Origin of the sequence: Hyphomicrobium sp. 802 (assembly GCF_000526135.1) — a bacterium.
Lineage (GTDB): Bacteria > Pseudomonadota > Alphaproteobacteria > Rhizobiales > Hyphomicrobiaceae > Hyphomicrobium_B.
Genome location: NZ_JAFM01000001.1, coordinates 3,300,650 through 3,415,992 on the forward strand (window position 1 = coordinate 3,300,650; position 115,343 = coordinate 3,415,992).

Here is a 115,343-nt window from a genome sequence, read left to right on the forward strand (position 1 = left end):
CGACCGAGGGAAGATCGCGAAGAAGGGCGGCCTTTGAAAGTTCCAAGCGGTCCTCTGGCGGCTGAAGACATCAAGCGCCATGCTAGCGGGTTTGGCGCGCGCGGAAAGATGCCTTGCCGCTAAAAAGCATGCACGATCTTAACGATCTGCTGCTAGGCGCTTAAAAGTGCAGCCACAGACCGCCGGTGCCGGCGTCGATCTGGAAGACGGAATAGATCTCTTCGCAAGCCGGATGCACGCGATAGTCCGCGCCGACAAAGCGGCAGACTTCTTCGGCATCCGCCGGGTGCGCCAGCAATGCCTCGGCCGTCGTGCGGATGCCCCGTTCGCGCGCTACGCGGGCGATCTGATCGGCGCGGCAGTATGGCGTCGAAACCCAGCCGCCTCTGACATACTGGAAATTGCCATCGCAACGCGGCGCGCGTCGGGCTTCGGCTGCTGGGACTGCAACTGTCAGGGCGAGCAGGCCCGCGAGGGCGAGGCGTTTCATGGCACAGATCCGGCTGGCGATTTCCCGCTGAGGCTACCTCGATACGGCGTTCGTATGAAGGTTTGATGTTGCCGCGCTGCTGCCGAAAGCCTTGGCCGTCACTTTCGGGACTCGGCAAGGCGGCCCTGCCAGAAGCGCTTGCCTTCCGATATATGCCAGGCAACGAGACCCGGCACTCCGGCGATGATCTCTTTGGCGCGCTTCAGAAGCGAAAGTGCGAGCGCGACGTCGGGTCCGAGACCGAACAAAGCGCCGATCACGATATAGCCACCCTCCTGCACGCCCGCCGCCCAAGGAACAACGAACGCCACGCTTCTAAGCGCGAAGACGAGGCTTTCAAGCGCGAGAACATCCCCGACGGAAAGCTGATGGCCCATGAAATAGAGGGCAAGCCACGTTTCCGCTGCGCCGGACAGCCAGCCGAGCAAGTGGATGCCGACTGACGCCGCGACCGCGCTGCGCTCACGGTAGATGGACTGGATCGCGCTGTGAATGCTGCCCGTGTCTGACATGCCTTCCCAGCCGCGCGTGAAGCCGAGCTTCGCGGGAAGCTGTTCCAGAAAAAGGATCAGGCCGTTCCTCTGTGCGATCAAAAAGCCGACGACAGCGATCGTCGCGACGCAAAGGCCGGCCGCCGCCCACCATGCGGCAGGCTCGTCCGGGTGATAGGCGAACAGGAATGCAAGGCCCATGAACGTGTAGATGAGCTGGCCCAGCATCTCGGTCGTCATATCGACGATGGTGGTCGCCGCGGCGACGTTCACGCGTAACCCGTGCTTGGTCAACTCGCGTGCGCCCGCGGCCTCGCCTGCCCCGGGAATGATGGCGAGCAGGTTGCCGACGCTGTCGCGGATCCAGCGCGCCCATAGAAACATCAGACCGCGGCTCTGCGGGTATTTCTCGACGAGGAGGACGCGCCAGCTCCAGGCGCAGAACCACAGCGAAAAGAGATAGGCGCACATGACGGCGAGCATGCCGCTCCAGCCTGCGGTCGACAGCGCATCCCAGATCTCACCAATTCCGAAGTAGACGACGAGGCCGACGGCGAGGAGCACGCCGCAGGTCGCAGCGGCGAACAAGGCCGTCCGCGAGCCCATCTGTGTCGATACCTCCTCGGCGCTCATCACTTCTCTCCGACCGTGGCGGCGATGGCGCCAATGTTGCGGCCATCGGCGATGAGCTTGCGGAAGGCTTCATAGGTGAAGATGTTCTTGCCCCACTTCACCTTGTTGCCGAACAGGCCGAAGGCCCAGGCAAAAAAGCATACGCATTCGCGGATCGGCACAAGCCAGGGCTGTGCGGGCGTGTTCATCTTGAAGCTGCGCCGCACCTGATAGTGGAGTGCGATGCGCAGCACGATTTCGGCTGCGATGATCGACAGTCCGATGATCGTGGGCCACGGCAGCAGAAGCAGAAGAAGGAGCGGCAAGGGCCACGTGATCACCGACATGAAGTGATCGCTCGGGCGGCAGAAGCGCTCCATGCGCTGCCACAGGATTTCGTGGCGGAAGAGTTCTGAAAAGCTCTTCTCAGCCACGATCGTGTCGCAACAGTAGGGTGATAGCTCGACCTTGTAGCCGCGCTGCGCGACGAGATTTCCGAGCGCGAAGTCATCGGGGAAAAAGTTCGACAGATGGTTGAAGCCGCCGAAGGAGTCGAGCGCCTCGCGACGCACGCTCGCCATCGCGAAAACGAAGTCGATGCCGCGCAGGCCGACATCGACGAGGACAGACGGCGCGAACCAATCGCTGATGTTCATGGTGCCGAAATCGGCGGCCGCTGCGCCGCCGTAGGGCAAGCCTTTGTAAATCGAGGCGACGGCGCCGACCTCCGGATCGATGAAGGGGGCCGCGAGCGACGCGATGCAATTGCGGTCGACCTTCAGATCGGCGTCCGCGACGAGCAGGATGTCGTAGCGGGCGGCGCGATAGATGTTTGCAAGGTTCGAGGCACGGGGATTTGGTCCGGCCAGGTTTGCATCAACGACGAGGCGCAGATCGCGATCCGGAAATTCCGCCATCAGCCGCTTCACCACGGCTACGGCCGGGTCGGTTTCCGAATGGGCACCAAAGATGACCTCGTATTGCGGCCAGTCCTGATCGCAGAAGGTCCGCAGGCATTCATAAAGAAATGGCTGGCCGCCGTGGACCGGCTTCAGCACCGATACCGGCGGACGAAAGCCTTCGGCGGCCTTAACCGGGCGTTCCCGGAATCGCCACGTGAAATAGAGCGCCAGAACTAAGTATGCGAGCGCAGCAAGACCCAAAACGATGCCGGCAATAACGAAGGGATTGAGAAGCACGATCGGCATGTGCATTCGGCTGGCGTCTCCAAGACATAGGTGGCGGCGACTACGACCTAGCCGTAATCACGCAACACGGGCGTAGCATAAATGCGGCGGCTTTCGACCCCTCAGGACGCAAATGCCGCCTTGAAGGTCTGAGGGTGCAACCCAAGTGCCGCAACTTTTGCGCGGACGGCCGGACTTATCAGCCCGCGGTATTCCTCAAAAGAAGGATAAGACTGCGGCCGGCCGTCTCCGCCCATGGCTGGATGGGCGTAAAGTTCAGTTACGCCCTCGGGTAAATGATCGAGATAGGCCAAAATCCGATCCTCGGTCATGCCGCCGGTATCTGTGACGCCGAAGACGTGATCGTTCAGCTTCAGGTCGACGGATTCGAGCTTCTTGCGCATCCTGTGCGTCAATCCGGCGTAGAAGGCCCAATTGAAGAACCGCCGGATGGGCTTGTCGCCACCCGCCTGCAGCGAGGGCCCGAACGGCTCGACAGGAAAGCGCACCGGCGGTGAGCCGAATTTCGGCGCCAGCTTGGCGATGGCGTCCGTCACGACCGGATGCATGTGGAAATGATGGTGACCATTGACGTGGTCCATCACGAGCCCGGTCTTTTCGAAGCGCTCGAACTGGGCCGTAATCTCGGCTTCGGCCTGACGGCGCATCTCAGGCGAAAAGAACAGCTTGAAGCCAAAAACCTCGGGGTTGTTGGAGAAATTCCCGTCTGGCCCGACGAGATCGGGCACCTGCTCCGGCGGCAAGACGGGACGGCTATCGACCAAATGGATGTGTAGCCCCACACCGAGTTCGGGAAGCTGACGGGCCCTGTTGACGGCGTCGGCGAAAGCTTCGCCGCCGGTCATCAGGCTCGTCGCCGACAGAATACCGTTCTTGTGCGAGGCTTCGATGGCCTCGTTGACGGGAACGGTCATCCCGAAATCGTCGGCGGTCACGATCAGAGATTTCAAACGCTGATCTCCCTCAGAGCTGGGCTTCGACCGTCGTCAGCGCCGAGCTGATCGAATCCTCCATGCCCACATAATCCCACAGCCCATAACGGCCGATGGGGTGAATTCCGAATGTATTCAACCGCACAAGAATTTCGTCCACAAGCTGATCACGCTCGGGCGTGTGGTGGACGTAAGCGCAGCGAATCACGTGGGTGACGGCGCAGATGATGTCTTCGCTTTTGACCCAGCCGAGTTTTTCCAGAGCCGCGATGACGTCTTTCTGCGTCTTGCTGACAATATCGACCTTGTCGATTTCTTCGCCCGGTACGCCGACCTCGACGTAGACCGCATTCAACCCGTGCGAAGCCATCGCAGACGAGATGTTGGAATAGCAGCCGAAACGATAGAATGGGATGTCACGGTCGGGAACGTAAACCCAGTGGGCGTCCTTAAGCGCGCTCGGCAGCTTGCCGCGCACGCCGAAATTGAAACTGATCGTTGAACTGTGGCTGAGCTTGGCGGCGGCGCCAGCGAGCTGCGCGTCTCCCGTCAACTCGCAGAGCGTTTTAAGCGGAATGCTGGGGAACATCTTTTCCCATTCGACGGACAGGCCTGCGCTCGTGGTCGCGACACGACAATTAAGATCGATGCGCGAAATTTCCTGCGTCGTCGCAACGCTCGTGAGGCCATGGGCGAGGCCGCGCGTTAGCACGTCGATGCCACCGCGTTTTGGATACCAGAAGGTGGTGTTGTACTCAGCGAAACGCTCGCCCGTATTGGCGAAACCGGCGCGAATGCGGGCTTCATCGGGCGGCGGAAAGAAGCGTTTGACGGCGCCGATCGACAGGCGGCTCAGGGGCGTCGCCATCGTCTTTTCGTTTTGCGGGATGAGGAAGCGATCAGCGACGACCTGCCCAAAGCCCGAGACGATGAAATCGCGAAAGCCGGTGCCGTCGCCGGCGGCTTTCGGCCGCTCGTCATACGATTTCTCGCAGTCCTGGCGAAGCCCGTCCGGCAGCTCGCCCAGGTGGTACTGGATGGGCGCTTCGATCAGGCGCTCTCCGGCGTAGAAGTAGGACTTCCGGTCGACAGTCGCCCAATCTTCATCATTCAGATGCGCATAGGGGACCTGCGCGGGCGATGGGTAGCGCCTCAGATGCAGAAAGTGGCCGGTGTAATCGAAGCAGAAATCTTCGACCTGCGTCGTCCGCGTCAGGCCGCCGACTGCGGGGCAACGTTCGAGCAGCACATAATCGCGGCCGTTCGCCTGCAAGCACTGAGCGGCCGCCAGTCCCGATATGCCGCCCCCGGCGACGAGCCATTTTCGAGACATTCCCCGTCCAATTCTGAGCTAGTTAAGTCGTTGCCAGCGCACTGAGAATGACGCGTAAACTCCGGAAAACCCTCGGGTTTGCGCGTTGTAGCGGCCGACCGGGCTTCCTTTAGAGGCGCCTCGCCAAATCCGCAAGCGCTCGCGCCTGCGGCTGAGCGTGCCCAGGATAAGTTTTATGCCGTGATGTTATCTTCGGACTCATCGCGCGCAGGGCTGGTGTGGCGGCTGCGCGCAAACAAAAGTGGTGCGGGCGGAGGGATTTGAACCCCCACGACTTTCGCCGCTGGAACCTAAATCCAGTGCGTCTACCAGTTCCGCCACGCCCGCATCGGTCGAACGAACCGCCTTTTATCGCGATCTCGCTCTTTTGCATCCCGGCAGGTGTGCGGTGCACCCACAAACTGCCGCGGAGCGGGTGTCATACTGAAAAGTCCTGCCGAAAACAACGCGTAAACGGCTGTACGGCATAGCGGCTGTCAGGTTCGGCCAATTGGCCACCCCGTCTGATTTTGCGGCGGCCAACTTGCGAGGCCAGCAAGTTTTGCCTATGTGCAGTCAGCCCCAAAATAAAAGCCATGTCGAACCTGTAGGGACATTCCTTGCCTGATACCGCCAAGAATTGGATCGTCGAGACGGATTGGCTCGCCGATCACCTCTCATCGCCGGATTTGATCATTCTGGACGGCAGCTGGCATCTGCCGACCGAAAAACGGGATGCCAAGAAGGAATATCTCGCCGAGCATATTCCCGGCGCGCTGTTTTTCGATATCGACGATCTCTCGGACGAGAAGTCGTCGCTGCCGCACATGCTGCCCTCGACCGTGAAATTCGCGTCGCGGATGAAAAAAATGGGCATTGGCGACGGCGCTCGCATCGTCGTCTACGATACGAGCGGCATCTTTTCGGCTGCGCGCGTATGGTGGACGTTCCGCGCCATGGGACATCGCGACGTGGCCGTGCTCAACGGCGGGTTGCGCAAGTGGAAGGCAGAGGGACGTCCGCTGGAAGACGGGCCGCCACCGAAGCGCTCGGAACGGCATTATTCGCCGCTGCAGAATACCGAGATCCTGCGCGACCTCGAAGACATGAAGGCGCTGCTCAAAAAGAACGGCGTCCAGATCGTCGATGCGCGCCCGGCAGGACGCTTCGAAGGCAAGGACGCAGAGCCGAGACCAGGTCTCCGGAAGGGCCACATTCCAGGCTCGAAGAATATTCCGTCACAGCAGCTTTTGAATCCGGACGGGACCTATAAGTCACCGGCCGAGATCAACAAATTGTTCTCGGGCGTCGGCATCGACGTGTCGAAGCCTGTCGTAACGACGTGCGGTTCCGGCGTCACGGCTTCGATGCTGGCCCTGGCGCTTGCCGTGGTCGGCCAGACCAACGCGGCCGTTTACGACGGCAGCTGGGCCGAATGGGGCCAAGAGAACGGTCTTCCTATCGAGACAGGTCCGGCGAAGTAACGGCTGCTGCATGATTTCCAGTTGAGAACAGGCGCGCGAGACGATCGCGCGCCTTTTTCATTGCTGCTGTCGCGCCGCTAGGCGACGGCCGGGACAGGCTCTGCGAGGGTCTTTTCGATCCAAGAGACCATTTCCGGAGAGGTCGGAGACAATTTCGTCGAAAATGATCTGACGAGCTGTCCGTCGCGGCCGACGAGGTACTTGTGAAAATTCCACGTCGGCACGCCGCTGGGCCCCATGGCGTTTGCGGCCCATTTATAGAACGGATGCGCCTCGGGGCCGATGACGGGATGCTTCGACGCAATCGGAAACGTGACGCCGAATACGCCTTGGCAGAATGACTGGATTTCACCGTCGGCGTGCGGTTCCTGCTCGCCGAAATCATTCGAAGGCACCGCGATGACCACCAGTCCGTCGCTCTCGTAGCGCCGCCAAAGCTCCTGCAATTGCGAATATTGCTTGGTGAAGCCGCAGAACGAGGCTGAATTGACAATCAGAAGCGGTTTGCCGCGCCAGTCCGAGAGTTTCATCGGCGCGCCATCTATGCTCTTGAACTCAAAGTCGTAGGCTGACCCTTCGACTTGGTTGCTGGGCGCCGTACTTTTGTTAGCGGTCATCATCGAGAAGATATTGACGCCTGTATTCCAGAGCTTTCGCACCTTTCACCTCGTGCATGCAGGGCGCTTTAGCAGCGATGTTGCGGGGGTTTCCTTATAGTAGTCCAGGACTTGGCAGGTTCAAGGCTGGACCGCCATGAACTCCTGTTCCGCCCGGGACAGCGACGCACACCGGCCTTCCGTAGATTAGCCTCCAGTGAATGACACCAGCGCGAACGCGCACCACAAGGAGGACTTCAATATGTCGGCATTCAACAGCACGCGTCGGGTTGCAGTGGCTTTCGCCATTCTGGCAGCGACGTTCGGCGCCAGCGTTTCGGCCGCGAACGCGGCCGGCAGCGCCAAGGAATTCTTCGTGCAGGACTATCAGTTCTCGAAGCCGATGCACGGCTTTTCCGGCTATTCGAACAACTACTACTGCGATTATCAGCGGCTGCCGAACCGCAAGTGCACGATCAACGCGAACGGCACTGAAAGCTGCCGGATCGTCGGTTGGACGCTACGTGAGATGTGCCAGTAAGCACCTCGTTTCCTCGCAAACCTCTTCCTCCATTTTGAAGCTCCGGCAACGCACCGGAGCTTTTCTTTTTTGATGCCCTCCGTCCAAACGATCCGCCAGGAGATCGTCTTTCTTCGTCGCAATTTGCATGTGTTCCGATCGAAACAGCGAACCTGATGCACAGAGACTATTGCTGCTCATGACCTTTCGCCGCGACGGCGCGGCTTCGAAGGTTGGCCCTTAAGGAGGACAACGACATGAGCACCGAAGAAACCTATCGCCCCCGACGCGGCGGCTTTCTCGTAAAAACCTTTTTCTTTCTCGTCGCAGTAAGCGCCGGAGCGTTTGGCGCCATCGCCGTGACGAACAGCGATTTGCTGAATGCGAAGGCGAGCGGCGATGACGTCATCAAGGCGGACAACGATAGCGCACCGCAGATCGACTGGGTGGCCGCAGCACCTGGCCGTGTCGAGCCGAAGTCCGGCATCATTCGCGTCGGCGCACAGCTCGTCGGACGCATCGCCGAAGTGAACGTGAAACGGAACGACAAGGTCGAGGAAGGCGAGCTTCTGATCCGTCTCGATGATGAAGAAGCCCGCGCTCGTCTGCAAGCCGCCGAGACGGAAGCTGCATCCCGCAAGCGCGAACGCGATGCGCAGCCGCTCGATAAGGCGCGCGACGATCTTCGCACCGCAGAGGACAACGTTTTCGATGCCGAACGGGCGCTGACGAATGCACGCTTCGGGCTCGAATACGAACTGCAGGCCGAGCGCCAGGGTACTGGTAGCGCGGCGCGTGTCGCCGACGCACGCGAGGATCTGGCGAAAGCGAAGTCCAAGTTGCAGAAAGAGCGTGCTTCCTACGCCAAAGCCCAGTCGAAACCGGATATCCCGGCCCCGAACCGCCTTGAATCGGCGCTGCAGGCCGCACGCTCGGATGTCGCTGTTGCGGAAGCCATGCTCGAAAAAACGCGCATCCGTGCACCGGTTGCGGGCACCGTTCTGCAGCTCTCTGCAAAGGTCGGCGAGATGGCGTCGCCCTCTCCTGAGCAATCGCTGGTCATGCTCGGCGATATGTCGGTCGTGCGGCTGAAGGCCGAGGTTGACGAAATCGACGTCTCGAAGATCAAGACCGGCAGCAAGGTCACCGTAAAGAGCAACGCCTACCCCGGCAAAGAATTCGAAGGCACCGTCGCCGAGCTTGCTCCGACTTTGACCTCGCCGCAGTTCTCGCTGCGCGGTGCACGCCGCCCAACCGATGTCGAAGTGCTCGAAGTCACCATCGATCTCGCGGGCAATCCGCCGCTGCTGCCGGGAATGCGCGCGGACGCCTTCTTCAAGTAGCGGTTTTCGAAAGACCTGCGGCGGCTCGCTTCCTCCTTAGTGAAGGCGCCGCCGGTCCCCGATGGCGGGGAGGTGTGGGAAACGGGAATGCGGTCCCGTTCAGCACGCCTCCCCGCCGCGTTTCGTTTTGACCTACGCGACGCCTCGCGAAAATAATCTGTCTACATGCTGTTTCATCAGGAACAGCGGAAAACATGGGCTTTTCGCATCATCTCTGCATCGACCCAACCGACTGATCGAGGAGAGACAGATGTACGGAGAGATCAAGAAATTCCGCGCCGATCTCGGCGTCGGCATCATTCGCGGCGAGGATGGACGCAGCTTCCGTTTCGCAGGCGGAGACATCCGCAATGGCATCGAAAAACTCGAAGGCCATGAGGTTCATTTCGAACTCGGCGAACGCAAAGCGCGCGACATCATCGTGCTTGCGGGCTCGCCGTGGACAGCATTCGGAAACGTCCTTTGATCGGCCTTCGGGAGAACCAGCCATGCGAGCCCATTTCGATTTATCCGATGTGCCGGTCGTCGAGGCTTCCGACCTTGCATTTGTCATCGACCTTCTTCGCGAACACGGTCAGGGATTGGCACTTTTGCGAGGCCTGCGAGAGGACGAGATCCGGGAGATCGAGGATGAGATCTGGATGGCGTTCGATGATGCGCGCAAGGGCACGGCCCGGCTCGCCGTAGCGCTGCGCTTCCGGGCGCTTCTGACGGCCTTCTCTGGTCGGCGCCTCAAAGCTCTGTTTCTGGAGCGCGGCTTCCGGTTGCTCGCGCTTGCAGCTCAGGACGCCGCAGCGCGCCCGCTGAACGTCCGGTTTGGGTTCAATACGCAGCAGATGCTGCTCGCGCTGGACGCCTCGACAGCACGACCGCGGCAGAGTGCCCATACCCTGCCTCTCGCCGCATAAAGCAACACACTGAAATAAACGTGATTTCCTGGCCTTCGGCCGTGTTCCTGCCGGAACAGCGACCACGCAGCCGGCGAGGCATTGTTGCGACATGGCCGGCGCGACCGGCCAGCAAGAAACCATCGTCAGGAGGCTACCATGTCCAAGATCACCTTTGCTCTCGCCGCGACGCTGCTGGCCGGGACGACGATGACAAACGCCGCGAACGCAGATGCGGTCAGGGTCGGTTTTGGCTTTCCGCTCGGTTCGTTCGTCGCGCATTCGAACGAGACTTACAGTGGCCGCGATTATCAGCGCGTCGAGCGACCGCGCTCCGCCCGTCGCGAAGTCAAGGAGAGTGCCCCTCGCAAAATCGTAAAGGTCAAGCGTCCCGCGCAATCCGACGTTGCCGAGACCGCCGTCAAGACGCCCGCGACAGCAACCGTGCAACCAGTAAAGCTCGAAGGCAGGCTGCCGGCCGATACCGTGACGACTGCCGCGGTAGAAAAGACGGCCGCCGCTAACACGACGGGGGCGATTGCATCATCCAAACCGGAAACGTCAGTGAACGGCGGAAAGGTCGCTTCGGATACTCGTGCTTCATCTGCGAAAGCGGATACCGAAACGGCAGCAACCACGCACATCTGCCGGCGCTATTCGCCGGCTATCGCCGCGCTGATCGACGTTCCCTGCGACTAAGCCTGACACAGACACCGGGCGGCAGGCTGAAAGCTCTGTGCCCTGCGAAACAGCCAACCGCAACGCCGTCGTTCAAAGTCTGACCAACGCCCAAGGAGGGAGCAGGTCATGGAACTCGCCGCAACAGCACCAATCATCATGCGTAAGCCGATAGCAGCCGCACGGGAAAAACGCCCAAGCGCATTTCGCGTGCCGATGGTCGTGAAGCTCGCTTATCGCAATCTTTTTCATGATCGCCTAAGCTTCTTCGTGACCGTCGTCGGCATTCTGTTTTCGGTTGTGCTGGTCGCGGTCCAATCCGGCATCTATCTCGGATCGGCAAACAAGATCGCGACGATCATCGACGCGGCGCCGGCCGATCTTTGGATCGTGCCGCTCGGCACCAAGAGCTACGACGATCCCTCGTTTCTCGCTGGCCGCGAACGCTATCTGGCGCTGTCGGCACCCGGCGTCGAAAATTCGGAAGACATGCTGGTTTCATTCGCCCGCTGGCGCAAACCGCGAGGTGGCGAAACGACGGTCCTGCTGATTGGAACGTCAGGCGACAGCCCAAAGGCGCTGCCCGCAAACATCATCGAAGGTAGCCGCGCAGCGCTCGAAGCTCCGAATACGGTTGCGATCGATCGCAGCTACTTCAACGATCTGGGCGTCAACAGGCTCGGCGAGCACGCCGAACTCAACGGCGCCGCGGTCAAGCTCGTGGCGATTACCAAGCGCGTGCGTTCGTTCACGACGCTGCCGTTCGTCTTCACGTCCATCGACGAAGCGCGTCAGCTGTCCGGCGCCAACCAGGACCAGGCGAGCTACCAGCGCGTCACGCTGCTGCCCGGCGCCGACCTCGAAACGGTGCGTAAGGAAATTGCCGCACGCCTTCCCGATACGGAAGTTTTGACGCAGACGGAGTTCCGCACCCGCAGCCAGGACTATTGGTTGAAGCAGACCGGCGCGGGTGCCGCCCTCGATGCGGGTAAGCTCTTGGGCCTGATCGTCGGCATTGTCATTGTCGCGCAGACGCTTTATTCGAGCACGAAAGATCATATCAACGAGTTCGCCACTCTGCGCGCCTTGGGGGCCGGTGCGGGCTACATCGTCAAGGTGATTCTCATTCAAGCCGTGCTTTCAGGGCTGATCGGCTATGTGCTGGGTATGGGACTGGCGCTGACCGCCATTCATTTTGCGCAGGACACCAAGCTCACAATCATTATGACTGCGCCACTTGCCGCCCAACTTTTCGCAATAACCATCGGCATGTGCATCTTCGCCGCCATAAGCGCCATCATCAAGGTCGTCCGCATCGACCCGGCCGTCGTGTTCAGCCGCTAACCGAATTCCAGGGAGACTTAACATGACCGAGCCAAACAACAGCAAAGTCATCGTCGAAGCGGAAGGCATCGTGAAGGTGCTGGGCGCTGGAGCCGGCGAAAACAAGGTTTTGAAAGGCGTCGACCTTCAGCTGCATACCGGCGAGCTGACGCTGATGATGGGGCCGTCCGGATCCGGTAAGACCACCCTGCTCTCGATCCTCGGCTGCATCCTGTCACCCACACAGGGCAAGCTGTCGATCTCCGGCATGGATACGCGGAACATGAACAAGGAGCAGCTTGCCAATCTGCGGCGCAAGCATGTCGGCTTCGTGTTCCAGTCCTATAATCTTGTGCCGACGCTCTCGGCCGTCGAGAATGTCATGCTGGCGCTGGACCTGCGCGATCTCAACGGTCCGGACGCGCGCCGCCAGGCGGTCGAAGCGCTCGAAGCGGTTGGCCTCGGCCACCGCATCAACGCGATGCCGGCCAAAATGTCGGGCGGCGAGAAGCAGCGCGTTTCGATTGCCCGGGCGCTCGCCGGTTCACCCTCGGTCATTCTCGCCGACGAGCCGACAGCGGCACTCGATGCCCAGAACGGCATGGCCGTCATGGAATTGCTGGCAGCCGTGGCACAGGATACCGGGCGGGCCGTTTTGGCCGTTACCCACGACCACCGGACGCTGCAATACGCCGATCGTATCATCACCATCGACGACGGCCGGATTGCAGGATCTGAGCGGCCAAAGGTTGCAAATGCCCCCGTTCGGGTGGCGGTGGGATAACCCCCGCCAAAAAGGCTGTAATGACGGCCTTTTCGGGCGCCCGCATGGACGGGCTAGTCCTTAATGGCCGTCCCTCGGGCCAATGGCCGCGCACGCTCCCTCTCCGGGCATCTGGACCGGAAGAGGCATTTGTGTAGGATGCGCCCAAACTCACCAATCCCAAATTGGAATAACTAAGGAAATAGCGCCCATGGCGGGGCCTCAAGCGAACACGTCCATTTCCCCAGGCACTTTGATGGCCGGAAAACGGGGGCTCATCATGGGCGTCGCAAACAATCGATCGATCGCCTGGGGCATCGCGAAAGCCTGCGCGGCCCAGGGCGCAGAAATTGCCCTCACCTATCAAGGGGATGCGCTGAAGAAGCGGGTCGAGCCGCTGGCGGCGGAGCTTGGCGCCAAGTCGGTTCTTCACTGCGATGTGACCGATGCGGCCTCGATGGACAGCGTTTTCGCGTCCCTCGAAAAGAGCTGGGGCAGCCTGGATTTTCTCGTCCATGCCATCGCTTACTCGGACAAAAACGAGCTCGACGGCCGGTACGTCGATACGACGGAGAAAAACTTCACGCAGAGCCTGATGATCTCCTGCTATTCGTTCACGGCTCTCGCCCAGCGCGCCGAGAAGCTGATGCCGAACGGCGGTTCGCTGATCACGCTCAGCTACTACGGCGCCGAAAAGGTCATGCCGCACTATAACGTGATGGGCGTTGCCAAGGCCGCGCTCGAGGCGAGCGTGCGCTATCTGGCGTCCGACCTTGGCCGCAACGGCATCCGCGTCAACGCGATCTCGGCCGGCCCGATCAAGACGCTGGCTGCGTCGGGCATCGCGGATTTCCGCTATATCCTGAAGTGGAACGAGTATAACTCGGCACTCCGCCGCAACGTCACGATCGACGACGTCGGCAACGCCGGTCTCTATCTCCTTTCGGACCTGTCGCGCGGCGTGACCGGCGAAATTCATCACGTCGATAGCGGCTATCACGTGCAGGGCATGAAGAACGAGGAAGCGCCCGATATTTCGGTCGTCAAGAGCGACGAAGCGTGAGTGGTGGGGCGGCAACGACCGCGTCGTTGAAGCCCGGACTCACGCTCTATCTCATTCGTCACGGCGAGACGGACTGGAACCGGGAGGCGCGCTACCAAGGGCAGCGCGACATTCCCTTGAACGACACCGGCAAGGCGCAGGGGCGTCGCCACGGCGGCGTGCTGAAAACGCTGATGCCGGCAATCGCCGAATTCGATTTCGTCGCCAGCCCGCTGCAACGGGCCATTGAGACGATGCGCCTGATCCGAGAAGGCCTTGGTCTCGACCCGGACGGCTTTCGCATTGTGCCGGACATTGCTGAACTCAGCTACGGACAATGGGAAGGCGAACTCGCGGGCGAGCTGCCGCTTAAAGATCCCGAGGGCGTCGCCGCCAAAGCCGCCGATCCCTACGGCTGGAGGCCCAATGGCGGCGAGAGCTACCACGACCTTGAGGTCCGCGTTTCGAAATGGCTCGGAACCCTGGGCCAAAATACGGTTGCCGTCGGGCACGGCGGCGTCAGCCGCGTCGCGCGCGGCGCTCTGCTCGGAATCGACAGAACTCTCGTGCCATTCCTTGAAGTGCCCCAGGATAAGATTTTGAAGCTCGCCGACGCCAAGATGCGGTGGCTGTGAGGGTTGAACGCCATCAAAGCAAAAGAGCCGGAGATGCGGCTCTCCGGCTCTTCGGCACTCGATAAGGAGTGCATGCTGAAAGCCCCCTCGACCCGGGGCTCAATCCGAGAGGAATGGGCTTTTATGAGCCGACAGAGACGTTCGCCTGGAATGGATGAGACAGGCATACGGCGCGGCCGTTCGAATGAGCGACCTGTCCATACCGCCTTCGCAACATGCGATCCTGCGATGCGCCGCGGGCTGCTTTTGGGCAGCGGATGCGGGCTCGGCCGAGTTGCCGGTCAAATACGGACTCACACCTGCCTCGTCCCATCGTCAGGGCGACGGAACTGCCGACGAACGCAGTACTTCGTCGAGTTAATCTGCGTCGCGGAGGGTTGTCACGCGGCTTTGGCCCCGATGCGCTCTTGCCGCCACCTCGCCGGCCACCTAAGAAGAGCGGTGACGCAGCCCGGCAACAATCGTTGCAGAGCCATCGAGTGCCCATCGGGCCAACTTCCGCATATTTCAGGCAATGTCTCACAACACTTTCGGACATCTGTTTCGCGTGACGACCTGGGGCGAAAGCCACGGCCCGGCCATCGGCGCCATCGTGGACGGTTGTCCGCCGGGCATCGCGCTCGAAACCGGTGAGATCCAGGCCTATCTCGATAAGCGCAAGCCCGGCCAGTCACGCTTCACGACCCAGCGCCAAGAGGCCGACGCGGTCAAAATCCTGTCCGGCGTGTTCGCCGATGCTTCGGGCAAGCAGGTCACGACCGGAACGCCTATTGCGCTTGAAATCGAAAATACCGATCAGCGCTCGAAGGACTACGGCGAGATCAAGGACAAGTTCCGTCCTGGCCACGCTGACTTCACCTACGACGCCAAGTACGGCATTCGCGACTATCGCGGCGGCGGGCGGTCGTCGGCGCGCGAAACGGCGTCGCGTGTGGCTGCTGGCGCCGTGGCGCGGAAGGTCATCTCCGGCGTTAAGATTCGCGGCGCGCTGGTGCAGATCGGGCAGATCAAAATCGATCGCGGCAACTGGGATTGGGACGAGGTCGGCAACAATCCGTTCTTCTCTCCGGATAAGCAGGCGGCAGAGCACTGGGCCGACTATCTCGACAAGGTGCGCAAGGCCGGTTCGTCCGTCGGCGCCATTATCGAAGTTGTAGCGGAAGGCGTGCCGGCAGGCTGGGGGGCGCCGCTCTACGGCAAGCTCGATCAAGACCTCGCCAGCGCGATGATGTCGATCAACGCCGTCAAGGGCGTCGAAATCGGTGAAGGCATGGCGTCTGCCGAGCTGACCGGCGAGCAGAACGCGGACGAAATCCGCATCGGCGATGATGGCGCGCCTGATTTCCTATCGAACCATGCGGGCGGCATCCTCGGCGGCATTTCGACCGGCCAACCCATCGTTTGTCGTTTTGCGGTTAAGCCGACGTCTTCGATTTTAACGCCGCGCCGGACGATCGACCGTCAAGGCCATGAGACGGAACTCATCACGAAGGGTCGCCACGATCCGTGCGTCGGCATTCGCGCCGTACCGGTCGGCGAAGCGATGATGGCGATTGTGCTCGCGGACCATTTCCTGCGGCATCGCGGCCAAATCGGCGGGTAATTTCGAGGGCCGACCCATCGCGCAGCATCCAAAGATCGTCATTTTGACTGGCGCGGGACTGTCGGCCGAAAGCGGCGTTCCGACGTTTCGCGATCCAAACGGCATGTGGGCGAAATACGATTGGCGCGACGTCGCCACGCCCGACGGTTTTCAACGCGATCCGGCACTCGTGCTGAATTTCTATAATGCGCGGCGGCGCGCTCATCGCGGCATCAAGCCCAATGCTGCGCACATCGCTTTGGCGCGTCTCGAAGCCGAGCATGGCGGCGTGACGGTCGTTACACAGAATATCGACGCGCTGCATGAAGCCGCCGGATCGCATTCCCTCATTCACATGCACGGTGAGCTGTTCAAGGCGCTGTGCACCTTCTGCAAGCATCGGGTCCCCTGGCAGGGCGATTTGCTGGTCGATACGTCGTGCCCCTATTGCGGGCTGCCGGGCGGAATGCGGCCGGACGTCGTCTGGTTTGGCGAGATGCCGTATCAGATGGGGCGGATCACGGGGCTTCTTGGAGAGGCTGATCTTTTCCTGTCGATTGGCACGAGCGGGCACGTCTATCCGGCGGCCGGCTTCGTGGCGGAAGCGCGTGAGCACGGCGCGCGCACGGTGGAGCTCAACCTCGAACCGTCGGAGGGTGCGAGCCAATTCGACGAAGCCATCTACGGTCATGCGACCGAGATCGTTCCGGCCTTCGTCGATCGTATTCTATCCGGCCGCTAACGTCGAAAGACCGCGACGACCTCGACGTGTGCGGAATAAACGAACTGATCAACCGGCGTAACGGATTCGATCTTATAGCCGCCATCGACGAGATGGCGCGCGTCGCGTGCGAGCGTCGCTGGATTGCAGGACACCGCAATAACAGTCTTCACCTTTGAGCGCGCCAAGCGCTGCGACTGCGCTTCGGCCCCGGCACGTGGCGGATCGAAAACGATAGCGTCGTGCTCATTGAGTTCCAGCGGCGATAGCGGATCGCGGAAGAGATCGCGAACGACGGCGCTAATTGGCTTTAGCCCAGATGTTTTTTTTGCGCCGTCGCCCAGCGCCGTCACCGCGGCCTTGCTGCCGTCGAACGCGGAGACGCGGGCCTTCGCTGCTATCGGAAACGTGAAGGCGCCGAGGCCGCAGAAGAGATCGGCAACCTTTTTCGTCTTTCCGAGCGCAGCGACGATACGCTCAGCGATTTCGCTCTCGGCGGCTTCGACGGCTTGAACGAATACGCCCGGCGGCAACGGAACTTCCACCGCGCCGAACGTCAGGAAGGGGGGCATCGTTTCGACGACGACGTCGCCCGCTACGACGAGACGTGCGAGTCCCATCGTGCTCGCCGCGGACGCAAGTCCGGTTCGGATTTCCGGCGAAAGTTTGCGTTCCGTGCCATCGACTTCGACATCAAGCCCGGACTTCGTGAGCGTGATCGTAACGCGCGCTTCATCGCGTTTCGGAAGCAGCGGCGCGATCAATTTTCCGACGACCGGCAATGCCGTAACGATTTTCGGCTCCAGCACCGGACATTCTTCGATGGCTACGAGATCGTGAGAGGCGGCCTCGTGGAAGCCAAGCGCGACGCCAAACTGCGAACGGATTGCCTTGAGCGCCGCACGGCGGCGGTGCCCGGCGGGGCGCTGCAATTGACCGACCTCAGGTTCGAGGCCACGCGCCTGAAAAGCGTTGACGACGAGATCGCGTTTCCATGCCGCGTAACTGTCCGACGTCAGATGCTGCACGCTGCAACCGCCGCATTTGCCGAAATGTTTGCAGACCGGAGCGATGCGTTCGGCACTCGGTTCGAGCACGCGCAGGAGGCGCCCGCGCTCGCCTTCGACTTCGGCTTCGATGCGTTCTCGCGGCAGCGCGAACGGTACGAAGACCATCCGCCCATCGACTTCGGCGATGCCATCGCCTTGCGCGCCGAGACGACTGATGACGAATTCACGCTCAGCCATCGTAGCGCGCTCCGAGCAGGAATTCGGCGTTGCCGGAACCACCGAGAATAGGCGACGGCATATCGCCGACGACCGTCCAACCGGGCTGCGCGGCGAGCCATTCGCGGACGCTGGCCAGCACGCCCAGACGCGCGGCTTCATCGCGTACGATGCCGCCGCTGCCGACGTTATCGCGGCCGACTTCGAACTGCGGCTTTACGAGGATCACAGCCCAAGCTCCGCGTGAAGCGAACCGCAAAACAGTGCCCAAAACCTTCGTGACGGATATGAAGCTGACATCGACCACGACGGCGGAAACGCTCTCTGTTATTTCGTTTGGCGTCAGCGCACGCGCATCGATATTTTCGAGTGAAACGACGCGTGGATCGTCTTTCAGGCGCGCGTGTAGCTGACTGGTGCCGACGTCGACGGCATAAACGCGGCGTGCGCCCTGTTCCAGAAGCACCTCGGTAAAGCCCCCGGTCGAAGCGCCGATATCGAGCGCAACGCGACCCGTCGGATCGAAGCCGAAGCGCGCGAGCGCGGCAGAGAGCTTTTCCGCGCCGCGCGAAACGTAGCCCGGCGCATCCGAGGCAACGGCGATGGCAGAATCGCTCTTCACGTCGAAGGCCGGTTTGTTGCAAACAGCGCCGCCAACCGAGACGAAGCCGCGCTTTATCAGGTCCTGAGCGCGGGCGCGCGACGGCGCTAGTCCGCGGGCCACCAGCATCTGATCGAGCCGCATCACCGGGCCGTCAGTCAAATGTCAACGTCAGTCGGGCCGGATGGCGTAGCGGCCGGAGCCGTTCGCGAACAGCAGCAGGAAGCCGCCGGCCATGCAGACGTTCTTCATGAAGTTCGTCATCTGGGCTTGGTCGGCGAAGTTGCTGTGAAAGACAGCGGCGGCTGCCAAGCAAAACGCGGCGAGCGCCAAACCGGCGTAGCGAGAGAAGACACCGAGCAGCACGGCAAGCCCGCCGATGACCTCAAGTGCGATGACGAGCGGCAGCAGGTTGCCAGGCAAGCCGTGCGATTCCATGTACGCCTGGGTCTGCGCGTAGCCCGAAACCTTGTTGATCCCTGCTGTGACGAAAATGGCGGACAGAAGTACCCGTGCGGCCAAGCTGACGAGCGCGTGCATGTGTGTTCTCCCGAACGGCGAGCTGGTTAACGCGCAGATGTGCGCATCATGCCCGCTCGCTTAGCATGTCTGCGCGGCCAAGGGCAGCAAAGACCGTCTCGACGATGCCTGAGGCATTAAGCCGTGCGGCTTCGTACATAGCTTCGGGTTTGCCATGGTCGATGAAGACGTCGGGCAAAACTTTGGGACGGACGCGAAGACCGCGATCCAGCAAACCCGCGTTCGAAAGAAACTGCAGAACATGGCTGCCGAAGCCCCCGATGGAACCTTCTTCCACGGTCACCAGGACTTCGTGATTGGTCGCGAGGTCGCGAATGAGGGCCTCGTCCAGCGGTTTTGCAAAGCGCGCGTCGGCGACGGTCGTGGACAGGCCGAAACTCGCGAGTTGATCCGCCGCCTTCAGACATTCCGCGAGCCGCGTGCCGAGCGACAGCAGCGCAACCTTGGAGCCTTGGCGGACGATACGGCCCTTGCCGATTTCGAGCGGAATGCCTTCGGCCGGAAGCTCTACGCCGACGCCCTCGCCGCGCGGATAGCGCAGCGCGCTCGGGCGGTCGTCGATCTGGGCTTGGGTCGCGACCATGTGGACGAGTTCGGCTTCGTCGGCCGCCGCCATGATGACGAAATCCGGCAGGCAAGCGAGATAGGCAACGTCGAACGATCCCGCATGCGTTGCGCCATCAGCTCCGACAAGTCCGGCGCGGTCGATGGCGAAGCGGACGGGCAGCTTCTGAATGGCTACATCATGCACGACCTGATCGTAGGCGCGCTGCAGGAAGGTCGAGTAGATTGCCGTGAAAGGCTTATAACCCTCCGCCGCGAGTCCCGCCGCGAACGTGACGGCATGCTGCTCAGCGATGCCGACATCGAACGTGCGATCGGGAAATTCCTTGCCAAAATAGTCAAGCCCCGTACCGGACGGCATCGCGGCGGTAATTGCGACAACGCGCTTATCCTTTCGCGCTTCAGCAATCAGGCTATCGGCGAACACCTTCGTGTAGCTCGGCGCATTCGGCTTCGGCTTGTCCTGTGCGCCCGTCACAACGTTGAACTTATTCACGCCGTGATATTTATCCGGCGACGCTTCGGCTGGTGCGTAGCCCTTGCCCTTCTGCGTGACGACGTGGACGAGGATCGGCCCCTGCTCCAGATCACGGACGTTCTTCAGAACGGGCAGAAGCTGCTCGAAATTGTGACCGTCGATTGGGCCGACGTAATAAAAGCCGAGTTCTTCGAACCAAGCCCCGCCCTGCCACAGATGACGCGTATATTCTTCAACGCGCGCGGCGCGGCGTTCCCACGCCTTCGGAAGCATCTTGGCGAGCTGCTTGGCGTAGTCACGGAGGTGGACGTAAGTACCGCTCGACGTCACACGTGCGAGATAAGCCGAGAGCGCGCCAGTAGGCGGCGCAATCGACATATCGTTGTCGTTGAGCACGACGATCAAGCGTTCGTTGCGGGCACCGGCGTTGTTGATCGCTTCGTAGGCCATGCCGGCGCTCATCGCGCCATCACCGATGACGGCGATGACGTTGTTCGACTTGCCGGTCAGGTCGCGCGCAACGGCCATGCCGAGCGCTGCGGAAATGGATGTGGACGAGTGCCCGGCGCCGAAAGGATCGTAGACGCTCTCCTCGCGATTGGTGAACCCCGCCAAACCGCCGGGCTGGCGCAAGGTGCGAATCCGGTCGCGGCGGCCGGTCAAAATTTTATGGGGATAAGCCTGATGGCCGACGTCCCAGATCAGACGATCGTCCGGGGTGTTGAAGACCCAGTGCAACGCCACGGTCAATTCGATGACGCCAAGGCCCGCACCAAGATGGCCGCCCGTTACCGAAACGGCGTCAATCATCTCGTCGCGAAGCTCGGCCGCAAGCTGAGGCAGCTGATCTTCCGACAACTGACGCAATTCGTGCGGCGTCGCAATTTTATCGAGTAATGGTGTCTTGCTCACAATAAAACCTTGATGCGGCGATCGGCTTTAGACCTAGAGCGCCCGAGACAGGCCGTTCGAAAGGGACGCTAGCATGCCTTTGGGCTATCTTCGATCCCCCAAAGAGCGCTGCTACGGACCGGATGTAATGCGCCCGCGTGCCGCAGACGTTTAAAAAACCAGTTGACGTCCAAACCGCCCAAAGCGGAATGACGCCTCAAAATGGCGCATCGCCGTTCTTGTCGAGTGGGGCAGTGCCTGACGGCGTGCCGTCAGCGCCAAGCGTCAGTTTTTCGACTTTGGCTTCAGCCGCTTTCAGCAGTCTGTCGCAATGGTCGCGCAATGCTTCGCCGCGCTCATAAATTTCAATGCTTTCTTCAAGCTCGACGTCGCCGCGTTCAAGCTTGCCGACAATGACCTCCAGCTCCTTCAAGGCGCGTTCGAAGGTCATCTCCTTGATGTCAGCAAAGCTTTTTGCCGGAGCCGGTTTGGTCGTCGTCGTCATAATCGTCCTGCTTTCGTGGCGCAAACGGGCGGATGTACCGAAATTCCGCTCAGACGTCTGCGTCCAGCAATGCCTTTACGTGGGCGGCGGTCGATAGGGCAAGCCCCTTCAGATCGTACCCGCCTTCGAGCATCGACACGATTCGCCCTTTTGCGTGGCGCCGCGCCATCTCTGCGAGCGCTTCAGTCGCCCAGCGGAAATCCTCCTCGACAAGTTCGAGCCCGGCAAGCGGATCGCGCTGATGCGCATCGAAGCCTGCAGAGATCAGCAGCACATCGGGGCTGAAATTGTGGAGAGGCGTCAGAATGCGGCTACGGAACGCCTCTTCGAATGCCTCGCGCCCGTCGCCGGAGCGCAGCGGTGCATTGAATATATTGCCGACGCCGGTCTCGTTCAATGCACCCGTACCCGGGAAGAGCGGCATCTGATGCGTCGAGCCGTAGAACAGGTCTTTATCGGACCAGAAAATTTCCTGCGTACCGTTACCGTGGTGGACGTCGAAATCGACGACGGCCACACGCTCGGCACCGTACTTCGCGCGAGCATAATGCGCTGCGATCGCGATGTTATTGAAAAAACAGAAGCCCATCACGCGATTGCTCTCGGCGTGATGGCCGGGCGGGCGGACCTGACAGAAGGCGTTCGTGACTTTGCCTTCCATGACGAGATCGACGGCATCAAGACCGGCGCCGACGGCGCGGCGCGCAGCCTCCCAGGTGCCGGCAGACGCGATGGTATCGGAATCGACATGGCGCGCCCCGCCATCAATGTGTTCGATAGAGGCTGTCACGTCAGCGAGGTGCGCTGGCCCGTGCGTCATTGCGATATAAGTTTTGTCATCCTCACGCAGCGGTGCGTCGCGATGAAAAAGATCGTCGAAGACTGAAGCGGAAAGCGCCTTGTCAATCGCCCGCATCCGGTCCGCCCGCTCGGGATGATGCTCGCCGGTATCGTGTTCCAGAAAAGCCGGGTGGGTGATCAGGACCGTCGTCATTTATCGCGAGGGTGGCTCCGAAGCGTTATGAGGTCAACTCCGAAAGTCGCGCGATCTGCACGCCAGGCGGCGGTTTACTGTCTGCCGGAACGAAGAAGTCCGGCGCAAGCGGCACCGACTTGTCGACGCGATAGGATCCAAAGTCTGTGACGCCGCCCACATCATAAAGAAACGTATCGTCGATCAGAAAGTTTCCGGTGAACGTCTTCGCCGGTTGGTTAAAAACAAGGTGTGCCGCGTCGGCCACGATCTCTGGCGTCCGGCTCATGCGCATGAGCTTATCGCCGCCGAGAATATTCTGCACGGCAGCCGTAGCAATGGTCGTACGCGGCCAGAGAGCGTTGACGGCAATGCCATTGGGTTTCAATTCGTCGGCGAGACCGAGCACGCAAAGGCTCATGCCGTACTTGGCAATCGAATACGCGACGTGGCCCGAGAACCATTTGGGATGCATATCGAGCGGCGGCGACAATGTGAGAATGTGCGGATTTTCGGCGCGCTTCAGATGCGGCAGGCAGATCTTCGAGGTTAGAAACGTGCCGCGCGTGTTCACTGCGAACATCAGATCGAAACGCTTGATCTCGGTCTTTTCAATCGGCGTCAACGATATGGCGCTGGCGTTGTTGACGCAAATGTCGATGCCGCCGAAACGTTCAGCCGTTTGCGCCACGGCGCGTTCGACATCCCCTTCGTTGCGAATATCGCATTCGAGCGCGAGCGCCGATCCGCCCTCCGCTTCGATCTCTTTTGCGGCCGAATGAATCGTGCCTTCGAGCTTGGGATTAGGATCGACCGTCTTGGCGGCGATGGCGATGTTGGCGCCGTCGCGGGCCGCTCTTTTCGCGATGGCCAATCCGATGCCACGGCTGGCGCCCGTAATGAAGAGAGTCTTGCCCTTGAGTGCCGCCATGCCACTGCTCTCATTCCGACGCCAGACAGGAGATAGCCTAATCTCTTGGCGGACCCTAGGTAAGGGGTGACTTCGATTGCTTAAACAGGAAAGACTGAGGCTCGGGATTTCCGATTTATTCGGTTTTGCGGAAATTCGGCGGGCGTTTCTCGAAAAAGGCCGTGAAAGCTTCGATGGCTTCAGGCGAGCGCAGGCGTTCGCGGAAGGCCGCAACCTCTTCGTCCATGCGGGCGAGAATTATCTCGGGGTCGCCACGCATCAAGCGGCGCGCAATGGCAAGCGCTTCCGGCGGTTTGGCGGAGAGCCGCTTGGCGGCGCCGAGGACGGTGGCTTCAAGATCGCTCGCGGGCACGATGGCGTTGACGAAACCGGCAGCGAGCGCATCGTCAGCCGACAACGGATCGCCGAGCGCCAACATGGCGAAGGCCCGCGTGTAGCCCATACGGGCCGGCATCAGCAGGCTTGAGGCGGCTTCGGGCACCACACCGAGATCAAGAAACGGAGTGGCGAACGTCGCGTCCGGCGCGGCGTAGACAAGATCGCAATGGAACAGCAGCGTCGTGCCGATGCCAATGGCGTTGCCATCGACGGCGGCGATCAGCGGCTTCTTGACGACCGGCAATAGGCGGATGAAGCGCACGACATTCTTGTCGAGGCCACCGGTGCCGCGTGCGGTGGCAAGAAAGTCGCCGATGTCATTGCCAGCCGTGAACACGCCGCCCGAGCCGGTGAGAATGTGCGCGGCAATCGTATCGTCCGCGTCTCCCGCTTCGATGGCATCGGCTAGCGCGCCGTACATGGCGCCGGTCAGCGCGTTTTTCTTCTCGGGTCGAGCGATGCGGAGAATCTGGATGGGGCCATCGCGCCAGATTGCGATTTCTGCTGTCATGCGAACACCGCTCCATGCGCATCGACCAGCACGGCATCTGCGCCGTGTTGCACGGCATCAGACAGACCGCGGGCTTCGGTCAGAATATTTTCGGCGAAGAACCGCGCGATTACGATGTAGGGCGATGCAGCGTCTTTCGCGAGGGCACCCTTCGCGAGGTATGTGCCGCCCGTAACGAGGCTCATGAGCCGCAGAAAGGGCGTCGCCGACGCCAGCGCCTTTTCTTGATTACCGGGAAGGATTTGCGCCATCCAGAGGGTGGCCGTTTGAAGTGCACTCAAGCCTTCCATCAAGCGCTGCGTCATGTGACCGAACTCGCCGCGTTTTGCAGCGCGCACTGCGGCGATAATGGCGCCGAGTTCCCCGAGCAGGCTCGTCATCGCAGAGCCGCCGTCGAGCGTCAGCTTGCGCGTGACGAGGTCGATGGCCTGGATGCCGTTCGTGCCTTCGTAGATCGGCAGGATTCGCGCATCACGCAGGAATTGCGCAGCCCCCGTCTCTTCGACGAAGCCCATGCCGCCATGCACTTGAACGCCGAGAGAAGCGACCTCGTTGGCAATATCGGTAGAGAAGGCTTTTGCGAGCGGCGTCAGCAGAGCGGCGCGATTGCGGGCCGCGACACGCTCTTTTTCATCTGCCGCGCGATGGGCGACGTCGAGTTCCTTGGCCGTCGCATAACAGAGCATGCGCGCGGCCTGCGTCAGAGATTTCATCGTCAGCAGCATGCGGCGCACATCGGCGTGCTCGATAATCGGGCTCATGCTGCCGGGATCTTTGGCCGCGAAGCTTTTGCCCTGAAGACGTTCCTTGGCGTAGGTGACAGCGTGCTGCGTCGCGCTTTCCGCAACGCCCACGCCTTGCGCGCCGACACCGAGCCGGGCGGCGTTCATCATCACGAACATGTTCGCGAGGCCGCGGTTTTCTTCGCCGACGAGGTATCCGATCGCGCCGCCGTTCTCGCCGAACTTCATGACACAGGTCGGGCTTGCCATGATGCCGAGCTTATGTTCGACACCGGCACAGATGACGTCGTTGCGCTCGCCGAGCGAGCCGTCGTCACCCACAAGAAACTTAGGGACGAGAAACAGCGAGATGCCGCGCGTTCCGGCCGGCGCATCGGGCAGCCGCGCTAGGACGAGATGGATGATGTTCTCAGCCATCCCATGCTCACCCCAGGTGATGAAAATCTTCGTGCCGGTTATACGGTATGTTCCATCGCCTTGCGGCACTGCACGCGTCGAGAGCGGGCTCAGATCGGAGCCCGCGTGCGGCTCGGTCAGGTTCATGGTGCCGGTCCATTCGCCCGCCACCATTTTGGGGAGATATTTCGCTTTCAGCGCGTCGCTTCCGCCCGCTTCAATGGCATGAATGGCGCCCTGCGTCAGAAGCGGGCAGAGACCGAAAGACACATTCGCAGCGTTCCAAATTTCGCCGACAGGTGTGGCAGCGATTTCGGGCAAATCCTGGCCGCCGTATGCCTCCGAGCATGGCAGCGTGCTCCAGCCGCCCGCGACGAACGCTTGGTAGGCCTCGGCAAAGCCCGGAGGGGTTGTCACCTTTCCGTCAATGAGCTTGGAGCCGATACGGTCGCCTATTGCGTTCAAAGGTGCTAGGACCTCGGCGCCGAAATTTCCTGCCTCTTGGATGACGGCGATTATCGTTTCGCGGTCAAGCCCCGGATAGAGGCCGCGAGCGCCCATATCGCTGAGGCCCGCCACCGTCTCAAGGGCAAAGACAATGTCGTCTAGGGGAGCCTGATAGGTCATGGATCGTCTCTCGGTGCCGTTCGGTTTTGCATCAGGACACTAAGCCGAACGAAAGTACAAGCAAACCAGGTGACATACCAAATGCTGGGCAGGATCGTACCCGCCAACAAAGAATGGATTGCCGAAGCCGGACAAATGATCCGAGCGGGTGCGCTCGTCGCATTTCCGACTGAAACCGTGTACGGACTCGGTGCCGACGCGACCAATGGTGAAGCGGTCGCTCGCATTTTCGAAGCCAAGGGCCGGCCGATTTTCAATCCGCTTATCGTACATGTTCTCGGACTGGAGCAGGCACTCATCATCGGCGTGCTTTCGCCCGCTGCGCGTCGTCTGATAGAAGCGTTCTGGCCCGGTCCTTTGACGCTCGTGGTGCCGCGCACAGAGACGACGGACGTCAGTCAGCTCGTCTCGGCAGGACTTCCGACCGTTGCACTGCGGTCTCCTGATCATCCGGTTGCACGCGCGCTTCTCGCGGAAGCCCATCGTCCGCTGGCGGCCCCGTCCGCCAATCGCTCGGGGCACGTCAGCGCGACACGCGCCGAGCATGTTGCGGCCGACATCGGCGGCAAGGCCGCGCTCATTCTTGATGACGGCCCGACGAAACTCGGGCTCGAGTCAACGGTGGTCAGTCTTGTCGACGGTGCCCCGGTGCTGTTGCGTCCCGGCGCCATCACCGCGGAAGCAATCGAAGAAGTTATCGGAGAGCGCCTGATACGGCGCGAAGAAGCAGGCGATCATCTCACATCGCCTGGGCAGCTTGCGAGCCACTATGCGCCACGCGCGCGCTTGCGTCTGAATGCCTATGAGTGGAAACCGAGCGAAGCAGTGATGGCGTTCGGTGCGATCTCGGAGCAACCGGCACGCGCCTTCGTCAACATCAGCGAGGGCGGCGACCTGATCGAGGCGGCGGCAAATCTTTTTGCGACGCTGCGCACGCTCGATGCTTCCGGGGCGGACTCCATCGCGGTAACGCCTATTCCGCAGAAGGGCCTCGGCGAAGCGATCAACGACCGGTTGCGGCGGGCGGCAGCGCCTCGTGAGCAGCTCTAGAGGCTGCTGACCATCACAACGATCTTATTGACAAGCGGTGCGAGGATCGGGCTTTGCGCCACGAACCCGTTGAACGTGTCCTGCACCGACCCGAACGCATGCATGATGCAGGGAATGGCAGCGTAGATGCCGCCATAAAGCAATGCCGTGCTGATTCCGTTCGTGATCAGGTACCGACGCAACATTCCTGCCCCCCCAAACAAAGCCGGTTAACGCTTCGTTAATGAGAGCACGCGGGTGCCGCCAGGCTCAAGGCCTTTAATCAAAGCATGGTGAATGCGTGTTCCAGAATGGGACGAACGGTGCCGTTAGGCCTTCGTTTGCTCGACGACCTTGAGGCGATGCTGATCCGTCTCGATTTTCGCCTTCGTCGAGGGCCAGCTGGCGCTGATCCAATCGTCGGTGCCGAACAGCCAGTACATGAACCGATGACGGCGATGATACCGCTCGATGATGAACTTGTTCATCTGGTCCATGTGCGTGTTCAACGCGCTCAGGGTCTCAGCCGGAAGCGCGGTATCTCGGTCGATCTCACCGAGCCGGTTCATGATGGCCGCGACGTCGCTTGCGGAATCGGTGCGCCATTGATCCATCGCACCGGCGAGCGTGTGCTGGTTCTGATTGACCTTGAGAAGCGCTTCATGAACCTCGGTGAGGTCCTGCGTGTAGGCTTGATGCTTAGCGGCGGCCGTTTCGATCTCGGCAGCGATCGCGCTTTCGGCCCCCTTCACCCGTTCCGACAGATTGGTGAGAAGCTCGGTCAGCGAGCCTGAGTGCGTATCCACCTTGCCGAAAAGGCCGTCGAACTTTTCCGACAGACCGGCGACGTTCCCGGTCAGGCTTTCAAGGTTTCCTGCAAGGCCCGCGACGTTGCCCGACAGACCTTCGACGTTGCCCCATAGTCCGTGGATGCGGTCGATGCCGCCAATGATTTCATCGGTTCGTCCATCGCCCGTCGGCGTCGCGAGTACCTGGCCGACGCCGTCTTCGAGGCGGGACAGGCGATCGCCCAATTCGACGAAGCCGCTCTGATGGCTGCCGAGGACCGCCTCTTCGATGATGTCGAGACGATCGCTGATCGGCTTCAAATCAACGGCCTGACGGATGTCTTCGAGCGCCGTGCCGCCTTCTGTCTGGACAGGGCGTTGCCTGATCGTCTCTTCCAATTCCTGCAGCCGCGTCGAAAGCACGGACCATGACTGCGACATTTCCTGAAGGCGCAATTCAAGCGCGGCTTCGATGTCGCCGAGTTTTGCGACGAGCCCTGACGTGTCAACGGCGGCGACGGGAGCGGCGGGGCCCCCTTCGCGAAACGCAGATTCGAGCGAGCCGATCCGGTCAATCAACAACGCATGCGTTCGGCCCTGATCGTCTTGGTGGGCGACGGTATCGCGCGCGAAGTCCCGCACGAGGCTTGCGATGGCGTGCCGCTCGTTGGAGAGATCCTGCCCCAGCGCCCGCACAGCTTGTTCGAGCGATTCAATGCGAGAATTCTGCAGCGCGTCTGTCTGAGTGCCGAGATAATCGTTGCGATAAAGGGGACGCCCGTAATCGACCGCATAACGCGGTGGCGCCGCATAGCGGGGCTCAGGGCGCGTCAGCGGCGGCAACGGTTCGGCGCGCGCGACAAAGCGCAAAAGCAGTTCCGAGGCGCCGAATTCGCCGCGGTGATCGAAGAGAACTTGTAAAAGGTCGTCGACCGATACCGCCGTGTTGCGACGCGCCGCGAGTGCCGTTGCAAACTTCAGCACTTCCGCCAAATCTTCCGAGCGGCGCGGGGAAACCGGGCCACTTCCCGGCATCGCCGGAATATCGCCCGCGATGATCGCCGCAGTCTCGCGTTTCAGGGCGACGACGCGGATGCCATGTGTTTCAAGGGCTGCCGCAGAGGCGTCAAGGCGGGTCATGGCATTCAAGAGATGTTCGACGCGAACCTCTCCGGCGCGATGCGCTGCGGCGATGTCATAGGCTTGATTGAAGCAGGCAAGAACGGTGTCATCGACCAGCACGGGACCGGCAAGAAGCGACCCGCGCTTACCGTTCGACAGTGCCGCCTCGGCCGGCTGAATGACCTCGCTTGGTGTCCAGGTCTGCGACGTCCTGAGATCGAGATCCTCGCCGTGATACGCCATGTCGTCGTCTCCCCTCTGTCGCTCCGCGCCGTCCGTCGCCGCGCGCCTCGAAAACCCAAACACCCCAACCGCGTCGAAGCTATGTACTTGCCTATGTCGGCAAGGTCTTGACTTTTAAGACAGCATTTAGGTTAGCGCCGTTTCATTTCGGGGGCGAGTCGCAAGCGGCAGATACACAGCAATTCCCTCCCAACCCGTTGCCAGGAAGGCCTGCTCTTAAAGCAGCAGACCAAAGGCCGCTGGTGTCTGAAGGTCGGGGCCTTCGGCGCGAACATCATTAAGTGCGGGGTTGACGGGCGTGGTCGTGAGGAGCCCGGCGGCGAAAGGCATCATCAGGTCGAGGATATGCTCAGCCGTGCCCGAGCGGCAGTCGAGCCAGCGCTCGAAGTTTTCTGCCGTGATGATCACAGGCATGCGGTCATGGATGGGCGCCATATCGGCGTTTGCAGCGGTCGTCAGGATCGTCACCGTCTCGATCTCGCTGCCGTCGGCACCGAGCCAGTCTTCCCACAATCCGGCCAAGGCAAAAAGATCGTGGTCTTTCAGACGGATAAGATGCGGCTGCCGCGCCGATCGCTTGCCGCTCCACTCGTAGAAGCCGGTCGCCGGAATGAGACAGCGGCGATGGCGCAGCGCGCCGCGAAAGGCCGGTTTTTCGGCCGCCGTCTCAGCACGGGCGTTGATCAATGGCGCACGCAATGCCGCCGGGTCGCGTACCCATGACGGGATCAGACCCCAGCGCACCAGCCGAAGCTCGGGAACGCCCTTGAGATCGTTGCGTGCAATCAGAACGGGTTGCGTCGGCGCGATGTTGTAGCGCGGCGGGAAATCGTCAACGGCCGGTACATCGAAGAACGCGCGTACAGCCTCCGGTGAAGATATCAGACTGTAGCGCGCGCACACGAAGGGCCGTCCTTTTGATGCCTTATGATTCGGGACTATAAGCGTTGACGGATTCGCCGCCAGGGACGGCTTTGACTGAGCGAACCTCAACGTGCTGGACGCCCGCGTGAAACGCCACTGCCGCAAGCTCTGCCAATACCTTGTTATGCTGATGCTGGCGCTGTCAGCAGTCGGCGGGCAAGCATTCGCAGCATCCGATAGCAAGCCCTATGACGACCGCCTGATGCGGCTTTCCGAAATTCTTGGTGCCATTCACTATCTTCGCGAACTCTGCGGCGCCAACGAAGGCCAATACTGGCGCGACCGCATGCATGACTTGATGAATGCCGAAGGCTCGACGGCGCTGCGACGCGCGAAACTCACGCGTGCCTTCAACCAGGGGTATCGCAGCTACAGCCGAACCTACAATACTTGCAGCCCGTCGGCACAAACGGCCATCACGCGTTTTCTGTCGGAAGGGTCTGAGCTTTCGGATGGGATGCTGAAGGCTTTCCCCAACTAAAACGTCAGCGGAGCCGGTCGCGAGAGGCGCATATCGTTTCTCGCCGGTTTACTGTGAATAGTGGCAGCTACGACCTACCGCAAATTGTCATGCTAGGTGACAATAGATGGGGGCCGCCCGTGCGTGGCGGTCAGGGTTGAGGGAAGGATTGTAACGGTATGCAGTGTTTCGAGGATCTCGATACGAAAAATCCGACGTTAAAGGCGCTCGATCTAATCCTCGCTGCTTGGGATGAAGGGGTGGATACCGGCGTTGAGCCGCAGCAGATGGCCTACGCGGCTCTGTTCACTGCGCTCACCGATCTCGTTGCGATCTACGGCGAGGACGCCGTCATTCATTTGACGCGCGGTCTTGAGAAGCGCGTCGTCGAGGGGGAATTCACGCTAGCGCGGCGCGACCAGTAAAGCGCCGCAATCGGGGAAGCGGCGTCAGAAGCGTCCAGCCTTCCAGATGACTTCAGCGATCAGCACCGCACCGAAGATCGCGAGCAGCAGGCCCGCGATCCGGTTGATGCGGTTGAGCATGCGCAGATCGATGTGGTGACGGTAGCGCCCGATCAGGTTCGAGAGCGCGACCCACCACAGCATGCTGCCACTGGCAATAGCCGCTACCAGAAGAAGCACATCGATCGTCGAGTGAACTTCGACGAATGTGCTGATGCCTCCGAAAACCGCAAAAAGCCCGAGGACGGCGCCCGGATTGGTGATTGTCAGAAAAAAAGTCTGCGGGATGTCCCAGACGAAATCCTTCAAACGGGCGGAAGAACCGTCGGTGTCCAGTTTGAGCCGCGGGGCGCTGAAATAAAGACGCATCCCGAACGCCACCAGCGCGATGCCGCCGACCACCTGGATCACGGCGCGATGCGTTTCGACGACGCCTGAGATTGAGCCCACACCCAGGCCAGCGCACAACGCGATCAAGGCGTCGCCCGTCACCGAGCCGATGCCGGCCGCTATGCCGCCCCAAAAGCCGCGTTCGATCGCCCGCTGGATGCACAGAACGTTGACAGGGCCGACCGGGGCCGCAATGAGCATTCCGACAATCAGGCCGACCGGAATGATGAGCGGATTGGGGATGTAACTCAGCAAGGGGCAGAAGCTCGATGTCGGAAGTGGACTTCACCGGCGGCGGCAGGCAGACGCGCACCCTCCGCATCGATCGGAACGGGAGGAAAGCGCAGCAGCAGCGACGGCAAGCGCTCCCCCGAGCGGTGTGGAAAAGACATCAGCAGTTGGTCCCGTCAGCGTCCTTGACGACAATGGCGCGCACTCTCCTACTCGTAGTTGCGGCCGGCGCGCTTGTCTATGTCTCAAGGGCGCACGCGGAAGGTGTTCGCGGTCCAAAGCTTCCCGATCATGTGGCCGATGTGCGCGACGCAATCCTGACGGCGGCGCGCTCGGGCGATATCAATGAGTTGCAATCGGCCTTCGAGGTCAGCGGCAACATTCCCGATCTCGGCATCTCGCCACGCTCCGATCCCATTAAAGTTTTGAAAGACAGGTCGGCTGATCCACAGGGCCGCGATACGCTCGCGGCAATCGTCGAAATGCTGGACATGCCGCCATCGACGCTGCCGTTCGGCAACGACATCGAGAATAATCTGATCTACGTCTGGCCGTATCTCTCGACGCGTCAGCTCGACAAGCTGACACCGGCCGAACAAGTCGATCTCTATCGACTGGTGACACCAGAACTCGCCGCGGAAATGCGCAAGAAGAAGCGCTGGCTGTGGTGGCGCCTCGTGATTTCAGCCGATGGGACATGGACGCTGTTTAGGAAGGGCACCTAATCTGTCGGTGCTTTCCGTTGCTTAGCTTGCATATGCCGTCCAATTGCCGCAGAGGGGTGGTCACCGCCGCGGCTTGACTGTATTCCGCTCGTCACATTTTACGTGAAGAGCGAGGGTCTAGTTTCATGAAACGTTTGTCGCTTTTGGCGGCCATTATTTTTGGCTGCTTCCTGGCCGCACCGGCCTATGCCTTTCATCCTGCCGACGAAACCTACGGTTACGTTCCGCCGAAAAAATTTGCCAGCAAGCACAGCGCGAAAACCGATGCCGACAACAGCCAAGCTCTGTTCGGCATGGGCTGGGACTGGGGCCGCCCGCAAAAGTCTCATGATACCGATGACGAAGACGAGCGTGCCGACAACAAGCAATCGCTGACGGGCGGCGGCGAGCCGCGCATCGCCGCCAAGGCGCCGCCTAAGGTTTCGTTCCGCAGCAGTTATGCGCCGGGTTCGATCATTATCGATACGGCCGGGCGGCGCCTCTACTACGTGCTGTCGTCGAAAGCCGCCTACCGTTATCCGATCGCTGTCGGCAAGCAGGGCTTTGCTTGGTCGGGCATGGAAAAGATCTCGAAGAAGGTTGCATGGCCCGACTGGATTCCGCCCGCTGAAATGCGGGCGCGCAAGCCTGGACTTCCGGTCCGGATGTCGGGCGGCGTGCACAATCCACTCGGCGCCATGGCTCTCTATCTCGGCAACACGCTCTATCGCATTCATGGCACGAACGATGCGTCGTCGATCGGGACGGCATCGTCGTCCGGCTGCATCCGCATGACGAACGCCAACGTGATGCATCTCGCAAGCATCGCCGATGTCGGGACGACGGTGTACGTCCTGAAGCGGCTGCCGGCGAACCTGTCGCGCGTCGCGGACCGCGACGGCTGAACCTTGGTGGCTTAGCCGGCGTAGCCTTCGAGAAAGCCGACGGGCTCCCCGTGGGCGGGACTGACAATCTCGCCTTCCCACATCACCTTCCGGCCGCGGACGAACGTCCCGACCGGCCAGCCCTTCACCTTGACGCCATCGTAAGGCGTCCAGGCGGCACGGCTCTCGATCCAGGCGTTCGAGATCGTCTCTGTGCGGCTTAAATCAACGACGGTCAGGTCAGCATCGTAGCCGACGGCGATGCGGCCCTTGCCGCGAATGCCGAACAGGCGCTGCGGGCCGTGGCTCGTCAAATCGACGAAGCGCTGAAGCGACAAGCGTCCGGCATTGACGTGGTCGAGCATGATCGGCACCAGCGTCTGCACGCCCGTCATGCCCGAATGCGTATCGGGATAGACGTGGTCTTTTTCTTCGCGTGTGTGCGGGGCGTGGTCGGAGCCGAGCACATCGACGACGCCGGATTCGAGCGCGGCCCAGATCGCTGCACGATGGCGCGCATCGCGAACGGGCGGGTTCATCTGCACGTAGGTGCCGAGGCGTTCGTAGCACTCGGGGCCTTCGAGCGTGAGGTGGTGCGGCGTGACTTCTACGGTCGCGTAATTCTTGTGATCCTTCAGGAAGTCCATTTCGTCCGCCGTCGAGACGTGCAGAACGTGGACGCGCTTGCCGTGCTTCTCAGCAAGGCCGATGAGCTTCTTGGTTGCGATGAGAGCGGCCTCGGGGTCACGCCATTCGGGATGCGAAGACGGATCGCCTTTGCGGCGCAAATGCATCCGCGATTTCAGCCGCGCCTCGTCTTCGGCATGAAACGACGCACGACGCGAGATCTTGGCGATAATCTTGTCGAGCGAGACGCCGTCATCGACCAGAAGATCGCCGGTCGATGAGCCCATGAAGACCTTCATGCCGGCCGAGCCTTCGAGCTTCTCGAAATCCGGGATGTCGGCGATGTTGTCGCGCGTACCGCCGACAAAGAAGGCGAAGTCGCAGAACATGCGGTGACGGGCGCGGCGCACCTTGTCGGCCAGCATCTCGGCGCTCGTCGTCAGCGGCTTGGTGTTCGGCATCTCGAAAACGGCCGTGACGCCACCTGCGACAGCTGCGCGGCTGCCTGTCGCCAAGTCTTCCTTATGCTCCAGGCCCGGCTCTCGGAAATGGACCTGAGTATCAATGACGCCCGGGAGAATGTGCAGGCCCTGGGCTTCGATGATCTCAGGCGCGGACACGGAGCCCAGCTCGCCGATTGCTGCGATCCGGCCGCCCGATATGGCGATGTCGCGAATGCCCTCGCCGTCATGGTTGACGACGGTCGCACCGCGGATCACGAGGTCGAACGTCTCAGCCATGTCGGGGAACTCCTCAGTCTTGCCATCAAGCGGAACCCCGCATACGTAACTCTCTTTCCGTTTGCAACCGAGCGTGAACCGATGTCTGCCGCAAAGATAGCGCGACTTGCCGACCGCGGAGTCGTCAGCGTGACCGGCGCCGACAGCGAAAAGCTGCTCCAGGGGCTGGTGACCAACGATCTCCAGGGCCTCGCTGAGGGGGAAGCCCGGCATGCCGCTCTGCTCGCCCCTCAGGGCAAAATTCTCTTCGACTTTTTTGTCGTCCGCCACGGCGAGGGCTATCTGCTCGACGTCGCGCGGGCCAAGGCGGCCGAACTCGTCAAGCGGATGGCGATGTATAAACTCCGCGCCGACATCACGATCACGGATGTTTCGGATTCTTTCAAAGTCTTCGCACTGTGGGGAACTGATTCGAAAATGCTCGCGGAAGGGCGCGGCATTTCGTTCCCGGACCCGCGTCATCGGGGCATCGGCCTAAGACTTTTAGCCAGCCCCCATGAAAATTTTTTGTCGTCCGATGGCGCAGAATCGGAGGGTGATTCGCGCCTCGCCTACGACGCACTTCGCATTGAATACGGAATTCCCGAAGGTGGCAAAGACTACGAATTCGGCGATGCTTATCCGCATGAAGCCGATTTCGATTTGCTCAATGGCGTGTCCTTTACCAAAGGCTGTTTCATCGGGCAGGAAGTGGTCGCGCGGATGCAAAACAAAACACTGGTGCGTAAGCGCGCCGTCAAAATCTCCGCTAACGCGCCGCTGGAACCCAATTTAGAAATTCTTCTCGGCGATATTTCTGTCGGACGTGTCGGAACAGCGGACGGAACAAATGCAATTGCGATGCTTCGGCTGGATCGCGTTATAGAGGCAGAGCAGAAAAGTCTTCCGTTGACGGCGGGCGGAATTGCGATTGCTCCCGATGAGGATGCGATGAACCGCTATCGCTCCGCGGCCGCAGCGCGAGCATCCCAATCGACACGGCCGATATCGTAATGGCGGCGAAAGAGATCCATCGCTGCACGTGGGCCGGCACTGACGCGGACTACATCCGCTACCACGACGAAGAGTGGGGCGTGCCGATGACCGATGATCGTGCGCTGTTTGAAAAGCTTGTGCTGGAAGGCTTTCAAGCGGGCCTGTCGTGGATCACCATTTTGCGCAAGCGCGAGAATTTCCGCGCTGCGTTTCATAATTTCGATGCCGAGCGCATCTCGCGCTACACGGCGCGCGACGTCGAGCGGTTAATGAAGAACGAAGGAATCATCCGAAACCGCGCCAAGATCGAAGCTACGATCTCGAATGCGCAGGCATTTCTCACATTGTCGGAGCGCGCGCCGTTTTCGCAATATCTATGGGGTTTTCTTGATGGCCGCCCTATCGTCAACGAGATAACATCCTCAAAGGACATTCGCACCGAGACCGACGTCTCAAAACGAATGAGCAAGGCTCTGAAGGCCGATGGCTTCCGCTTCGTCGGATCGACCACGCTCTACGCCTTCATGCAGTCGACAGGCATGGTCAACGATCATCTCGTGACGTGCTTTCGATATGATCAGTGCGCGAAGCTTCAAAAGAAACTCAAGATCCCCGGATTATGACGTCATCAAACCAATCGAAACCGCGCGCTTGGCAACGAATGCTCTCTGGCCGGCGGCTCGATCTGCTCTCACCCGATCCCAAAGACATCGAGATCGAAGACATTGCACACGGCTTGGCGCGCGTCGCGCGATGGAATGGGCAGACGCAAGGCTCCTATGCATTCTCGGTCGCACAGCATAGCCTTATCGTCACCGACATCGTTCATGCGCTGCAGCCAGAATACGCGCAGAATGAGCTACTTGCAGCGCTTTTGCACGACGCGCCGGAGTACGTCATTGGTGATCTTATTAGTCCGTTCAAAACGGCAATCGGCCTGGACTATAAAGCCTTCGAACACAAACTCCTCCAAGCGATCTATTGCCGGTTCGGAATTCGAGAACTAAGCCTTAGTGCAGCAGGCGCGATTAAACAGGCGGATACGGTTGCGGCCTACTACGAAGCAACTCGTCTCGCGGGCTTCGAAAAGTCGGAAGCGGAAACTTTTTTTGAAATTCCGAATTTACCAACGGAACTTCATAACGCCCTGGCCGTATTAAAACCCGTATCGGCGAGTGATGCCCAAACACTCTTTCTTGCCAAGTTCGCGGAATTGTTGCCGCACTGACAATCTGGCGTTTTTGGGGCTGTTTCGCGGTTTTCATTCAGAGGCTTATCTGAAAATCGCCATGATCGGCGACTAGCTCGCCTCATGGGGAGCACGGGGAAGATACACATGAACATGGAACTTTCTGGCCGGAGAAAACCGACGCCCGACAAGTCTCAGCGAGCTCCTGATGATGAGCAGGACCATGAGCCGTCTGTCGGGATTGGCTTGAACGCGGCGATCGTCGCCGTGTCTGACAATGAGCCTGTGGCGCTGGTCGTCCGTGCCGAGCCGGACAGCATTGGCGCTACGGACATGCTGCCGTACGGGCCATTTAATCCGCGTGCGCATCGCACGCTCGAGAGTGGGCTTAGATCGTGGGTTCAAGACCAAACTGGTCTGGAACTGGGATATGCCGAGCAGCTCTATACCTTCGCCGATCGTGGCCGCCATCCCGAACCGGGTGATACGGCTCCGCATTTCATCTCGATCGGCTATCTCGCCTTAACTCAGGCGATAGGCCACCACGGGCTGACCGATGGGCTGTGGCGTAGCTGGTACCAGTATTTCCCATGGGAAGACTGGCGCCGTGGCCGCCCGGAGATCATCGCCCGGGATATCGAGCCGCGTCTCAAGGCCTGGGCCGAACGGTCGTCCGGCAATGCTGCCACGTCCCAACCGACGATCGCGCGTGCGGATCGCGCGCGGATCTGCTTCGGTCTCGACGGCACCGCCTGGGACGAAGAGAAAGTGCTTGAGCGGTTCGAGCTGCTTTACGAGGCAGGTCTTGCCGAGGAAGCACTGCGCGACGATCGAGCGGCTGCGCGCGAGTGGACGGATCGTCCCAAACTCGGTCTGCCGATGCAGGCCGATCATCGGCGGATCCTGGCGACGGCGATCAGCCGTACACGCGCCAAGATCAAGTATCGCCCGGTCGTATTCGAACTGATGCCGGACGAGTTCACGCTGTATGAGCTGCAGAAGACCGTGGAAGCCATTCTCGGCCCGCATCTGCACAAGCAGAACTTCCGGCGCCTGGTTGAAGGCGCGGGCCTTGTCGAGCCTACGGGAGACGTCAAGACGCGCACCGGCGGCCGCCCGGCCAAGCTTTTCCGGTTCCGTCGGGAAGTGCTGTTGGAGCGCCCTGCTCCCGGCGTTCGGGTATCAGCGCCGCCAAGCCGGAACTGATCCGACTTTCGTTGCATATCTGGGGCGGAACCCCCGCCCTAGAAATTCGTTCTCAACTCTATTATTTTAAACACGTCCAGGAATGCTCTTTTTGAGCATTCCTGCGTGAGGTGTGCACGGCAGGTTTGCCGGCGCGTTTCGTAAGCTAAATATGCTCTCTTAGAGCATATGTGGAGGGCACGAAGAATGGTTTCTGCGGTTTCGACATTGGCTCCTGCATCCGCTGGGCGCGGAAAGGCCCGGACGCCGTTGGCCTATTCGTGGTCGCCTGCCCTCGAAAAGGAAATGGCGCCGCTTTATGCGCGCGTGAAGCACGTCATCACGCCGATGGAGTGGCCCTACTACGCGCCGCTGATCAAGGCGATCAACGAACTCAAGGTGCAGCGGAACGCTGTCATCCTGGCGCACAACTACATGACGCCGGAGATCTTCCACTGCGTTTCGGATTTCCGCGGCGACTCGCTGCAACTCGCAAAAGAAGCGGCGCGCGTCGACGCAAAGGTGATCGTGCAGGCCGGCGTGCACTTCATGGCGGAAACGTCGAAGCTGTTGTCCCCGGAAAAAACGGTTCTCATACCTGATATGCATGCGGGCTGTTCGCTGGCCTCATCGATCACACCAGAAGACGTTCGCATGCTTCGCGAAGCTTATCCGGGCGTGCCGATCGTGACCTACGTCAACACGTCGGCGGCCGTTAAAGCGGAATGCGATATCACCTGCACATCGGCGAACGCCGTGAAAGTCGTCGAGAGCCTCGGCGTGCCGCGCGTCCTGTGCATACCCGACCAGTATCTGGCGAAATGGGTGCAATCTCAGACCAACGTCGAAGTGATCACGTGGAAAGGTTCGTGCGAGGTGCACGAGCGTTTCACGGGCGAGGAGCTTCAACGCATGCGCGCCGACGAGCCGGGTCTGAAGATCATCGCGCATCCGGAATGCCCGCCCGACGTCATCGCGGCGGCAGACTTCACGGGTTCGACGTCCGGCATGATCAAGTGGGTGAAAGACGAACATCCGCGCAAGGTGATGCTCGTCACAGAATGCTCGATGGCGTCGAATGTGGCCGTTGAGGCGCCGGAGGTCGAGTTCATCCGGCCGTGCAATCTCTGTCCGCACATGAAGCGCATCAGCCTGGAAAACATCTATGACAGCCTCGTGCATATGCAGCATGAGGTGACGGTCGATCCCGATATCGCCGCTCGCGCCCGCCGCGCGGTCGAGCGCATGGTCAATCTGACGAACTGAGCAACGAACTAAGCGCCGGGGTCAACTTCGCCCAGGAGGGCAATTCAATGGCCGCACACAAGAAGCGCTATCCCGTAACGGACTTCAACGGCTTCACGGGAAAGCCCGGACCCGGCGACGTCGCCATTATCGGGGCCGGGCTTGCGGGTCTGTTCACGGCATTGAAGCTCGCGCCGCTGCCGGTAACCGTGATTGCCGCGGCGCCCCTCGGTGAAGGCGCGTCGAGCATGTGGGCGCAAGGCGGCATCGCTGCCGCTGTCGGCGAAGGTGACAGCACGGCAAAGCATGCGGCCGATACGATCGAGGCAGGTGCCGGGATCGTCGATCCGGACGTCGCGCGCCTCGTTGCGGAGGAAGGTCCCGATCGTATTCGCGATCTGCTCGGCTATGGCGTGCCGTTCGATCGCGATCTCGAAGGCCATTACGTGCTTTCGAAGGAAGCAGCACATTCGGAAAAGCGCGTCGTGCGCGTCTCCGGCGATAAGGCGGGCGCGGCGATCATGCAGGCGCTGATCGCAGCGGTTCGCGCGACGCCGTCAATCCGTGTGCTGGAAGGTTACGAAGCTGATGATCTCATCGTCACCGATGGCCGCATCGAAGGCGTTCGGCTGATCCGTCCGACTGCGCTTGGCAATGGCCGCTATGCCTTCGTGCCTGCTTCGGCGGTGGTGCTGGCGACGGGCGGCGTCGGCGCGTTGTTCGCACTGACGACAAACCCGTCCTACGCAAAAGGCGAAGCGCTGGCGATGGCGGCGCGCGCCGGCGCGGTGATTGCCGATCCGGAATTCGTGCAGTTCCATCCGACCGCAATCGACGCGGGCATCGACCCCGCTCCGCTAGCGACGGAAGCATTGCGCGGCGAAGGCGCGACGCTCGTCAATTCGGACGGCGAGCGCTTCATGCTGGCCATTGATCCACGTGGAGAGCTTGCCCCACGAGATGTCGTTGCGCGCGGCGTCTATAACGAACTCGCTGCCGGACGCCGCGTCTATCTCGACTGCCGCGCTGCGATCGGCACGCATTTCGAAAAAGAATTTCCGACCGTCTGGGGACATTGCCAGCGCGCCGGCATTGATCCGTCGAAGGATCTTATTCCGGTTGCACCGGCCGAGCACTATCACATGGGCGGCATTGCAACTGACGTGCGTGGCCGCACGAGCCTTGCGGGTCTTTGGGCCGTCGGCGAGGTTGCATCGACGGGCCTTCACGGCGCCAACCGTCTGGCTTCAAATTCGCTGCTGGAAGCCGTCGTCTTTGGCGCGCGTGTCGCGAACGATATCCGCAAGCTGCTTCCGCATGATCGCGTCGGGCATTTCGTGGTGCCGCACCGCATTCCCGGCAGCGGCCGGGCGGCGGATACTGCCTCGCGGAAAGAAGCGATGCAGACGCTACGTAACATCATGACGACGCACGTTGGCGTTCAACGCTCCAGTCGTGGTCTGAAAAAGGCACTCACCGAACTGAAAGCGCTCGAGACGAGCAACGCCAATGATCGCGTACTATCCAACATGCTGCTGGCCGCGCGATTGATTACGGCGGCAGCGCTGCTTCGCAAGGAGAGCCGTGGCGGCCATTATCGCGTCGACTATCCGCAAACGAATCCAGCTCTGGCGCAGCGTACATTCATAACCCTCGCCGACCTCGATGCGATGGATGACGCCGCAAAACAACGCTCCGAGGCGCCACCGCTCGCCGCATGCTCATGAAGAAAGTCCTGCAAGTTCGCCAATGATGCTTTCCCATAATCTTGTTCTTGCCGCCGTTCGCGCTGCGCTTGCCGAAGATCTCGGCCTCAGCGGCGACATTACAACGAATGCGACCGTCGGTGCCGACGTTCGTGCGGATGCGCTGCTTGTGGCGCGAATGCCCGGCGTCGTTGCAGGGATCGCGCTCGCCGAAGCAGCGTTCCGGGAACTCGATCCAGACTGCAGTTTTGAGGTCGATATTGACGACGGAGCAAGCATCGTTGCCGACGATACTGTTGCCCGGATTAGCGGCAATGCCCGCGCGATTCTCACGGCCGAGCGCGTCGCCCTCAATTTCATGGGCCGAATGTGCGGGATCGCAACACTGACGCGGCGCTATGTCGAAGCGACGGCAGGAACGAAAGCGAAAATCGTCGATACGCGCAAAACAATGCCCGGACTCCGCGTCTTCGAAAAATACGCGGTGCGCTGCGGCGGCGGCCACAATCATCGCTTCGGGCTATTCGACGCCATCCTCATCAAAGACAATCACATCGTCGCCGCCGGTGGTGTCTCCGAGGCGATCAAGGCTGCCCGCAACGCGGCCGGTCATATGACGAAGATCGAAGTCGAAGTCGACACGCTCGATCAGCTTGACGTCGTCATGCGGGAAAAAGTCGATTGCGTGTTGCTCGACAACATGAACCCGCAGGAATTGCGTACGGCCGTGGCGACCGTCGCCGGGCGCTGCCTGACGGAAGCCTCGGGCGGCGTTAACCTCGATACCGTCAAGGAAATTGCCGCAAGCGGCGTCGATTTGATTTCGGTCGGCGCGCTGACGCATTCGGCGCCCGTTCTCGACCTGGGACTTGATTTCATCTCGGCGCCGCAAAAGAGTTCCGGCCGCCCTGCTTGAATTCGCCATAGTCGGCTCGCATCTGGCTGACTGTGGTAGAAACTCTGAGTCTCGGGCGCGGGTTTGGGAGGATCGGCATGTCGATGGCAATGCAATGGATCGTGCTTTGGGGCGGGATCGCAATCGCAGCCTCGGTCTTTGCGGCCGTCCTCGCAGGTATCAAGAATCGCGACCTATCGTACTGGACGGCGTGGAGCTTCCTGGTGCCGCCGTTCGCACTTTGGCTGCTGTTCTTGCCGCGAAACAAGGGCCCGCGGCCGCGCCGGCCGACACTCGATGAAATCGACCGGCACGAAAACGGGCCGCTCTAGGACGCCGCCTGCTCGCGCCGTTTCCTGCGGATCGCTGCCTGCGCGGCGGCCAAACGCGCGATCGGCACGCGATACGGCGAACATGACACGTAATCGAGATTGACCGTTTCGAAGAAATAGATCGACCTCGGGTCGCCGCCGTGTTCGCCGCAAATGCCGGTCTTGAGGCCCGGCTTGACGGACCGGCCGCGATCGACACCGATTTTCACCAATTCGCCGACGCCGAGTTGATCGATCGAAACGAACGGATCGGTCGTGATCACTTCGTGTTCAAGGTAGTTCGATAGAATTGGCGCGGCGTCATCGCGCGACAGGCCCAGGACAGTCTGCGTCATGTCATTGGTGCCGAACGAGAAGAAGTCGGCCCCCTTCTCGCCTGCAGCGATATCGGCGGCGCGCAACGCCGCGCGAGGCAACTCAATCATCGTGCCGACGTCGTAGGGAATGGTGACGCCCGTCTCCTGTTCCACGGCCTTTGCAGTCGCCGTGATGACGTCGCGCAGAATATCGAGCTCGCGACGATAGGCGATGAACGGGATCATGATTTCGGGATGGACCGCGTCGCCCATTTTCTTCTGCGCATTGATCGCCGCTTCGAAGATAGCGCGCGTTTGCATGCGCGTAATCTCGGGAAACTTGATGCCGAGACGGCAGCCACGGAACCCAAGCATCGGGTTGAATTCCTCAAGCTCGGCGACGCGGGCTTTCAGGCGCATCAGATCCATGCCCAACGCGGCCGCGACCTGCGCGGCCTCGCGATCTTCGTGCGGCAGGAATTCGTGCAGCGGTGGATCGAGCAAGCGGATTGTGACTGGCAGGCCCGCCATAATCTCGAACAGCTCTTCGAAGTCGGCGCGCTGGACGGGAAGCAGCTTGTCGAGCGCCTGCTGGCGACCCTCTTCGTCTTCGGCGCAAATCATCTCGCGGACGGCAAGAATGCGCTTTTCCTCGAAGAACATATGCTCGGTCCGGCAGAGGCCAATACCTTCGGCGCCGAACGAGCGGGCCTGGCGGGCATCGCGGGGCGTGTCGGCGTTGGTGCGCACTTTCATGCGCCGCGTCTTGTCCGCCCACTCCATGACGGTCGCGAACGTGCCTGAAAGCTGCGGCGGCAGCATCTTGGCTTTGCCCGCGTAGACGCGACCGGAGCTGCCGTCGATCGAGATGATGTCGCCGGATTTGAAGATGCGCGCGCCTGCCCTCATGGTGCCGGCGTTGGCGTCGATGCGAAGGGTTCCGGCGCCGGAGACGCATGGCCGGCCCATGCCACGCGCGACGACGGCGGCGTGGCTTGTCATGCCGCCTCGCGCCGTCAAAACCCCGACAGCTGCGTGCATGCCGTGAACGTCTTCGGGGCTCGTCTCGGAGCGCACGAGGATGACGTCGCGGCCCTTAGCCTTCAGCGCTTCGGCCATTTCAGAATGGAAAACGATTTCTCCGGATGCGGCACCAGGAGACGCAGGCAAGCCTTTGGCGATCAGGTCATGATCAGCCGACGGGTCGATCGCGGGATGCAGCAATTGATCGAGCTGCGCGGGCTCGACGCGCAGAATGGCTTCATCCTGTGAGATCAGGCCTTCTGCCGCAAGATCGACGGCAACGCGCAACGCGGCTTCCGTCGTGCGCTTGCCGGAGCGCGTCTGCAGAATCCAGAGCCTGCCGATCTGGACAGTGAACTCGACGTCCTGCATGTCGCGATAATGGCGTTCCAGGCGGTCGAAGATGTTCTTGAGTTCGGCAAAGACGTCCGGCATCGCGACTTCGAGCGACGTCTCGGCCTCACCGGCTGCGCTCTTTTTCGTTAGCGCATGCGGGGTACGAATGCCGGCGACGACATCTTCACCCTGGGCATTGGGAAGATACTCGCCGAAGATTTCCTTCTCGCCCGTCGATGGGTTTCGCGTGAAGGCGACGCCCGTCGCTGAGTTGTCACCCAGGTTGCCGAACACCATTGCCTGAACGGTGACGGCCGTCCCCCAATCCTCAGGAATGTCATGCAGCCGGCGATACGTCTCCGCGCGTGGATTGTCCCAGGAATTGAAGACTGCGGCGATGGCGCCCCAGAGCTGCTCGCTGGTGTCCTGCGGAAACGGCGCGCCGTGCTCGCGCTCGATCGCAGCCTTATAGTCGGCGATGATTTCGTGCCAGGCTTCGGCGTCGAGGTCGGTGTCGGCGGCGAATCCGTTCAGGTTCTTGAAATTTTCGAGAATATCTTCGAACGCGCCGTGATCGACGCCAAGGACGACGTCGCCGTACATTTGAATAAAGCGGCGATAGCTGTCGAACGCGAAGCGCGGATCGCCGGTCAGCGCGGCGAGCCCTTCGACCGTTTTATCGTTCAAGCCGAGATTGAGGATCGTATCCATCATGCCGGGCATCGACGCGCGCGAGCCGGAGCGGACGGAAACGAGCAGCGGCCGCGCCTCGTCGCCGAATTTGGCCGACACGGTCTCGCCGACGGCGTCGAGCGCCTGGAGCACCTCGCCTTTCAGCTCTTCCGGCAGCTGGTGGCCTGCGGCAAAGAAAGCCTTACAAACCTCGGTCGTGATCGTGAATCCGGGCGGCACTGGGAGGTCGAGGGCCGCCATCTCGGCAAGATTGGCACCCTTGCCGCCCAGCAGTTCGGACATCTCGGCGCTGCCTTCGGCCTTTCCAGGCACGAAAGCGTAAACCCATTTCTTTTTGCCGTCGGCGTTCGGCTGTGCCATCAGACCTCCGATGCGGTCTTTTTGCTGCCCATCATTCCTTTCAGGAGTGATGGGCGTCAGGGAGAGGTGCCATAGCAAATGAGGCCCCGCATTCCTAGCGCCGCCTGATCCTGCCCCGCTGGCAACACGTCGGAAAGTCTATCGCAATGAGCAAGCTCGAAACCGTTCTCGATACCTTGGGCCAGTCAAAATCGGCCGGACTTGACCGTTTGTTCGAGCTTCTGCGCATCGACAGCATCTCGACCGATCCTGGCCACAAGGCGAGTTGCCTCAGGGCTGCGGAATGGTGCGCGGCGACGCTAAAAGACATCGGCTTTGCGGAAGCTAAGGTTGTGCCGACAAGCGGCCATCCGATGGTTGTGGCGCATGACCGGCCGAAGCGTGACCCCAACATGCCGCACGTCCTGTTCTACGGACATTACGACGTGCAGCCGCCGGATCCTCTCGACCTCTGGAAAACGCCGCCGTTCGAGCCGCGGATCGAGAACGATCCGGTCAACGGCGAGGTGATCGTGGCGCGCGGCGCAGAAGACAACAAAGGTCAGCTCATGACCTTTTTCGAAGCGGCGCGGGCCTGGAAGAAAGTCGCGGGCGAATTGCCGATCGCAGTTTCGGTGTTGATCGAGGGCGAAGAAGAGTGCGGCTCGCCGTCGCTGCCGGCGTTCCTCGCCGCGCATGGCGATGAACTCAAGGCTGACCTCGTGCTCGTCTGCGACACCGGACAATGGGACAAGGACACCCCTGCCATCACGACGATGCTGCGCGGACTTGTCGGCGACGAACTCGTTATTACCGGACCGACGCGCGATCTGCATTCGGGCATCTACGGCGGCCCCGTCGCGAACCCCATTCGCGTGCTGGCGAAGGTGATGGCCGCACTCCACGACGATACTGGCAAAATTGCCGTTCCTGGATTCTACGACGGCGTTCAAGAGCCGACAGCAGAGCAGCTCGTGCAGTGGCAGGCGCTTGGCGTGCGCGCGCAGTCCTTCCTCGGCTCGGTTGGCTTGTCAGTGCCTGCAGGTGAGAATGGCCGCTCCGTCATTGAGCAACTGTGGTCCCGCCCGACGCTTGAATTCAACGGCGTGACGGGCGGCTACCAGGGCATCGGCTCGAAGACCGTGATCCCGGCGAAAGCCTCGGTGAAGATCACGTGCCGATTGGTGTCCGGCCAAGATCCCGAGCACGTCATGAAATCGATCCGCGATTACGTCGCGACGCTTCTTCCAGCCGACTGTAAGGCGACCTGGCTCGGCCATCACGGCTCGGGCGCGATCATGTTCGATACCAACGACCCAACGATGCGTGCGGCGGCCAAGGCGCTGGAAGAAGAATGGGGCAAGCCCACGGTGCTGATGGGCAGCGGCGCCTCGATCCCGATTGTCTCTTCGTTCCGCGATGCGCTTGGCATGGACAGCCTGATGGTCGGCTTCGGATTGGACGACGACCGCATTCATTCGCCCAACGAGAAATACAATATCCGAAGCTTCGAGAAGGGTGCGCGGAGCTGGGCGCGTATTCTTGCAGCGCTCGCCAAACCTGGCGCGTGAGATTGCCTAAATCGTCCGCCAACGCCGCATATTGCGTGCGATGTCAGAGAAAGAGAAATGCTCAAACCTCATTTATTTCTGACGGTTTTGGTGCTCGTGGCTCTCGGCGCTTACTTTGCCCACTTTATGAGCGAGCGGCCCCAGGTATATCCGTTGCCCAGCCGCACCGCCGACGGTGGCAAAGGAACAACAGGGTCCAGCGCCGGTACGAGCGGCAACGGAAATTCCAATCGCTCTGGTGGCGATGCGCGACGCGGATCGTTCGCCAACAAACAGGCGTACAACGACGACGACCGTTGGAACGAGAACTCCGACGACGACAGCGACCAGCGAAACGTTCCGGGCCAGTTCGATTACTACGCGCTGGTTCTCTCATGGAGCCCGACCTACTGCTCCGACCAGGGACGCGATGACGACACGCAGTGCAATCGCCGCGACGGCCGTCGCTATTCGTTCGTGTTGCATGGTCTCTGGCCGCAGTACGACAGCGGCTATCCGTCGAACTGCCGCCTTCCGAGGCGGCCGTTCGTGCCTGATCCCGTGATCAACAACATGCTCGACATTATGCCGAGCCGTGGCTTGGTCATTCACGAGTACCGCGCCCACGGGACATGCTCGGGTCTCAACCCGATGCAGTACTTCGCGCTGGCACGCCGCCTGTTCGACGGCATCAACATTCCTGAGCGCTTCAACAATCCGTTCGAGTCGCAGATACTGTCGGCGGCCGACGTCAAACGGGTCTTCCTGCAGGCCAACCCTCAATTCAGTCCCGATATGATGACCGTCGTCTGCGGCGGCGCAGGCGGCATGCTGCGGGAAGTGCGGCTTTGCCTGACAAAGGACGGCGCACCGCGCCGTTGCGGCCAGAACGAAACGCGACGCAATCTCTGCACGGCCAACCAAGTCTTCGTGCCGCCAGCCCGCTCGACGGCGCGCAACTGGCAGAACCAACAGCAGATCCAGTTGCCGACGCCCCCGGGAAACAATGCGCAAGGCGCCGACCATCTGCCGGGGCCGCAGATGAATTACAATTACGGGCGCAGCACGCAGTGAAGCTTCGAAGATCGTGTGATCGGTGTCAGGCGACCTTGCGAATGCGCTCAGGCCGCCAAGAGCGCGGTGCATCGGCGATCCAGCCGACGCTGGTGGGCGCCCGCAGCGATTCGATCGCCATAGGATTGATGCTCCAGCCGCCGGAAATCGCGGAGACGTGCTCTTCTGTCGGATAGAGTTGTAGCTCGCCGCCGAGGTCCCCGTGGCGGTCGCGGATGCCTCTGATTTCGATGAACGACAGGCCGAGCTGGCGTTCTTCTTGCGACAGCTTGCCGGCATTCCAGATCACGCCCCCATCGCCAACCGCAAAGGCACGGACGCGCCGGCCCTTTTCAAAGCGCGCCCAGGCGTAAAAGTCGATGATCGGGAACGACGCGAAATACTGAACGGCCGGGAATTCGATCGCGAGATGCCGAAGCAGCGGCGTCATCTTATCGATAAACGACTCACTGGACGGAATAGGAAGCGACTCGGCAGCGACGAGCGTCCAGCCCTTGATCGGCGGGGCGATGAAAACGAGCCCGTTCGAGATCTCCGAATCGTAAATTGCGCCGACACCGGAATTCCAGTTGGCGGGCCGAAGCTGGACAAGTCCGAGTGCTGTTGCCACGGCCGCCGGATCATTCGATTTGATCGCAAGCCAAGCCATATCGTGTCCGAAGGCGCGTGGACGGTCTGGATTATCGGCTAGGCGAACATGATGCGGCACGAGCCGCGGCACGATGATGGTCGCGGCGGCAATAGTGGTCAGAAAAACGAGAGCAACGACCGTTAGAAGCACGGACCGGACCGCACGATGCCAGAAATCTCACTACAACCTCTGAGCTGAGTTGTGGCAATTCTCAAGCGGCCTTGAGCAATTCGCTTGGTGAAAACATTATCTGCATAAAGAGCAATCCCGCCACAAAATGGAACCGGAGCCCTGAGGAAGGCTCCGGCCATCTGCGACGGGATTAGGGTCTGTTTTACTTACGTAATTACGGGAGGTTTACGCCAGCCGTGAAGACGAAACGCGAGTCGGCCAGATTGTTATCAAAGCCGTCAGCAGCGTTCTTGCTGATGTTTGTATCCCAGTACCGGAAGTCCATGAAGTACTTGTCGACCGACAGCTTCAGACCGGCGTTCCAGTAGGTGTAATCCTTCTGGCCCAGACCGACGCCGATGAAGTCGGCGCTCGTGGAAGACATGCCGGTATCGGTATAACCGACGACACCGCTGACAACCGGTGTGAACATGTAGAAGTTCGGCAGCGTGTAGGACGCGTTGCCTTCGATCGTCCAGGTTTCGTTGTAGTTGCCGCCCTGATCAGGCGTGTAGTACAGCGTGAGACCGGTCGTAAGGTTGGTGATCGGCGTGATAGAGGCCGCGGCTTTAAGTTCGAGGTAGTCGCCGTTGCTCGAGCCGGGGATCGAGTTGTTCGGATACGTATAGTACAGGATACCGAAGTCCCAGCTGACCGGACCAGTCACAGGACGGACGCCTGCGTACATATCCAACTCGAACGGGCCGAACGGATCGGCGATGTTCGAACCCCAGAAATCCAAGTACCAGGTCAGGTTCGGATTGCCGTAGGTGAATTCGATAAACGGCTGGAAGGCCGGATCTTCGTTCGTGAACGAGATACCACGGAACATGTAGTCCGAGGTGCCCGAGATGGTGATCGAGTAGCCGAACTTGTTCGCCCCATCGTCATCGGCGAGCGCTGCCGTCGACATGCCCAGCGCGGCGACAGCCGCCACGCCTGCAGCGCCCAAGAAACTTCTGATATTCTTCATAAGACAACCCCCGTCCCAGATCTGCGGCTCGCAACACCCGCTCTATTGCGGACAACGCGACTCTCAACCGCTCTGAGATTAGGAAAACTTTTTTGATGGGACCGCACAAGCGATTAGGAGCAACACTGTGTGACTTGCCAGGCGTATGTTACCTGTGTGCAACGCTGCCGAGAGAAGAAGCCTGAGCGTTGTCGATATGCCTTGAAATTAAGCACATCGGTGCTGCGGCAAAAGCCAACTTAAAGGCACCTTGCAAAAAGCAAAAGCAAATTGAACACCAAATGAGAAACTATCTGAACACGCTTCGTCATGACGTCTCGTCAGGAATCATCTGTGGCAGTTACAACGCACTCAGTTTCGCTCGCACATAAGCCGTCAAAGACATGAATCACCCCGACAAGCCCCCCGGTACCGTCCTCATTACAGGCGCGGCGCGGCGCATTGGACGTGCGCTCGCCCTCGATCTTTCGCGTGCGGGATGGACGATTGCGATTCATTACCGGAATTCGGCGCCAACGGCCCTGCTGCTGGTCGAAGAGATCGAGTCGGCGGGAGGTCACGCCCAAGCCTTTCAAGCTGACCTGATCGACGCGGAAGCGCCGCGCGCTCTCGTCTCCGACGTCAAAGCCGTGTTCGGTCCTCCGACGGTGCTCATTAATAACGCGTCCGAGTTTCTTCCCGACACCGTCCAGAGTCTCGATAACGAGACCTGGGACCTTCACCTCGGCATCAATCTCAAGGCGCCGGTGTTCTTGGCGCAGGCCATCGCTGCCGGCTTGCCCGAGGGCTGCGAAGGAAACATCATCAACATCATCGACCAGCGCGTTTGGAATCTGACGCAGGACTTCTTTTCCTACACGATCTCGAAAGCTGGTCTCTGGACGGCGACGCGAACGCTGGCGCAAGCGCTCGCGCCTCGGGTTCGCGTGAACGCCATCGGTCCCGGCCCCGTTTTGCGCAGTATTCACCAGACGGACGATGATTTCGAGCGCGAGAGCCGATCGACACTGCTCGGGCGCGGCGCCTCTACGGATGAGATCGCCGCCGCCGTGCGATTCATTCTTGCGACGCCGTCCCTCACCGGCCAGATGATCGCCCTCGACGGCGGACAACATCTGACTTGAGGCACAAATAAGCCCGTCGTTGCGCGGCAATGTCCCAGCCCCGCCGCAATGTCACCGCGCGCTGTTCTCATTACTGCCCAAATACTTGGCGACCTTTGAATCGGGTCCAAATGGGGGGCTCATAAACACTTTTTTAACGTTAAGCGCCTACGAACGTTAATAGTTCTGTTGGGCGCCTCGACAGGGGGTGCCGCGTGCAAATGGGTGTAACCATGCTTCGCCGCGTTCGGACGCCTTTTGCGTTCGCTTTGGCTGCAGCCGTGACACTGGCTGCCATGTCGCTGCCTGTAAAGGCTGCGGGACTTCCTCAGGTCGAGATCAGCGCAAGGAACAAGGTCCCGGTGTGCGCCACGCCCGGACGCTTGATGGGCTTTCTCGAAAGCCGCAATCGCGATCTCGATCCGAAATTTCAGACGATCGCCGCTGATTACATGCGGATCGGCAACGAGCTTAAAATTCGCTGGGATATCGCTTTCTTCCAGATGATGCTCGAAACCGGCAACCTGACGTTCAAAGGCGACGTCAAGGCGACGCAAAACAACTTCGCCGGCATGGGCGCCACGGGCAAGAATGTTCCCGGCGAAAGCTTTCCGAATGTCGCGACGGGCGTCGAAGCCCATCTGCAGCATCTCTTGATGTACGCCGGCGAACACATCGACAATCCGGTCGCCGAGCGCACGCGAAAGGTTCAGGAGTGGGGTATTCTGACGGACTGGCAGAAATCACTGCACGGTCCTGTCACCTACGATCAGCTTGCAAAGCAATGGGCGCCCGGCTCGCGGCGCTACAGCCGCGAAATCGCAGGACTCGTCGAAGCATTCTACGGCAGCCCATGCCGCGGCCCCGATCCGCAGCCTGAACTGATGGCCCTCGCCCAGCCGGGCGGCGGCACGAAGGTTGCCGCGCAGACGCCGCCTGCGGACACCACGTCAACGCAAGTCGCCTCGGCCGACGACAGCTCGGCTAACACGGGTCCCTATATTTCCGGCGCAGCACTCGCCAAGCGCGCGGTAGAAGAAGCGCGGAAATCCGGTTCGTTCGAGCGTTCTGGCCTCGGCGCTGAATCGCTGATCCCGCCGTCGGTTAATGCACCCGCCGTCGGCGAACCGGCCGCCAACACGCCCACAACGTCGTTCAAGGTCATCAACGCCTCGACTTCGTCCGACGATGAAGCCGCGACTGCTGATACCTCCGCTCAGGTCGAGCCGTTGAAGTCGAAGACGAACAAGAAGCAGTCTGCTGCCGCGAAAGTGTCTGGCGGAACCAAGACCGCAATGATGATCCCGGCTGCAGGCGTAAAGCCGAAGTGCAAAGTCTGGACGGCGAGCTACGGCGGCGGCCACTCGGTCATTATCCGCGCCAAAGCGGATGCGCAGGAAAATTATACGGTACTTGACGTCAACGAAGGCTCCGAAAAGCGCGAGGCTGCAGCCTACATTGCGGCGTACGCGAAGGGCGGCGTGACCGTTGGCGAATATTCGAACCCATCGCAAGCCCTCGATAAGGCCTTCGAACTCTGCCCTGACGGTTGATCGCAAAGAGAAACCGTCGCAGAGGGCCTTATTTGATGGCGACACCAAAGCCGCTTCCATTCCGGAATCTAACCGCCGCCCTGGCATCGGCACTGTTCGTCCTGACGACGAGCGGTGCCAAAGCCGCGCCTCCGATCAGGACGAGTGCGCAAAATCAGGTTCCGGCCTGCGTCACTCCGGAACGCCTCATGGCTTTTGTGGCCGAGCGCAATCCGCACGTTGACCCGCGCTTCCGCGAAATCGCGCGCTGGTACAAATATTTCGGCGAAGGCTGGCACGTGCGGTGGGACTATGCGTTCTATCAGATGGTGCTGGAGACGAACTATCTGTCCTATCGCCGGGGCGATGGGCAGCGCGGCGACGTTCGTGAAAACCAAAACAATTTTGCAGGCATCGGCGCGACCGGCGGCGGCGTGCGCGGCGAGCGCTTCGCGGATGTGAAGACCGGCGTACACGCGCAGATTCAGCATCTCGTCGCCTATTCGGGCGAACGTCTCGCGGCGCCGGTTGCCAAGCGGACGCGCGAAAATCAAGACGACATCATCAAACTCGCCCAACGGCTCGGACGGCCGGTGACGTTCGGCGATCTCGCACGCCGATGGGCAGCGGACCGCGCTTACGGCAAATCGATCGACATCGTCGCCGGGTTGTTCCGTTCACGCTATTGCGACCAGCCGGCGCAAGCAGCGGAAAGCGATGTACCGCCGCCTGCACCGTTACAGATCCGGCGTGAATGGCGGTATCCGTTCCGGCAACCGTCCGGACTTGGCGGACCGGTGCCCGAAGACGACAGCGCCGGCCCCGAGATCCCGCCCTTGGGCGCGAAATCGAAGAAACAACCGGCTGCACCGGTCCATCATGCCCGTCCCGCCGCAGTCGCTCCGAAAAAGCCCGCGGTGAAAACGCCGAAACATGCACTGAAAAAAGCGAAAGTTCGCAAACTAGCGCGCAAGGCGAAAAAGACTTCGCGTGTCACGGCCGCGGCTCATACTTCGACCTCGGCTTGGGTTTCGACAATCTCAGCGGCGCACGAGACGACCGTCGCTAAGGAAGGAGCAGTAGCTGCACCAGCCGTTGCTCAGGCCGCACCGGCCGCGGAACAAGTTGCAGAGAACAGCGAAAGCTCAAGTTTCCTGCCTTGGCTGCCGACGTTTCGCATCGCGCCGGAACCGCCCCAGCCGTCACGTCTCGGCGGTCCGCTCCCGGCGGAGCTTGGTGCCGCGGCGAAGGCCGCGGAAAACGCGCCCGCAGCACACTGCAAGGTTCTGACAGCGAGCTACGGCGGCAAGAAAACACTGCTGATCCGCTCACGCTCCGGCGATGAAGTTCAATATACGGCGCTGACGATCATGGACGGTTTCGAAAAGCCGATGTTCGAAGCCTACGCCCGCACGGAAGCGGTCGGTGCCGAGATCGTCGGCGAATATGCGTCACCGGAATCGGCGCTGATCGACGCCAAGGTCAATTGTCCTGAGGACAAGTGAGGCGCCGTTCGCGCGCCCGTTTTAAGGCGTCGATGTCGGCGCGAGATACTTAAGCGCGGCGGTCGATGCCGCGCCGCCGATGACGCAGGGAATGCCCACCTCAACCTGTCCCAACGCACCGGCAGCGACACAGCCGAGCGCCAGCACAGTCTGCCCGGCCTGACCCCACCAGTTGTAATTGCGAAGGCTCTCGGGACCCTGGGCTTTGAGCTGATCGATCGACGCCAGCGCATCCTTGCGCAGTTTGGCGAGTTCATAGGACTCGGCCGCGTCGATCACTTCGGCAAGCGGCTTGCGCAGTTTGGGATCGACGTCGGCCGAAATCTTTTTCAACATTCGCAGCAAATCATCGTTGCGGGCGGCGTTCTGCGCCAGCGTCCACTTCGCCATCGCGCCGATTGTCAGATAATCGACCTTGTCCTTATCGAGCGATAATTCGAGTGCGGTAACGATGCGCCGGACTGGGGCTTCCCAGCCGGTCGCAAAGTAATAGCCCCAGTTCAAATCGATGACGCTGGAGTCATCCTTGATCGACATCTCCGTCAGCGTCGGCTTATTGCCGTAGAGATACTTTTCGATCAGCACTCTGCGGGCAGGCATACGCTCGACGTATTTCTTCAGGGTATCGCGCCAACGCGGCAGGCCGGAATACGCGATGCCCTTGATCACGAGCACCTGATCTTCCGGCGGGAGCGGAAACATCTTCGTTATCAGTTCGTCGGCGATCCGTGGGTTAGCGCCCAGCACGCCGGCGACGAAGCCGATGTAGACGCCGGACTGATCGGTATCTCTCGTCACGCCGAAATCCGACATTGCCTTCACGGCTTGCGGCAGGCGTTGAGGATCAGGATTCTTGCGGTAATCGTTGATCCACTTGAGAAGCTCTTGCGAATTCTCAAACGGCTTCGAGGCCTTGCCCTTTGTACGTTTTGCGTGCGCGGGATCTTTCGCGGGCCTCGACAGCGTGAAGTCTTGCACTTTCACGGGCCTCGCCGTCGCAAATGCCGGCAGGACAATGAGGTAGCTTAAGCCAAGAATGGCGATGACGCGACGCATGACACCCCCCTCGGCGCATCGTTGTTCCCTGAACTTTCAATGAAATTGGACACCACGCCCTCGGCATGGTGATTTTGTGGCGCAGCATGCAATGCCTTGCTTGACCTTGGCGGCGGCCCAATTTTAGGTGCGCCATGACCGAAGAACCCGCGACATTGACATCCCCCCCGGAAACGCCCGCAAAGACAGGGCCCGAGGTCATTGCGGCCTATCTCAAGCTGCTGCCGCAGAGCCCCGGCGTATATCGAATGCTCGATACGGACGGCGAGGTGATCTATGTCGGCAAGGCGAGGTCGCTCAAAGCCCGTGTCTCCAATTACGCCCGGCTCAACGGCCATACGAACCGCATCGCACGGATGATCCTTTCGACGGCGTCGATGGAGTTCGTATCGGTACGTACCGAAGCCGAGGCGTTGCTGCTTGAAGCGAACCTCATCAAGCGCTTCCGGCCTCGCTTCAACGTTCTGATGCGCGACGACAAGTCGTTTCCTTACATTCTCATCGGCCGGGACCACGGCGCTCCGGCCGTCATGAAGCATCGCGGCGCACGCAACCGCAAAGGCAGATACTTCGGACCATTCGCCTCGGCTGGCGCCGTCAGCCGCACCGTCAACATGCTGCAACGCGCGTTTCTTCTGCGCTCATGCTCCGACAGTGTCTACGACAGCCGCACGCGGCCGTGCCTGCTTTATCAGATCAAGCGTTGCTCGGCGCCGTGCACCGGAGAGATCAGCCTCGACGATTACGGCAGGCTCGTCGATGAAGCCGAAAGTTTCCTCAGCGGCGAAAGCCAGACTGTCCGCGAGATGTATCAACGGCTGATGGCGGAGGCCGCGGAGAAGCTCGAATTCGAGACCGCCGCAACGTATCGCAACCGTCTGTGGGCGCTGGCGCATGTCACGGCCGATCAGTCGATCAATCCGGAAGGCGTCGAAGAAGCCGACGTGTTTGCCGCCTACCAGGACGGCGGACAGACATGCATTCAGGTGTTCTTCTTCCGCACCGGACAGAACTGGGGCAATCGCGCCTACTATCCGAAAGCGGATCGCTCGCTGAATGTCGAGGACGTACTCGATAGCTTCATCGCGCAGTTTTACGACGATAAGCCCGTGCCGCGCCTGATCCTGATCTCGCACGATATCCCGAACCGCGAACTGCTGGCCGAAGCGTTGACGACAAAGGCGGAGCGCAAGGTTGAAATTCGCGTGCCGTCGCGCGGCACCAAATCGACGCTCGTCGAACATGCGCTTGCGAACGCCCGCGAAGCGCTTGGCCGAAAGCTCGCGGAAAGCTCATCGCAGGCGCGTCTGCTCGAAGGTGTAGCGGAGCGGTTCTCGCTTGCGGCCGTGCCGCGCCGCATCGAGGTTTTCGACAACAGCCATATCTCCGGCACCAATGCCGTCGGAGGCATGATCGTCGCGGGGCCGGAAGGGTTCGTCAAAGGCCAGTATCGCAAGTTCAACATCAAGTCGCCGGAGACAACGCCGGGCGACGACTACGCGATGATGCGCGAGGTCCTGACGCGCCGCTTCAAGCGCATTGCGGAAGCCGAGGTGCTGGACGAGATCGAGACTGAGGTCGAAGAGATTGCCTCAGACGTCAGCGGTGGTCCGCTTTCGCCCATTGTCGACGATCCGGATGACACCGCAGATGAACGCGCGTTTCCAGACAAGCCCGATCTCGTCCTGATCGACGGCGGCCTGGGGCAGCTTTCGGTCGCGCGCGAAGTCTTGGCCGGTTTCGGGTTGCACGACATCGCATTGATCGGTGTCGCAAAAGGTCCGGATCGCGATGCAGGCCGCGAACATTTCCACATTCCTGGGCGCGACCGGCCGATCATGCTTGAAGCGAAGGACCCGGTGCTCTACTTCGTGCAACGCCTGCGTGACGAAGCACATCGGTTTGCGATCGGCACGCACAGGGCGAAGCGTGCGAAATCGCTCGGCGCCAATCCGCTCGACGAGATCGAGGGCGTTGGGCCCACGCGTAAGCGGGCGCTTCTGAAACACTTCGGCTCGGCCAAGGCGGTGTCACGCGCCGGTGTCGAAGACTTGAAGGCTGTCGATGGAATCTCGGCCGATATGGCCAAAAAAATCTACGACTTTTTCCACGAGCGGGCGGGATAGTCGCGGGAACTCTTTAAAGGCTAGCCAGCTGCACACCGTCCGCCCTAATTTCGCGGCACTTGAGGGCGATGGGCCATCTCCCTTTTGCTCAATTCACTTTCTAAAGGCTCCAGTTCTGCCGATGCTCAGACGTGCACTTGCAATCGCCACCTTAGCCATTCTCTTCGCGGTACCGCGGGCCGATGCCCAGGACGCCACTATGAACGGCTGGGCGCCGGTTGCCGATCCCGTCAAGGAAACGAAGGAAGCCCCGGCTCAGCCGCAGGCGCAGGCCACGACGCAGGCACAGCCCGTCGCTCCGGCGCAATCTGCGGCACAGCCTGCACAATCGGCGGCGCCCGCTCAAACCATCACGCCGGCGCAACAGCCAGCCGCGGCGGCTCCAGCGGCCCAGCCAGCGCCTGCGGCACCCGCCGCAGCACCTCCGCCTGCCGCGGCGCAAACACCCGCTGCAGCCGCTCCTGCGGCGACTGCAGCCCCAGCGGCGCCTGCGGCAGCGGTTCCAGCAGCAGCGGCCCCCGCTGCGGCGGCTCCCACTGCAACAGCTCCGGCGGCTGGGGCTCCGGCAACGCCTGCTCAGGCTGCGGCACCCGCCCAGGCCGCAGCACCCGCTCCGACAGCACCAGCTGCGCCTCCGTCCCCGCCCGCGGTTTCTCAGGAGGTCAACGCGGAGATCACCAATCTCGTCGGCCAGATGGACGGGGCGGAGAAATCGCTTTCGAACATCTCGAACGCCGACGACGACCTCGGGCAATTGCGCGACAAGCTCGACGCGGTCATTTCAAAGACAACGGAAACCGCAGATTCATTGCGTCCGCGCTTGTCCGACATTCAAACGCAGATCAAGCGGCTTGGTCCGCCGCCCGCGAAGGATCAACCGTCGGAAACGCCAGCCGTTGCGGGGGAACGGTCACGGCTCGATGCGCGCGAGGCGGACGTCTCGGGAGCCATCAAGACGCTCGAAAACACTTGGTGGCGCGCCCGACAGGCGATCGACAAGATCACCGAGCTGCGCCTCAAAATGTTCGTGCGCAGCCTCACTGAGCAGATGACGAGTCCGGTCTTTCCCGAGTTCTGGAACGACTTCCACAGGCACAGAGAGGCCATTCAGTGGCGCCTTGATTATAACGCGCGGGACTGGTGGAACGCTGTTACCGGACAGAAGACGAGTGCCCTGATCCTGCTCGTCGCAGTCATCGGTCTCTATCTGCTGCTCAAGACCGTGGTCGTTTCTATCACGCGCTATCGGGCCCCTCCGAATTCAACCCCGCCGACGTTCTTCCAGCGGGCAGCTTCCGCCGCATGGATCGCGCCGGTACGGGCTATTCCCGGTGTTGCAGCAGCCTTCCTGGCCTATGGCGGCCTCGAATATCTTGGACTGCTCTATTATCCGACCGCCGCCCCGGTGGGTGTGGCCCTTCTTGAAACATCGCTGGTATTCGTGGCGGTGTCCGCGCTGGTCATTACAGTCTTTGCGCCGCGCAGTCATGAGCGGCGGCTGATGCACCTTTCCGATCGCAGCGCGCGGCGCATCTCGCGGCTTCTCGTCATACTGGCGCTGATCTATTCGATCGATCTCTTCCTGTCGAAGTTCGCGCAGGTTCTGTATTTGCCGCTTTCGATGAGCGTGGCGCAGTCACTGTTCACGAGCATTGCGTTCGCGCTTGTACTGATCGGCCTCCTGCTGACGCCCTTCGAGTCCAACCAAATGACGCGCACGCGTCCGGTTTCGCGCAGTGAGCCGCTGTGGCTCAAGCTGCCGCTATGGGTTGCGGCGTTGTCCATCATCGGCCTTTGCCTCACGGGCTACATCGCGCTCGGCCGGTTCCTGGCGCAGCAATTGGTCATGACCGGTGTTGTCGGACTCGTAGCGATGCTTCTGATCCTCGCAATCCGTGCCTTTACGCGCGGCAGCACAACGTCGCGAGGACATATCAGCGAGCTTCTCGAAGCTCGGATGGGCTTCGATGACGTCCGCCGCAAGCAGCTCGGCTGGCTGACGGAAACCGCGCTGACCCTGGGCGTAGCTCTGATCACGGTGCCAGTGCTCCTGCTGCAGTGGGGTTTTTCGGCTCCTGACATTCGCGACTGGATGCAACGGGCATTCTTCGGCTTCGAAGTCGGCTCGATCCGCATCTCTATCGTGCGAATCCTGATTGGCATCGCGCTTTTCATCGCGGTGGTCGTCGCCACCCGAATGATCCAGCGGCGTTTGCGCGAGAACATTCTCATCGCGCCGAAAATGGACCCAGGCATCGCGAACTCCATCGACACTGCGGTCGGCTATGCCGGTACGGCGCTCGCCGCCGTGATGGCGATCTCTTACGCCGGGTTCAACATTACAAACCTCGCGATCGTCGCCGGTGCGTTGTCGGTCGGTATCGGTTTCGGCCTGCAGTCGATCGTTAATAACTTTGTCTCGGGCCTTATTCTCCTGATCGAGCGGCCGATCAAAGTCGGCGACTGGATCGTCGTCGGCAGCGAACAGGGGACGGTGAGAAGCATTTCGGTCCGTTCGACCGAGATTGAAACATTCGACCGCGCAAGCCTCATCGTGCCGAATTCCGAACTCATTACCGGCCGTGTCTTGAACTGGACGCACCGCAGCGCGCTCGGCCGAGTGGTGCTGAAATTTTCTGCCGGGGCCGAGATCGATCCCCGGCTCGTCCTGCCGATCCTCAACGAATGCGCTGCGCGGCATCCTACGATCCTGCGGGAACCGGCCCCGCTGGCGACGTTTGACGGCTATACGCCGACGACGACCGAATACACCCTGCGGATCATGCTTCCCGACATTACGCATTCACTGAAGGTCCAATCGGACCTTCGGATTGCAGTCTACGAGGCGTTCCGTAAGGCCGGCATTGTCAGTCGACAGGCTTTCGCACCGCCAGCTGCCGTGTCCCCCCCACCGCCACCCGATCCTGTGCCTCCCCCGGTTCCGGCTTCGGCCGCGGCGTCATAACGAATTCCTGCGGCTTTCTGCCCTGAGCCGTTCACCATCGGCGCGCACTTTGCTCACTGGGGATTGACGGCCCGGCGGTGCTGCGGCTACCCAAAACCATGGATCACGTCGCGCACCGCTCGCTGTCAATGAGCCTGCCCAATATCCTAACTTACGGACGGATTGCGGCCGTGCCCGTGCTTGCGGGCGTGCTGTTCTTCGGGACGGGCGAAATTGCGCGCTGGCTGGCGTTCGCGATTTTCGTTGCCGCCTGCGTAACAGACTGGCTCGACGGCTATCTGGCCCGGATCTGGGAGCAGCAGTCCAATCTCGGCCGGATGCTGGACCCGATCGCCGACAAGCTGCTGGTCGGGGCGACGCTCCTCATGCTGGTCTATACGGACACCATTGGCAGCTGGTCGATCTGGGCGGCTCTGACGATCCTGTCGCGCGAGATCCTGGTGTCGGGCCTACGCGAGTTTCTGGCAGAGCTGAATGTCAAGGTGCATGTGACGCAGCTTGCCAAATGGAAAACGGCGGTCCAGTTCGTGGCGCTTGCGATCCTGCTGGCCGGGCCGGCCGCTGAGAAGCTGCTCCCCGGCACGACCCTGGCCGGAATGGTGCTGCTTTGGGTGGCGGCGCTCCTTACGCTTCTGACCGGCTATGACTATCTGAAGGCCGGTATCCGCCACGCGATCTATCGCTGAGCCTGACATGACCGACAGACAATCAGCCCCCGAAGTGACGCTTCGCTATTTTGCGTGGTTGCGCGAGCGCGCGGGCGTCAGCGAGGAGCGTCTGAGGCTGCCGGCCGATATCGTGACGGTCCGCGATCTGCTACTCTGGCAGGCGCGCCGTGGGCAACCGTTCGATCAGGCGTTTGCCAAGCCCGAAGCAATCCGTGTCGCCATCGACCATGCCCATGTGAAGCCGACGGCGGCCGTCGGCAATGCTCGCGAGATCGCCTTCTTTCCGCCCGTAACGGGAGGTTGATGCCGTGACCGTTCGGGTCTCCACCGACGATTTCGATATTTCCGAGGAGATGGCGAAACTCTCGGACGGCGACACGGCCATTGGTGGCGTGGCGCTTTTCGTCGGCAAGGTTCGCGGCGACGTTAAAGGCCAGCCCCTCGTCTCAATGACGCTCGAACACTATCCGGGCATGACGGAAGCGGAACTCGCACGCATCGAGACGGAAGCTTGCGCGCGCTTCAAGCTTTCGGCGTCGCTGATCATACATCGGGTCGGCGAACTCAAGCCTGGCGACAACATCGTGCTCGTCATCGCCTGCGCGCCGCACCGGCAGGATGCGTTCGCGGGCGCCGAGTATCTGATGGATTATCTCAAGACGCGCGCGCCTTTCTGGAAAAAGGAAACGCTTGGCGACGGCAGCGCGCAGTGGGTCGATGCCCGCGAAAGCGATGAGGATGCCGCCGCGGCGTGGGCTCTAACGAGCAAATAGATTTTCGAGGCTTCGATAGCTGGCATTTTAGCGCGGCAGTTAACGGCCGCTTAACCGGCTGGGCCGGATAACCTTAATCCTTGTGCCACTTTGACCGCCAAAACGCCATCTTCCGTAGGCATACAGATCGTATCTGTGGCGCACGGGCTGGGTGGGCGCGCCTTGGGGGAAACGGAACGAATGCGTAGTTTGGCTCGACGCGCATTGAGCGGCGTCTTCGCGGCAGTCATTGCCGCCGCCGCGATGTGCCCCGCCTACGCCGATGAGTTGCAGGTCGCCGCAACGGCGGCGACGGCCGTGCCCGCACCAATGCCGGTTGCCGCACATCGCATCACCGGCACACGCTTCGTCATCGGCCTCGACAGCAAAGTCAAATACCAGATCTTCTCGCTTTCGAACCCGAACCGGGTCGTGATCGAGTTGCCGGAGGTCAACGTCCGTCTGCCGGAACTCAATGGCAAGACACCCGTCGGCCTCGTCCGCAGCGTGCGCGCCGGTCTCGCAGCAGCGGGAAAAATGCGCGTCGTGATCGGTGTCACGCAGCCCGTCGTCGTCGAGAATTCCGAGATTTCCAAAGACGACAAGGGGCACTACCGAATTTCTCTCGCGATCCTTCCGGCCGGCGCGGCGCTTAAAGGCGACGTCAAAGGCGTGGCAACACGGACGGGGCTTGCACCTCTCAGCATCCAGCCGCCGCTTCCCCGTCTTGCCGAAAGCCCCAAGGAACGGGCCGCGCGAACGTTCAAGCCGATCATCGTGCTCGATCCGGGGCACGGCGGCTATGACTCGGGCGCGGAGAAGCGCGGCATCGTCGAAAAGAACGTCGTCCTGGCGTTCGGATTGGTGTTGCGCGATCTGCTTGAGAAGACCGGCCGCTACAAAGTGCTGATGACGCGCAGCGACGACACGTTCATCCCGCTCGACGAGCGGACGCGCTTTGCCGAAAAAAACAAGGCGAACCTTTTTATCGCGATCCACGCCGATTATTCCGACGGCGGTTCGCGTGCACGCGGCGCAACGATCTATTCGCTGCGTGACGGTGTCGCCAAAAAGCTTGAACGGTCCGCGAAAGGCGAAATCGCACGCAACGTGCTGTCGCCGGACGAGATCGACACCGTCAAGAGCGTCAACGGTGACGTCAATGCCGTGAGAGACATTCTTGCGGATCTCGCCGATCGCGACGTTGAGCTGACGCACGAACGCACGGGCATGTTCGCCAAGTCGGTGATCGAGAACATGGGTGAAAGCACGCCGCTTCGCGATGAGCCGGAGCAGCAAGCCGCTTTCCGCGTTCTGAAGACGGCCCAGTTCCCGTCCGTGCTGATCGAGCTGGCCTATGTGACCAATCCGAAAGACGCGAGCAACCTCAAGTCGGATGAATGGCGCGAGAAAGTCGCGCAGTCGATAGTCGCCGCCATCGACAACTACTTCTCACGCGACATCGCCAGATTGCCTATGTAGTTGGCTTTTTGATTGCGCCGGCGACTTCGCTCCGGGAAGCCGCCCGCCGGCGCAGACGATGCAGCGAATATTTCGGCGCTTCCGGCTGGCGTCGCGAAGCGCCAAATAAAAAAAAGGCCGGCTCATCAAAGCCGGCCTTGGTATCTGGTGTGGCAGGAGATCGTCGCACCGACCTCCCGCAGTGCATCAGTTATCTCCTACATGGAGGATGCTTATGGTGTTGACGCCAGAGCAGAATAAGCCAACGTTTCCTCGACATATCGCGCGAAGAGTACGCTTCGCTGGATCGGAGAAATTCGATTGGCCGGTGACAGCGCTTCTGCATGAGGCACTCCATCTTCCAGGTAACCGCCCATTCGCTCGATAGAGCGGATTTTCCGATACCGAGACAACGCACGCGCTCGTCCAGCACTCGGGCTCACTGAGCGGCGCGCTAACGTTCCGGGTTCGGTATCGACGGGGCGGGGAGGGTTGGACAGAGACGTGAAGTCGTGGAGCCTGGACACGAACGACGCTCCCTCGGGCAGCCCTGTCCATCGCTGCCACGCGCCGTTCGAAGCCATCTGCCGGTCCGTCTGGATCCGGTTCAGAGAAGAGAAGGGCATGGACCCCTAGTTCTCGCTCTGACGCTCGCACAATGTTGTAAGGACATGCTTTAGCCGCATACCTCGCAACGCTTCACGACTCATAGGCTAAGCGATTCGCGTGACGTTTCGTGAGATCAGCAACATAGCGGTTGGGGACGAGGAGACGCACCGGCTTTCCCGCGGCGTTGACCTCGACCGGCGATCCACCCGCTTCGTCGCCGTCGATCTCAACGGGCGTGGTCGTAAAGTAGCCGATGCGGGCAGTATTGACCGGCAGAACGTGCACACCCTTCGGCCGCGTTTCGGGCCGGGCAATCCATCCGAACGCCAGCGAGATGAGGTTGGCCGCCGTTTCGAGACGCGTCCCTGCTTCCATCACGACCGCCATCAGCCTGTCGCGTCCGAGACCGGCGTCCGGCGCCAGCTCGAACACGCTGGCGTAACGGCTGGCGAACGACAGGATTGTCCAGCTCGCCTCGAATCTGCGGCCATCGAGTTCGACGTCGAAGCGTCGCGGACCTTCAGCGAGTGTTTTCAAAACCGGATAGACATACGCCCCGCGGCCGAACGCCCGTTTTGTCCGATAGCTGAGCTTGGCGACGACACGGGCATCAAACCCAGCGCCAAGCATCAAGAAAAACGGCGCGCCATTCACAAGGCCGCCGCGAACATCAACCGCAGTATCCGAAAGCAGCACATCGGCCACCTCCCCTGCCCGCCTGCGCAGCCCGATTTCGTTGGCGAGGACGTTGCCCGTGCCGATCGGAATGACGCCGACCGGCAGCTTGGTGCCGGCAGCACCCGTCGCCACGGCGCGGAATGTCCCGTCGCCGCCCGCCGCAATGACGGCGTCGCAGACATCACGTTGGGCCAATTCCCGCACGCGGTCCGCCGCTTCTTCAGCACTGCGCGCCGGGACCTGAAACACGTCTGCATTTCTTGCGCGCAATGCACCCAACACCCCGTCGAGCAGCCTCGGCAGGGCAACGCCCGCAGTCGCGTTGAAAACAAGTGCAAATCGGCGCCGCATCGGCGTGGCGAACCCCATAAGAGAATGGCGGCGCCGTTCAGCGCCGCCAGAATACCCATTGGGACATCGCGTATGCGCCGCGAGTTGCGGCGTCAAGACTGTCCTTTAGCGGTGGGCCTCAAGGGCGGCAGGCGCTTCCGCCTGCCGAGCCGTCGACGTCACCGCCTTCTGGACCTTCTCGAAGGCCCGGACCTCGATCTGCCGGATGCGTTCCCGGCTGACGCCGAACTCTTCCGACAATTCTTCAAGCGTTGCAGGCTCTTCGGCAAGCCGGCGCGCCTCGAAGACGCGACGCTCGCGATCATTCAGAACCGACATCGCGGACGACAGGTACGACTTGCGCCGTTGCAATTCTTCGTCCTCGACGAGGCGATCTTCCTGTGTCGGCGTATCGTCGACGAGCCAATCCTGCCATTCGCCGGACTCAGCTTCGGCACGGATCGGCGCGTTCAGCGAAGCGTCACCGCCAAGCCGCCGGTTCATATTGACGACGTCTTCTTCCGGAACGCCCAGCTTCGTCGCAATCGTCTTGACGTGTTCGGGCTTCAGATCACCGTCGTCCAGCGCCTGCAGCTGGCTCTTGGCGCGCCGCAGATTGAAGAAGAGCTTCTTCTGCGCCGCCGTGGTGCCCATCTTCACAAGGCTCCACGACCGCAGGATGTACTCTTGAATGGACGCGCGGATCCACCACATCGCATATGTAGCGAGGCGAAAGCCCTTATCTGGATCGAAGCGCTTGACGGCCTGCATCAGGCCGACGTTGCCTTCCGATATGACTTCGCCGATCGGCAGACCGTAGCCGCGATAGCCCATGGCGATGCGCGCGACGAGGCGGAGATGCGACGTCACGAGTTTTTCGGCGGCGTCCGCGTCCTGATGTTCCTGCCAACGCTTGGCGAGCATGAATTCCTCGTCAGGCGCCAGCATCGGGAATTTGCGGATCTCTTCCAGATACCGCGACAGGCCGAGTGAACCGCCGGCCAGGGACGGAAGACCTTTTGCTACTGATGCCATTGCCCTCTGCAGAACCTTCGCCCGTTTCCGGTTCGGCCCCGCGCTCCCTTCTCAGTGTCGGAGAAGCGATACGCCCCCCCGACGTCGGGTGTTACATAGTAGTAAAATCCAAAATTTCATCAGGGGTTCCGGTCACTTCCACTTGAATACTCCGTCACCAAACCCCAGGTTTTGGAACTTGTCTCTATTACGAACGCCGCCGACGGCGTTTATCCGTCGGCACTGATGGCATAGGCCGCAAGGCCTCTCCAAGACGTTCGAGGTCCAATGGCAATTTGCTGTAAAAATTCAGCTTTTTGTCGGTAATCGGATGCTCGAACTGAAGTCGCTCAGCATGCAGCGCTTGTCGCATCAACGCAGTAGCATGGTCTTTCGCATTCGCACGAACCGACGCAAGTCTCGTCTTAAAGCCTGCGCCATACGTGGGATCACCCACGACTGGATGGCCGATATGCGCGAGATGCACGCGTATCTGATGTGTACGCCCGGTTTCGAGAACGAGCCGAAGCAGCGATATATCGCCGGACGGCGTTTCGCCTGGAAAGACGTCGAGAACCTCGTAATGGGTTTTAGCTTCGCGCCCCTCTTCGCCGCGTGTGACGGCGATTTTGAGGCGATTGGTGCGGCTGCGCGCTAACCGCGCATCAATGCTGCCGGCGGGTTTGGGAAGTCTGCCCCAAACAAATGCCAGATAGCTACGATGCAGCCGCCCGTCGCGGCCATGGCTTTTGAATTGCTCCGCGAGCCCTTGATGCGCAGCATCCGACTTCGCGACGACCAGAAGTCCGGAGGTATCTTTGTCGAGGCGATGCACGATGCCCGGTCGTTTGACGCCGCCAATACCTGAGAGGCTGTCGCCGCAGTGAGCGATCAAGGCGTTGACGAGAGTTCCTGCGTCATGTCCGGCTGACGGATGCACGACGAGCCCTGCCGGCTTGTCGATTACGATGACGTTGTCGTCCTCGTACACAACATGGAGCGCAATCTCTTCGCCCTTCACGCCGGAATCTTCGGCGGGCGGGATGCTAACCGTGTATGTCAGGCCCGGTTTGACCGGCGTGCGCAGCTCTCGTATCGTATCGCCTGCGCTGACGTGACCATCGCGAATGAGCGCTTGGACGCGAGCGCGGCTGATGCCTTCGATCTTCGTTGCAAGCCATCGATCGACACGCTGGCCGGCATCTTCGGGCCCCGCGACGACGTCGATGTGGCTTGTTGTTTTTTCGTCGATCGACACGTGATTACCAGAAAGAAAACCTGAGAGATGACCCATCCTGAGCCGCCTTCGGACGACTTGATGCGCGAACAGCGGCTGCAACGCAATCTGAAGATCGTCATTGCCGTTCTCGGCCTTATGATTTTTGCCGGATTAGCGGCCATCGCCTTCAAAATCATATCGACAGCGACGCGTCCGGCGGGAAGCGGGGCTGTGTCGCGGTCCGTAGCCGTCCCTGGCACAGATGCGTCGGTATCGTTCGAACTGCCCAAAGGCGCCAAGATCGTTTCGATGTCCCTGTCAGGCAACCGCCTTGCGATCCAGCATGACGGTTCCTCGGGACCCGGCATTACCATTCTGGATACGGACACCGGGCGACGCGTCCTCGAATTGAAACCGACCGAGACATTGCCGCGGAATTGAACCCGGCTTGCTCGATGGGACTTGTCGAAGGACATCGAAGGGGCATGAGTTGCCGTTCCCACTTCAGATCGATTCGCAGCCTCCCGAACGGATGCGTCGGTTTGGCGTGATTGCCGCGCTAACGGGGCTTGATCGGCTGACGACACTCGACTACACGTCGCACTGCGCCGGCCCCGTTCGTCTAGTGGCCTAGGACACCCGCCTCTCACGTGGGCAACAGGGGTTCGAGTCCCCTACGGGGCGCCAATTTCAGCTAAGCCATTGATTTTATGGAAGCCGTTGAGGGCAAAGTTTCCTTTGCTCAGGTGCTATCTTCTTATCAAGTCCTAGACAGGGTGGCCGTAGGTGCCTGAACGGCGACATCGGATCAGTCCGTCTCTGATTGCTCTCCCCATCAGCGCGCGGAATAGGGTGGCCTTGGTGATTTCTTGCATCCATCGGCTTTGCCTTGCCGCCGAGCGACCGGAGGAGAAAAGCTAGCAACGCGACGCTCAGTACTTCGATCGATACTGTCCCGGCGTACATCCAAATTCTTTTTTGAAGGCCCTCATGAAAGTGGAAAAATCGTTGAACCCCCAACGGTAAGCCAACATGGTGATGGGCTGGCTGTGCGGCAGTGAATGTATATCGCGTCGAATTCGATTTAGACGCTTCGTGCGTACATAATTGCCGAACGTCGTTCCCCGCACGGCAAATCGCTTGTGTATGTATCGAACAGAAATACCAAAGTGCTCCGCTGCCATGCGAGGACTTAGATCGGGATTGGCGAGCTGGTCCTCGATGAATTTCAGAAGCTCTCTCTCGTAACGGTAAGGGGGGTAGAAGTTCGCAGCATCGAGCTTATCCCCTCCGGCCCAACCTATGGCGCGAGGTAGTAAAGTGGCGCATGCCGAGGCTACGGCGTCGAGTTCATCTGCAGGCAAAGAGGTCAAGGGCTGGCAAAGGTATGCGATGCACTTAGCAAGAGGTGGCATAATCTCATTGGCAGAAACCAAAGTGTTTGCGAACTTTTGACCGCTTGCGTTTAGGCGCGCCTTTGGGATGCTGAACGCGAGATCCTCGAAAAGCCTGTCGCCAATCTTTATGTGCTCTAGAGGTATCGCACTATCGTATACGATGAGATCGCCCGGTTTCGCAGAACTTACCCTGTCGCCTTGCTCGACGTGTAATTCGCCTGCAAGTACGAAATTTGCGTAAAGGCATTCCTCCGGAGATCTTGAAATTTCATTGCGATCTCGGGAGCCGACCAGCGGAGACATCCTCGTACGACCGAAGGAGCCCGACGCAACTGTGAAGCTTTCCAATCGCGCGGAGAATGCTCCTGGCGAGGGACGTTCGAGTACCCATGGCATGAACGCATTCGCGATTGCCTCTCGAAAGGCTGAGAAACTTTCGCGGTAAGAATAGAGTTCTGTGTCGCAAATGGAGATGTTCACTTCCGCTTTGGGAGCGTCGTCTTTCATTTTTATCATATTTTTGTCCCACGCGCCGCGTCGAGATATCTTCGCCTGTTACCTCCCCGCTCGGTACACGTTAGAATTCGAGAAATCCGTCTGCAAACGGTTTCCTGGAGTCTGGTACAGTAAGGTGTGCATCACACCAGACGTTCTGAATAAATTTATTAAACTGCCTCCACCGTCACGATCATTCTCCCGTCGGTGATGAGTGCAGTAGCGTTTGCACAGAATGCAAATGCCGTGCGCTTCGCGCTCGTTCGTCATGCTCTCAATGCAATGACGGATTCTCTCTACGCGAAGCGCGTATTTTCCTAGCGCGCATATTCCTCAATCCGCCGACGCAAACTCGTCGGTGGTTATGCCCATCCATGCTGCGGGCTAAAGCAAAAAACTCAGGAGAGGAATATGCAAAGGACTAATGCGTCCAAGAGAAGGTGTGCGACGCCGAGGTATGGAGTCGCCGTTTTCTCACTCGCTGCCGCAGGGTTGACCTCTGTTCCGACTTTGGCGGCTCAGGACAATGCAAATAAGAACAATGGCCCAACCGTTACGCTTACGGACGGCCAGGTTCGCGGCACGTCGAGCAACGGCGTCAATAAGTTCCTCGGCATACCCTATGCCGCGCCGCCTGTCGGCAAGCTGCGCTGGCAGCCGCCGCAGGCCGTCAAGAAATGGAAGGGCGTGCTCGACGGAACGAAGTTTGCCAACACCTGCCCTCAGGTCACCGAACTTGGTGCCTTCGCCGGTCCTACGAGCACCAATGAAGATTGTCTCTACTTGAACGTCTTCACAACAGGCAGCGCCAAGAAAAAGGGCGTCATCGTCTGGATCCACGGCGGCGGCAACGTCGACGGCGAGTCCAACGACTATGATGCGACGAAGCTCGCGCAGGGCGGACCCGATGGTCATGAGACCGTCGTCGTGACATTGAACTATCGCATGGGGTTGTTCGGATATCTCTCGCATCCTGCCCTCAATGGCGAAGGCCATCTGTGGGGCAACTACGGCATCATGGATATCCAGCAGGTTCTCCGCTGGGTTCAGCGCAACATTGCGGCCTTCGGTGGCGACCCAAATCGCGTGGCCTTGGGCGGGCAATCCGCTGGCGCCCAGGATACGGGCGCCAATGTTCTCTCACCGATGAGTGCCGGCCTTTTCAGCCGCGCTATATATGAGAGCGGTCCTCTGGCAACCCTCACGCCAGCTTCGACCGCGTTATCGCATGGCCAAGACTTTGCGACGGCAGCTGGATGTCCAACAGGTTCGGGCAAGCAGGCCGCACAATGTCTGCGGAACCTTTCGCCCGAACGCATACTGCAACTACAGGGAACGCCGAACGCCAACGGCCCCTACATCACCGGTCCGTTTGTAGACGGCTCTGTAATTCCCATCACGCCGGAAAAAGCCTGGACCACAGGCCAGTTCAACAAAATGCCGGCAATGGGCGGACGCGTGAAAGACGAAGGCAATTTCTCGATCGGCATCACAGAATACTTCTCTGGACAACCTCCGGTGCCGATGACCGCGGATCAATACACGGCTGCAATCCAAAAGACTTACGGCGGCAATGCAGGGCCCGGAGGTTCTCCCCCGGCGTACCCGTCCGGCACCGCGGATAAGGTGCTCGCACAGTATCCGTTGTCAGCCTACGGCAACGACCCGATGAAGGCCTACGATCGCGTGACGACCGATCCCGGCTCTTGCCAAGCGGATCACGTTCTTCGACTTTGGGCTCCGCAGATCCCGTCTTATCTCTACGACTTCACGTATCAGGATGCGCCGTACTACTTCCCGAAGATGCCGGGCTTCAAACCGGCTGCAGCGCACACCATCGACATCCAGTTCCTCTTCAACAACTGGCATGGCGGACAGCTCGGCGTGAACCTCGACCAGACTACGGGACAGCCGCGGGAACTCAACCAGCAGGAGACGAAGCTTTCCGATCAGCTGGTAGCGGCATGGACCAATTTTGCATGGTCCGGCAATCCGAACGGAAACGGAAATTCACCGTGGCCGAAATTCGGAGCCGGCAATAACGCCAAGCATCTGATCGAAGATCTGACGCTTTCAACCGGCACCCGGGCAGACTATCGCGCGGCTTACAAGTGCGATTTCTGGGATACGATCCTGGTGTATCCGCAGTAAGAGCCTAGAAACGAAGTGCAGAGGTCGCCTGCTTGCGGGCGGCCTCTATCATTTTGGCCGCTCCTGCTCTCCGCCCTTACTTCCCTCTCCTTTGTCCTTCCGCTGTGATGATAAGGGCCGGCCATGAGAGAGACAGCGTTTACTTCTTAGGGAGTGAGTGTCTTCCTGGAAGCGTCGGCGCTCTGAGTGCCGAACAGCAAAAAAGACATCGGCATAGACGCGCATTTGGCTCTGGTCTTATGAACCGGGCCAGCCGAAGCTCGGGAGATTAAGAACAAGCCGAAGAGCGACATCTGTCGGCTCGCGGTTTCAACGCATGAGGTCATCATGACGGACACGTACAGTAGGTTTGTTCTGACGGTAATTGCTTTGGCACTGATTTGGATCGGCATCCGCCCCAGCATTTCTCCCGTCGACGCGCAATCGATCACGAGCGTTCGTGTCGTGGGCTTCGACCTCAGTGCGCCGCTGCCGGTCGTCAACGGCGGACCACCGTTTAATGTCAACGTCGTGCAAGCTGCTGTGCCGCTCGCGGTGACAGTAACGAGCCCGTTACCCCTGCCGATTGTCACTCGCTAGTACGATGCGGGTTCTGCTTTCAGAACGTGTGGCGATCACGACATGCGCATGCCTCGTGACCGCCGTCTCGTTCGCCGCATTTGATAGCGAACGCGCGATCATATCGTGCGTCCTCGGCTGGGCAATGCTGGCAATCGCGGCCAGCGACGCGAAGCGTTTTATCATCCCGGATGTTTTGTCGCTGCCGGCAATTCCCGTGGGCCTGCTCGCTACAGGCCTCAGCAACGAGACGGTAGGCGCGGGGCAAACAGTGCTCGAACACACCATTGCGGCCGTCGCTGCGTTCGGCCTGCTTTGGTTGGTACGGCATGCATATCATTTCTCGAGGCAAGCCCACGGACTAGGATTGGGAGACGTGAAGCTCGGCGCGGTCGCTGGTGCTTGGCTTGGCGTACAGGGCGCCACGAATGCATTGCTGCTGGCGTGTCTCCTGGCGTTGACCTACGCGTTCGGACTGAGCGTTCTCACCCGCCGGCCGTTGAGCCGAACCAGCGTTTTGCCGCTCGGCGTGTTCCTCGCGCCCGCAATCTGGATAACCTGGTGTGTCACGGGGCCGGCCGTTCCGTCGATGGCACCGGATGAAGGATCGTCCCTTTACTTGATCGTTCCCTCGCCGATCGGATGACCTGCCATTTCACCCGGTGCAATGCGCGCGTCCCAAGCGGCAGGCCTCGGCGCCAAAGAGTTCATGCTCGCGCGTAAAGCTTCGGCAGCGTCGCTTGCGTCCTCCGGGTTGCGTATCACCGTCGGACGAATGAAGACGATAAGCTCCGTTCTGACTCGCGAGTTATCGGTTTCTCCGCCAAGAACATCGCCGAGATAAGGAATTTTATTCAAGACAGGGATACTTGATTTTGAGCGGTTGACCTCTTCCCGGATCATTCCTCCCAGAACAACCATCTGGCCGCTTTGCACGGCAACGGTGCTTGTTACACGCCGTTGAGAAATTGTCGGCGTGAGCGAGGCGCTGGCGCTGGACTGGCCCGTCGGATTTTCAACAGCGCTCACCTCCTGTTGGATTTCCATCGTCACAAGGCCGTTGCTGTTGATGCGCGGCGTCACATTAAGAATGACGCCGGTATTCTTGAATTCTATTTCGTTGACGGTAGGTGAGTCGGGATTGATGACGCTTTGTGCCTCACGGGTGATGATCGGCACCTGATCCCCAACCTCTAAGGTGGCTTGCTGATTGTGAAGCACGACGACCGATGGCGAGGACACAACCCGAACGGCGGTCTCCTTGGCAAGCGCGTCGATGATTACACGCGGGTCGTTGCCGATGCTCCCTGCGATGAGATTCAGCCCCGGTGTGACGGGCGCGATCGCGAGCGCATCGGACGTGCTGAAACCAATCGCGCCCGCCTTACCGTGATTTTTTTGAAGGAAGAACTGCACACCATACTGGAGATTATCGTTCAACGTGACCTCGGCCAGCGTGGCATTAATAAGGACTTGCAACGGCGGCTGATCAACGCGCGAGAGGATCTGCATGATCTTTTTGTAGTTTCGTTCCGAAGCTCGGATGAGGAGCTTGTTATTGCGTTCATCCGGCGTAATCCGCACCAGATCCGAATTTCCCTCCGCGCCCCCTACGCTCGGCGTCTCTTCAGTCGAAGTATCATCAGAAGCCGACGTGAGCGGTGGTGCGCTCTTTAGAGGACCGCTCGAAGAGCTCGATGATGATGAGTCTCCGTTATTGCCGAAACCACTGGTGCTTCCAAGGGACGAGCCGCTTGCGCTGCTGCCGAAGCTGCTACCAAATGCGCCCCCGTCCGACGACCCAAGGCCTCCGCCTCCTCCGGCGCTTGTCGCTCGCGAAGCCGAAAGGCTCGGTGAAACCTCTTTTTCTTCGGCGCCTCTGCCCGGGGCGCTCGATCCCGAGAACGCAGCAGTGAGCAGTTGCGCGAGGTCTTTTGCGCGGCCATTCTCAACTCTATAGACATAATAATTATTGTCATCTGCTCCACTGTGGTCCAAACGGGAGATCCACTGCCCGACCTTGTCGATCGTTTGAGAGCGTGGCGCCAAAGCGAGTATCGCATTGAGACGGGCAATAGGCTGAAAACGGACCATGCCCTTTCCCTGACGGTCGAGCTGAAAGACTTTCTGCAGTTCTTTGATGACGTCGTCCGGAGCTGCATTACTGAGTTTAAAAATTCCGGCAGACTGCCCTTTCATCCAGTCCACATCGAACATCGCGATGATATCGACGACCGACTGCCTGACCTGGCTCGAGCCCCGCACGAACAAGAGATTGTTGTAGACGCTTGCTCTCAGATCGTCCTGCTTGACCATCAGACCATCGAGCATGCGCATCATTGCTTCGGGCGCTACATATCTTAGTGCAAAGATGGAGACGCCGTAACCCGCGCCTACTTGATGACTCTCACGAACATAATCAAAGGCGGCGATACCCTGTTGATGTGCATCAGCCTCCGGGACGATGCGATAGACATTATTCTCGATCAGCAATGCGGCATGGTTCGTCGCAAGGACGCTTTCGAGAATTGAGATCAGCTCGACGCGCGTAACAGGCCCACCCGTTGAAAGCGTAACACGGCCCTCGATGTGGGAATCGAAGACATATGTGAGGCCAAGCGTATCCTTGAGGACGGCTTTCGCCAGATCGGCGAGTTCGGTGTCCACGAAGTTGAGCTCGTAACCGGCCTCCGATTTGCTGACCCCGGGATTTGCTAGGCGAAATGCTTGATTATCGACGCGATTGTCGCCTGGAAATTTCTCGGTGACACTGCCGGTTCTGATCGGAACAGGTTGACGGCCGTAGCTGCTAGAACGTGCGGGAGACAGGTCGGCATTTGACAGTTTCGCCATTTCGTCCGGCGGCTCAATCATAGGCTTATCCAACGACGAGCAACCTGAAACGCAAATCGTCAGCCCAATGAGGGCCATCGTCTTCCACCAAATCATCAACGCTTCCCCCGTCGACACAACTACGCGACGTCTTTTCCTTCTTCGCGCTGCCGCGAAGAACACTGCGATGAATGCAGCACTTGGCTCTTGTCGGCCACTCGACTCGCTTCTTCCGCAACATAGCGATCCAACGAAGGCGTTCGCAGATTTTTCAGTTACCGCGCTTGTTTGCGACCACCTCTGTTGCGGTCGCGATACGATTTTCGATCCTTAGATCAAACACGAATTGCATACAGTGCACTCGTTTGGCCCTCAGTGCACAGCATGTCCATTTCGTGCTTCGAGCCTTGACGAAAATTCACACTTATCGAATTTATTTGAGAGCATCATCTGCTCGCGAACACCAAAGTGACTTATAGCTAAGTGTTCATGTCTTCTAATCGGAAACGGATCGGGGCCATCTGCTTCGCGGAGGTGAAGATGAGTGGTAGCTTCGAAGAATTCCTTCTCAGCGAGCGCCTCGTTACGCAGAGCGACATCGATAGCGTCGCGAAGTTTCGGCAGGAAACCGGGGCCTCTATCTTCTCGGCCTTGCGCAAGGCCTCCGGCGTCCAATCACAGGTTTTGGTTCGCGCCATTGCTGATTACCACAGGGTTCCTCGCGTGGACGAAGCGGAGTGGACGCGGTATCCTCCCATACGGGCCAATCTCTCGCCGGCCTTCCTACGTGAGAACAAAGTCTGCCCCCTGGGAGAGACCGAGGATGGCGTCCTTGTGGCCATGGAGGATCCCTCCGATGTCCAATCGATCAATGCGCTGCGCATCGCGCTAGAAAAAGAAATCCTTCCGCGCGTCGCTGCGGCGGAAGACATCCTCGCCGCTATCGAACGCGCCGTTCGGGAACGTGGCACTGCCACCATTTGGCAAGACGCCGGCAATGCAGAAGCCGGCGCGGACGACGTTGAACACCTACGCGACATGGCACTCGGCGCACCGGTGGTCCGCTATGTCAACCAGATGATCCAGCACGCCGTGCATGCGCGAGCGACCGACATTCACATCGAGCCATTTGATGGTCGCGTTGCGATCAGGATCCGTGTCGACGGTATGCTGCGAGACGTCTCGCCGCCGCCGGCCCAGATGTCGAAGGCTGTCGTATCGCGCGTAAAAATTCTTTCGGGTCTAAACATCGCCGAACGCCGCCTTCCTCAGGATGGCCGCGCCAGAATTCGCATCAATGAACATCGGCTGGATCTGCGCATCGCAACGATTCCGACCATTCACGGCGAGGCCGTAGCGATCCGCCTTCTCGACAATGTGAGGCGCATGCTCGATTTTGCGCCGCTAGGCTTCAATGCTCGAGACGAAGCGGAAATCCGAAAGCATCTATCGGCGCCTTATGGTTTGATGTTGGTTACCGGACCGACCGGCTCGGGAAAAACCACGACGCTGGCAACCGCGCTATCTCTACTCAATAAATCTCATCGGAAGATCCTTACAATCGAGGATCCGATCGAATACGAACTCGACGGCGTCAACCAAACTCAAGCGAAGCCCTCGATTGGATTGACGTTCGCGGATGCGCTGCGTTCATTTCTTCGTCACGATCCCGACGTCCTAATGGTGGGCGAGATGCGCGATGGTGAAACTGCGAGCATTGCGATCCACGCAGCACTGACCGGCCATCTCGTGCTGTCAACATTGCATACAAATACCGCCGCGGGCGCGGTTCCGAGGCTTCTCGACATGGGCATCGATGCCTTCCTTCTTGCATCATCACTCAGGTGCGTGATCGGCCAGCGGCTGGTTCGCGTTCTATGCGACCACTGCAAACGGCCATCTCGTGAACCGCTGTTTCTCGGGCGAGGTGGTTCAGAGGTCCGCGCCGAAGATCAGCATTGGGAAGCAGTCGGTTGCGAGCGATGTTTCGGCACTGGATATGCCGGCCGTATCGTTATCGCCGAAGTGCTCAGCATCGATGACGAGATTCGAAATCTCATCCGACCGGATGCTCAAATGGCACAGATCGAAGCCTTGGGACGCAGCAAGGGCATGACCACGATGATCATGGATGGTCTTGCGAAGTGCCGATCCGGCAAGACAACACAGGAAGAAGTTCGGCGGGTCGCACTCGACATCTAATGCGGCGCAGCCGCCAAGCAAGAACAAACAACTGGAGAAACGCCATGGGAGCATTCGGGACGTCAAATCGTTCAGACCAACTGATCGCTTAGGCGAAGCATGCTTTTTCACTACAAGGCGCTTACACGCGCGGGTACGAACTTGATCGGCGAAATGGAAGCGCAGAGTCGCGCAACCGTTCTCGAAGATTTGCATCAGCTTGGGCATTTTCCGATCGAAGTTACTGAGATCAAGGCATCGGCTTCCGGGTCTGTGGCGGCGCCGTCTTTTTTTTCCGGGCAGCCGTCGGGCAAGCAGATCACCATGTTTACGCGCGAGTTGAGCATGCTTCTCAAAGCCGGATTGCCGCTCGATCAAGCGCTCTCATTTCTCGAGCGCGATGCCGGTTCCAAATCTCTGGGTAAGCTGATCGGACGGGTGGGATCGGAAATCAACAGCGGCAAAAGCCTCTACGAAGCCATGAGTCGGCAGGGTGCGGCTTTCCCGCCAATATATGCGCGCATGGTTCGCGTCGCGGAAGCCAGCGGCACACTCGAAACGGTATTGGAGCGCATAGCTGCCGGGCGTGAGAAAGTGCAAAAGCTCAAAAGCATGGCGATTTCCGAAATCCTCTATCCGTGTCTTCTTATTGTCATGGCCATCGCTGCGGTCACGGTGATGCTTACTGTCGTCGTGCCGCGCTTCAAGGACATGATCGGAGATGCCGGCACGCAGGTTCCCGATCAAGCCCGCATGGTGATTGCGGCGTCCGATTGGTTGCTTGCAAACTGGCAATATCTGCTCGCATGCCTTGCCAGCCTCCTTTTTCTCGTTGCGATCAGCTGGTCGAAAATTCGTGGCGCGGCCGAAAGCATACTTATGCGCCTGCCCCTTGTCGGCACCATTCTTCAACTTACGCTCACTGTTCGATTTTGCAGGACGCTCGGCATGCTGATCGAAAATGGCGTCGACCTACCCTCTGCAATGAAATTGGCAAGCGACGTCATCGGAAACAAGAAGGCAGCCGCGGCGCTCAACAGCTCTTACGATGCGCTTCGCAAAGGTCGAAGTTTCTTGGAGCCGATTTCCACAGCCGGCCTATTTCCGCCGGTCCTCATCAACATGCTGCGGGTCGGAGAAGAAACCGGAAGCCTCGCCACCTCACTCCTGCATATGGCGGAGGTCTTCGAAGAGAAGTTGGAACGGACAGTCGAGCGCACGTTCACGATCTTCGAGCCCGTCATCATTCTTTTGGTGAGCGGCATCATCGCCTTCATCATCGTTTCTATCCTGAGTGCCGTCATCAGCATCAACGATCTCGCCGTATGAGAGGAAGCATGAACGCAATCATCGCCCTTCTGGAAACCGCGCGAGAGGCGCTCGACGTCAGGACGAGACAGCCGACGTCTCGCTCGGGAGAAGCCGGCTTCACTCTGATCGAGTTATTGGTCGTGATGATGATCCTCGTGCTGTTGGCGAGCCTCGTGGCGCCCCGCGTCATCGGCTACGTCGGCAGTTCCCGAACAAAGTCGGCGAAAGTGCAGATCGAAAGCTTCGGCACATCGCTTGAACTCTACAAGCTCGACATCGGCCGTTATCCAGATCAACGCGAAGGGCTGAACGCGCTCGTACAGCGGCCCACCGACCTTCCCTCGTGGAACGGTCCATATCTCAAGAAGGAGAAAGTTCCGCTCGATCCGTGGGGCCAGCCGTACATCTATCGCTATCCGGGTAAGCACGGCGCTTTCGACATCATTACGCTAGGCGCCGATCGCAAAGAAGGCGGTGAAGGCGAGGACCGGGATGTCACAAGCTGGCAATAGAGATCGAAGTTTGAACGCTGCCAGCGAAGCGGGTTTCACCCTGATTGAAATGCTGGCGGTGCTCGTCATTATCGCGTTGGCCGCGGCTGCCGTTTCGACCCTTTACAGAGCGCCTTCTGGAGCTTCGCAGGTCAAGACCGCTGCACTTTTAGCTGCGTCGCGCCTTCGTGATCTCAGATCAGGCGCGATGACGACCGGAATCGAAACCATTGCGGAAATCGATACCTCAAATCGCATTCTCAGTTTCGGTTCCCGGACTGCTCCGATCCAGCTGTCATCGGCCATCGTACTCGAAGTGACCTCGGCCGACAGCGAGAGGCGTTCCGATTTCGTCTCGGGCATACGGTTTTTTCCAAATGGGGGCTCCACAGGGGGCGCCATAGTCTTCAGATCCAGAGGCGCTGCGTATGAACTGCGGATTAATTGGCTTACCGGCCGCGTGTCGACGACGCTCATCAATTGAAGGCGTGTCGTCATCCGAGGAAGGATTCACACTATTTGAGACGTTGATTGCGCTTTTAGTTGTATCAATCGGGCTGGTTAGCCTCTTTGCTGCACAAACTCAGGCAATCAAAACAGCGGGCATCTCCGCCGATTACGTGCAGGCACGGATCATCGCGCAAGGCCTTCTCTCCGAGACGATGGGTAATCCAAAGCCAGCGGGGGCTTCAGCCGGGATTAACTCGGGGTTTCGATGGTCAATCGACGTCACTCCCGAAACGGAAGGCTGGGCTCATATTCCGGCGCGCGATGACTGGAAACTCTTTCACGTTCGTGTTCGCGTCTTGATAGGCGGCGGACGCCAGGTGGAACTCAATTCGCTGAAGCTTGGACGGACCCATGGCTGATCCTTTAAGACCTCCTGAAGACCACGCACAGAGCGGCTTTACGCTCATCGAATTACTCGTGAGTCTTACCATCATGACGACGATACTCGGAATCGTCGGCTCAGCTTTGCGAACCCTTTCGAAAAACTGGGAGACCAATGCCGATCGGATCGAACGCTTGGAAATGATTTCGAGGGCTTATGATATTTTCGTGCGCGACGTTTCGGGCCTTCGACGAATAGTACGCCGCACAGACAACGGGGGTGCATTCGTTTTTACCGGATCTCCCCACGGCCTCTCCTTCGTCACGACCGAGCCTGCTTACCCGACCAATCCTGGCCTGTATTTTTTAAACTACAGGGTCGAAGTGAACGGCCCGCAAGCAGATCTGCTTCGGGAGCGCGCCCCCTACACCAAAGCTCTTGCAAAATTCCCCGGCGCTACACCAGCCAATTCCGTGCCCATCGTCCAAGGCGCCTTCAAGTATCATTTTTCGTACGCTCTCCGCACCAAATCGAGCGCCAAGTGGCAGGAGAAATGGGTGAAGACTAACCGCATGCCGGATCTGATCCGCCTCGAAATTCAAAATTCTCAAACAGGAGCACTTATCGCTCCACCCTTTGTGGCGTCGTTGCGCACAGACGCCGAACTCAAATGCCTATCGGAGGGCTCCGACGAATGCAGCGCCCGTTCTAAAGGGGTGTTGGGCCAGGACGAGCACGCGCAGGGAGCGCTTGAGTCAGGAGAGCACTAAATCATGACCGAAATCTCTCCCACGCCGGTTTCATCGCGCCAAGACGGCATCATCATGCTTGTGGTGCTCTGGATGCTGACGTCGGCGGTGATACTGGTTGCTTCGTTCAACGGAGCTGCGAGGAGCGGCGCAGCTTCGGGCGCATCGGAAGTCGGTCTTTCCAAGTCCGAAGCCTTGCTCGATGCAGGTTTGGAACTCGCGGCGGCCCATCTTCTCGATCAGGATGAAGCTCGGAGATGGCAGGGCAACGGCAAGAAACAATCTATCATCTTCGCGGGAGCAGAGCTTTCGATCGAGGCGTGGGACGCAAACGGGCTCGTCGATCTCAATAAAAGCGACCGCAAACTCATCAAAGCCGTCTTCCAGTCGATCACTCACTCGGCGAACAGTGCGGAGCGATACACGAGCGCGATCATGGACGAACGCGAAGCGCAAACCAATGAGCCCACCCCCCAAACTATTGGTGTACAAGCGGCGGGCATGAATACGTTCCCGGATATGCAGCCCTTCGCCGATGTCTGGCAGCTCGTGCAGCTTGCGCAAATCCCGAGGAACGTCGTGCGTGATGCCGCTCCATACTTCACCGTCTACAGCCGCGATGGCACGATCGACCCACGGGCAGCACCCGAGACGGTGTTGACATCCATTCCGGGCGTCACCGACGCAGACCTCGTAAAGCTTCGCTACGCGAACGCCAGCGCGCTGAGCGACCTGATACAGAAATCCGACGGGCTTTTGACGGATCAGAGCGGCCCCGCTTACATCGTGAAAGTGCAGTGTCATCGGCCGCAAGACGAATATGATGTTACACGGACGTATGCGATTCTCGTCGGCATTGACCCATCCGCGCCGTATCGCCTTCTTGCCAAGTGGCCGCCAACGTCGACCCCAGCCAGGAGGTCACTGTGATGGGCAGTATCAGCCGGGCGAAAGACGTCTATTTCTGGTGGCTCACGCAGCTCAGCGCGGCGATCATCCGCAAGCATCCGAGCGGTCGTCCATGGCGCACGATGCTGTACAATACCCGAAGCGGCCTCGACATTTTTGCGCACTCGACGGGCGCGCCGAAACGTTTTGCTACGCTTCCAGCCGACCCTACGCCCGAGGATATCGCCGATTGTCGACGTTCCCTCATGGGCAAAGTCGATCGCGATCCCAAGCAGATCCTGTTGCGGCTCTCGCCAAACGACATCGTGCAAAAAACCATTCGCGTTCCATATGCCGCGCTCGATCTGATGGACTCGGTGGTCGACAACAAGATCGAGACGATCGTGCCGTGGTCACACGAAAATACCTACTACGGCTACAGGGTCGCCGATGATCTGTCGGGAGATCAGATTGATGCCGTGGTCATAGCGACGTCGAAGCAGCTCGTCGATGGCATTCTAGAACGTGCGGAAAGCATCGGGCTTACTCCACGTGCAGTCGACTTCGCTCCGACGCCGGAAGACACGGCGGCTCTCGATCTTCTGAACCTCGAACCCGATCCGATCATCACAAACGCAAAGCGTTTGAATATCGCTTTCATCGCAGCGGTGTGCTGCAGTCTCGCAATCAGCCTCTTCGGTGGCTACCAAGTCTGGGCGCTCAATGCCGGGTACACCGAGCTCGATGAAAAGATCGCCGCCATCATGACCCGCGTCGAAGAGGTCAAACGCCTCAATGACGAGAACGAAAAGCTCAAGGAACAAAGAGAGCGCCTTGCCCGACGCAAGGGAGATAACCGCCCAGTGATGGAACTGATCGAGGCTCTGAGCCGAGCGCTTCCGGATAGCGCCTATCTCGAAGAGTTGGAAATTCACGACAATGAAACGCGGCTCGTCGGCAAATCCACCGATCCCACCGGTCTCATCGGGATACTTGAAAGCACGCCGGAATTCGAAGACGTGCGTTTCTCCGCGCCAACTACCCGCGAAGATGGCCAGACACTGGGAACATTCTCCATCATGGGGCATGTGCAGCGAAAAAGCGATGAGGAGAAGAGCAAGTGACACTCTCACGCTCGGCGAGCACATATTGGGCGATCGTGATTCTTGTCGCGGCGCTATTGATGTTGGCAGGCATCGCCGCGCTGCCTTATTTCAAGATCTCTGAGCTCGACCGTGAGATCGCCCAAATGCAGGCGCAGCTGCCGGAGCTCAGGGCAAAAGTCGCCCATGAAAACGATCTGAAGAAGGAGCACATGGACTTGGCTTCTCTCGGTCAGGAGAAGAGCCTGCTGCTGGAGGGGGATAAAACGGGTGTTGCCGGCGCCAACTTGCAGAGCCTTCTAAACGCCATGGTGACGTCCAATGGCGGTACTGCATCCAGCATCCAAATCCTACCGCCCAAGGACGACGGCAATTTGGTGCAGATATCGGTCAGCGTCTCTATCAACGTCGGCATCGATGGATTGCGCGATATCATTCACAATCTCGAAACCGGTACGCCTCTCATTTTCATCGACGATATTACCGTGAAAACCATTCGGCAGGACTTTAAGCCCCTCGATCTGCATTACATCGGTCCGCTCGACGTCACGCTTCAGGTCAGCGGCTTTGCCTCGCAGGCGGGGGCGTCTTGAGATGGGAAAATATCGGCCGCACCTGCTTGCCCTCGTCTGTCTTGCGTTAGCGAGCCTCGTGTGGCTGGATAATCGAGATTTCATCAGCTCACTATGGAGCAATGGGTCGCCGGCTTCACCTGATGCTGTCCGCTCCACTACGGATGAGCGTCTCCCAGCTCTTGAACGGCCGGCGACGGCCGACAAGCTTTCTCCCCCTGCCCTTGGAAACCCGCTGGTAGCGGTCGACAAGAACAGCCTTTCGAACTGGGTGGAGCGACCGCTTTTCGCGCCATCGCGACGTCGCCCCCCTCCCGAAGTCGCTAAGGCTCAGGCGGCCGCGCCAAAAGCGCCTCCCAACTATACGTTCATTGGAGTGATCCTCAATGCGAAGAAGACGGTCGCCGTCCTTCGCAGCGTTTCGAATGGTGCGAACCTTCACGTCGAGGTCGGAGATACGCTTGGAGGGTGGAAGGTCGACTCGGTTGATCGAACGGCGGTAACTCTCGTGCACGAAAGCGATCCCGCGCAGGTCATTCAGTTCAAGCAGGGATGTACAGAATCATCCGGAAATTGCCCGTGAAGCTCAATCTCCGGAACTTTTCGGCGTTGTGGCTTCTGACGCACCCTTTCCAACGGACGCCTTCGAAGTGGCGATGAACACTTTCAGTATGCCAGTCGGACGGCTGTTGGATCGCACGATGGAAAAATTCTGGTTGCGGAGCAAGCGACTGAGGATGTCGGGCAGCTTTCCGCTATACTCAGCAGATACCGGATCCGTATCTGTCAGATCGTCGAGGCCTTGCACTTCGACGCCGTACTTGTCGTGTAAGGCATGAAGGACATCGGCGACGCTCGCGTTGTCGAGCGTCACTTTAAATGTGCCGGGAGAAGAATTTTCTTCGACGGAAGCCCCGGCCGCCTCGGCTTTCGCTCCGACGATCCAAAACAAGGCGGTGATGCCCAAAATCGATGCGGCGATCCGGTTCATGGCATCGGCTCAGTAGCATCCTGCGTTTAGCATGCATTTGTCGTACCGCCAATTATCGAAGCCCCAGCGCTCGTAGGACCAGGGCTCCCATCCTTTCCCGCGCAGGAGATCGCAGCGATACATCACTTTCAGGCATCGCTTATAATTGGCGCAAATGCCGGGATGTGTATGGCGGTGATAGATTCCGAGCCGCGCATCCCATCCAAACATCGGACGGCAGTGAAAGCCGTGAGTCCACTGCACGTAAGGCGCCTTTTGCTGCATAAGACGGGATCCGGGCGGGCTCATTGCCTCAACAGGAAGAGCCACAAACACGACCGATAGGCTGCAAACAAGGGCCAGAAGGTCCTTTATCAGTTTCGTTCGCAAGAGACATATCCTTTCGGGAAAAAGTCCCAAGACGGGCCATACCGATAACGGCGCACGTATTTCAGTCGGCAGCACGACAAGGTGCCGACCATCGCGCACACCCTGCAGCGCGGAACTTAAAGCTCAAAAGATCACTTTCCCCCGCCCGGCGCGCCTACTCGCCAAAGCGCCAGTTGTAATTTGTTCGGGAGGATGGAGGCTAAGCCCTGAACTGTCCACCTGCGGAAAGTGGCGTTGCGTGCACTGGTTGGGAATTGGGTGCATTATGTTTGCGTATGATGGTCACTGGCCACAACGGCACAAACCGACGGATATGCTGACACGCTTCGTTATTTGAAAATTGTTTTCAACTGAATAGATGTCTGAAGATGAATGAAGACCCGCGTTTGATTATCGCATTTTCCAAAGCTATTGAAGAATCGACTTGTAATGGCTTCGGGTTGCTCGATCGCGACACGCTCCTGGCCATCCTCCGTGCGTTGATGACGCTAAAGGGACAAATCGAGGAAGCTCTCGCTGACCTCGATGCGCGAGATTCCTCGATGAATTAGCGAGGTCGTCCTTCCGGACGACCCCACGTATTGCCGTTACTGCAACGGATAGAGAAGAACCGTATCCCAGAAGTCGCATTTATAGGTGGTGCGATAATCGGAGCGGTTGCTCGTTGACAGCGGGATGTCTTCGACAAGGTACTTGGCGTTGTTGCCGGCACCATACTTAGGCCACGGAGAATTGCCGTTTCCGTTAGGATTGCCGGACCACGCGAAGTTCGTCCATGCCGCCACCAGCTGATCGGAGAGGCCGGTTTCCTGGTTATTAAGGTCGCGTGGCTGACCGGTGGTCTGGTCGAGGTTCACGCCGAGTTGCCCACCATGCCAATTGTTGAAGAGGAACTGGATGTCGATGGTGTGCGCCGCAGCCGGTTTGAAGTTCGGCATCTTCGGGAAGTAGTACGGTGCATCCAGATACGTGAAATCATAGGCATAGGATGCAATCTGCGGAGCCCAGAGGTGCAGGACGTGGTCAGCCTGACACTTCTGCGTATCGGTCGTCACACGATCGTAGGCCTTCATCGGATCGTTGCCGTAGGCCGACAACGGATACTGAGCAAGAACGCGGTCGGCGGTTCCCGACGGGTATGCCGGCGGTGCACCTCCGGGGCCGGCGTTGCCGCCATACATCTTCTGAATGGCCGCGGTGTACTGGTCCGCCGTCATCGGCTGGAAGGGCTGACCCGAGAAATACTCGGTGATGCCAATGTTGAAGTTGCCTTCATCGTGGACCCGTCCGCCCATTGCCGGCATCTTGTTGAACTGCCCTGTAGTCCACGCCTTTTCCGGCGTGATGGGAATTACAGAGCCGTCTACAAACGGACCGGTGATGTAGGGACCGTTGGCGTTCGGCGTTCCCTGCAGTTGCAATATGCGTTCGGGCGTCAAATTGCGAAGGCAGGTTGAGGCCTGCTTGCCTGATCCCGAACAACCTGCTGCTGTCGCGAAATTCTGACCGTTCGTCAGAGCGGTGGCAGCGGACGGCAATGTCGGCAGTGGGCCGCTTTCATAAATTGCGCGGCTGAAGAGGCCCGCGCTCATCGGTGAGAGAACATTGGCACCGGTATCCGTGGCACCAGCAGATTGGCCACCGACTGCGACGCGATTTGGATCGCCACCGAAGGCCGCAATGTTGCGCTGGACCCAGCGGAGAACCTGCTGGATATCCATGATGCCGTAGTTGCCCCACAGATGGCCTTCGCCATTGAGGGCAGGATGCGAGAGATATCCGAACAACCCCATGCGATAGTTCAATGTCACGACGACGGTCTCATGACCATCGGGTCCGCCCTGCGCGAGCTTCGTCGCATCATAGTCGTTGGACTCGCCGTCGACGTTGCCGCCGCCGTGGATCCAGACGATGACGCCCTTTTTCTTGGCGCTGCCTGTTGTGAAGACGTTCAAGTAGAGACAATCTTCATTGGTGCTCGTAGGACCGGCGAAGGCACCAAGTTCGGTGACCTGAGGGCAGGTGTTGGCAAACTTCGTTCCGTCGAGCACGCCCTTCCATTTCTTGACGGCCTGCGGCGGCTGCCAGCGCAGCTTGCCGACAGGCGGCGCGGCATAGGGTATGCCGAGGAACTTATTGACGCCGTTGCTCGACGTGCCGCGAACCTGGCCGTCCGTAAGCGTAACGGTTGGGCCATTGTTCTTATTTGCATTGTCCTGAGCCGCCAGCGCGGGTGAGCCTGACATTCCAAGCGCTATCAAGGTGCTTATTGTAACGGCACTTCGAAGAGGTGCACGTTGGCGAGATGGCGGATAGAGTGGTCGCATAGTTTTCCTCCTCTGTAGGACCGACCATCAGTGAGCGGTCGTTAGGAGCCCCGGCACATCTGCCGAGGTCCGGGGCAACTATGCGGTCGTCGGAAATTTGCTTCGTCGCGAAGAGCGAACTGCTCGAAGCGCTCGGCGCACAGCGTTTGTGCGAATCGCGAACTTGCTTGTCAGTAAGTGCATTCTGCGATGAGTACGGAATGCCGGATCCGATCATTGCTCGTCGTGCCGGCAACAGATCATTGGAGCTCCGGCAATATCCACAATGACCGTTGGATCACGTCTTCAATAGTGTGACTGTTCATTGGGCGTTCGCAACAGCGGTCCTACCTCGTTAGCGCTCTCGCATCTGCGAAGATGTTTTCATTTTTGCTCGAATACGAGAAAAATCCCGCTAAATGCAGGCCTTGCGCCGACACTTTTTTTCGCGAGTTCACTCTCTGCCATATGTGTCGACCCCGAGTTCGGCTATGCAGGATGTGCATCGACGAAGCGGCGCAAGAACCGCTCAGGGAGGAAAAATGTCGAGCGAGCTTGAATCGGCGTTCCCGCGTACCGACGATCGACTTCAGGTTTGGGATAGCCAATACGGAGTTCGGGCAGAGGCCTTCACGCACTTTCGTGAAACCATCTGCAGCGCTTTTATGCCCTGGACGCCGGAGTACTCGGGTCGCGATTTTGTAGGCCGGGTCGAAAGCGTCACGCTGAGCCATGGTGCCGTCGGCCGAGTACGAATGAGTCCGATTGTTGCGACGAAAACCAAATCCAACATTGCAAATTCGCCAATCGATTGCGTCCACGCGAATCTTATCATCTCAGGCGAGCTAAAAGTCGATCAAGGTGGCGAGACAAAGATAGCCAAACGCGGTGATCTCGTCCTTTACGAAAGCTTTTCCGCAGTAATTCTCACGGAAAAGCCTGAAGTTCCTTGTGACAACCTCGCCTTGGTTGTTCCCATGCAAGAATTCTCACGTCTCGAGAGTATCGGCGGTAGGCCGTTTTCCAACGTTCTGATCTCATCCGAGAAGCTCGGTGCGCCCCTATCGGCCTGCTTGACCATGTTGGCGCAATCTTTGTGCAGCTCTCCGGTGGAGGAACTGGACGGCCTCTTGAAAGCTTGTATCGCCTTGCTTCCGATTTCGATGGGACTGTTCGAAACTAACGTCAAGGAAGTGGGATCGAAGAATTACTTCCTCAAGAAGCTCCTTGACTACATCGATCATAATCTCTCTGATCCCGACCTGTCGCCGCTCAAAGTGGCCCAGCAATTCGGCATCTCAATTCGATACGTGCATAAGCTCTTTGGCCAATTCGGCTCCACATTCGGCACGCACGTAACGTCGGAACGTTTGAAACGCATCCGGTGGGATCTGCAGGTCAGCTCAGGACGGCGGCCGTCCATCTCGTCGTTGGCTTACCGTTGGGGCTTCAACGATCTTTCAACTTTCCATCGTGCCTTCAAGAAGCAGTTTGGATGCACACCGGGGAATGCGCTTGATGTCGAGGCCTTGCCACTTCCTTCCTATTCGAAGGAATAGTTTCGCAGGTGATAGAACCGGATATAAATCATCTACCTCTTGCAGGTGACAACCTTGCTCCCGCCTCAATGACGCCTGCGAGCCCTTATTTACTCATTAATGCCCGCGCTATCTGCTGATGGTACTAGCGGCAGCGCTATTCTCTCGTTGGGGCCAGCAAAGATAATTTCTCGGCGCCTTTTCAAACTGAAACTTGTTCCGTCTACGTTGATAATACGTGCTGCTCATGGATCGCACTGACACTTACGTGCAAGTACACCCGCGGCCTAGATAAGTTCACCGCATACCAAGACGCTCCCGCTCGATTGCGCAAAATGACCACGTAGCCAATCCGGAGCGTAACCGATGACAAACAAGCGTCTCAACAAACTTTTCCCCGTGGGAGCCATCTCATTGTGCTCCGCCCTCTTGAGCTTCACCGGGATCTCTGCATCTCCCTTGGTCAATGGGCATGACAAGACCAATCAAGGCAAACCGCATTATACGCTGCCTAGCCCGATGACATTGCGCGACGAGGGCACATTTTTTATCGGCGGACAGCAAGCCCATAGCGACTTCCCGAGCACGACGCCTACCGGACTGAACGCGCCAGGAACGTACGTGATCAATCAAATGTTCGTCCATTACCGAATCCCGGCAACGATCTCCAAGAAGCTCCCAATTATCATGGTGCACGGGTCCAATCACACCGGGAATACGTACGAAACGACTCCCGATGGCCGTGAAGGATGGGCGACGTATTTCGTTCGCCACGGCTATCCTGTGTACGTCGTCGATCAAGCCGGCAGAGGTCGGTCGAGCTTTAATCCTACCTCAGTCAATCAGGCGATCGTGCTGCAAAATCTCGCGGCCTTGCCGCCGGCTGGATTCCAGCTCTACCCGCGTGAGGGTGCCTGGGTGAATTTTCTGTTCGGCCCGGCATATGGCCAGCCATGGCCCGACGAGCGATTTCCGCTGCAAGCGATGGATCAATATCAGTCTCAGCTTGTACCCAACACTGAAGTAACGCTGGAAGGTGGCACGGACAACACCACGAATGATCTTGCAATGCTCTTGGACAAGATTGGACCGGCGATCATCATCGTGCATTCGCAATCCGGCACCCTGGGTCTCGGCGCCGTCGTGCAACGACCCAACTTGGTCAAGGGTCTGATTTCAGTCGAAGGCGGCTGCACGCCGGTGACCGATGCAGACATCAAGCAGGCCTATTCAAAGGTTCCGTTTCTATCGTTCTGGGGAGACCACAGCGTCGGCGCGGTCGGGGCGAACGGCGATGCACGGCGGCAGGGATGCCAAGCCACCGTCGCGTCGTTCAAACAGGCGGGCGGAAATGCGCAGTTCGTCCTCTTGCCGGATCTGGGCATCAAGGGCAACAGCCACATGATGATGATGGACAACAACAATCTTGAACTCGCCGACATCCTGGAAACGTGGATCGTCCGGAACGTGGAACGGGATAAGCACTTCCCGTGCAACTGCGGCCCTCATCACGTCAGCGCTTGCTGGTGAGCTGAAGATGTCAATTGGGGCGGGCGCGCGATCTCGCGACTGCCCCTTTTATCTGGAGTTTGCGCGGCCCCTCAGCCGAGAAAGGAAATGAAGGAGTCAGTTGCCTGAGATCGCGTTCCAGAAATCACATTGATAATGCGCCCGGAATTGCGCGACGGATTGCGTCGACAGAGGGACGTCTTCGAGCAAATATTTGCCGGTGTTTCCCGTCGCGAGCTTGGGCCATGGCGTATTTCCCGTGCCGTTCGGATTTCCCGTGCTCGCAAAGTTTGTCCAAGCCGCCACCATTTGGTCCGATAGATTTTCTTCCTGCTGATTGAGATCTCGCGGCTGACCCGTCGTTTGATCGAGATTTACGCCGAGTTGGCCGCCATGCCACTTGTCGAAGACGAATTGGATGTCGATCGTATGGGCCGCCAGCGGCTTGAAGCCTGGCATCTTGGGAAAATAATATGGGGCGTCCTGGTACGTGAAATCATAGGCGTAGCTCGGGACCTGGGAGGCGAGGCGTTCTAAAACATTTACTTCCTGGCACCGAACGGAATCGGTGGTGACCCGCGCATAGGCAAGCATCGGATCGCCGTTGTAATTGGAGAGCGGATATCGAGCGGCGGTTCCCGCCGGAATGGCTCCGCCTACGCAGAATGTGCACGGCGCGCCGGCTGCAACAGCGGCTGAATATTGAGCCGCTGTCATCGGCGTCTGCGGCGGCCCCGAAAAATACTGGGTGATGCCCGTGATGAAGGTCAGTTCATCGCGAGTTCCGCCGCCCATTATGGGCATCTTGTTGAAGCTTCCCGTATTGAAAGCTTGATCGGGTGTGCGGGGAATTATGTTGCCGTCGATGGATAGCATGCCGCTGCCGTAGCGCCCGTCCGCGTTCGTCGTTCCTTGCAATTGTAGAATGCGAGCAGCCGAGAGATCTCGAAGACATTTGGCAGTTTTCAAGTTCGAGCTAACGGAGCAGCCTGCCGCCTTCGCGAAGCTAACGCCGTGGCCTTCTGCCACGTCCCTTGTCACGAAATTGCTCGCGAGAAATCCCGGCGAACTTTGCAAGATTGCGCGATTAAAAAGGCCGTTGCCGTAAGGAGAAATCATATTGGCGGCGGTATCCACCGCGCCGGCTGACTGTCCTCCCAGCGCTACTCGGTCGGGATCGCCGCCGAAAGCCGCGATGTTGCGCTGAACCCAGCGGAGCACAGCCTGCTGATCGAGAATGCCGTAGTTACCAGAGAGGTGGCCCTCTGAATCGATTGCAGGATGGGAAAAGAATCCAAACAGTCCCAGGCGATAATTTAGCGTGACGACGACTGTCGGCACCCCATTGGGTCCCCCGCTCGCAAGTTTGCTCGCGTCGTAGTCGTTCGAGGCGCCGTCGACATTCGCCCCACCGTGGATCCACACCAAAACCGGTCTCTTTTTGCCGTTCTTGGCCGCTCCGGCGGTAAACACGTTCAAATAGAGGCAGTCTTCACTCGTGCTAGAGGGGCCGGCAAACGCTCCAAGCTCTGTCACCTGCGAGCAGATCGGCGCGTATTGGGTCGCGTCGCGCACCTCCTGCCATCGCTTGACGGGCTGCGGCGGCTGCCATCGCAAGTTCCCAACGGGAGGCGCTGCATAGGGAACGCCCAGAAAAATATCGATGCCGTTTCGGACGAGACCACGCAGGCGTCCGTCGACGGTGCTGACAATGGGCCCCGAGCCCGCGCTGTTGTTGCCTTTCGCGTGGACGTCGGCCTTCGAGGTCAGCGGTGCAAACCCTGAGCATATGATACCGCCAAGCAGAATGCCGAGGAACTTGCCGTAGGCGTGCTTCATCTTTGCGCGATGCTTATTCATGCTTTCCTCAGCATTCCAATGGAGCGCCGTCGGCTATCAGCCGGGTGCGCGCAGTCGACTCCCAATGGAGCACAAACATGCCTGCCGCTCTTGGCGGCTAGCGAACGGCCGTTGGAATCCGTGCATTAAAATGACTGGAGTTGGACATAAGGAACTGGCTCACTGAGCCAAGAGGTGGAAACCCCTCATCGACTGCCCTCACAAAGCCTGGCATTTGCATCCGAAGCCTGCTACTGAATAGAGCAGTAGCAGTCGGTATTATCGTTTGAAATCAATTTGTTACACCCCGCCCCTACGAGGCGCCAATTCGAGCTAAGCCATTGATTTTATAGAAGCCATTGAGAAACAAGGGCTTTCTTTACTCGACTGCTACGATTTGTTGCTACAAATCGAGCATGTCGGATATGGCCAAATATTCCTTCGTCGCTCCGGTTCCCAAAACTGGTATTATAAGTACGACGTCCCGAAAATCGAGCGCCGGCGCCTCTCGTTGAAAAGCCGCATCCTGCTCGAAAACTACTATCTTCCCGGTGACCTCGAACGCGCCATCGCCGGCTTCGTCGATCACTACAATCACGCCGCTACCACGAAAGCCTGGACAACCTCACCCCGACCGACGTCTACTTCGGACGAGGAGCCGTATCCTCAAACAACGTGATGACATCAAGCGCCGCTAGCAATAACTCAGGCCGACCTCCCCGAACCATCATGTCGAACTGATCGCGGTTCGCTCCGTGCCAGACTTTCGTCTTCACCTTGAGCCAATCGCGTGTCCAGCCATGACGACACACCCGTTTGACCGGCGACCGCCATAGTGCTTTTCGGCGCGGACCATTTCATGCGTGTGAGCGCTACTGAGGTGAGATCGTGATCGTGAGCGTGTCAGCATAGGGCCCCGCCACCAGTGTTTTGCTGTTGAGCTGGGGAACAATGGACACTGACAGCGTCCCTGATGGGAGGCTCCCGGAGGTGGACGCTGGACTACCCGACTCTTGCACGCCAGTCGCCGGATTAGTAGCGGTATCGACGGATGCGGAGGCACCCGAGAAGCTCGCCGACGCGCTGTAGTTTATGAAATTCTGGAGACCTGCTGCCGTGCTCGCTGTCGTCACGCCGCCATTCTGTGAGGTGAGCTGCAGTGACGACGGTGTATTGCAGACAGCATTGGCGTAGGACTTGTTGATCACTGCTGTCACCACTTGTCCGCCTGCCGTTACCGGAATCGTGGCGGTGTCTGCAGCGGGGTGAAACAGGCCGCCGATGGTGCAGGACTTGGCGACTTGCCCTGTGACGGTGAATGTTTGGCTCGACACTTGTCCTTGCAGAATTCCAGCAAGGGTGCTTGAGAAGACTCGGACCGTCAGATTGTCAAGATAACTGCCAGCCTGCTGAGGATCGATCGGTTGTGCGAGCGCCCACACTGTTCCTGAGACGGAAAAAGAGGCGATGCTCAAGGTTGACGCGGGAAAATTCAAAAGCAGTGAGTTTGACTGGGCCGGAAGCCCACTGCCGGTGTAAAGCAGGCTATTGCCGCCGGAGGACGCCGACTGCAGCGTATATGGCATCGAAGCCGAACCGCCGGACGTGAGCGCCATTGATGCGGGCAAAGAAGAGCGGTTGAAGGCGACGGCGATCGCGCAGCCGCCGGCGAGGTCTCCCAGTGCTGCGAGATATGTGCCGCTCACAGTGATTGTGAGAGATTGCGGACTTGGCGCATTCGGCGGGGAATACGTTCCCGTGCTGATACTCAGAGGGCTGACAGAAGAGGAAAGAATTGCGCAGACCGCCTGAGCTTGTTGCGATCCACATGCGCAGGCAACCGCTATAGCGAAGCCTAGAAGTGCCGGACGGGATGTCGCTTTGATTTTCATTTTGGATGGAGCGTTCCTGCTTTGAACAGGCCCTTCGTTCCCGCTGGGACGTCAAGGACAAACGTTGTCGGAGTTCCGTCAGTTTGCATTTCGATAAGCCAGCCTCCGGGCGCCAAACCGTCGGCACCGAAACGTCCGGCCGCATTCGTAAAAATCGTTACGGTTTTCTCGGGGTGGTTGACCGATCGCGCGACACCGCTCACCAGCGAAACCGGCTCTCCGTTCGCCAAAGCGAGCGTTCCATAAGCCGACACGGAGTAGTCGGAGCCAACTTCAAGGGCGTAACCGGCTTTGAACGGAGCATATGTATCGAAGGCCGCGGCACCGAGGCTGTATCCCGGCGGCAAATCATCGGCGTCCACGGGAATGGTATAAGGCGCATAAGCCGGCAGCGACGTTACCAATGCCGGTCCCCATCCGTCGGCAATCGCCTTTATATTCTCATTATCGCCAATGGTGATGTCATTGTTCTCTATTGACGGATGAGGATAGACAATCGCGAACGCATCTCCCGTTATAGGAGCTCCGATAGCGATCTTACCGTCTGCGAAGGCGATCGCCGTACCTACTTGTAAAGATGTTCTCTCTGGTCCCGGCTCGACGGCGAAGTTCGAGTACGAAATGCCCTCAAAGCCGGAATTCTGAATGATCCTGACCTGACCACGGTTCCCATAGTAACCCGCGCTCGCGCTCACAGACGCCTGGGCGTTGTAGTCGCTATGCTGAACGTACACGCTCGTGTCCCAGCGACCGAGGCCGTTGCCCTGGCTGCGATAAGCCGAAACATCAGTCTGTGTATCAATCGAGTCGTAGCCAGCAGTAACACTTGTAAAATCGTCGGGCCTATCAAATAGACGGACGCCGATGCGGAACTCGGGGCTGGGATCGCGCACGCGGTCGAGAGTAGCCAAGAAAGTTTCGTTGGAAACACCGACGGTCAAGCTGCCCGAAAGCGACCGGGTCAGTGGACGGGAGAACGTCACGTCGGCGCCATACCGATCAGTGCTCCAATCATAGATCGATTGGCCGAATTCTGCGTTGTTGACGAACTGGTAGCGCGCGGAGAGCGCCATGGTCGTCTCGTTGCTGACGGGAGCTGACCACGTCGCGCTGAGGTTCAGCCAATAATTCCATTCGGGAAAGAGAATGCCGGTGTCCGCTGTGTTGATGTCGCCGGGAGAATGAAAATGAGGACTGCGGTACTCGCTCGAGAAGCGAAAGCTTTCACCGCTCGCAGCAAGTAGGCCCGCAAAGTTTACGACGCTCCAGTCCAACCCGAATGCTGCGCCTATTCCTGGCTGTCCTGCCGACATCGCGGTGCGCAGATTTACAAGGCCGATGCCGGTATCGACCAAAGCGCCTGTTCCAGCCATCGCGACGTATTTGTTTGCCTGAATGTCGCCCTCAGCAGTCACTGCGTCGTAGATGCCATAACGAAAATAGCCACTGGCCATGTAAAGGTCGGGAAGGTAATCCCGGCTTTCGTCGCGCAAGTATGATGGTAGCCCTCCTGTGAGGCCCCATTCGCTTTTTCCGCGAGCCAGCAGGTTGGCGTCGAAGAATGCGGTAAATCGTACGGTTCGTTGCAAGCCTGCGTCGTTGGTGATGACGACATCGATATTGTTCGCACCCGTTGCCAATTGAAGATCGCGGAGATTGTACCTTCCTGGGTCCAGGCGGAGCTGTTGTTGAACGATTCCGTTGACGATTATCTCGACTTTGGAGGGCTGATTGATTGTGAAAGAGCCACCTCCTGCTGGTTCCAGCGTATCCCCTGGCGTCAGCTTGCGACTGGATTTCTCAAACGAGAAGCCGAGAAGCTCTGGAGACTGCTGAAACCCGATGCCGAGCGGTTCGACATCGCCAAGCTCGGAGCGAATTCGCTCGGCAGGCATATCATAAACCAAGCGGGACATTTGGCGCTTGAAGCCGGGGGTATGCTGATAGGTGCAGATAGCCTGCGTCGGGCAGACGTTGACATCGACGGTTCCCGTCAGCACGCCGCTATTCTCGAACACGAACTGACCAATTCGTACGGCAGAGTTCATTTCTAGCCTGCCGCTTGTATCGGCGCCCTCATGCGCCGGATAGCTCGTCTCCCACTGATGGTCGAGGCTCGCATAGAGGTTCACGTAGCCCGACGTGCGAGCCGGCTCGGCAAGTGTCGAGCTCAATGGCGCGCGACGCTGTTTCCCCAAAGAGATATCGGTCGTGGCCAACTGCGCGACGCGCGGTTTGAACTGCAGTTCTTGCAAGGGGCGATCAAAACGAATGTCAAACCCAGCTGCTTCCACGTCGGTCAGTGCGATAAAGTACCCCTTGGATGGAATGGCAGACAAATCTTCGCGGGATTTCCCGTCGAGCAGACTCGCCAGCATCGACATTATCGCGGAGCGGTTGATCAGCAGCGTGTCATCCGGATTAATTCGTATCGCGATGTCGCCCAGTTCTTTTCCATTGGTCGTGAGCGGCACCTCCATATCAATGGCTTTTCCTGTCGAGTTCAGGAGAGAAGAGATGGGCTTCGCGTATTCTATGGCGCCTGCGGGCGTGGCGCTCACGGCGAACGTACTACTCAGCATCACTACCAGGGTAATCTGCAGGGGCAGCAGCGATACGTACTGAAATATCCTTTGTCTCTTGCCGATACTTCGCGAGAATGGGGGTGTCGCAGACACTGCGCATGCCTAGCGTCGAGGATCGAATTGAAGCCGGCACTGCACTGAGGTCGCGCCTGGTGGCAGAGGAACGGGCAATACGAAGCGTCGCCGATGGCCAGGCTGTACCAAGCCGATACCTATGAACTGCGCGAGTTCACCGCTCGATATTGTCTCAGACCAACTCCCACTCGATACTTGGACAACGGATTGCGGAAATAATGCATGGACGTTCGTCGGGTTTTCCACGGTGATGGCGGGATAATGTCGGCCGCCTTTGTCGGTTACGATGCTGTTGCCGACGACATTCAGCGCGGGTTGGCCTCGCGGGGGAGCGACGTTCACCATGACTCCAACGCTGAAAACCAGTTGGACGTCGTGGCGGCTCCCCGAGAGTTTGATTGGAATTTGATTGACGTAGAAAAAGAAACTCTCGCTTTTTTCGAGCAGTGGCTCTCCTAGCCATTGAAGACGAAAATTTTGCGTGGCGCCGGGAGGGATCAGCGCTTGCGGGGGCATTACAAGAAACTCGTCACCCGCGTTGGAAAGGTGCGGCACGCCACGTGGATCGAGGTTTGCTCTTTTGATGACGATCTCGACGGGAAGCGGAACTTCGCTGTCGTTGACGACGGTAATCACGCCGCGGCTCAGCCGTCCGGTCGACGACATTTCAATCTGCATCGGTGTGACCGTCATCGCTAATGACGGCGGGACCCCGCAGAATAGAAAGAAAAGATAGGCAGCGAAGCGCCGGCCGGGAAATCGCATTGAGTGCGCCCTATCATTGTCGTTCGATTTTTTTACTGAAGTGACGCGACTGGAATGCGCTTATTGAGGTGTCAAAAGTACCGTCAAGAGGTCTGAGTATGTTCCGCCAACGAGCGAGGATGAATTGGCTTCTGGATTAATGGTCACTTGGAGGGAGCCGGATCCCGCCGACACGGGTTGTGCCGTTCCAGATTCCGTTCCGTTGGCCGTCGGAATTGTAGCTGTGTCGATGGTCGCCGTCGCGCTGTTCCATGTCGCTGACGCTTGATAGTCGATAATGTTGGTGTAGCCGGAAGGCGGGGTCGCAGTATTTTTTACGCCACCATTTTGAGACGTCAGCTGGATCGTTGAAGGAGCGTTGCAGATAACATTCGCGTAGGGCGCGTTAGCTGGCGTGATCGCTCCCGTGACCACATTGCCAGACGCATCAATCGGTATCGTGGCGGTATCGAGAGTGCCGGTCGAAGCTCCGTTGATCGTGCAAGCCTTATTGACTGTCGCCGTAATTTCGATTTGCTGTTGCGCGGCCTGGGAAAAGACAGGGCTTGCAGCGGCCATCGCTGCAACGACGATGGCCCAAAACCGGATGGTGAGCATTTTGTCACCTTGAAATGTATAAAAATACGATTCGATTACCATTAGAAGGTGCGATTGAACGATTAACGATGGGTTAACTTGTTCGACGAGCTTTAAAGTCGCCCCTACCGCTTGGCGCTCAGAACCAAATGCTCTGGTTTCGGGTGACCGACTGGCTATCGCGCACGTCGCTACTGGATCAGCAGCGCGCCACCGGTAATGTGGCGGCGAGGAGCGTCCGCGCAATTTCAGCCGCAGCCTGCTCACTCGCCGATGAGAACGGGCTAGCGAAAATATCTCATAGCTGCTGCGCTCCACCGAATAGCGACGGTCCAGGATGAAGGACCTCATCTCCGAACAACGCTCGGACAGTTGACGCTAGCTACGCCCCGGTGCGAGCAGTTTCGCACTTTGCAAGGTGACACGCTCGGCCTGAGCTGATTTCGACGAGACGTCTATCCGGAATAGGCGTTCTGCGTGAGCGTGTGTGACATGAAGAGAAGTCCCGATCTGAGCGCCTCACGGCCGATCGAGCCTCCAAGGCAGACACGGACATGCTCGCTCGGCGAACCGCCAACGGTGAATGCATCGGACGGAATGATGCCGATATGCCGCCCAGCCATGCGAGCAATGATATCGGCGCGTCCAGCACCTTCCGGCAAACGAAGCCAGACGTTAAAGGCATTCTCGGCGGAGACGTAGTCGAAATCTTTTAGCACTTCTGATGCGAGCTGTTGACGAGCCGCCGTTTCGGCGCGGATGAACCGGCGGATGCGATCCGCGGTACCATCTTCGATCCAGCGTGTCGCCAACACCATTCCGAGCGGAGACGGCATCACGGAGACGGCCTTCAAGGCTTCGGCGAGCGCATAAGCGTCCTTTGCCGACGGCACAACCGTATAGGCAAGACGCAAACCCGCGCCGATGCATTTTGCCAGTCCGCCGATATACCAACTGAGCTCCGGCGCCGAGACCGCAAGCGGTGCAGGCGCCTTTGTCGGCATGAATCCATAGGCGTCATCCTCGATCAGCGGCAATCCATGCTTGCGTAGCACCTGCGATATTTCCAAGCGGCGCTCGGTCGGCACCGTTATCGTTGTCGGGTTCTGCAAAGTAGGATTGAGGTAGAGCGCCTTCGCGCCAAATGCTTTGACGGCCTTCTCGATGGCATCAGGCAGAATGCCCTGACCGTCCATCTCGACTCCAACGAGCTTCACACGCAGGCGGCCGGCGATCGCGCGGATGCCGGGATACGTGATGCGCTCGCATAAAACGATGTCGCCGGGATTGGTGATCGTCGCCAGGATCGCAGTCATCGTCGCGTGAGCGCCGGGCGTCACCGCCACGCGGTCGAGTTTCGGCACCATGCCCCTTAGCGATAGCCAAGTCGAGGCAGCGATCTTGTCTTTCTCGCCGCCAATCGCGGACTGATACCGAAGGAGCGGAATGAGGTTGGCCGAGACGTACTCGAGCCCTTCGCGCATCTTGGCGAGAAGTGCGGCGTCGGTCGGCTCCGGCGGCATGTTCATTGCCAGATCTTCCTGGCTCGATCTCGCGGGATCAGGGCCGACATCGCCCGCATCCGTGCCGAGAACGAACGTGCCGCGTCCGACATGGCTATCGATCAGCCCGCGCGACTGCGCCTCCGTGTAGGCCCGCGAAACCGTCGTGAAATCGATTCCAAGCCATTCGGCGAGCTTGCGTTGCGGCGGCAGGCGATCCCCCGGCGCGAGGGTGCCGTTACGGATGTCCTCTTCCACGGCGTCGGCAATCGCCAGGTATCGCGGTTTGCCGCTGTCGGTGAGCGTCGGTCTCCAGGTCGCCATCTGCGTTCTCCTCAACCGAACCATTAAGTGATGCCGCACGGAAATTGAAGCAGATTGTATGGATGCAATATTGTATGCATGTAGGCCATGCAAATATTGGAAATTGAAGCGCTCCTTTCGCCGGAATTTCAAGCAAAAATCCCACCATTATGCCCAAAAAATCGACAAAAGAGAAAATTACGCGACTTTATTGTATGGATAATTGATTGTCTTATTGACCGCCAAATGTATGCATATTATCGACAGAACATTCAATCATGTTGGCGCAACAAGGAGGCCTGCAATGCCGCAAGTGACCCAGGAAGCCCATAAGGCCGGCGACTACTTCGTCGACTACGAGGAGAAGGTCTTCGAGGATGTCAAAGCCTCGCCCGGCGAGAAAGCCCTGGTGACGTTCCACACCGTGGCCTTCGAAGGCTCGATCGGTCTGGTCAACATCTTGAATGCCATCCGCCTCAACCGGAAAGGCTACGAGACGTCGATCCTGCTCTACGGGCCGGGTGTCACGCTTGGCATACAGCGCGGCTTCCCAACCCTCGGTGATGAAGCTTTTCCGGGCCACCAGAACTTCGCCGCCAACCTCAACAAGTTCATGAAGGAAGGCGGCAAGGTCTACGCCTGTCGCTTCGCGCTTCAGGCGCTCTATGGCCACGGCGAGCCGTCGCTACTCCCCGGCATTCGTCCCATCGCACCGCAGGACGTTCTCGATTGCGTCCTTCTGCACAAGAAGGCCAACGCCGTCATCCTCGACACCTGGACCGTCTGATCCCCGAGCCGGACCGCGCACGAGCCGGTCCGGCTCCAACCGGCAACACGCTTGCGTAGAAGGAGAGACAGTCGTGCGAACCGATACCATCCGTGCCGCTGCCGTCCAGATTGCCCCCGACCTCAAGGGCCGCGCTGGCACGATCGAGCGCGTGTTGAATGCCATCACTGAGGCGGCCGACAAAGGCGTACAGTTCATCGTCTTCCCGGAGACGTTCGTTCCTTACTACCCCTACTTTTCGTTCGTCCTTCCTCCGGTCCTTCAGGGCGCACCGCATCTTGAACTTTATAAGGAAGCGGTGGTCGTTCCCTCTGCCGATACGAATGCGGTCGCCGACATCGCCCGCAAGCGCGGCGTCGTCATCGTTCTCGGCGTGAACGAGAGAGACCACGGCTCGCTCTACAATACGCAACTGATCTTCGACGCCGACGGCTCGCTCTTACTAAAGCGGCGCAAGATCACGCCGACCTATCACGAGCGCATGGTGTGGGGCCAAGGCGACGGCGCAGGGCTCAAGGTCGTCGAGACGAAAGTCGGCCGGGTCGGCGCTCTCGCCTGCTGGGAGCATTACAATCCGCTTGCCCGCTATGCTTTGATGACACAGCACGAGGAGATCCACGCGGCGCATTTCCCCGGCAGTCTTGTAGGTCCGATCTTCGGCGAGCAGATCGAGGTGACGATGCGCCATCACGCTCTCGAAGCCGGCTGCTTCGTCGTCAATGCCACGGCTTGGCTCACGGAAGAGCAGATCGCATCGATTCATCCCGATCCCAAGCTGCAATCCGCAATGCGTGACGGCTGCATGACCTGCATCGTCTCGCCCGAAGGTCGCCACCTCGCTGAACCCATCACGAATGGCGAAGGCATCCTTATCGCCGACCTCGACATGCGGCTCATCACGAAGCGCAAGCGGATGATGGACAGCGTCGGCCATTACGCACGGCCCGAGCTGTTGCATCTCGTCCACGACACACGCCCCGCGAACGCCCGCGAGATATCGAACGCAGCACAAACATCGGAGACTCAATCGATCGAGGAGGAGGCGAACTATGTCTGACTCGGCTCTCATCAACGAACTCCAGACACGCGGCGTACGTCTCTTGGATCCGCGCGCCGGCCACGAAAGCCGCCGTGGCGGCGCAGGACCCTCCGACCACAAGGCTCTGACGATCGGCGATAAGACGGTGATGGTACCGGTCCATACCGCACCTGCGTTTGAAAGTCCGTTTCTGGTCGAGGCTCCGGGCGCCGATGGCCGCGCGCGCATTACGAGAGACGGTCGCGAAATCGCGCAGGTCCGCTTTCCCGGCCGTCCACGCTTCTATGATTTGCAGACCGAAGACGGCATCCCCTACAGCCACATCGCTACGCTGCATTCGCGCGACGTTCTGGCGACCACGGTTCTGCAGACTTGTATCCGCTATGAAAGCCGGAAGAAGACCTGCCAATTCTGTTCCATCGGCCAGAGCCTCGCCGCGGGCCGCACCATCGCGCGCAAGACGCCGGAACAGTTGGCCGAGGTCGCCAAGGCGGCCGTCGAACTCGACGACGTCAAGCACATGGTGATGACGACCGGCACGCCGCCCGGAAAAGACCGCGGTGCCGCGATCCTTGCCGAGAGTGCGCGCGCCGTCAAAGCCGCCATTGATATCCCAATCCAAGCGCAATGCGAGCCGCCGGATGACGATATGTGGCACCAGCGCATGGCGGAGGCGGGCGTCGATGGGCTCGGCATGCATCTCGAAGCGGTGACACAAGAAATCCGCGAACAGATCATGCCCGGCAAGGCGTCCGTCCCGCTCGACAAATATTTCTCGTCTTTCGAAGCCGCCGTGAAAGTGTTCGGCCGCGGACAAGTTTCCACTTACATCCTCGCCGGCCTCGGCGATGCGCCCGACGCCATCCTCGCCGTGTCGGAGAAACTCGTGACGATGGGCGTCTATCCCTTCGTTGTCCCCTTCGTCCCGATCTCCGGCACGCCGCTCGAAAGTCATCCCTCACCCAGCGCCGACTTCATGGCGTCGATCCTGCGCCCGTTGGGCCAAATGATCGTCGCGGCAGGAATGGCATCGGAGAACATCAAGGCTGGTTGCGGCAAGTGCGGCGCCTGCTCAGCCCTCTCAACTTATGAAAAGCTGCGAGTGATGCAATGATCGAGATCGAGCCTCGTCCGTATCAGTGCCCAGGCTATTTCATTCGTGCGGCCTCCATGCCTTGGGAAGCGCGCGGCGCATCCGATCTGCGCAAGCGCGTGTTCGTCGAAGAGCAGAAAATCTTCAAGGAGCACGACCGCGACGACATTGATCTGATCGCCACGCATCTCGTGGCGATCTCAACCTACGCACACGAAGCCGATGCGGTGGTCGGCACAGTCCGCATTCACCAGGCCGAGCCCGGTCTTTGGTGGGGATCGCGCCTCGTCGTCGACCGAAACTTTCGCCAGGTCGGCCGCTTGGGCGCTGAGCTGATCCGCTTCGCTGTTTCGCTGGCGAACACGCGCGGCTGCCACACCTTTCACGCGCATGTGCAGGAGCAGAACGTCATCCTGTTCCGCCGTCTGAACTGGCGGCTGCTTGAGATGGTTGAACTGCACGGCAGACCACATGGCCTCATGAGCGCGAATCTCGCCCACTATCCGCCGATCTTGAACGAGGCCATGGGCTGGTATCACAAGCCGCGGAGGATCGCGGCATGACGGCCTCAGCACTCAACGCTCTGATCGAAGAGCTGCGCAATCATCCTGCGATCCAATCCAAGCGGGCAATCAGCGACGCTGCCAAGGGCCTTGGCCTCGCCCAACAAAGCGTCGGCCACCCGGGAGACGACGCCGCGATCCTGCCGCACGCCAGCGGCTACGACCTTCTCGCAGGCGAAGGCTTCATTCCGCAATTTGTGAAGAGCGATCCGTGGTTCGCAGGCTGGTGCGGCGTGATGGTGAACCTTTCCGACATCGCCGCGATGGGCGGACGCGGTGTCGCGCTCATCGACCAGATTTGGGCGCCGAATAGCGATCTCGCCAGGCCCCTCCTCGCCGGCCTCAAAGCTGCTTCGGATGCTTACGGCGTGCCCCTTGTCGGCGGCCATACGAATTTTTCCGCAACCAAGCTCAGCCTCGCCGTGACAGTTTTAGGCCGCGCGAAGGCCATCATCACGAGTTTCGACGCGACGCCGGGCGACGTCATCATCGCCGCGATAGACAGGCGCGGTGCCTTCCGCAACTACGATAACTTCTTCGCTGCAGGGGGCGCGCCGGCCGACCGACTTCGGAACGATCTCGAGATTCTCCCGCGTCTTGCCGAAGACGATCTCGTATCCGCAGGCAAGGACGTCAGCCAGAGCGGCATTGCCGGCACGTCGCTGATGCTCGCGGAAAGCTCCGACGTCGGAATAGAGCTCAACCTCGACGCGATCGATCCGCCTGCCGGCATCTCGCTATCGCGTTGGCTGCGGGCATTCCCAAGCTACGGCTTCCTTCTCGCCGTACCCGTGGCGTTTGCCGATCGCGTCGTCAGCCACTTTGCCGATCGCGACATCAGCGCGGCAGTGATCGGGAGCGTCTTCGACGGGGACGAAGTACGCTTTTCCGCGGGCGGTGAAACGGCCCCCTTCTGGAACTACGCGAACGAACCCTACCTCGGCTTTCGGCAGCGGAATTGCGAACATGCCTGAGACCTCTTTCACCCTGCGCTGGCCCGATGGCAGCACGGAGCACTGCTATTCGCCATCAAGCATTGTCTCGGAATTATTGACGCCGGGCGCGAGCTATCCGCTTCAGGAATTTCTTCTGCGCGCTCGTATCGCGATGGAGCGCGCTTCATCACGCGTAATGCGCAAGTACGGATATGCCTGCGCCGCCGCCATGGGGCAACTCGATCGCATCGAGACGCGGGTCAAATTGTTCGAAGCGACGCCAGACGCCGAGGTGGCCTGTCTGGACATCAGGCCACTTAAGGAGACGGACATGAAAGATATCGGCGTACCGCATATTCCTGTCGTCGTTATCGGCGGCGGGCAGGCCGGACTTTCAGTGAGCTATTATCTGACGCAGAAGCGAATTGCGCATATCGTCTTCGAGCGCCACAGGAAGTTTCACTCCTGGCGCGTGAATCGCTGGGACACGTTCTGCCTCGTCACGCCGAACTGGCAATGCAGACTGCCGAGTTATCCCTATGCCGGCGATGATCCGAACGGGTTCATGCTGAAGGACGAGATCACGGACTATCTCGACGGCTTCGCATCCTCGTTCAATCCGCCGCTCCGTGAGGGCGTCGCGGTAACGCGGATCGCTCCGCGCGAGCAAGGCGGATACGCCATTGAAACATCGATCGGTAGCTGGATCTGCGATCAGGTTGTCATCGCAACAGGGGGTTATGACAATCCGATCGTGCCGCCATACGCGAAAGATCTCGATCCCGCGATCACTCAAATTCATTCCGTCGATTACCGTCGGCCATCCCAGATCCCAGAAGGCGCGACGCTCGTTGTCGGCACGGGGCAGTCCGGCGTGCAGATCATGGAAGATCTCGTTCGCGACGGGCGTAAGGTCCACTTGGCGGTAGGCCCAGCGCCGCGCAGTCCGCGCAAGTATCGCGGTCGTGATGCAACGGACTGGCTCTATGACATGGGCCACTACGCCATCACGATCGCCGAACACCCGGATCCGATGAAGGCGCTCACGCAGACCAACCATTACATGTCCGGTCGCGACGGCGGCAAAGAAATCGATTTGCGCCGGTTCGTCGTCGATAGCGGCGTATCACTTTACGGTTCTGTTTCCGGCATGAACGGCGCAAAAATTAGCTTTGATCCCGATCTCGAAAAGAATCTCGACGATGCCGACAAGAGCTATGTCGGCATCCGCGAGCAGATCGACGCCTACATCGAGAAGAACGGCATCGAAGTACCGGCAGAGCCTGCATTCCAGAAACTGTGGCGCCCGGAGACGGAAACGACGGAGATCGATGCCACGGCGCTCGGCATCACGTCGGTCATCTGGTCTATTGGCTTCCGACCGGATTATTCTTGGATCGAGGTGGACGTGTTCGGCGCGCGCGGAAAACCCGTATTCGATCGCGGCGTCTGCGATGTTCCCGGCTTCTATTTCATTGGTTTGGGTTGGCTAAACACCTGGGGTTCCGGCCGATTCCTCGCTATCGATGAAGATAGCCGCTATCTCGCCGACAAAATCGAAAAGCATCATACCGCTCTGACGGCAGGCAAAGTTGCTTGATGCGGTTGAGGCCGCCTTAGGTGCGAAAATTCGGCCTTACGACGATTAGCAAACTCCAGCGATTAGATTTTCGCATCACGTCCAAAGTACGACACAATTGTTTTCTCCTCCCCACTGTTGCGGCCGCTGCCCTTTCTGCTGGTGCGCTTAACGTCCAGGCTCTCGAAGAGACCGACCGCGCTATGGGCGCCGGCTCTTATGTCAACCCCAACGGCTCTAAGCAGGGAGCCTGGCAAGCTTCCTCGGCGGCCAAGGTTAGCCATGCTGGCGCGTCCGTGCGGCACAAGAAGCGCTAACAGCAGGAAGAACGATCGTGGGACCGAGTGGCCACCTCGGTCTCCCCTCGATTTTGGACGCCGCCCAAACAATCCTTGACAATTGCATTTCGATCAACATCTAATAAGCAATGACGCTTTGGATAGACGTGATACAACAGGCATTTGGGCCGTTTCTTGAAATGGGTGGATCTGGTCGCGGCTGGCTATTGCCTGCGAGCCGGTCGACATATAGGAAGCCTGCGTCACGCGATTGGAAAATGAGATCAGGACGCTTCGGACAAGGTGACTGATCAAGATACGCCAGCCAATTAAGACAGCTATCCCAACAAAGAAACGTTCAAAACAAGAGGTGAGACCATGCGAGTGTCCCGGGAGGTGATGGCCCAACGACACGACGAAATCATTTCCGAGACGTCGAAAATGCTGCGCCAACGTGGCATCGTCGGTACGAGTCTCGCCGATCTGATGGCGGCGGCCGGCCTGACACATGGTGGCTTCTATAAGCACTTTGATTCAAAGGATGCGCTCGTCGCCGAGGCGACCGAGCGGATTTTTGCCGAGTTCAACGCGCTCTTTCGGGAACGCGTCGAGTCGCAGGGGGCCAAGGCGGCTCTCATCGCTTACGTCACGGATTATCTCACGCTTGGGCATATCAAAAAGCCCGAAATCGGCTGCCCCATTGCGGCATTCGGGCCAGATGTAAGCCGAGAGCAAGGCGCCATCCGAGGCGTATTCACCAACGGCATCAAGAAAAATCTGTCCCTGATCATGGAGGGTTTGTCCTGCCCAGCGGCAGAGCGCAAAGACAAAGCAGTTGAGCTGCTTTCGCTTCTGTCCGGGGCCGTCGCTATGGCCCGCACGACGGACGATGAAAAGTTGTCCGGCGAAATCATCGCTTCGGCCCGCAAACGCGCAAACCAAATCATCGAAGCCCGTAAATAACGGAAACTTCCCGGCTCGCGGGGCTCCCTCCTACTTCGGGACGCTAATGCGGTTGCCCCCCCGCACATCTGGTCGCGTCGCGGCAACCGGCCAGCAGCCGTCATGCCAGACTTTGCCTACTTGATAGCCGAACCTCCGCCCTCCGGCTCGCCCCAAGTCGCTAGCCACCTGACTCCGCCCAAAATAAAAAAAGATTATGGTCAGCATCTTTTCTTGCTTGCGCTTTTAAGATGTCGAATATAATCTATATTTGGGGAGTCGGTTTGAAGGTTAGTGGACCGCCGTCAGGCAGTGAGGTCGTGATGAAAATTCTAGAAAAGAACGCCGGGCATTCGCATCTGGCCGGCACGTCATTATTGAAAGCATCCGTCGCCGTCGTGGCTTTGACGCTCGTGTCCGTGGGCGTAGCCGCTTGCAAACCGACCGACGCCGATCCGAGGAGCGGCGTTCCACTCGTTCGTGTGGCAACAGTTCAATCGGCAAGCGCCGCCGAACGCGCCTTCACAGGTGTGATTGCGGCAAAGGTGCAGAGCAATCTCGGCTTCCGCGTTGCCGGAAAGATCATCGAACGCCTCGTCGATACCGGGCAGACCGTCAAAGCTGGTCAGCCATTGATGAAGCTCGATCCCGTCGACCTGAAACTCACCATCGTCGCGCAGACAAACGCCATCAATGCGGCCCGCGCCACTGCCATTCAAGCGCGCGCCGATGAGGCGCGATACAAGAACCTTGTCGGCGAAGGCTGGATCTCTCATCAGCGTTACGAACAGGCGAAGTCTGCGTTGGATAACGCGGAAGCGCAGCTCGCCGCCGCTGAAGCCAACGCGCAACTCGCCCGCAACGCAGAAGATTATTCGGTCCTGACAGCCGACGCTGACGGTGTGGTGATGGAGACGCTTTCAGAACCTGGACAGGTCGTCTCTGCCGGACAAACCGTGGTGCGCCTCGCGCATGCCGGCGCAAGAGAGGCTTCCGTCGATCTTCCCGAAACCGTGCGGCCTGCGATCGGCTCGGAAGCAACCGCTACGCTTTATGGCGACCTCAAGTCGCGCTCGATCGCTCGGCTCCGTCAGCTTTCTGATGCCGCCAATCCCGCGACGCGTACCTATGAAGCGCGATACGTGCTTAGCGGGGCGGCGGCAAATGCTCCTCTCGGTGCGACGGTAACGGTCCACATCCCGCAGTTCAAAGCCAGAGATATCGTTGAAGTGCCTGTGAGCGCGGTGATCGATGACGGCACGTCGTCGGGCGTATGGCTGGTGGATCAGCAGAAGATGTCCGTGAATTTCCGACCGGTGAAGCTCGCCGGCATCGGTGAAGAGAAGGCGCTCATCAGCAGCGGCGTGGACGTTGGCGATCAGGTGGTCGCTCTGGGCGGTAGACTTCTGCACAACGGCGATAACGTTCGCGTCGAAGGCGAAGAAACGGCATCACGATGATAAACTTTAATCTCTCCGCCCTCGCGGTCCGCGAACGTGCCATCACGCTGTTTCTGATCATCGCAATTACCTTGGCGGGCGCCTATGCGTTCGACAAGCTCGGCCGAGCCGAAGATCCGCCTTTTACCATCAAAGTTTTGACGGTTACCGCCTTGTGGCCCGGCGCGGCCGCAAAAGAGATGCAGGATCTCGTTGCCGAGCCTCTCGAAAAGCGCATGCAAGAATTGCGTTGGTATGATCGGGTGGAGACGTTCACACGCCCTGGCTTGATGCTGATGAAGGTCCAGATGAAGGACCAGACGCCGCCATCCGATATCCCCGAGCAATTCTACCAAGCGCGCAAGAAGCTCGGCGATGAGGCGCTAAAACTGCCATCGGGAACGATCGGTCCGTTCATCAACGACGAATATGCGGACGTCACCTTTGCTCTTTATACCGTACAGGGCGATCGGATGCCGCCGCGCCAATTAACCAGAGAGGCCGAAGCGCTGCGGCAGCGACTGCTCCATGTCGCGGGCGTAAAAAAAGTCGATATCCTCGGCGAGCGGCCAGAACGCATTTATGTCGAGTTTTCGTACGCCAAGCTCGCGACGTTGGGCATCAGCGCCCGGACGATCTTTGATGCGCTCAATCGCCAGAACGTCGTCACGGCCGCAGGTTCCGTCGACACCAACGGTCCGCAAGTGTTTGTACGCGTCGAAGGTGCATATGACGATCTTCAAAAGATTGCCGACACGCCAATCGTGGCTGGCGGCCGTGTTCTGAAGCTCTCCGACGTCGCAGAGGTGAAGCGCGGCTACGAGGATCCAGCCACCTTTCTGATCCGACATAACGGCGATCCGGCGATGGTATTAGGCGTCGTAATGCAAGACGGGTGGAATGGCCTGGATCTGGGCAAAGCACTCGACGAAGAAGAAGCGAAGATTGCGAAATCTCTGCCCGCCGGATTGTCCTTAAACAAGATTATCGATCAGGCTGAAAACATCCGAGAGTCCATCGACGAGTTCATGCTGAAGTTCGTCGTCGCTTTGGCGGTGGTCATGATCGTCAGCCTTCTGAGCCTTGGATGGCGCGTCGGCATCGTTGTGGCAGCAGCCGTACCTTTGACGCTTGCGGCCGTCTTCGTGATTATGATGATCACCGGCCGAAACTTCGATCGCATTACGCTCGGCGCGCTCATCCTGGCTCTTGGTCTTCTCGTCGATGACGCCATCATCGCTATCGAAACGATGGTCGTGAAACTCGAAGAAGGCTACGAGCGCACAAAAGCGGCGGCTTACGCCTGGAGCCACACGGCAGCGCCGATGCTTTCGGGAACGCTCGTCACCGTCATCGGCCTGATGCCGGTCGGATTTGCGAGGTCAACGGCAGGCGAATACGCCGGCAATATTTTCTGGATCGTCGCCTTTGCCCTCATCACTTCATGGATCGTGGCCGTAGCCTTCACGCCTTACCTCGGTGTGAAAATGCTGCCGAACATTAAGCCCATCCAAGGTGGCCACGCCGCGATTTATTCAACTCCGAACTATGAGCGCTTCAGACGAGCGGTAAGCTGGGCGGTGCGTCGCAAGTATATCGTGGCAGGCTTCGTCGTCCTGCTCTTTGTTGCGGCTGGTGTGGGTATGACTGGGGTAAAACAGCAGTTTTTCCCAAGCTCCGATCGACGTGAGTTGCTTGTCGAAGTGCAGATGCCCGAAGGCTCGAGCATCGAAGTGACGAGCGCGGCCGTCGCGAAAGTCGAGGCTTGGCTAAAAACGCAGCCCGAAACGAAGAATATCGTCTCCTTCATCGGACAAGGCGCTGCGCGCTTCTTCCTCGCCTATGATCCGGAACTGCCGGACCCATCATTCGCGAAAATCGTCGTCCTGACACCAAGCTCGGAAGCACGTGATGAACTGAAACTGCGCATTCGTCAAAAGATTGCCGAGGGACTGGTACCCGAGGCACGCGTTCGCGCAACGCAATTCGTGTTCGGACCGCCGTCACCCTTCCCGGTCGCTTTCCGCGTCATGGGGCCAGACCTCGATAAGCTAAGAGAGATCTCACAAAAAGTGGTCGCGATCATGCGCGCCAATCCGCATACGCGTGATGTGAACACAGACTGGACCGAAAGAACACCGTCCGTTCGCTTCACGGTTGATCAGGATCGGCTTCGCTTGATCGGATTATCACCGAGCGACGTCGCCCAGCAACTGCAATTTCTGTTGACCGGCGTGACTGTGACTGGAGTCCGCGAAGATATCCGCACGGTGCAAGTCGTTGCCCGTAGCGCCGGTCCGGACAGGCTGGATCCGACCAAACTCGGTAATCTTGTCCTGCAAAACGATAGCGGCCAATTGGTGCCACTCAGTCAGGTCGGCCACATCGAGATTGTTCAAGAGGATCCGATCCTGAAGCGGCGTGACCGCACGCCGACGATTACAGTGCAAAGCGACATCGACGAGTCGATGCAGCCGCCGCCGGTATCGCTGGAAATTCAAAAAGCCTTGCAGCCACTGATTGCTTCTCTTCCCGATGGCTATCGCATCGAGATGGGCGGCAACATCGAAGAAGCGACGAAAGCCAACGACGCGCTGGTCCCCGTGTTTCCGATCATGATCGCACTGACAATGATCGTGATCATCTTCCAGGTGAGATCGTTCGCGGCGATGTGGCTGGTCTTGGCGACCGCGCCGCTTGGACTGATCGGTGTGGTGCCGACGCTGCTGATCTTCAACCAGCCATTCGGCTTCAACGCCATTCTCGGCTTGATCGGGCTCTCCGGCATCTTGATGCGCAACACGCTAATCCTGATCGAGCAGATCAAGACCAACAAGGATGAAGGCCTCGATGACTATCATGCTGTGGTTGAGGCCACCGTCCAGAGATCGCGCCCCGTGGTCCTCACCGCGTTGGCTGCCGTGCTCGCCTTCATCCCACTGACGACATCGGTCTTTTGGGGTTCGATGGCCTACACCCTGATAGGCGGGACGGCGGTCGGGACATTCCTGATTCTACTCTTTCTGCCTGCGCTTTACGCGATTTGGTTCCGCGTCCGTCCGACTGAAAAGGTTCATTCGCACGCGGCTGAAGTCACAGCAGTGGCGTGACCGAACAAGAGCAAGAATAAAGGAGAAATGCCGTGCGACTCTCGCGCGAGGCCAAAGCTCAACACCATGAAGAGATCACCTCCGTGGCGTCGAGGATGCTGCGGGAACGGGGCATCGAGCGCACCAGTGTCGTCGATCTCATGCAGGCGGCCGGGCTTACGCATGGTGGGTTTTATCGCCACTTCAAATCGAAGGACGAGCTTGTAGCCTCATCGGCAACGAAGGCGTTCGAGGAAGTCGTCGAACGCTTTGAAAGAAAAGCGGAGGAGGCTGGGCCACGTGCGGCGCTCACGGCGTACGTGCTCGACTATTTATCCGATACGCACCGCGACGATCCCACTGTGGGCTGCATGATCTCGGCGTGCGGCGCAGAAGCATCAAGACAAAGCGACGTCATTCGCGGCGCGTTCGCGTCCGGTATCTGTCAGCTCATTGAGCTTGTCGCAGATGGATTGTCCTGCCCAAAGGAAATACGCACTGAACGCGCCATCGAGCTCGGAGGACTGATGCTCGGGGCCCTCGTCATGGCGCGGGCGAGCAACGATGTCCAGCTATCGGAAAAAGTACTCGCAGACGCAAAACGCCGCGCGCTGCAGATCATCGATCAGAAGGATTGAGATCTCAGCGCGTAAGCCACTCGCAAGCGTCATTTTACCTGAACGGCAATCTTACAGATCGATATAGGAGATACCATTATGGCGACCGCGAGCGTACCCGCACCAGGCCTCCTTAAGGTCTCGAACAAGCTCAGCGTGCGATTCCAAAAGAGTGGCGAAGGCCCACCCTTGGTTCTCATGCATACGATCCGAACGCAACTTGAATACTTTCGTGAGTTAGCGCCAACTCTCGCCAAGTCTTATACCGTTTACGCCATTGATCTGCCCGGGCACGGCCGCTCGCCCATCGACCCCAATGCAAGATTGGACGAACCCTATATGAGAGAAGGCGTTATCGGCTTCATCGAATTGCTCAACCTCACAGACGTAACGCTTGTGGGCGAGTCCATCGGAGGTGCACTTGCGCTGACTGTTGCGGCCTCGATACCGCAGCGGATCAAGCGCGTATATTCGCTCAACCCATACGATTACGAAACCCGCTACGGCGATGGCATCCGGCGCGGAAACTGGTTCTCGAACTTCATCATCGGCAGTTTGCAAATCCCTGTACTAGGGGCGTTGAACGCGTCGTTGGAGAACAAGGTCGTGCTCAAGAAGATCATGGGCGGCGGCTATCACGATCCAAAAAAAATTCCTGCCGATTTGCTGACCGAATTCGATCAAGTTGCCCACCTACCAGGATATAAACGCGCCGCACGCAAAGTGCTGGCCGGCTGGCGATCCTGGAGCAAAGCGCGAGACCTTTATCGCGGCATCAGCGCACCGGTTACCTTGATTTACGGTGACGCTGATTGGTCTCATACTGTCGAAAGGGATCGTACTCGTTCGCTAATCCCACAGGCAAACGTGATCACTCTTAAAGACACTGGCCACTTCTCAGCGGTCGAAAATCCGGGCGATCTGGCGCGCATCATCTTGGCGGATTAGCAGGGCAAGAGGAAGAGCTGGTGACTCAAAAAGTGATGCGCCTCCTGGCCCGAGCGTTGCGAATTCAAGATCTCGCGTCAACCAGCCTTCTTCGGCGCATGGCGGAAGCTCTCTCGATAGCGTTGAGGGCTTACGCCTAGCCGACGCTGAAATGCAGCACGCATCTGCTCGGGGCCTCCAAATCCGCAAGCAAAAGCCACCGATTTCAGTGCAAGGTCGGTTGCTTCGAGGAGATTGCGCGCATGGTCGAGGCGCACCGCTTCGACGTAATCGTGAGGAGTTATCTTGAGGTCCCTGACGAATAGGCGGGCTATCGAGCGAGAACTTGTACCGGCTATTTGGGCCAGGCGCGCAACCGATAGTGGCTCTCCAATGTGACTGAGCACATATGCTTGGACCTTACCAAGGGCTGATCGCGGGTCACTGCGCGGCTGCAGCAATGGGCTGAACTGCGACTGACCGCCTTGGCGCTGCGTCACAACCACTAGACGCTTTGCGCAGGAAAGGGCGACCGAAGCCCCGTAGTCTTCGCTCACAAGTTCGAGTGCAAGATCAATCCCGGCGGTGACGCCGGCGGATGTTACCAACGCGCCATCGCGCAAAAAAATACGATCATGCTCGATCCGCGCTTTGGGGAAGTCTACTTCGAGCTTGGCAGCATTTTGCCAATGGGTTGTAACCGTCCGCCCGTCTAAGAGACCCGCTCGGCCGAGCGCGAAAGCTCCGGTGCAGATTGACCCATACCGCTCTGCTCTCTTGCACCAAGTGCGAAGCCACTTCGACATAGCGGTTTCGTCTTCGGCATTTGGAAGCGCCGGGCCGCCAGCAATAAGAACAGTGTGAAATCTTCGTGCGGCTTGCGCAAACGTCTTATGCACTCCAATCAGCATGCCGTTGGAGGCGCGCAATGCGCCTCGCTGGCCCGCAACGATCGTGCAATCATAACCTTCGCCTTTGCTAAGAAATGCATTTGCCTCGGCAAAGACGTCGAGCGGCCCAGCTACGTCCAATGCTTGCACACCTTCATGGATAACGAGTGCAACCTGTTTCTTTGCCATCCCGCCCAACTTCCCTTGTCATAGGTCTCTCAGGGCATCGGCAGAATATCGTCGAAAATTGGCAGCTTTTCAACGAACGTTATGATTGCTGCCACGCGGCCGAATGGGGCAACAACGTCCGCACAAATTATAGAGATGAGGAAAGGCTTCAAACCATGTCGGATAGGCTGGAAACCACGAGCATTGAAGGCGTCAAGGTGCCCGACAGCAAGCTCGGCAGAGCTATAACCGAGTTCGTCCGCGACACCGAAAGCGACCTACTCTTCAATCATTCCAGCCGCGTCTACTTCTTTGCTGCCATTGCAGGCGGGCAGCGAGAACTCACTTTCAATTCCGAGCTTCTCTACGCCGCAGCGATGTTTCATGACGTCGGCCTCGTGCCCAAACACAGCAGCTCGAATCTTCGTTTCGAAGTAGACGGAGCTAATGCTGCTCGCGAGTTTCTCAGGAGCTATAATGTCGATCCGTCCGACATAGAAAAAGTCTGGACGGCCATTGCGCTGCATACGACACCGGGCGTGCCTGAGTTCATGCATCCAATCGTTGCACTGACGACCGCAGGTGTCGAAATGGACGTTCTAGGCTTGACCTATGGGCAATATTCCGATGACACCCGAGAGGCTGTGGTGAAGGCCTATCCGCGCCCGGCTCATTTCAAGGAAGATATCATTCAAGCCTTCTACGACGGCATCAAACACAAGCCTGATACGACATTTGGCAACGTTAAGGCTGATGTCATTGCCGACAAGGTGCCTCACTTCCATCGAGGAAACTTCTGCTCGGTGATCCGCGAGTCGCGATGGAAGGCTTGACATTCGCAATGGCGGTGCGGAGGATTCTTTCCTTATCGTCTAGCGAACTTGCGAGCCATTAACTTGAAGCCACGCTGCCCCAACAGTTTGACGAATATATTTGGATCGACCGGACGAGCGCTGTGAAACCCATCGAGGGCATTGAACTCGAAAGCATGCCTGAGACTTACCTATTCGGGCTTTAGCTGACATCGTGTCCGGTAGCGCAAATAAGCTTGAAAAACACGCCGGTCATAGGCAGTCTCGAAGCGCCTGCGCGAGGTCTGCCTGCCTGTACGGTTTGCGGAGCACATGAAACGCATCATTGGTGCTATTAAGGTCGGATGCGAACTCCGTGTCGTACCCTGAGGTCAGTAAGATCTTCGTACCGGAACTCGCGACGCGGACCCGGGAGCCAAGTTCATAGCCGCTCATGCCCCCAGGCATCACCACATCGCTGAAGAGAATATCGAAGCTTTCCTCGGAAATTTTTTGCAGCGCGCTGGCGCCGGAATCGGCTTCCTCAACGGTATATCCCAATCTTCGAATTCGCTCGGCCACAAGCTGTCGAAGTTCGGGGTTATCTTCGACAACAAGAACCTTTAAGTTGGCAGGAGGGATAGCCTGTTTTTCTGTTTCTTGCAGATTTCGCCGCACTTCCATCGCCACGCGTGGCAGATAGAGATTGACCACGGTCCCCTTTCCGAGTTCGCTATAGATGGTGACATTACCGCCTGATTGTTTGACAAAGCCGTGAATGCTTGAAAGCCCGAGACCTGTACCTTTACCGGTACCCTTGGTCGTGAAGAACGGCTCGAAGGCGCGCTTCACGATTTCCGGTGACATTCCCTCGCCATTGTCGGCCACTGTTATACGTATGTAATCCCCCGCCGGGATGCCGTATTCTTCGAGAACGTCATCGGATGACAGCTGGAGATTAGCGGTCTCGATGCTCACACGGCCACCATGCCTCATGGCGTCTCGGGCGTTGACCGAGAGATTGAGGATCGCATTCTCAATTTCGCTGGGATCGACGCACACCATCCAGAGATCTTGTGCGAAGTTCGTCGATAGCGAGACGGTTTCTCCCAGGGCCCTTTCGAGCATTTCAACCATCGAGGTGATGTAGGTGTTGAGCTGGAGGACGGCTGGCTCCAGTTTTCTCTGACGGGAAAAGCTCAGCAGGCGGCGCGTCAGACGCGCGCCCATTTCCCCAGCTTCTAGCGCGCGCCGGCAGTAATCGTGTTTCTCTGCAACATCGGAGGTTTCGAAAACTTGCTCGAGGTTTCCGAGGACAATCGTCAAGATGTTGTTGAAATCATGCGCGACGCCGCCCGTCAGTTGGCCGAGCGCATCAAGCCGTTGCGACCGGTGGAGTGCCTCCGTCTGCGCAACCTGCTTGGTCAAATCGCGGAAGGAACGCATATGCCCGAGGATCTGTCCATCGCGGGCGGTGACAGAGGTTGCAACGACCTCGGCCGGAAAAACCTTTCCGTCTTTGCGGCGGCAGTTAACCGCCAGTGGATCGAGGCCCGTCGAGCCCGCGAGAGAGGCTTTCCAGACCCGCTCAAAGTCATAGTCGGTCTCGTAGAGGAGCTGGGAGCGCTGGCCCACGAGCTCGGCTTCATCGTAGCCAAAAACCGATTTCACGGCAGGATTTGCGAGAAAAATCCGCCGGCCATTGTCCGTCAGAACGAGCGCGCGTGGTGTATCCTTGATGATGGCATCGAAAAGCACTTGCTGGCGTTCGCTTTCTTCTTGTGAGCGCCTCTCCAGTGTGAGGTCACGCACGATGCCCGCAAAATGCGCCTTGCCGTCGATCTGATATTCACTGACCGAGAGATGCATGGGAAAGGTCGAGCCATCCCGTCGCCGCCCAAAAACCTCGCGTCCGATGCCAATAATCTTGCGACGGCCCGTATGACGGTACTGCCGGAGATAGTCGTCGTGCCGCTCCGAATCGGGTACCGGCATCAGCATACTGACATTCGCACCGATTAGCTCCGCGTTCGTATAACCGAACAGTCTTGCGGCCGCCGGGTTGACACTCGTGATGAGGCCCAGACCATCGATAGAAATGACTGCATCGATCGCGGACTGAAATACCGCTGCAAGATGATCGAGTGATGCCTCTGGGGCAGAGTCGTCAGCAGCA

The 115,343-nt window shown here is 59.3% G+C and carries 105 protein-coding genes, 2 tRNA genes and 1 pseudogene (2 of these 108 running past the window's edge); 67 read left to right on the forward strand and 41 right to left on the reverse strand.

The features are described from left to right. From selA to HYP802_RS0116800, 7 genes are all read right to left on the reverse strand, one after another. Positions 1-46: the beginning of an L-seryl-tRNA(Sec) selenium transferase gene (gene selA / locus HYP802_RS0116770; protein ID WP_013948546.1), read on the reverse strand. Its footprint begins 1,364 nt before the window's first position; the window shows 46 of its 1,410 coding nt (coding positions 1-46); the start codon lies at positions 44-46; its stop codon lies off the left edge, out of view. 114 nt (positions 47-160) lie between these two features. Then, a complete protein-coding gene (locus HYP802_RS0116775; protein WP_013948547.1) occupies positions 161-490 on the reverse strand; it encodes a hypothetical protein in 330 nt (109 codons plus the stop codon). 98 nt (positions 491-588) lie between these two features. Beyond that, complete coding sequence (locus tag HYP802_RS0116780) at positions 589-1,614, reverse strand: lysylphosphatidylglycerol synthase domain-containing protein (RefSeq protein WP_013948548.1); 1,026 nt, start codon at positions 1,612-1,614, stop codon at positions 589-591. Beyond that, positions 1,614-2,807, reverse strand: a complete 1,194-nt coding sequence (hpnI, locus tag HYP802_RS0116785) for a bacteriohopanetetrol glucosamine biosynthesis glycosyltransferase HpnI (protein ID WP_013948549.1) — start codon at positions 2,805-2,807, stop codon at positions 1,614-1,616. Before hpnI ends, HYP802_RS0116780 begins: the two co-directional genes overlap by 1 nt. Positions 2,808-2,902: 95 nt before the next feature. Beyond that, positions 2,903-3,751 (reverse strand): hopanoid biosynthesis-associated protein HpnK, encoded by an 849-nt coding sequence (gene hpnK, locus HYP802_RS0116790; protein WP_013948550.1) that lies wholly within the window; start codon positions 3,749-3,751, stop codon positions 2,903-2,905. Positions 3,752-3,764: 13 nt separating this feature from the next. Next, positions 3,765-5,066 carry an NAD(P)-binding protein gene (locus tag HYP802_RS0116795; protein ID WP_024276181.1) on the reverse strand — a complete coding sequence of 434 codons (1,302 nt, stop codon included), beginning with the start codon at positions 5,064-5,066 and terminating at the stop codon, positions 3,765-3,767. A gap of 242 nt (positions 5,067-5,308) precedes the next feature. Further along, a tRNA-Leu gene (locus HYP802_RS0116800) sits at positions 5,309-5,393 on the reverse strand. A gap of 272 nt (positions 5,394-5,665) precedes the next feature. Here HYP802_RS0116800 and sseA point away from each other — a divergent pair. Then, positions 5,666-6,529, forward strand: a complete 864-nt coding sequence (gene sseA, locus HYP802_RS0116805) for a 3-mercaptopyruvate sulfurtransferase (RefSeq protein WP_013948554.1) — start codon at positions 5,666-5,668, stop codon at positions 6,527-6,529. Positions 6,530-6,606: 77 nt separating this feature from the next. Here sseA and HYP802_RS0116810 read toward each other — a convergent pair whose 3' ends face one another. After that, complete coding sequence (locus tag HYP802_RS0116810; protein WP_013948555.1) at positions 6,607-7,188, reverse strand: glutathione peroxidase; 582 nt, start codon at positions 7,186-7,188, stop codon at positions 6,607-6,609. Positions 7,189-7,387: 199 nt separating this feature from the next. Between HYP802_RS0116810 and HYP802_RS0116815 the strand changes: the two genes are divergently transcribed. The 11 genes from HYP802_RS0116815 to HYP802_RS0116865 all read left to right on the forward strand — a co-directional run bounded on the left by HYP802_RS0116815 (position 7,388) and on the right by HYP802_RS0116865 (position 16,640). Beyond that, on the forward strand, positions 7,388-7,666 hold the full coding sequence (locus HYP802_RS0116815) for a hypothetical protein (RefSeq protein ID WP_013948556.1): 279 nt from the start codon (positions 7,388-7,390) through the stop codon (positions 7,664-7,666). A 236-nt stretch (positions 7,667-7,902) separates the two neighbouring features. Continuing rightward, positions 7,903-8,988, forward strand: a complete 1,086-nt coding sequence (locus tag HYP802_RS0116820; protein WP_013948557.1) for an efflux RND transporter periplasmic adaptor subunit — start codon at positions 7,903-7,905, stop codon at positions 8,986-8,988. Positions 8,989-9,238: 250 nt separating this feature from the next. Further along, positions 9,239-9,454, forward strand: coding sequence for a hypothetical protein (locus HYP802_RS0116825; protein ID WP_013948558.1), 216 nt, complete (start codon positions 9,239-9,241; stop codon positions 9,452-9,454). Positions 9,455-9,476: 22 nt separating this feature from the next. Further along, the gene (locus HYP802_RS23295) at positions 9,477-9,896 is read left to right on the forward strand and encodes a hypothetical protein (RefSeq protein ID WP_013948559.1); all 420 of its coding nucleotides are present in this window, start codon (positions 9,477-9,479) and stop codon (positions 9,894-9,896) included. A 138-nt stretch (positions 9,897-10,034) separates the two neighbouring features. Then, complete coding sequence (locus tag HYP802_RS0116835; RefSeq protein ID WP_013948560.1) at positions 10,035-10,574, forward strand: hypothetical protein; 540 nt, start codon at positions 10,035-10,037, stop codon at positions 10,572-10,574. A gap of 108 nt (positions 10,575-10,682) precedes the next feature. Continuing rightward, entirely contained in the window at positions 10,683-11,897 is a 1,215-nt protein-coding gene (locus tag HYP802_RS0116840; protein WP_013948561.1) for an ABC transporter permease, read from the forward strand. Between the two features lie 22 nt (positions 11,898-11,919). Continuing rightward, positions 11,920-12,660, forward strand: coding sequence for an ABC transporter ATP-binding protein (locus HYP802_RS0116845; protein ID WP_013948562.1), 741 nt, complete (start codon positions 11,920-11,922; stop codon positions 12,658-12,660). 190 nt (positions 12,661-12,850) lie between these two features. Further along, positions 12,851-13,702 (forward strand): enoyl-ACP reductase FabI, encoded by an 852-nt coding sequence (gene fabI, locus HYP802_RS0116850; RefSeq protein WP_013948563.1) that lies wholly within the window; start codon positions 12,851-12,853, stop codon positions 13,700-13,702. Then, the gene (locus HYP802_RS0116855; RefSeq protein WP_024276184.1) at positions 13,699-14,316 is read left to right on the forward strand and encodes a histidine phosphatase family protein; all 618 of its coding nucleotides are present in this window, start codon (positions 13,699-13,701) and stop codon (positions 14,314-14,316) included. The genes fabI and HYP802_RS0116855 overlap by 4 nt, the downstream gene beginning before the upstream one ends. A gap of 514 nt (positions 14,317-14,830) precedes the next feature. Beyond that, the gene (aroC, locus tag HYP802_RS0116860; RefSeq protein ID WP_024276185.1) at positions 14,831-15,919 is read left to right on the forward strand and encodes a chorismate synthase; all 1,089 of its coding nucleotides are present in this window, start codon (positions 14,831-14,833) and stop codon (positions 15,917-15,919) included. A gap of 43 nt (positions 15,920-15,962) precedes the next feature. Continuing rightward, complete coding sequence (locus HYP802_RS0116865; RefSeq protein ID WP_280949182.1) at positions 15,963-16,640, forward strand: NAD-dependent deacylase; 678 nt, start codon at positions 15,963-15,965, stop codon at positions 16,638-16,640. On the opposite strand, the gene HYP802_RS0116870 is transcribed toward HYP802_RS0116865, so the two are convergent. The 9 genes from HYP802_RS0116870 to HYP802_RS0116910 all read right to left on the reverse strand — a co-directional run bounded on the left by HYP802_RS0116870 (position 16,637) and on the right by HYP802_RS0116910 (position 25,983). Continuing rightward, entirely contained in the window at positions 16,637-17,866 is a 1,230-nt protein-coding gene (locus tag HYP802_RS0116870) for a class I SAM-dependent RNA methyltransferase (RefSeq protein WP_024276187.1), read from the reverse strand. The genes HYP802_RS0116865 and HYP802_RS0116870 overlap by 4 nt on opposite strands. Continuing rightward, positions 17,859-18,590, reverse strand: coding sequence for a TlyA family RNA methyltransferase (locus tag HYP802_RS0116875; protein ID WP_024276188.1), 732 nt, complete (start codon positions 18,588-18,590; stop codon positions 17,859-17,861). The genes HYP802_RS0116870 and HYP802_RS0116875 overlap by 8 nt, the downstream gene beginning before the upstream one ends. 27 nt (positions 18,591-18,617) lie before the next feature. Continuing rightward, positions 18,618-18,986, reverse strand: a complete 369-nt coding sequence (locus tag HYP802_RS0116880) for a DoxX family protein (RefSeq protein ID WP_013948569.1) — start codon at positions 18,984-18,986, stop codon at positions 18,618-18,620. A gap of 46 nt (positions 18,987-19,032) precedes the next feature. Continuing rightward, entirely contained in the window at positions 19,033-20,940 is a 1,908-nt protein-coding gene (gene dxs / locus HYP802_RS0116885) for a 1-deoxy-D-xylulose-5-phosphate synthase (protein WP_024276189.1), read from the reverse strand. Between the two features lie 196 nt (positions 20,941-21,136). Continuing rightward, entirely contained in the window at positions 21,137-21,424 is a 288-nt protein-coding gene (locus HYP802_RS0116890; protein WP_013948571.1) for an exodeoxyribonuclease VII small subunit, read from the reverse strand. Positions 21,425-21,473: 49 nt separating this feature from the next. Further along, positions 21,474-22,418 carry a histone deacetylase family protein gene (locus tag HYP802_RS0116895; protein WP_024276190.1) on the reverse strand — a complete coding sequence of 315 codons (945 nt, stop codon included), beginning with the start codon at positions 22,416-22,418 and terminating at the stop codon, positions 21,474-21,476. Between the two features lie 25 nt (positions 22,419-22,443). After that, a complete protein-coding gene (locus tag HYP802_RS0116900; protein WP_024276191.1) occupies positions 22,444-23,328 on the reverse strand; it encodes an NAD(P)-dependent oxidoreductase in 885 nt (294 codons plus the stop codon). A gap of 115 nt (positions 23,329-23,443) precedes the next feature. Then, on the reverse strand, positions 23,444-24,217 hold the full coding sequence (locus tag HYP802_RS0116905) for a crotonase/enoyl-CoA hydratase family protein (RefSeq protein ID WP_024276192.1): 774 nt from the start codon (positions 24,215-24,217) through the stop codon (positions 23,444-23,446). Next, positions 24,214-25,983: an acyl-CoA dehydrogenase gene (locus HYP802_RS0116910; RefSeq protein WP_024276193.1), complete on the reverse strand. Its 1,770-nt coding sequence runs from the start codon at positions 25,981-25,983 to the stop codon at positions 24,214-24,216. The genes HYP802_RS0116905 and HYP802_RS0116910 overlap by 4 nt, the downstream gene beginning before the upstream one ends. A gap of 81 nt (positions 25,984-26,064) precedes the next feature. Here HYP802_RS0116910 and HYP802_RS0116915 point away from each other — a divergent pair, with 81 nt between their 5' ends. Then, positions 26,065-27,033: an L-threonylcarbamoyladenylate synthase gene (locus tag HYP802_RS0116915; protein WP_024276194.1), complete on the forward strand. Its 969-nt coding sequence runs from the start codon at positions 26,065-26,067 to the stop codon at positions 27,031-27,033. Here the strand turns inward: HYP802_RS0116915 and HYP802_RS0116920 are convergent. The 3 genes from HYP802_RS0116920 to HYP802_RS0116930 all read right to left on the reverse strand — a co-directional run bounded on the left by HYP802_RS0116920 (position 27,030) and on the right by HYP802_RS0116930 (position 30,068). Next, the gene (locus HYP802_RS0116920; RefSeq protein WP_024276195.1) at positions 27,030-27,218 is read right to left on the reverse strand and encodes a hypothetical protein; all 189 of its coding nucleotides are present in this window, start codon (positions 27,216-27,218) and stop codon (positions 27,030-27,032) included. The genes HYP802_RS0116915 and HYP802_RS0116920 overlap by 4 nt on opposite strands. Positions 27,219-27,341: 123 nt before the next feature. After that, a complete protein-coding gene (locus tag HYP802_RS0116925; RefSeq protein WP_013948578.1) occupies positions 27,342-29,165 on the reverse strand; it encodes a hypothetical protein in 1,824 nt (607 codons plus the stop codon). A gap of 216 nt (positions 29,166-29,381) precedes the next feature. Next, entirely contained in the window at positions 29,382-30,068 is a 687-nt protein-coding gene (locus tag HYP802_RS0116930; protein WP_024276196.1) for an SOS response-associated peptidase, read from the reverse strand. Positions 30,069-30,159: 91 nt separating this feature from the next. Between HYP802_RS0116930 and HYP802_RS0116935 the strand changes: the two genes are divergently transcribed. Together HYP802_RS0116935 and HYP802_RS0116940 are read left to right on the forward strand one after the other, a co-directional pair. After that, on the forward strand, positions 30,160-30,570 hold the full coding sequence (locus HYP802_RS0116935; RefSeq protein WP_244420890.1) for a TIGR02301 family protein: 411 nt from the start codon (positions 30,160-30,162) through the stop codon (positions 30,568-30,570). Positions 30,571-30,728: 158 nt separating this feature from the next. Beyond that, positions 30,729-30,974: a hypothetical protein gene (locus tag HYP802_RS0116940; RefSeq protein ID WP_013948581.1), complete on the forward strand. Its 246-nt coding sequence runs from the start codon at positions 30,729-30,731 to the stop codon at positions 30,972-30,974. Between the two features lie 24 nt (positions 30,975-30,998). Here the strand turns inward: HYP802_RS0116940 and HYP802_RS0116945 are convergent, their stop codons facing one another. Next, complete coding sequence (locus tag HYP802_RS0116945; RefSeq protein ID WP_024276198.1) at positions 30,999-31,658, reverse strand: LysE family transporter; 660 nt, start codon at positions 31,656-31,658, stop codon at positions 30,999-31,001. A 170-nt stretch (positions 31,659-31,828) separates the two neighbouring features. Between HYP802_RS0116945 and HYP802_RS0116950 the strand changes: the two genes are divergently transcribed. Continuing rightward, positions 31,829-32,359, forward strand: a complete 531-nt coding sequence (locus HYP802_RS0116950; protein ID WP_245261505.1) for a hypothetical protein — start codon at positions 31,829-31,831, stop codon at positions 32,357-32,359. A 125-nt stretch (positions 32,360-32,484) separates the two neighbouring features. Next, a complete protein-coding gene (locus HYP802_RS0116955) occupies positions 32,485-33,243 on the forward strand; it encodes a L,D-transpeptidase (RefSeq protein WP_024276200.1) in 759 nt (252 codons plus the stop codon). A gap of 11 nt (positions 33,244-33,254) precedes the next feature. Here HYP802_RS0116955 and HYP802_RS0116960 read toward each other — a convergent pair whose 3' ends face one another. Then, positions 33,255-34,589: a dihydroorotase gene (locus HYP802_RS0116960; RefSeq protein ID WP_024276201.1), complete on the reverse strand. Its 1,335-nt coding sequence runs from the start codon at positions 34,587-34,589 to the stop codon at positions 33,255-33,257. Positions 34,590-34,670: 81 nt separating this feature from the next. Between HYP802_RS0116960 and HYP802_RS0116965 the strand changes: the two genes are divergently transcribed. From HYP802_RS0116965 to HYP802_RS0117000, 8 genes are all read left to right on the forward strand, one after another. After that, positions 34,671-35,582, forward strand: coding sequence for a folate-binding protein YgfZ (locus HYP802_RS0116965; RefSeq protein ID WP_024276202.1), 912 nt, complete (start codon positions 34,671-34,673; stop codon positions 35,580-35,582). Next, positions 35,582-36,187 carry a DNA-3-methyladenine glycosylase I gene (locus HYP802_RS0116970; RefSeq protein WP_024276203.1) on the forward strand — a complete coding sequence of 202 codons (606 nt, stop codon included), beginning with the start codon at positions 35,582-35,584 and terminating at the stop codon, positions 36,185-36,187. The genes HYP802_RS0116965 and HYP802_RS0116970 overlap by 1 nt, the downstream gene beginning before the upstream one ends. A gap of 113 nt (positions 36,188-36,300) precedes the next feature. Continuing rightward, entirely contained in the window at positions 36,301-36,792 is a 492-nt protein-coding gene (locus tag HYP802_RS0116975; protein WP_348623615.1) for a YfbR-like 5'-deoxynucleotidase, read from the forward strand. A gap of 108 nt (positions 36,793-36,900) precedes the next feature. Then, positions 36,901-37,959 carry an NAD regulator gene (locus HYP802_RS0116980; protein WP_013948589.1) on the forward strand — a complete coding sequence of 353 codons (1,059 nt, stop codon included), beginning with the start codon at positions 36,901-36,903 and terminating at the stop codon, positions 37,957-37,959. A 186-nt stretch (positions 37,960-38,145) separates the two neighbouring features. Continuing rightward, positions 38,146-39,204, forward strand: coding sequence for a quinolinate synthase NadA (gene nadA / locus HYP802_RS0116985; protein ID WP_013948590.1), 1,059 nt, complete (start codon positions 38,146-38,148; stop codon positions 39,202-39,204). A 47-nt stretch (positions 39,205-39,251) separates the two neighbouring features. Further along, positions 39,252-40,910, forward strand: coding sequence for an L-aspartate oxidase (locus HYP802_RS0116990; RefSeq protein WP_013948591.1), 1,659 nt, complete (start codon positions 39,252-39,254; stop codon positions 40,908-40,910). Between the two features lie 22 nt (positions 40,911-40,932). Then, positions 40,933-41,805 (forward strand): carboxylating nicotinate-nucleotide diphosphorylase, encoded by an 873-nt coding sequence (gene nadC / locus HYP802_RS0116995; RefSeq protein ID WP_013948592.1) that lies wholly within the window; start codon positions 40,933-40,935, stop codon positions 41,803-41,805. A gap of 77 nt (positions 41,806-41,882) precedes the next feature. Further along, positions 41,883-42,116, forward strand: coding sequence for a hypothetical protein (locus tag HYP802_RS0117000; protein WP_013948593.1), 234 nt, complete (start codon positions 41,883-41,885; stop codon positions 42,114-42,116). Here the strand turns inward: HYP802_RS0117000 and ppdK are convergent. Continuing rightward, positions 42,113-44,824, reverse strand: a complete 2,712-nt coding sequence (gene ppdK / locus HYP802_RS0117005; protein WP_013948594.1) for a pyruvate, phosphate dikinase — start codon at positions 44,822-44,824, stop codon at positions 42,113-42,115. The two genes, HYP802_RS0117000 and ppdK, sit on opposite strands and share 4 nt — an antisense overlap. Before the next feature lie 146 nt (positions 44,825-44,970). Here ppdK and HYP802_RS0117010 point away from each other — a divergent pair, with 146 nt between their 5' ends. Further along, positions 44,971-46,374, forward strand: a complete 1,404-nt coding sequence (locus HYP802_RS0117010; RefSeq protein WP_013948595.1) for a dipeptidase — start codon at positions 44,971-44,973, stop codon at positions 46,372-46,374. Positions 46,375-46,431: 57 nt separating this feature from the next. Next, a complete protein-coding gene (locus tag HYP802_RS0117015) occupies positions 46,432-47,427 on the forward strand; it encodes a ribonuclease T2 (RefSeq protein WP_013948596.1) in 996 nt (331 codons plus the stop codon). Between the two features lie 25 nt (positions 47,428-47,452). On the opposite strand, the gene HYP802_RS0117020 is transcribed toward HYP802_RS0117015, so the two are convergent. Both HYP802_RS0117020 and HYP802_RS0117025 read right to left on the reverse strand, forming a co-directional pair. Next, complete coding sequence (locus HYP802_RS0117020) at positions 47,453-48,208, reverse strand: hypothetical protein (protein ID WP_013948597.1); 756 nt, start codon at positions 48,206-48,208, stop codon at positions 47,453-47,455. A gap of 196 nt (positions 48,209-48,404) precedes the next feature. Beyond that, the gene (locus HYP802_RS0117025) at positions 48,405-49,202 is read right to left on the reverse strand and encodes a TorF family putative porin (RefSeq protein WP_013948598.1); all 798 of its coding nucleotides are present in this window, start codon (positions 49,200-49,202) and stop codon (positions 48,405-48,407) included. Positions 49,203-49,585: 383 nt separating this feature from the next. On the opposite strand from HYP802_RS0117025, the gene HYP802_RS0117030 reads away from it, so the two are divergent. From HYP802_RS0117030 to HYP802_RS23300, 3 genes are all read left to right on the forward strand, one after another. Beyond that, entirely contained in the window at positions 49,586-50,326 is a 741-nt protein-coding gene (locus HYP802_RS0117030) for an SDR family oxidoreductase (protein WP_024276205.1), read from the forward strand. Positions 50,327-50,526: 200 nt separating this feature from the next. Further along, on the forward strand, positions 50,527-51,858 hold the full coding sequence (locus tag HYP802_RS0117035) for a glucosaminidase domain-containing protein (RefSeq protein WP_013948602.1): 1,332 nt from the start codon (positions 50,527-50,529) through the stop codon (positions 51,856-51,858). A 35-nt stretch (positions 51,859-51,893) separates the two neighbouring features. Further along, the gene (locus tag HYP802_RS23300; protein ID WP_024276206.1) at positions 51,894-53,342 is read left to right on the forward strand and encodes a glucosaminidase domain-containing protein; all 1,449 of its coding nucleotides are present in this window, start codon (positions 51,894-51,896) and stop codon (positions 53,340-53,342) included. Between the two features lie 21 nt (positions 53,343-53,363). Here the strand turns inward: HYP802_RS23300 and HYP802_RS0117045 are convergent, their stop codons facing one another. Next, entirely contained in the window at positions 53,364-54,398 is a 1,035-nt protein-coding gene (locus tag HYP802_RS0117045) for a hypothetical protein (protein ID WP_013948604.1), read from the reverse strand. A 134-nt stretch (positions 54,399-54,532) separates the two neighbouring features. Between HYP802_RS0117045 and uvrC the strand changes: the two genes are divergently transcribed. The 6 genes from uvrC to HYP802_RS0117075 all read left to right on the forward strand — a co-directional run bounded on the left by uvrC (position 54,533) and on the right by HYP802_RS0117075 (position 62,391). Then, positions 54,533-56,524, forward strand: a complete 1,992-nt coding sequence (uvrC, locus tag HYP802_RS0117050; RefSeq protein WP_013948605.1) for an excinuclease ABC subunit UvrC — start codon at positions 54,533-54,535, stop codon at positions 56,522-56,524. 121 nt (positions 56,525-56,645) lie between these two features. Continuing rightward, positions 56,646-59,489, forward strand: coding sequence for a mechanosensitive ion channel domain-containing protein (locus HYP802_RS22480; protein WP_024276207.1), 2,844 nt, complete (start codon positions 56,646-56,648; stop codon positions 59,487-59,489). 98 nt (positions 59,490-59,587) lie between these two features. Next, a complete protein-coding gene (gene pgsA / locus HYP802_RS0117060) occupies positions 59,588-60,175 on the forward strand; it encodes a CDP-diacylglycerol--glycerol-3-phosphate 3-phosphatidyltransferase (RefSeq protein WP_024276208.1) in 588 nt (195 codons plus the stop codon). Between the two features lie 34 nt (positions 60,176-60,209). Next, positions 60,210-60,461 (forward strand): molybdopterin converting factor subunit 1, encoded by a 252-nt coding sequence (gene moaD, locus HYP802_RS0117065; RefSeq protein ID WP_024276209.1) that lies wholly within the window; start codon positions 60,210-60,212, stop codon positions 60,459-60,461. A gap of 4 nt (positions 60,462-60,465) precedes the next feature. After that, the gene (locus HYP802_RS0117070; protein WP_013948609.1) at positions 60,466-60,930 is read left to right on the forward strand and encodes a molybdenum cofactor biosynthesis protein MoaE; all 465 of its coding nucleotides are present in this window, start codon (positions 60,466-60,468) and stop codon (positions 60,928-60,930) included. A 180-nt stretch (positions 60,931-61,110) separates the two neighbouring features. Next, positions 61,111-62,391 carry an N-acetylmuramoyl-L-alanine amidase gene (locus HYP802_RS0117075; RefSeq protein ID WP_013948610.1) on the forward strand — a complete coding sequence of 427 codons (1,281 nt, stop codon included), beginning with the start codon at positions 61,111-61,113 and terminating at the stop codon, positions 62,389-62,391. 678 nt (positions 62,392-63,069) lie between these two features. On the opposite strand, the gene HYP802_RS0117080 is transcribed toward HYP802_RS0117075, so the two are convergent. The 3 genes from HYP802_RS0117080 to HYP802_RS0117090 form a co-directional block, all read right to left on the reverse strand. Next, positions 63,070-64,008, reverse strand: a complete 939-nt coding sequence (locus HYP802_RS0117080; RefSeq protein ID WP_155831257.1) for a diacylglycerol kinase family protein — start codon at positions 64,006-64,008, stop codon at positions 63,070-63,072. A 105-nt stretch (positions 64,009-64,113) separates the two neighbouring features. Next, on the reverse strand, positions 64,114-65,022 hold the full coding sequence (gene rpoH, locus HYP802_RS0117085; RefSeq protein WP_013948612.1) for an RNA polymerase sigma factor RpoH: 909 nt from the start codon (positions 65,020-65,022) through the stop codon (positions 64,114-64,116). Positions 65,023-65,209: 187 nt separating this feature from the next. Further along, positions 65,210-66,295: an RluA family pseudouridine synthase gene (locus tag HYP802_RS0117090; RefSeq protein WP_029671059.1), complete on the reverse strand. Its 1,086-nt coding sequence runs from the start codon at positions 66,293-66,295 to the stop codon at positions 65,210-65,212. On the opposite strand from HYP802_RS0117090, the gene HYP802_RS0117095 reads away from it, so the two are divergent. Both HYP802_RS0117095 and HYP802_RS0117100 read left to right on the forward strand, forming a co-directional pair. After that, on the forward strand, positions 66,287-66,661 hold the full coding sequence (locus tag HYP802_RS0117095; protein ID WP_024276212.1) for a hypothetical protein: 375 nt from the start codon (positions 66,287-66,289) through the stop codon (positions 66,659-66,661). The genes HYP802_RS0117090 and HYP802_RS0117095 overlap by 9 nt on opposite strands. 170 nt (positions 66,662-66,831) lie before the next feature. After that, positions 66,832-66,907: transfer RNA gene (locus tag HYP802_RS0117100), tRNA-Glu, on the forward strand. Positions 66,908-67,152: 245 nt separating this feature from the next. Here the strand turns inward: HYP802_RS0117100 and HYP802_RS0117105 are convergent. After that, on the reverse strand, positions 67,153-68,133 hold the full coding sequence (locus tag HYP802_RS0117105; RefSeq protein ID WP_013948617.1) for a helix-turn-helix domain-containing protein: 981 nt from the start codon (positions 68,131-68,133) through the stop codon (positions 67,153-67,155). A gap of 390 nt (positions 68,134-68,523) precedes the next feature. Here HYP802_RS0117105 and HYP802_RS0117115 point away from each other — a divergent pair, with 390 nt between their 5' ends. From HYP802_RS0117115 to HYP802_RS0117130, 3 genes are all read left to right on the forward strand, one after another. Further along, on the forward strand, positions 68,524-70,263 hold the full coding sequence (locus tag HYP802_RS0117115) for a carboxylesterase family protein (RefSeq protein ID WP_024276213.1): 1,740 nt from the start codon (positions 68,524-68,526) through the stop codon (positions 70,261-70,263). A 327-nt stretch (positions 70,264-70,590) separates the two neighbouring features. Beyond that, entirely contained in the window at positions 70,591-70,842 is a 252-nt protein-coding gene (locus tag HYP802_RS0117125; RefSeq protein ID WP_155831258.1) for a hypothetical protein, read from the forward strand. A gap of 4 nt (positions 70,843-70,846) precedes the next feature. Continuing rightward, positions 70,847-71,467 (forward strand): A24 family peptidase, encoded by a 621-nt coding sequence (locus HYP802_RS0117130; protein WP_024276216.1) that lies wholly within the window; start codon positions 70,847-70,849, stop codon positions 71,465-71,467. On the opposite strand, the gene gspD is transcribed toward HYP802_RS0117130, so the two are convergent. After that, positions 71,437-73,695, reverse strand: coding sequence for a type II secretion system secretin GspD (gene gspD, locus HYP802_RS0117135; protein WP_245261506.1), 2,259 nt, complete (start codon positions 73,693-73,695; stop codon positions 71,437-71,439). The two genes, HYP802_RS0117130 and gspD, sit on opposite strands and share 31 nt — an antisense overlap. Before the next feature lie 498 nt (positions 73,696-74,193). Between gspD and HYP802_RS0117140 the strand changes: the two genes are divergently transcribed. From HYP802_RS0117140 to HYP802_RS0117185, 10 genes are all read left to right on the forward strand, one after another. After that, a complete protein-coding gene (locus HYP802_RS0117140; RefSeq protein ID WP_024276218.1) occupies positions 74,194-75,855 on the forward strand; it encodes a GspE/PulE family protein in 1,662 nt (553 codons plus the stop codon). A 99-nt stretch (positions 75,856-75,954) separates the two neighbouring features. Next, positions 75,955-77,163, forward strand: coding sequence for a type II secretion system F family protein (locus tag HYP802_RS0117145; protein ID WP_013948625.1), 1,209 nt, complete (start codon positions 75,955-75,957; stop codon positions 77,161-77,163). A gap of 8 nt (positions 77,164-77,171) precedes the next feature. Continuing rightward, entirely contained in the window at positions 77,172-77,657 is a 486-nt protein-coding gene (gene gspG, locus HYP802_RS0117150) for a type II secretion system major pseudopilin GspG (protein WP_024276219.1), read from the forward strand. Continuing rightward, on the forward strand, positions 77,638-78,120 hold the full coding sequence (locus tag HYP802_RS0117155; protein WP_013948627.1) for a GspH/FimT family pseudopilin: 483 nt from the start codon (positions 77,638-77,640) through the stop codon (positions 78,118-78,120). The genes gspG and HYP802_RS0117155 overlap by 20 nt, the downstream gene beginning before the upstream one ends. Continuing rightward, a complete protein-coding gene (locus tag HYP802_RS0117160; protein ID WP_013948628.1) occupies positions 78,065-78,505 on the forward strand; it encodes a prepilin-type N-terminal cleavage/methylation domain-containing protein in 441 nt (146 codons plus the stop codon). The genes HYP802_RS0117155 and HYP802_RS0117160 overlap by 56 nt, the downstream gene beginning before the upstream one ends. After that, complete coding sequence (locus HYP802_RS0117165) at positions 78,498-79,238, forward strand: prepilin-type N-terminal cleavage/methylation domain-containing protein (RefSeq protein WP_013948629.1); 741 nt, start codon at positions 78,498-78,500, stop codon at positions 79,236-79,238. Before HYP802_RS0117160 ends, HYP802_RS0117165 begins: the two co-directional genes overlap by 8 nt. Before the next feature lie 3 nt (positions 79,239-79,241). Next, positions 79,242-80,147, forward strand: a complete 906-nt coding sequence (locus tag HYP802_RS0117170) for a type II secretion system protein GspK (protein WP_013948630.1) — start codon at positions 79,242-79,244, stop codon at positions 80,145-80,147. Beyond that, positions 80,147-81,229 carry a PilN domain-containing protein gene (locus HYP802_RS0117175; RefSeq protein ID WP_013948631.1) on the forward strand — a complete coding sequence of 361 codons (1,083 nt, stop codon included), beginning with the start codon at positions 80,147-80,149 and terminating at the stop codon, positions 81,227-81,229. The genes HYP802_RS0117170 and HYP802_RS0117175 overlap by 1 nt, the downstream gene beginning before the upstream one ends. A 35-nt stretch (positions 81,230-81,264) precedes the next feature. Next, a complete protein-coding gene (gene gspM / locus HYP802_RS0117180; protein ID WP_256380084.1) occupies positions 81,265-81,801 on the forward strand; it encodes a type II secretion system protein GspM in 537 nt (178 codons plus the stop codon). A 1-nt stretch (position 81,802) separates the two neighbouring features. Continuing rightward, positions 81,803-82,363 (forward strand): hypothetical protein, encoded by a 561-nt coding sequence (locus HYP802_RS0117185; protein ID WP_013948633.1) that lies wholly within the window; start codon positions 81,803-81,805, stop codon positions 82,361-82,363. A gap of 3 nt (positions 82,364-82,366) precedes the next feature. Here the strand turns inward: HYP802_RS0117185 and HYP802_RS0117190 are convergent, their stop codons facing one another. Next, on the reverse strand, positions 82,367-82,771 hold the full coding sequence (locus tag HYP802_RS0117190; RefSeq protein WP_013948634.1) for a hypothetical protein: 405 nt from the start codon (positions 82,769-82,771) through the stop codon (positions 82,367-82,369). A gap of 737 nt (positions 82,772-83,508) precedes the next feature. On the opposite strand from HYP802_RS0117190, the gene HYP802_RS0117195 reads away from it, so the two are divergent. Then, positions 83,509-83,691, forward strand: coding sequence for a hypothetical protein (locus HYP802_RS0117195; protein ID WP_013948636.1), 183 nt, complete (start codon positions 83,509-83,511; stop codon positions 83,689-83,691). 36 nt (positions 83,692-83,727) lie between these two features. Here HYP802_RS0117195 and HYP802_RS0117200 read toward each other — a convergent pair whose 3' ends face one another. Continuing rightward, positions 83,728-85,386 (reverse strand): carboxylesterase family protein, encoded by a 1,659-nt coding sequence (locus HYP802_RS0117200; protein WP_245261507.1) that lies wholly within the window; start codon positions 85,384-85,386, stop codon positions 83,728-83,730. 602 nt (positions 85,387-85,988) lie between these two features. Between HYP802_RS0117200 and HYP802_RS0117210 the strand changes: the two genes are divergently transcribed. Both HYP802_RS0117210 and HYP802_RS0117215 read left to right on the forward strand, forming a co-directional pair. After that, positions 85,989-87,005, forward strand: a complete 1,017-nt coding sequence (locus HYP802_RS0117210) for a helix-turn-helix domain-containing protein (RefSeq protein WP_013948639.1) — start codon at positions 85,989-85,991, stop codon at positions 87,003-87,005. Between the two features lie 345 nt (positions 87,006-87,350). Continuing rightward, entirely contained in the window at positions 87,351-88,514 is a 1,164-nt protein-coding gene (locus HYP802_RS0117215) for an alpha/beta fold hydrolase (RefSeq protein WP_013948640.1), read from the forward strand. 96 nt (positions 88,515-88,610) lie between these two features. Here the strand turns inward: HYP802_RS0117215 and HYP802_RS0117220 are convergent, their stop codons facing one another. Then, complete coding sequence (locus tag HYP802_RS0117220) at positions 88,611-90,353, reverse strand: carboxylesterase family protein (RefSeq protein WP_013948641.1); 1,743 nt, start codon at positions 90,351-90,353, stop codon at positions 88,611-88,613. Positions 90,354-90,819: 466 nt separating this feature from the next. On the opposite strand from HYP802_RS0117220, the pseudogene HYP802_RS23305 reads away from it, so the two are divergent. Then, positions 90,820-91,030: pseudogene (locus HYP802_RS23305) on the forward strand (integrase core domain-containing protein); the annotation flags it as partial. Positions 91,031-91,204: 174 nt separating this feature from the next. Here HYP802_RS23305 and HYP802_RS22995 read toward each other — a convergent pair. The 5 genes from HYP802_RS22995 to HYP802_RS0117250 form a co-directional block, all read right to left on the reverse strand. Continuing rightward, the gene (locus HYP802_RS22995; protein WP_244420893.1) at positions 91,205-92,038 is read right to left on the reverse strand and encodes a hypothetical protein; all 834 of its coding nucleotides are present in this window, start codon (positions 92,036-92,038) and stop codon (positions 91,205-91,207) included. 182 nt (positions 92,039-92,220) lie between these two features. Further along, the gene (locus HYP802_RS0117235; protein WP_013948645.1) at positions 92,221-94,902 is read right to left on the reverse strand and encodes a fimbria/pilus outer membrane usher protein; all 2,682 of its coding nucleotides are present in this window, start codon (positions 94,900-94,902) and stop codon (positions 92,221-92,223) included. Between the two features lie 9 nt (positions 94,903-94,911). Then, positions 94,912-95,550, reverse strand: coding sequence for a fimbria/pilus periplasmic chaperone (locus HYP802_RS0117240; protein WP_245261508.1), 639 nt, complete (start codon positions 95,548-95,550; stop codon positions 94,912-94,914). A gap of 159 nt (positions 95,551-95,709) precedes the next feature. Then, a complete protein-coding gene (locus tag HYP802_RS0117245) occupies positions 95,710-96,288 on the reverse strand; it encodes a hypothetical protein (protein WP_245261509.1) in 579 nt (192 codons plus the stop codon). Between the two features lie 392 nt (positions 96,289-96,680). Then, entirely contained in the window at positions 96,681-98,051 is a 1,371-nt protein-coding gene (locus HYP802_RS0117250) for a PLP-dependent aminotransferase family protein (protein ID WP_013948648.1), read from the reverse strand. A gap of 283 nt (positions 98,052-98,334) precedes the next feature. On the opposite strand from HYP802_RS0117250, the gene HYP802_RS0117255 reads away from it, so the two are divergent. The 11 genes from HYP802_RS0117255 (at position 98,335) to HYP802_RS0117305 (ending at position 111,339) form a co-directional block, all read left to right on the forward strand. Continuing rightward, positions 98,335-98,817: an MSMEG_0572/Sll0783 family nitrogen starvation response protein gene (locus HYP802_RS0117255; protein WP_013948649.1), complete on the forward strand. Its 483-nt coding sequence runs from the start codon at positions 98,335-98,337 to the stop codon at positions 98,815-98,817. 73 nt (positions 98,818-98,890) lie between these two features. Beyond that, on the forward strand, positions 98,891-99,874 hold the full coding sequence (locus HYP802_RS0117260) for a Nit6803 family nitrilase (RefSeq protein ID WP_013948650.1): 984 nt from the start codon (positions 98,891-98,893) through the stop codon (positions 99,872-99,874). Further along, on the forward strand, positions 99,867-100,970 hold the full coding sequence (locus tag HYP802_RS0117265) for an MSMEG_0568 family radical SAM protein (protein WP_013948651.1): 1,104 nt from the start codon (positions 99,867-99,869) through the stop codon (positions 100,968-100,970). The genes HYP802_RS0117260 and HYP802_RS0117265 overlap by 8 nt, the downstream gene beginning before the upstream one ends. After that, positions 100,967-101,512, forward strand: coding sequence for an MSMEG_0567/Sll0786 family nitrogen starvation N-acetyltransferase (locus HYP802_RS0117270; protein WP_013948652.1), 546 nt, complete (start codon positions 100,967-100,969; stop codon positions 101,510-101,512). The genes HYP802_RS0117265 and HYP802_RS0117270 overlap by 4 nt, the downstream gene beginning before the upstream one ends. Beyond that, entirely contained in the window at positions 101,509-102,486 is a 978-nt protein-coding gene (locus tag HYP802_RS0117275) for a sll0787 family AIR synthase-like protein (protein ID WP_013948653.1), read from the forward strand. The genes HYP802_RS0117270 and HYP802_RS0117275 overlap by 4 nt, the downstream gene beginning before the upstream one ends. Then, positions 102,479-104,047, forward strand: coding sequence for an MSMEG_0569 family flavin-dependent oxidoreductase (locus tag HYP802_RS0117280; protein ID WP_013948654.1), 1,569 nt, complete (start codon positions 102,479-102,481; stop codon positions 104,045-104,047). Before HYP802_RS0117275 ends, HYP802_RS0117280 begins: the two co-directional genes overlap by 8 nt. 656 nt (positions 104,048-104,703) lie before the next feature. Then, positions 104,704-105,267, forward strand: coding sequence for a TetR/AcrR family transcriptional regulator (locus HYP802_RS0117285; RefSeq protein WP_035575844.1), 564 nt, complete (start codon positions 104,704-104,706; stop codon positions 105,265-105,267). 302 nt (positions 105,268-105,569) lie between these two features. Then, the gene (locus tag HYP802_RS0117290) at positions 105,570-106,706 is read left to right on the forward strand and encodes an efflux RND transporter periplasmic adaptor subunit (RefSeq protein ID WP_013948657.1); all 1,137 of its coding nucleotides are present in this window, start codon (positions 105,570-105,572) and stop codon (positions 106,704-106,706) included. Continuing rightward, the gene (locus HYP802_RS0117295; RefSeq protein ID WP_024276226.1) at positions 106,706-109,795 is read left to right on the forward strand and encodes an efflux RND transporter permease subunit; all 3,090 of its coding nucleotides are present in this window, start codon (positions 106,706-106,708) and stop codon (positions 109,793-109,795) included. The genes HYP802_RS0117290 and HYP802_RS0117295 overlap by 1 nt, the downstream gene beginning before the upstream one ends. Positions 109,796-109,827: 32 nt before the next feature. Beyond that, on the forward strand, positions 109,828-110,412 hold the full coding sequence (locus HYP802_RS0117300; protein ID WP_024276227.1) for a TetR/AcrR family transcriptional regulator: 585 nt from the start codon (positions 109,828-109,830) through the stop codon (positions 110,410-110,412). A 78-nt stretch (positions 110,413-110,490) separates the two neighbouring features. Continuing rightward, a complete protein-coding gene (locus tag HYP802_RS0117305) occupies positions 110,491-111,339 on the forward strand; it encodes an alpha/beta hydrolase (protein ID WP_024276228.1) in 849 nt (282 codons plus the stop codon). A gap of 77 nt (positions 111,340-111,416) precedes the next feature. Here the strand turns inward: HYP802_RS0117305 and HYP802_RS0117310 are convergent, their stop codons facing one another. Continuing rightward, positions 111,417-112,397, reverse strand: coding sequence for a GlxA family transcriptional regulator (locus tag HYP802_RS0117310; RefSeq protein ID WP_024276229.1), 981 nt, complete (start codon positions 112,395-112,397; stop codon positions 111,417-111,419). Between the two features lie 155 nt (positions 112,398-112,552). Here HYP802_RS0117310 and HYP802_RS0117320 point away from each other — a divergent pair, with 155 nt between their 5' ends. Beyond that, positions 112,553-113,209 (forward strand): HD domain-containing protein, encoded by a 657-nt coding sequence (locus HYP802_RS0117320; RefSeq protein WP_013948662.1) that lies wholly within the window; start codon positions 112,553-112,555, stop codon positions 113,207-113,209. A gap of 231 nt (positions 113,210-113,440) precedes the next feature. Here HYP802_RS0117320 and HYP802_RS0117325 read toward each other — a convergent pair whose 3' ends face one another. Further along, on the reverse strand, positions 113,441-115,343 hold the 3' portion of the coding sequence (locus HYP802_RS0117325; RefSeq protein WP_024276230.1) for a PAS domain-containing hybrid sensor histidine kinase/response regulator. 11 nt of this gene lie beyond the right edge of the window; only the last 1,903 of its 1,914 coding nucleotides appear in the window; the start codon falls outside the window, past its right edge; it ends in the stop codon at positions 113,441-113,443.

Bases quoted from the DNA above. Each gene is read 5' to 3' on its own strand.
- HYP802_RS0116905 (WP_024276192.1), bottom strand. From the start codon at position 24,217: ATGACAGCAGAAATCGCAATCTGGCGCGATGGCCCCATCCAGATTCTC.
- HYP802_RS0117275 (WP_013948653.1), top strand. From the start codon at position 101,509: ATGACGGCCTCAGCACTCAACGCTCTGATCGAAGAGCTGCGCAATCAT.
- HYP802_RS0117320 (WP_013948662.1), top strand. From the start codon at position 112,553: ATGTCGGATAGGCTGGAAACCACGAGCATTGAAGGCGTCAAGGTGCCC.
- HYP802_RS0116870 (WP_024276187.1), bottom strand. From the start codon at position 17,866: ATGGCTGAGCGTGAATTCGTCATCAGTCGTCTCGGCGCGCAAGGCGAT.
- HYP802_RS0116820 (WP_013948557.1), top strand. From the start codon at position 7,903: ATGAGCACCGAAGAAACCTATCGCCCCCGACGCGGCGGCTTTCTCGTA.
- HYP802_RS0116940 (WP_013948581.1), top strand. From the start codon at position 30,729: ATGCAGTGTTTCGAGGATCTCGATACGAAAAATCCGACGTTAAAGGCG.
- HYP802_RS0117240 (WP_245261508.1), bottom strand. From the start codon at position 95,550: ATGTCGTCGACCGGACGGCTGAGCCGCGGCGTGATTACCGTCGTCAAC.
- HYP802_RS0117195 (WP_013948636.1), top strand. From the start codon at position 83,509: ATGAATGAAGACCCGCGTTTGATTATCGCATTTTCCAAAGCTATTGAA.
- HYP802_RS0117115 (WP_024276213.1), top strand. From the start codon at position 68,524: ATGCAAAGGACTAATGCGTCCAAGAGAAGGTGTGCGACGCCGAGGTAT.
- HYP802_RS0117190 (WP_013948634.1), bottom strand. From the start codon at position 82,771: ATGAACCGGATCGCCGCATCGATTTTGGGCATCACCGCCTTGTTTTGG.
- HYP802_RS0116980 (WP_013948589.1), top strand. From the start codon at position 36,901: ATGAACATGGAACTTTCTGGCCGGAGAAAACCGACGCCCGACAAGTCT.
- HYP802_RS0116990 (WP_013948591.1), top strand. From the start codon at position 39,252: ATGGCCGCACACAAGAAGCGCTATCCCGTAACGGACTTCAACGGCTTC.
- nadC (WP_013948592.1), top strand. From the start codon at position 40,933: ATGATGCTTTCCCATAATCTTGTTCTTGCCGCCGTTCGCGCTGCGCTT.
- HYP802_RS0117045 (WP_013948604.1), bottom strand. From the start codon at position 54,398: ATGCGTCGCGTCATCGCCATTCTTGGCTTAAGCTACCTCATTGTCCTG.
- HYP802_RS0117075 (WP_013948610.1), top strand. From the start codon at position 61,111: ATGCGTAGTTTGGCTCGACGCGCATTGAGCGGCGTCTTCGCGGCAGTC.
- HYP802_RS23295 (WP_013948559.1), top strand. From the start codon at position 9,477: ATGCGAGCCCATTTCGATTTATCCGATGTGCCGGTCGTCGAGGCTTCC.
- HYP802_RS0116815 (WP_013948556.1), top strand. From the start codon at position 7,388: ATGTCGGCATTCAACAGCACGCGTCGGGTTGCAGTGGCTTTCGCCATT.
- HYP802_RS0117220 (WP_013948641.1), bottom strand. From the start codon at position 90,353: ATGAATAAGCATCGCGCAAAGATGAAGCACGCCTACGGCAAGTTCCTC.
- HYP802_RS0117290 (WP_013948657.1), top strand. From the start codon at position 105,570: ATGAAAATTCTAGAAAAGAACGCCGGGCATTCGCATCTGGCCGGCACG.
- HYP802_RS0116835 (WP_013948560.1), top strand. From the start codon at position 10,035: ATGTCCAAGATCACCTTTGCTCTCGCCGCGACGCTGCTGGCCGGGACG.
- aroC (WP_024276185.1), top strand. From the start codon at position 14,831: ATGTCTCACAACACTTTCGGACATCTGTTTCGCGTGACGACCTGGGGC.
- HYP802_RS0117200 (WP_245261507.1), bottom strand. From the start codon at position 85,386: ATGTCAGGCTCACCCGCGCTGGCGGCTCAGGACAATGCAAATAAGAAC.
- HYP802_RS0117000 (WP_013948593.1), top strand. From the start codon at position 41,883: ATGTCGATGGCAATGCAATGGATCGTGCTTTGGGGCGGGATCGCAATC.
- gspD (WP_245261506.1), bottom strand. From the start codon at position 73,695: ATGATTGAGCCGCCGGACGAAATGGCGAAACTGTCAAATGCCGACCTG.
- HYP802_RS0116960 (WP_024276201.1), bottom strand. From the start codon at position 34,589: ATGGCTGAGACGTTCGACCTCGTGATCCGCGGTGCGACCGTCGTCAAC.
- HYP802_RS0117160 (WP_013948628.1), top strand. From the start codon at position 78,065: ATGAACTGCGGATTAATTGGCTTACCGGCCGCGTGTCGACGACGCTCA.
- HYP802_RS0116875 (WP_024276188.1), bottom strand. From the start codon at position 18,590: ATGCGGCTCGATCAGATGCTGGTGGCCCGCGGACTAGCGCCGTCGCGC.
- HYP802_RS0116920 (WP_024276195.1), bottom strand. From the start codon at position 27,218: ATGTTGCGTCGGTACCTGATCACGAACGGAATCAGCACGGCATTGCTT.
- fabI (WP_013948563.1), top strand. From the start codon at position 12,851: ATGGCGGGGCCTCAAGCGAACACGTCCATTTCCCCAGGCACTTTGATG.
- HYP802_RS0117245 (WP_245261509.1), bottom strand. From the start codon at position 96,288: ATGGTAATCGAATCGTATTTTTATACATTTCAAGGTGACAAAATGCTC.
- HYP802_RS0116895 (WP_024276190.1), bottom strand. From the start codon at position 22,418: ATGACGACGGTCCTGATCACCCACCCGGCTTTTCTGGAACACGATACC.
- HYP802_RS0117145 (WP_013948625.1), top strand. From the start codon at position 75,955: ATGCTTTTTCACTACAAGGCGCTTACACGCGCGGGTACGAACTTGATC.
- HYP802_RS0116950 (WP_245261505.1), top strand. From the start codon at position 31,829: ATGGCGCGCACTCTCCTACTCGTAGTTGCGGCCGGCGCGCTTGTCTAT.
- HYP802_RS0116890 (WP_013948571.1), bottom strand. From the start codon at position 21,424: ATGACGACGACGACCAAACCGGCTCCGGCAAAAAGCTTTGCTGACATC.
- hpnI (WP_013948549.1), bottom strand. From the start codon at position 2,807: ATGCACATGCCGATCGTGCTTCTCAATCCCTTCGTTATTGCCGGCATC.
- HYP802_RS0116825 (WP_013948558.1), top strand. From the start codon at position 9,239: ATGTACGGAGAGATCAAGAAATTCCGCGCCGATCTCGGCGTCGGCATC.
- HYP802_RS0116880 (WP_013948569.1), bottom strand. From the start codon at position 18,986: ATGCACGCGCTCGTCAGCTTGGCCGCACGGGTACTTCTGTCCGCCATT.
- HYP802_RS0117095 (WP_024276212.1), top strand. From the start codon at position 66,287: ATGACCCATCCTGAGCCGCCTTCGGACGACTTGATGCGCGAACAGCGG.
- nadA (WP_013948590.1), top strand. From the start codon at position 38,146: ATGGTTTCTGCGGTTTCGACATTGGCTCCTGCATCCGCTGGGCGCGGA.
- HYP802_RS0117250 (WP_013948648.1), bottom strand. From the start codon at position 98,051: ATGGCGACCTGGAGACCGACGCTCACCGACAGCGGCAAACCGCGATAC.
- HYP802_RS0117140 (WP_024276218.1), top strand. From the start codon at position 74,194: ATGAGTGGTAGCTTCGAAGAATTCCTTCTCAGCGAGCGCCTCGTTACG.
- HYP802_RS0116910 (WP_024276193.1), bottom strand. From the start codon at position 25,983: ATGACCTATCAGGCTCCCCTAGACGACATTGTCTTTGCCCTTGAGACG.
- HYP802_RS0117280 (WP_013948654.1), top strand. From the start codon at position 102,479: ATGCCTGAGACCTCTTTCACCCTGCGCTGGCCCGATGGCAGCACGGAG.
- rpoH (WP_013948612.1), bottom strand. From the start codon at position 65,022: ATGGCATCAGTAGCAAAAGGTCTTCCGTCCCTGGCCGGCGGTTCACTC.
- HYP802_RS0117210 (WP_013948639.1), top strand. From the start codon at position 85,989: ATGTCGAGCGAGCTTGAATCGGCGTTCCCGCGTACCGACGATCGACTT.
- HYP802_RS0117285 (WP_035575844.1), top strand. From the start codon at position 104,704: ATGGCCCAACGACACGACGAAATCATTTCCGAGACGTCGAAAATGCTG.
- HYP802_RS23300 (WP_024276206.1), top strand. From the start codon at position 51,894: ATGGCGACACCAAAGCCGCTTCCATTCCGGAATCTAACCGCCGCCCTG.
- HYP802_RS0117130 (WP_024276216.1), top strand. From the start codon at position 70,847: ATGCGGGTTCTGCTTTCAGAACGTGTGGCGATCACGACATGCGCATGC.
- HYP802_RS0117175 (WP_013948631.1), top strand. From the start codon at position 80,147: ATGGGCAGTATCAGCCGGGCGAAAGACGTCTATTTCTGGTGGCTCACG.
- HYP802_RS0117125 (WP_155831258.1), top strand. From the start codon at position 70,591: ATGACGGACACGTACAGTAGGTTTGTTCTGACGGTAATTGCTTTGGCA.
- HYP802_RS0116845 (WP_013948562.1), top strand. From the start codon at position 11,920: ATGACCGAGCCAAACAACAGCAAAGTCATCGTCGAAGCGGAAGGCATC.
- ppdK (WP_013948594.1), bottom strand. From the start codon at position 44,824: ATGGCACAGCCGAACGCCGACGGCAAAAAGAAATGGGTTTACGCTTTC.
- gspG (WP_024276219.1), top strand. From the start codon at position 77,172: ATGAACGCAATCATCGCCCTTCTGGAAACCGCGCGAGAGGCGCTCGAC.
- HYP802_RS0117030 (WP_024276205.1), top strand. From the start codon at position 49,586: ATGAATCACCCCGACAAGCCCCCCGGTACCGTCCTCATTACAGGCGCG.
- HYP802_RS0117270 (WP_013948652.1), top strand. From the start codon at position 100,967: ATGATCGAGATCGAGCCTCGTCCGTATCAGTGCCCAGGCTATTTCATT.
- pgsA (WP_024276208.1), top strand. From the start codon at position 59,588: ATGGATCACGTCGCGCACCGCTCGCTGTCAATGAGCCTGCCCAATATC.
- HYP802_RS0116970 (WP_024276203.1), top strand. From the start codon at position 35,582: ATGGCGGCGAAAGAGATCCATCGCTGCACGTGGGCCGGCACTGACGCG.
- HYP802_RS0117185 (WP_013948633.1), top strand. From the start codon at position 81,803: ATGGGAAAATATCGGCCGCACCTGCTTGCCCTCGTCTGTCTTGCGTTA.
- HYP802_RS0117080 (WP_155831257.1), bottom strand. From the start codon at position 64,008: ATGCGGCGCCGATTTGCACTTGTTTTCAACGCGACTGCGGGCGTTGCC.
- HYP802_RS0117170 (WP_013948630.1), top strand. From the start codon at position 79,242: ATGACCGAAATCTCTCCCACGCCGGTTTCATCGCGCCAAGACGGCATC.
- HYP802_RS0116795 (WP_024276181.1), bottom strand. From the start codon at position 5,066: ATGTCTCGAAAATGGCTCGTCGCCGGGGGCGGCATATCGGGACTGGCG.
- HYP802_RS0117265 (WP_013948651.1), top strand. From the start codon at position 99,867: ATGTCTGACTCGGCTCTCATCAACGAACTCCAGACACGCGGCGTACGT.
- HYP802_RS0116925 (WP_013948578.1), bottom strand. From the start codon at position 29,165: ATGGCGTATCACGGCGAGGATCTCGATCTCAGGACGTCGCAGACCTGG.
- HYP802_RS0117255 (WP_013948649.1), top strand. From the start codon at position 98,335: ATGCCGCAAGTGACCCAGGAAGCCCATAAGGCCGGCGACTACTTCGTC.
- HYP802_RS0117105 (WP_013948617.1), bottom strand. From the start codon at position 68,133: ATGATAAAAATGAAAGACGACGCTCCCAAAGCGGAAGTGAACATCTCC.
- HYP802_RS0117010 (WP_013948595.1), top strand. From the start codon at position 44,971: ATGAGCAAGCTCGAAACCGTTCTCGATACCTTGGGCCAGTCAAAATCG.
- HYP802_RS0116915 (WP_024276194.1), top strand. From the start codon at position 26,065: ATGCTGGGCAGGATCGTACCCGCCAACAAAGAATGGATTGCCGAAGCC.
- HYP802_RS0116965 (WP_024276202.1), top strand. From the start codon at position 34,671: ATGTCTGCCGCAAAGATAGCGCGACTTGCCGACCGCGGAGTCGTCAGC.
- HYP802_RS0117155 (WP_013948627.1), top strand. From the start codon at position 77,638: ATGTCACAAGCTGGCAATAGAGATCGAAGTTTGAACGCTGCCAGCGAA.
- uvrC (WP_013948605.1), top strand. From the start codon at position 54,533: ATGACCGAAGAACCCGCGACATTGACATCCCCCCCGGAAACGCCCGCA.
- HYP802_RS22480 (WP_024276207.1), top strand. From the start codon at position 56,646: ATGCTCAGACGTGCACTTGCAATCGCCACCTTAGCCATTCTCTTCGCG.
- HYP802_RS0117165 (WP_013948629.1), top strand. From the start codon at position 78,498: ATGGCTGATCCTTTAAGACCTCCTGAAGACCACGCACAGAGCGGCTTT.
- HYP802_RS0116775 (WP_013948547.1), bottom strand. From the start codon at position 490: ATGAAACGCCTCGCCCTCGCGGGCCTGCTCGCCCTGACAGTTGCAGTC.
- HYP802_RS0117310 (WP_024276229.1), bottom strand. From the start codon at position 112,397: ATGGCAAAGAAACAGGTTGCACTCGTTATCCATGAAGGTGTGCAAGCA.
- HYP802_RS0117015 (WP_013948596.1), top strand. From the start codon at position 46,432: ATGCTCAAACCTCATTTATTTCTGACGGTTTTGGTGCTCGTGGCTCTC.
- HYP802_RS0117025 (WP_013948598.1), bottom strand. From the start codon at position 49,202: ATGAAGAATATCAGAAGTTTCTTGGGCGCTGCAGGCGTGGCGGCTGTC.
- HYP802_RS0116900 (WP_024276191.1), bottom strand. From the start codon at position 23,328: ATGGCGGCACTCAAGGGCAAGACTCTCTTCATTACGGGCGCCAGCCGT.
- HYP802_RS0116780 (WP_013948548.1), bottom strand. From the start codon at position 1,614: ATGAGCGCCGAGGAGGTATCGACACAGATGGGCTCGCGGACGGCCTTG.
- HYP802_RS0116840 (WP_013948561.1), top strand. From the start codon at position 10,683: ATGGAACTCGCCGCAACAGCACCAATCATCATGCGTAAGCCGATAGCA.
- HYP802_RS0117305 (WP_024276228.1), top strand. From the start codon at position 110,491: ATGGCGACCGCGAGCGTACCCGCACCAGGCCTCCTTAAGGTCTCGAAC.
- HYP802_RS0116955 (WP_024276200.1), top strand. From the start codon at position 32,485: ATGAAACGTTTGTCGCTTTTGGCGGCCATTATTTTTGGCTGCTTCCTG.
- HYP802_RS0117035 (WP_013948602.1), top strand. From the start codon at position 50,527: ATGGGTGTAACCATGCTTCGCCGCGTTCGGACGCCTTTTGCGTTCGCT.
- HYP802_RS0117090 (WP_029671059.1), bottom strand. From the start codon at position 66,295: ATGGGTCATCTCTCAGGTTTTCTTTCTGGTAATCACGTGTCGATCGAC.
- HYP802_RS0117215 (WP_013948640.1), top strand. From the start codon at position 87,351: ATGACAAACAAGCGTCTCAACAAACTTTTCCCCGTGGGAGCCATCTCA.